Annotated in this window: 114 protein-coding genes, 4 tRNA genes and 6 pseudogenes (2 of these 124 cut by a window edge); 57 read left to right on the top strand and 67 right to left on the bottom strand. The window is 30.2% G+C overall.

The window, feature by feature from the left end; all coding sequences use genetic code 11:
- The 8 genes from tkt to dnaG form a co-directional block, all read right to left on the bottom strand.
- On the bottom strand, positions 1–1,615 hold the 5' portion of the coding sequence (tkt, locus tag FBF11_RS07945; RefSeq protein WP_057096987.1) for a transketolase. 284 nt of this gene lie to the left of the window's left edge; only the first 1,615 of its 1,899 coding nucleotides appear in the window; it begins with the start codon at positions 1,613–1,615; its stop codon lies off the left edge, out of view.
- Between the two features lie 10 nt (positions 1,616–1,625).
- Positions 1,626–2,471, bottom strand: a complete 846-nt coding sequence (locus tag FBF11_RS07940) for a polyprenyl synthetase family protein (protein ID WP_002851379.1) — start codon at positions 2,469–2,471, stop codon at positions 1,626–1,628.
- Entirely contained in the window at positions 2,468–3,562 is a 1,095-nt protein-coding gene (locus tag FBF11_RS07935) for a PDZ domain-containing protein (RefSeq protein WP_002868286.1), read from the bottom strand. The genes FBF11_RS07940 and FBF11_RS07935 overlap by 4 nt, the downstream gene beginning before the upstream one ends.
- Positions 3,559–3,870 carry a YbaB/EbfC family nucleoid-associated protein gene (locus FBF11_RS07930; RefSeq protein ID WP_002851172.1) on the bottom strand — a complete coding sequence of 104 codons (312 nt, stop codon included), beginning with the start codon at positions 3,868–3,870 and terminating at the stop codon, positions 3,559–3,561. Before FBF11_RS07930 ends, FBF11_RS07935 begins: the two co-directional genes overlap by 4 nt.
- 3 nt (positions 3,871–3,873) lie before the next feature.
- On the bottom strand, positions 3,874–5,157 hold the full coding sequence (locus FBF11_RS07925) for a UDP-N-acetylmuramoyl-L-alanyl-D-glutamate--2,6-diaminopimelate ligase (protein WP_002865460.1): 1,284 nt from the start codon (positions 5,155–5,157) through the stop codon (positions 3,874–3,876).
- A complete protein-coding gene (locus tag FBF11_RS07920) occupies positions 5,141–5,692 on the bottom strand; it encodes a hypothetical protein (RefSeq protein ID WP_002851410.1) in 552 nt (183 codons plus the stop codon). Before FBF11_RS07920 ends, FBF11_RS07925 begins: the two co-directional genes overlap by 17 nt.
- Positions 5,679–5,951, bottom strand: coding sequence for a NifU family protein (locus tag FBF11_RS07915; protein ID WP_002858971.1), 273 nt, complete (start codon positions 5,949–5,951; stop codon positions 5,679–5,681). The genes FBF11_RS07920 and FBF11_RS07915 overlap by 14 nt, the downstream gene beginning before the upstream one ends.
- 81 nt (positions 5,952–6,032) lie before the next feature.
- A complete protein-coding gene (gene dnaG, locus FBF11_RS07910; protein WP_057096991.1) occupies positions 6,033–7,850 on the bottom strand; it encodes a DNA primase in 1,818 nt (605 codons plus the stop codon).
- Between the two features lie 69 nt (positions 7,851–7,919).
- Here dnaG and FBF11_RS07905 point away from each other — a divergent pair, with 69 nt between their 5' ends.
- Genes FBF11_RS07905 through aroC form a run of 4 tightly spaced genes read left to right on the top strand, consistent with a single transcriptional unit; the run spans position 7,920 to position 11,082 of the window.
- Positions 7,920–8,906 carry a CDC27 family protein gene (locus tag FBF11_RS07905; protein WP_002851401.1) on the top strand — a complete coding sequence of 329 codons (987 nt, stop codon included), beginning with the start codon at positions 7,920–7,922 and terminating at the stop codon, positions 8,904–8,906.
- On the top strand, positions 8,893–9,333 hold the full coding sequence (gene rnhA, locus FBF11_RS07900) for a ribonuclease HI (RefSeq protein ID WP_002851277.1): 441 nt from the start codon (positions 8,893–8,895) through the stop codon (positions 9,331–9,333). The genes FBF11_RS07905 and rnhA overlap by 14 nt, the downstream gene beginning before the upstream one ends.
- Positions 9,320–9,994 carry a ribonuclease III gene (gene rnc / locus FBF11_RS07895; RefSeq protein WP_002851153.1) on the top strand — a complete coding sequence of 225 codons (675 nt, stop codon included), beginning with the start codon at positions 9,320–9,322 and terminating at the stop codon, positions 9,992–9,994. Before rnhA ends, rnc begins: the two co-directional genes overlap by 14 nt.
- Complete coding sequence (aroC, locus tag FBF11_RS07890) at positions 9,994–11,082, top strand: chorismate synthase (protein WP_002851463.1); 1,089 nt, start codon at positions 9,994–9,996, stop codon at positions 11,080–11,082. The genes rnc and aroC overlap by 1 nt, the downstream gene beginning before the upstream one ends.
- Positions 11,083–11,167: 85 nt before the next feature.
- On the opposite strand, the gene FBF11_RS07885 is transcribed toward aroC, so the two are convergent.
- A complete protein-coding gene (locus tag FBF11_RS07885; RefSeq protein ID WP_002851386.1) occupies positions 11,168–12,151 on the bottom strand; it encodes an MnmA/TRMU family protein in 984 nt (327 codons plus the stop codon).
- Between the two features lie 94 nt (positions 12,152–12,245).
- On the opposite strand from FBF11_RS07885, the gene FBF11_RS07880 reads away from it, so the two are divergent.
- Positions 12,246–12,407, top strand: coding sequence for a hypothetical protein (locus FBF11_RS07880; RefSeq protein ID WP_002778908.1), 162 nt, complete (start codon positions 12,246–12,248; stop codon positions 12,405–12,407).
- A 3-nt stretch (positions 12,408–12,410) separates the two neighbouring features.
- Positions 12,411–13,280, top strand: a complete 870-nt coding sequence (locus tag FBF11_RS07875) for a hypothetical protein (RefSeq protein ID WP_168977486.1) — start codon at positions 12,411–12,413, stop codon at positions 13,278–13,280.
- Between the two features lie 12 nt (positions 13,281–13,292).
- Here FBF11_RS07875 and FBF11_RS07870 read toward each other — a convergent pair.
- The 3 genes and pseudogenes from FBF11_RS07870 to exbB all read right to left on the bottom strand — a co-directional run bounded on the left by FBF11_RS07870 (position 13,293) and on the right by exbB (position 14,781).
- Positions 13,293–13,977 (bottom strand): annotated as a pseudogene (locus tag FBF11_RS07870) (energy transducer TonB).
- Positions 13,974–14,363: a TonB system transport protein ExbD gene (gene exbD / locus FBF11_RS07865; protein WP_002851470.1), complete on the bottom strand. Its 390-nt coding sequence runs from the start codon at positions 14,361–14,363 to the stop codon at positions 13,974–13,976. The pseudogene FBF11_RS07870 and the gene exbD overlap by 4 nt, the downstream one beginning before the upstream one ends.
- A complete protein-coding gene (gene exbB, locus FBF11_RS07860) occupies positions 14,356–14,781 on the bottom strand; it encodes a TonB-system energizer ExbB (RefSeq protein WP_002871878.1) in 426 nt (141 codons plus the stop codon). Before exbB ends, exbD begins: the two co-directional genes overlap by 8 nt.
- Before the next feature lie 157 nt (positions 14,782–14,938).
- Between exbB and FBF11_RS07855 the strand changes: the two genes are divergently transcribed.
- From FBF11_RS07855 to FBF11_RS07840, 4 genes are all read left to right on the top strand, one after another.
- The gene (locus tag FBF11_RS07855) at positions 14,939–15,682 is read left to right on the top strand and encodes a DUF4261 domain-containing protein (protein ID WP_002858965.1); all 744 of its coding nucleotides are present in this window, start codon (positions 14,939–14,941) and stop codon (positions 15,680–15,682) included.
- 63 nt (positions 15,683–15,745) lie between these two features.
- Positions 15,746–16,162, top strand: a complete 417-nt coding sequence (locus FBF11_RS07850; protein WP_002843383.1) for a PepSY-like domain-containing protein — start codon at positions 15,746–15,748, stop codon at positions 16,160–16,162.
- Positions 16,163–16,421: 259 nt separating this feature from the next.
- Positions 16,422–17,672, top strand: coding sequence for a hypothetical protein (locus tag FBF11_RS07845; protein WP_057096995.1), 1,251 nt, complete (start codon positions 16,422–16,424; stop codon positions 17,670–17,672).
- Positions 17,673–17,686: 14 nt separating this feature from the next.
- The gene (locus FBF11_RS07840; RefSeq protein ID WP_002851484.1) at positions 17,687–19,051 is read left to right on the top strand and encodes an L-serine ammonia-lyase; all 1,365 of its coding nucleotides are present in this window, start codon (positions 17,687–17,689) and stop codon (positions 19,049–19,051) included.
- A 7-nt stretch (positions 19,052–19,058) separates the two neighbouring features.
- Here the strand turns inward: FBF11_RS07840 and FBF11_RS07835 are convergent, their stop codons facing one another.
- The 7 genes from FBF11_RS07835 to FBF11_RS07805 form a co-directional block, all read right to left on the bottom strand.
- Entirely contained in the window at positions 19,059–19,580 is a 522-nt protein-coding gene (locus FBF11_RS07835) for a hypothetical protein (RefSeq protein ID WP_057042305.1), read from the bottom strand.
- Positions 19,561–20,541 carry a bifunctional diaminohydroxyphosphoribosylaminopyrimidine deaminase/5-amino-6-(5-phosphoribosylamino)uracil reductase RibD gene (gene ribD / locus FBF11_RS07830; protein WP_002870340.1) on the bottom strand — a complete coding sequence of 327 codons (981 nt, stop codon included), beginning with the start codon at positions 20,539–20,541 and terminating at the stop codon, positions 19,561–19,563. The genes FBF11_RS07835 and ribD overlap by 20 nt, the downstream gene beginning before the upstream one ends.
- A 231-nt stretch (positions 20,542–20,772) precedes the next feature.
- A tRNA-Ser gene (locus tag FBF11_RS07825) sits at positions 20,773–20,860 on the bottom strand.
- A gap of 21 nt (positions 20,861–20,881) precedes the next feature.
- A tRNA-Cys gene (locus FBF11_RS07820) sits at positions 20,882–20,955 on the bottom strand.
- 18 nt (positions 20,956–20,973) lie between these two features.
- Positions 20,974–21,062, bottom strand: a tRNA-Leu gene (locus FBF11_RS07815).
- Between the two features lie 9 nt (positions 21,063–21,071).
- Positions 21,072–21,146: transfer RNA gene (locus FBF11_RS07810), tRNA-Gly, on the bottom strand.
- A gap of 71 nt (positions 21,147–21,217) precedes the next feature.
- Positions 21,218–21,970 carry a hypothetical protein gene (locus FBF11_RS07805; RefSeq protein WP_002867562.1) on the bottom strand — a complete coding sequence of 251 codons (753 nt, stop codon included), beginning with the start codon at positions 21,968–21,970 and terminating at the stop codon, positions 21,218–21,220.
- A 72-nt stretch (positions 21,971–22,042) separates the two neighbouring features.
- On the opposite strand from FBF11_RS07805, the gene mutY reads away from it, so the two are divergent.
- Positions 22,043–23,062, top strand: a complete 1,020-nt coding sequence (gene mutY, locus FBF11_RS07800; RefSeq protein ID WP_002874087.1) for an A/G-specific adenine glycosylase — start codon at positions 22,043–22,045, stop codon at positions 23,060–23,062.
- Here the strand turns inward: mutY and FBF11_RS07795 are convergent.
- A pseudogene (locus FBF11_RS07795) lies at positions 23,048–24,299 on the bottom strand (MFS transporter). The gene mutY and the pseudogene FBF11_RS07795 overlap by 15 nt on opposite strands.
- A 165-nt stretch (positions 24,300–24,464) precedes the next feature.
- On the opposite strand from FBF11_RS07795, the gene FBF11_RS07790 reads away from it, so the two are divergent.
- The gene (locus tag FBF11_RS07790; protein WP_002851158.1) at positions 24,465–25,322 is read left to right on the top strand and encodes a radical SAM/SPASM domain-containing protein; all 858 of its coding nucleotides are present in this window, start codon (positions 24,465–24,467) and stop codon (positions 25,320–25,322) included.
- On the opposite strand, the gene FBF11_RS07785 is transcribed toward FBF11_RS07790, so the two are convergent.
- The 4 genes from FBF11_RS07785 to FBF11_RS07770 are packed head-to-tail and all read right to left on the bottom strand — an operon-like array spanning position 25,319 to position 29,988.
- Positions 25,319–26,125, bottom strand: a complete 807-nt coding sequence (locus FBF11_RS07785; RefSeq protein WP_002851399.1) for an ABC transporter substrate-binding protein — start codon at positions 26,123–26,125, stop codon at positions 25,319–25,321. The two genes, FBF11_RS07790 and FBF11_RS07785, sit on opposite strands and share 4 nt — an antisense overlap.
- Positions 26,122–26,898 (bottom strand): ABC transporter ATP-binding protein, encoded by a 777-nt coding sequence (locus FBF11_RS07780; protein WP_002851136.1) that lies wholly within the window; start codon positions 26,896–26,898, stop codon positions 26,122–26,124. Before FBF11_RS07780 ends, FBF11_RS07785 begins: the two co-directional genes overlap by 4 nt.
- Positions 26,898–27,884, bottom strand: coding sequence for an iron ABC transporter permease (locus FBF11_RS07775; protein WP_002851460.1), 987 nt, complete (start codon positions 27,882–27,884; stop codon positions 26,898–26,900). The genes FBF11_RS07780 and FBF11_RS07775 overlap by 1 nt, the downstream gene beginning before the upstream one ends.
- Positions 27,859–29,988: a TonB-dependent receptor gene (locus FBF11_RS07770; RefSeq protein ID WP_057096997.1), complete on the bottom strand. Its 2,130-nt coding sequence runs from the start codon at positions 29,986–29,988 to the stop codon at positions 27,859–27,861. The genes FBF11_RS07775 and FBF11_RS07770 overlap by 26 nt, the downstream gene beginning before the upstream one ends.
- Positions 29,989–30,181: 193 nt before the next feature.
- On the opposite strand from FBF11_RS07770, the gene FBF11_RS07765 reads away from it, so the two are divergent.
- Positions 30,182–30,937, top strand: coding sequence for a HugZ family heme oxygenase (locus FBF11_RS07765; RefSeq protein ID WP_002851503.1), 756 nt, complete (start codon positions 30,182–30,184; stop codon positions 30,935–30,937).
- 13 nt (positions 30,938–30,950) lie between these two features.
- Here the strand turns inward: FBF11_RS07765 and prfA are convergent, their stop codons facing one another.
- From prfA to FBF11_RS07735, 6 genes are all read right to left on the bottom strand, one after another.
- Positions 30,951–32,018 (bottom strand): peptide chain release factor 1, encoded by a 1,068-nt coding sequence (gene prfA / locus FBF11_RS07760; protein WP_057096999.1) that lies wholly within the window; start codon positions 32,016–32,018, stop codon positions 30,951–30,953.
- Positions 32,019–32,036: 18 nt separating this feature from the next.
- Complete coding sequence (gene rpsT, locus FBF11_RS07755) at positions 32,037–32,300, bottom strand: 30S ribosomal protein S20 (RefSeq protein ID WP_002851317.1); 264 nt, start codon at positions 32,298–32,300, stop codon at positions 32,037–32,039.
- A gap of 78 nt (positions 32,301–32,378) precedes the next feature.
- Positions 32,379–32,879 carry a phosphatidylglycerophosphatase A gene (locus FBF11_RS07750; protein WP_002851418.1) on the bottom strand — a complete coding sequence of 167 codons (501 nt, stop codon included), beginning with the start codon at positions 32,877–32,879 and terminating at the stop codon, positions 32,379–32,381.
- Positions 32,880–32,883: 4 nt separating this feature from the next.
- Positions 32,884–34,044: a sulfate adenylyltransferase gene (locus tag FBF11_RS07745; protein ID WP_002851486.1), complete on the bottom strand. Its 1,161-nt coding sequence runs from the start codon at positions 34,042–34,044 to the stop codon at positions 32,884–32,886.
- Entirely contained in the window at positions 34,022–34,909 is an 888-nt protein-coding gene (locus FBF11_RS07740) for a response regulator (RefSeq protein WP_002851295.1), read from the bottom strand. Before FBF11_RS07740 ends, FBF11_RS07745 begins: the two co-directional genes overlap by 23 nt.
- On the bottom strand, positions 34,906–36,021 hold the full coding sequence (locus FBF11_RS07735) for a bifunctional 2-C-methyl-D-erythritol 4-phosphate cytidylyltransferase/2-C-methyl-D-erythritol 2,4-cyclodiphosphate synthase (protein WP_002851397.1): 1,116 nt from the start codon (positions 36,019–36,021) through the stop codon (positions 34,906–34,908). The genes FBF11_RS07740 and FBF11_RS07735 overlap by 4 nt, the downstream gene beginning before the upstream one ends.
- 122 nt (positions 36,022–36,143) lie before the next feature.
- Between FBF11_RS07735 and FBF11_RS07730 the strand changes: the two genes are divergently transcribed.
- Both FBF11_RS07730 and FBF11_RS07725 read left to right on the top strand, forming a co-directional pair.
- The gene (locus FBF11_RS07730) at positions 36,144–37,250 is read left to right on the top strand and encodes an Mrp/NBP35 family ATP-binding protein (protein ID WP_002869767.1); all 1,107 of its coding nucleotides are present in this window, start codon (positions 36,144–36,146) and stop codon (positions 37,248–37,250) included.
- 25 nt (positions 37,251–37,275) lie between these two features.
- Complete coding sequence (locus tag FBF11_RS07725; protein WP_002851311.1) at positions 37,276–38,436, top strand: 2,3,4,5-tetrahydropyridine-2,6-carboxylate N-succinyltransferase; 1,161 nt, start codon at positions 37,276–37,278, stop codon at positions 38,434–38,436.
- 24 nt (positions 38,437–38,460) lie between these two features.
- On the opposite strand, the gene hisIE is transcribed toward FBF11_RS07725, so the two are convergent.
- The 16 genes from hisIE to FBF11_RS07645 all read right to left on the bottom strand — a co-directional run bounded on the left by hisIE (position 38,461) and on the right by FBF11_RS07645 (position 49,723).
- Entirely contained in the window at positions 38,461–39,084 is a 624-nt protein-coding gene (gene hisIE / locus FBF11_RS07720) for a bifunctional phosphoribosyl-AMP cyclohydrolase/phosphoribosyl-ATP diphosphatase HisIE (protein ID WP_002851143.1), read from the bottom strand.
- 1 nt (position 39,085) lies between these two features.
- The gene (hisF, locus tag FBF11_RS07715; RefSeq protein WP_002851492.1) at positions 39,086–39,853 is read right to left on the bottom strand and encodes an imidazole glycerol phosphate synthase subunit HisF; all 768 of its coding nucleotides are present in this window, start codon (positions 39,851–39,853) and stop codon (positions 39,086–39,088) included.
- Positions 39,854–40,810 (bottom strand): COG2958 family protein, encoded by a 957-nt coding sequence (locus FBF11_RS07710; protein WP_002851346.1) that lies wholly within the window; start codon positions 40,808–40,810, stop codon positions 39,854–39,856. It lies immediately after the preceding gene.
- Complete coding sequence (hisA, locus tag FBF11_RS07705; protein WP_002851391.1) at positions 40,795–41,526, bottom strand: 1-(5-phosphoribosyl)-5-[(5-phosphoribosylamino)methylideneamino]imidazole-4-carboxamide isomerase; 732 nt, start codon at positions 41,524–41,526, stop codon at positions 40,795–40,797. The genes FBF11_RS07710 and hisA overlap by 16 nt, the downstream gene beginning before the upstream one ends.
- On the bottom strand, positions 41,523–42,110 hold the full coding sequence (gene hisH, locus FBF11_RS07700) for an imidazole glycerol phosphate synthase subunit HisH (protein WP_002851270.1): 588 nt from the start codon (positions 42,108–42,110) through the stop codon (positions 41,523–41,525). Before hisH ends, hisA begins: the two co-directional genes overlap by 4 nt.
- A complete protein-coding gene (gene hisB / locus FBF11_RS07695) occupies positions 42,107–43,165 on the bottom strand; it encodes a bifunctional histidinol-phosphatase/imidazoleglycerol-phosphate dehydratase HisB (RefSeq protein ID WP_168977485.1) in 1,059 nt (352 codons plus the stop codon). The genes hisH and hisB overlap by 4 nt, the downstream gene beginning before the upstream one ends.
- Positions 43,162–44,448 (bottom strand): histidinol dehydrogenase, encoded by a 1,287-nt coding sequence (gene hisD, locus FBF11_RS07690; protein ID WP_002858444.1) that lies wholly within the window; start codon positions 44,446–44,448, stop codon positions 43,162–43,164. Before hisD ends, hisB begins: the two co-directional genes overlap by 4 nt.
- A gap of 7 nt (positions 44,449–44,455) precedes the next feature.
- Positions 44,456–45,355: an ATP phosphoribosyltransferase gene (gene hisG / locus FBF11_RS07685; RefSeq protein WP_002858407.1), complete on the bottom strand. Its 900-nt coding sequence runs from the start codon at positions 45,353–45,355 to the stop codon at positions 44,456–44,458.
- A gap of 172 nt (positions 45,356–45,527) precedes the next feature.
- A complete protein-coding gene (gene rplQ / locus FBF11_RS07680; RefSeq protein ID WP_002851332.1) occupies positions 45,528–45,881 on the bottom strand; it encodes a 50S ribosomal protein L17 in 354 nt (117 codons plus the stop codon).
- A gap of 3 nt (positions 45,882–45,884) precedes the next feature.
- Positions 45,885–46,898, bottom strand: a complete 1,014-nt coding sequence (locus FBF11_RS07675; RefSeq protein WP_002851403.1) for a DNA-directed RNA polymerase subunit alpha — start codon at positions 46,896–46,898, stop codon at positions 45,885–45,887.
- A gap of 12 nt (positions 46,899–46,910) precedes the next feature.
- On the bottom strand, positions 46,911–47,537 hold the full coding sequence (rpsD, locus tag FBF11_RS07670) for a 30S ribosomal protein S4 (protein ID WP_002856574.1): 627 nt from the start codon (positions 47,535–47,537) through the stop codon (positions 46,911–46,913).
- Between the two features lie 27 nt (positions 47,538–47,564).
- On the bottom strand, positions 47,565–47,957 hold the full coding sequence (gene rpsK, locus FBF11_RS07665; protein WP_002779544.1) for a 30S ribosomal protein S11: 393 nt from the start codon (positions 47,955–47,957) through the stop codon (positions 47,565–47,567).
- Positions 47,958–47,966: 9 nt separating this feature from the next.
- Positions 47,967–48,332 carry a 30S ribosomal protein S13 gene (rpsM, locus tag FBF11_RS07660; RefSeq protein ID WP_002800121.1) on the bottom strand — a complete coding sequence of 122 codons (366 nt, stop codon included), beginning with the start codon at positions 48,330–48,332 and terminating at the stop codon, positions 47,967–47,969.
- 2 nt (positions 48,333–48,334) lie between these two features.
- A complete protein-coding gene (gene rpmJ / locus FBF11_RS07655) occupies positions 48,335–48,448 on the bottom strand; it encodes a 50S ribosomal protein L36 (protein WP_002781429.1) in 114 nt (37 codons plus the stop codon).
- A 171-nt stretch (positions 48,449–48,619) separates the two neighbouring features.
- A complete protein-coding gene (gene infA / locus FBF11_RS07650; RefSeq protein ID WP_002781436.1) occupies positions 48,620–48,838 on the bottom strand; it encodes a translation initiation factor IF-1 in 219 nt (72 codons plus the stop codon).
- Positions 48,839–48,925: 87 nt separating this feature from the next.
- A complete protein-coding gene (locus tag FBF11_RS07645; protein WP_002851251.1) occupies positions 48,926–49,723 on the bottom strand; it encodes an MBL fold metallo-hydrolase in 798 nt (265 codons plus the stop codon).
- A gap of 86 nt (positions 49,724–49,809) precedes the next feature.
- On the opposite strand from FBF11_RS07645, the gene FBF11_RS07640 reads away from it, so the two are divergent.
- Positions 49,810–51,105 (top strand): MFS transporter, encoded by a 1,296-nt coding sequence (locus tag FBF11_RS07640; RefSeq protein ID WP_052801882.1) that lies wholly within the window; start codon positions 49,810–49,812, stop codon positions 51,103–51,105.
- A gap of 49 nt (positions 51,106–51,154) precedes the next feature.
- Positions 51,155–52,786, top strand: a complete 1,632-nt coding sequence (locus FBF11_RS07635; protein ID WP_002851469.1) for a multidrug ABC transporter permease/ATP-binding protein — start codon at positions 51,155–51,157, stop codon at positions 52,784–52,786.
- 19 nt (positions 52,787–52,805) lie between these two features.
- On the opposite strand, the gene cgb is transcribed toward FBF11_RS07635, so the two are convergent.
- Positions 52,806–53,228, bottom strand: a complete 423-nt coding sequence (gene cgb / locus FBF11_RS07630; RefSeq protein WP_002814418.1) for a single-domain globin Cgb — start codon at positions 53,226–53,228, stop codon at positions 52,806–52,808.
- 151 nt (positions 53,229–53,379) lie between these two features.
- On the opposite strand from cgb, the gene FBF11_RS07625 reads away from it, so the two are divergent.
- From FBF11_RS07625 to FBF11_RS07525, 21 genes are all read left to right on the top strand, one after another.
- Positions 53,380–56,151 (top strand): FAD-binding and (Fe-S)-binding domain-containing protein, encoded by a 2,772-nt coding sequence (locus tag FBF11_RS07625; RefSeq protein WP_002868309.1) that lies wholly within the window; start codon positions 53,380–53,382, stop codon positions 56,149–56,151.
- A gap of 109 nt (positions 56,152–56,260) precedes the next feature.
- Positions 56,261–57,796 (top strand): ABC transporter substrate-binding protein, encoded by a 1,536-nt coding sequence (locus tag FBF11_RS07620; RefSeq protein ID WP_002851170.1) that lies wholly within the window; start codon positions 56,261–56,263, stop codon positions 57,794–57,796.
- Complete coding sequence (locus FBF11_RS07615; RefSeq protein WP_002851293.1) at positions 57,796–58,740, top strand: ABC transporter permease; 945 nt, start codon at positions 57,796–57,798, stop codon at positions 58,738–58,740. Before FBF11_RS07620 ends, FBF11_RS07615 begins: the two co-directional genes overlap by 1 nt.
- The gene (locus FBF11_RS07610; RefSeq protein WP_021034254.1) at positions 58,727–59,521 is read left to right on the top strand and encodes an ABC transporter permease subunit; all 795 of its coding nucleotides are present in this window, start codon (positions 58,727–58,729) and stop codon (positions 59,519–59,521) included. The genes FBF11_RS07615 and FBF11_RS07610 overlap by 14 nt, the downstream gene beginning before the upstream one ends.
- Positions 59,518–60,228, top strand: a complete 711-nt coding sequence (locus FBF11_RS07605; protein WP_002869220.1) for an ATP-binding cassette domain-containing protein — start codon at positions 59,518–59,520, stop codon at positions 60,226–60,228. The genes FBF11_RS07610 and FBF11_RS07605 overlap by 4 nt, the downstream gene beginning before the upstream one ends.
- The gene (locus FBF11_RS07600) at positions 60,221–60,886 is read left to right on the top strand and encodes an ATP-binding cassette domain-containing protein (protein ID WP_002851151.1); all 666 of its coding nucleotides are present in this window, start codon (positions 60,221–60,223) and stop codon (positions 60,884–60,886) included. The genes FBF11_RS07605 and FBF11_RS07600 overlap by 8 nt, the downstream gene beginning before the upstream one ends.
- 112 nt (positions 60,887–60,998) lie before the next feature.
- Positions 60,999–61,388: an NAD(P)H-quinone oxidoreductase subunit 3 gene (locus FBF11_RS07595; RefSeq protein WP_002851275.1), complete on the top strand. Its 390-nt coding sequence runs from the start codon at positions 60,999–61,001 to the stop codon at positions 61,386–61,388.
- Positions 61,370–61,873, top strand: a complete 504-nt coding sequence (locus FBF11_RS07590; protein WP_002851253.1) for an NADH-quinone oxidoreductase subunit B — start codon at positions 61,370–61,372, stop codon at positions 61,871–61,873. The genes FBF11_RS07595 and FBF11_RS07590 overlap by 19 nt, the downstream gene beginning before the upstream one ends.
- Positions 61,870–62,664: an NADH-quinone oxidoreductase subunit C gene (locus FBF11_RS07585; protein ID WP_002864416.1), complete on the top strand. Its 795-nt coding sequence runs from the start codon at positions 61,870–61,872 to the stop codon at positions 62,662–62,664. Before FBF11_RS07590 ends, FBF11_RS07585 begins: the two co-directional genes overlap by 4 nt.
- Position 62,665: 1 nt before the next feature.
- A complete protein-coding gene (gene nuoD / locus FBF11_RS07580; protein WP_002864417.1) occupies positions 62,666–63,892 on the top strand; it encodes an NADH dehydrogenase (quinone) subunit D in 1,227 nt (408 codons plus the stop codon).
- Entirely contained in the window at positions 63,889–64,116 is a 228-nt protein-coding gene (locus FBF11_RS07575; protein ID WP_002824979.1) for an NADH-ubiquinone oxidoreductase subunit E family protein, read from the top strand. The genes nuoD and FBF11_RS07575 overlap by 4 nt, the downstream gene beginning before the upstream one ends.
- Positions 64,113–64,805, top strand: coding sequence for a hypothetical protein (locus FBF11_RS07570; RefSeq protein ID WP_002851266.1), 693 nt, complete (start codon positions 64,113–64,115; stop codon positions 64,803–64,805). Before FBF11_RS07575 ends, FBF11_RS07570 begins: the two co-directional genes overlap by 4 nt.
- A complete protein-coding gene (locus tag FBF11_RS07565) occupies positions 64,802–67,264 on the top strand; it encodes an NADH-quinone oxidoreductase subunit G (protein WP_168977484.1) in 2,463 nt (820 codons plus the stop codon). Before FBF11_RS07570 ends, FBF11_RS07565 begins: the two co-directional genes overlap by 4 nt.
- Positions 67,257–68,255, top strand: a complete 999-nt coding sequence (gene nuoH, locus FBF11_RS07560; RefSeq protein WP_057097001.1) for an NADH-quinone oxidoreductase subunit NuoH — start codon at positions 67,257–67,259, stop codon at positions 68,253–68,255. Before FBF11_RS07565 ends, nuoH begins: the two co-directional genes overlap by 8 nt.
- A 9-nt stretch (positions 68,256–68,264) precedes the next feature.
- The gene (gene nuoI / locus FBF11_RS07555; RefSeq protein WP_168977483.1) at positions 68,265–68,906 is read left to right on the top strand and encodes an NADH-quinone oxidoreductase subunit NuoI; all 642 of its coding nucleotides are present in this window, start codon (positions 68,265–68,267) and stop codon (positions 68,904–68,906) included.
- Complete coding sequence (locus FBF11_RS07550) at positions 68,903–69,421, top strand: NADH-quinone oxidoreductase subunit J (protein ID WP_032584477.1); 519 nt, start codon at positions 68,903–68,905, stop codon at positions 69,419–69,421. The genes nuoI and FBF11_RS07550 overlap by 4 nt, the downstream gene beginning before the upstream one ends.
- Positions 69,418–69,714, top strand: coding sequence for an NADH-quinone oxidoreductase subunit NuoK (gene nuoK, locus FBF11_RS07545; protein WP_002858921.1), 297 nt, complete (start codon positions 69,418–69,420; stop codon positions 69,712–69,714). Before FBF11_RS07550 ends, nuoK begins: the two co-directional genes overlap by 4 nt.
- A 1-nt stretch (position 69,715) precedes the next feature.
- A complete protein-coding gene (gene nuoL, locus FBF11_RS07540) occupies positions 69,716–71,506 on the top strand; it encodes an NADH-quinone oxidoreductase subunit L (RefSeq protein WP_002860047.1) in 1,791 nt (596 codons plus the stop codon).
- A gap of 1 nt (position 71,507) precedes the next feature.
- Positions 71,508–72,995, top strand: coding sequence for an NADH-quinone oxidoreductase subunit M (locus FBF11_RS07535; RefSeq protein ID WP_002882849.1), 1,488 nt, complete (start codon positions 71,508–71,510; stop codon positions 72,993–72,995).
- On the top strand, positions 72,985–74,373 hold the full coding sequence (locus FBF11_RS07530; protein WP_057043539.1) for an NADH-quinone oxidoreductase subunit N: 1,389 nt from the start codon (positions 72,985–72,987) through the stop codon (positions 74,371–74,373). The genes FBF11_RS07535 and FBF11_RS07530 overlap by 11 nt, the downstream gene beginning before the upstream one ends.
- Positions 74,374–74,394: 21 nt before the next feature.
- Positions 74,395–76,761, top strand: coding sequence for a flagellar protein (locus FBF11_RS07525; protein WP_168977482.1), 2,367 nt, complete (start codon positions 74,395–74,397; stop codon positions 76,759–76,761).
- A 41-nt stretch (positions 76,762–76,802) separates the two neighbouring features.
- Here FBF11_RS07525 and FBF11_RS07520 read toward each other — a convergent pair whose 3' ends face one another.
- Positions 76,803–78,002 carry a cache domain-containing protein gene (locus tag FBF11_RS07520; protein WP_115768235.1) on the bottom strand — a complete coding sequence of 400 codons (1,200 nt, stop codon included), beginning with the start codon at positions 78,000–78,002 and terminating at the stop codon, positions 76,803–76,805.
- Between the two features lie 79 nt (positions 78,003–78,081).
- Between FBF11_RS07520 and FBF11_RS07515 the strand changes: the two genes are divergently transcribed.
- A complete protein-coding gene (locus FBF11_RS07515; RefSeq protein WP_052803216.1) occupies positions 78,082–78,513 on the top strand; it encodes a MerR family transcriptional regulator in 432 nt (143 codons plus the stop codon).
- Between the two features lie 7 nt (positions 78,514–78,520).
- Here FBF11_RS07515 and FBF11_RS07510 read toward each other — a convergent pair whose 3' ends face one another.
- The 3 genes and pseudogenes from FBF11_RS07510 to FBF11_RS07500 form a co-directional block, all read right to left on the bottom strand.
- The gene (locus FBF11_RS07510) at positions 78,521–78,844 is read right to left on the bottom strand and encodes a metalloregulator ArsR/SmtB family transcription factor (RefSeq protein ID WP_085056738.1); all 324 of its coding nucleotides are present in this window, start codon (positions 78,842–78,844) and stop codon (positions 78,521–78,523) included.
- Positions 78,845–78,853: 9 nt separating this feature from the next.
- Positions 78,854–79,801: an organoarsenical efflux permease ArsP gene (gene arsP, locus FBF11_RS07505; protein ID WP_052799321.1), complete on the bottom strand. Its 948-nt coding sequence runs from the start codon at positions 79,799–79,801 to the stop codon at positions 78,854–78,856.
- Between the two features lie 110 nt (positions 79,802–79,911).
- Positions 79,912–80,016: pseudogene (locus FBF11_RS07500) on the bottom strand (winged helix-turn-helix transcriptional regulator); the annotation flags it as partial.
- On the opposite strand from FBF11_RS07500, the pseudogene FBF11_RS07495 reads away from it, so the two are divergent.
- From FBF11_RS07495 to FBF11_RS07480, 4 genes and pseudogenes are all read left to right on the top strand, one after another.
- A pseudogene (locus tag FBF11_RS07495) lies at positions 80,015–80,584 on the top strand (NAD(P)-dependent oxidoreductase); the annotation flags it as partial. The pseudogenes FBF11_RS07500 and FBF11_RS07495 overlap by 2 nt on opposite strands.
- A 175-nt stretch (positions 80,585–80,759) precedes the next feature.
- Positions 80,760–81,935 carry an MFS transporter gene (locus FBF11_RS07490; protein ID WP_002924228.1) on the top strand — a complete coding sequence of 392 codons (1,176 nt, stop codon included), beginning with the start codon at positions 80,760–80,762 and terminating at the stop codon, positions 81,933–81,935.
- Positions 81,936–81,992: 57 nt separating this feature from the next.
- Entirely contained in the window at positions 81,993–82,412 is a 420-nt protein-coding gene (locus tag FBF11_RS07485; RefSeq protein WP_002901921.1) for a cupin domain-containing protein, read from the top strand.
- Between the two features lie 108 nt (positions 82,413–82,520).
- Positions 82,521–83,276, top strand: a complete 756-nt coding sequence (locus FBF11_RS07480; RefSeq protein ID WP_168977481.1) for a carboxymuconolactone decarboxylase family protein — start codon at positions 82,521–82,523, stop codon at positions 83,274–83,276.
- A gap of 77 nt (positions 83,277–83,353) precedes the next feature.
- Here the strand turns inward: FBF11_RS07480 and FBF11_RS07475 are convergent, their stop codons facing one another.
- The 6 genes from FBF11_RS07475 to FBF11_RS07450 form a co-directional block, all read right to left on the bottom strand.
- Positions 83,354–84,838: a class I SAM-dependent DNA methyltransferase gene (locus FBF11_RS07475; protein ID WP_052799324.1), complete on the bottom strand. Its 1,485-nt coding sequence runs from the start codon at positions 84,836–84,838 to the stop codon at positions 83,354–83,356.
- Entirely contained in the window at positions 84,839–85,909 is a 1,071-nt protein-coding gene (locus FBF11_RS07470) for a Fic family protein (RefSeq protein ID WP_052799325.1), read from the bottom strand. It abuts the gene before it with no gap.
- A 119-nt stretch (positions 85,910–86,028) separates the two neighbouring features.
- Positions 86,029–87,252 carry a restriction endonuclease subunit S gene (locus tag FBF11_RS07465; RefSeq protein ID WP_237924959.1) on the bottom strand — a complete coding sequence of 408 codons (1,224 nt, stop codon included), beginning with the start codon at positions 87,250–87,252 and terminating at the stop codon, positions 86,029–86,031.
- Entirely contained in the window at positions 87,242–87,898 is a 657-nt protein-coding gene (locus tag FBF11_RS07460) for an RloB family protein (RefSeq protein ID WP_002875308.1), read from the bottom strand. Before FBF11_RS07460 ends, FBF11_RS07465 begins: the two co-directional genes overlap by 11 nt.
- On the bottom strand, positions 87,888–89,192 hold the full coding sequence (locus FBF11_RS07455) for an ATP-binding protein (protein WP_002875309.1): 1,305 nt from the start codon (positions 89,190–89,192) through the stop codon (positions 87,888–87,890). The genes FBF11_RS07460 and FBF11_RS07455 overlap by 11 nt, the downstream gene beginning before the upstream one ends.
- Positions 89,193–89,270: 78 nt before the next feature.
- Complete coding sequence (locus FBF11_RS07450; protein ID WP_168977480.1) at positions 89,271–91,580, bottom strand: type I restriction endonuclease subunit R; 2,310 nt, start codon at positions 91,578–91,580, stop codon at positions 89,271–89,273.
- Between the two features lie 132 nt (positions 91,581–91,712).
- Here FBF11_RS07450 and FBF11_RS07445 point away from each other — a divergent pair, with 132 nt between their 5' ends.
- Entirely contained in the window at positions 91,713–92,789 is a 1,077-nt protein-coding gene (locus FBF11_RS07445; protein WP_168977479.1) for an NAD(P)-dependent alcohol dehydrogenase, read from the top strand.
- A gap of 2 nt (positions 92,790–92,791) precedes the next feature.
- Here the strand turns inward: FBF11_RS07445 and FBF11_RS07440 are convergent, their stop codons facing one another.
- Positions 92,792–93,343 (bottom strand): hypothetical protein, encoded by a 552-nt coding sequence (locus tag FBF11_RS07440; protein WP_002873046.1) that lies wholly within the window; start codon positions 93,341–93,343, stop codon positions 92,792–92,794.
- Positions 93,344–93,684 (bottom strand): annotated as a pseudogene (locus FBF11_RS07435) (helix-turn-helix domain-containing protein).
- Positions 93,685–93,783: 99 nt separating this feature from the next.
- Between FBF11_RS07435 and FBF11_RS07430 the strand changes: the two are divergent.
- Together FBF11_RS07430 and FBF11_RS07425 are read left to right on the top strand one after the other, a co-directional pair.
- On the top strand, positions 93,784–94,362 hold the full coding sequence (locus tag FBF11_RS07430) for an NAD(P)H-dependent oxidoreductase (RefSeq protein WP_168977478.1): 579 nt from the start codon (positions 93,784–93,786) through the stop codon (positions 94,360–94,362).
- 32 nt (positions 94,363–94,394) lie between these two features.
- Positions 94,395–95,291, top strand: coding sequence for a DMT family transporter (locus FBF11_RS07425; RefSeq protein ID WP_168977477.1), 897 nt, complete (start codon positions 94,395–94,397; stop codon positions 95,289–95,291).
- Here FBF11_RS07425 and FBF11_RS07420 read toward each other — a convergent pair.
- The 4 genes from FBF11_RS07420 to tupA all read right to left on the bottom strand — a co-directional run bounded on the left by FBF11_RS07420 (position 95,288) and on the right by tupA (position 98,702).
- Positions 95,288–96,253 (bottom strand): biotin-dependent carboxyltransferase family protein, encoded by a 966-nt coding sequence (locus FBF11_RS07420; RefSeq protein ID WP_002858255.1) that lies wholly within the window; start codon positions 96,251–96,253, stop codon positions 95,288–95,290. The two genes, FBF11_RS07425 and FBF11_RS07420, sit on opposite strands and share 4 nt — an antisense overlap.
- The gene (gene pxpB, locus FBF11_RS07415; RefSeq protein WP_002851148.1) at positions 96,234–96,974 is read right to left on the bottom strand and encodes a 5-oxoprolinase subunit PxpB; all 741 of its coding nucleotides are present in this window, start codon (positions 96,972–96,974) and stop codon (positions 96,234–96,236) included. The genes FBF11_RS07420 and pxpB overlap by 20 nt, the downstream gene beginning before the upstream one ends.
- 9 nt (positions 96,975–96,983) lie before the next feature.
- The gene (locus FBF11_RS07410; RefSeq protein ID WP_002851457.1) at positions 96,984–97,751 is read right to left on the bottom strand and encodes a LamB/YcsF family protein; all 768 of its coding nucleotides are present in this window, start codon (positions 97,749–97,751) and stop codon (positions 96,984–96,986) included.
- A gap of 141 nt (positions 97,752–97,892) precedes the next feature.
- Positions 97,893–98,702 carry a tungstate ABC transporter substrate-binding protein TupA gene (gene tupA / locus FBF11_RS07405; RefSeq protein WP_002851335.1) on the bottom strand — a complete coding sequence of 270 codons (810 nt, stop codon included), beginning with the start codon at positions 98,700–98,702 and terminating at the stop codon, positions 97,893–97,895.
- Positions 98,703–98,780: 78 nt separating this feature from the next.
- Here tupA and tupB point away from each other — a divergent pair, with 78 nt between their 5' ends.
- The 7 genes from tupB to FBF11_RS07370 all read left to right on the top strand — a co-directional run bounded on the left by tupB (position 98,781) and on the right by FBF11_RS07370 (position 106,374).
- A complete protein-coding gene (gene tupB, locus FBF11_RS07400) occupies positions 98,781–99,467 on the top strand; it encodes a tungstate ABC transporter permease TupB (protein ID WP_002855945.1) in 687 nt (228 codons plus the stop codon).
- A gap of 1 nt (position 99,468) precedes the next feature.
- The gene (gene tupC, locus FBF11_RS07395; protein WP_168977476.1) at positions 99,469–100,464 is read left to right on the top strand and encodes a tungstate ABC transporter ATP-binding protein TupC; all 996 of its coding nucleotides are present in this window, start codon (positions 99,469–99,471) and stop codon (positions 100,462–100,464) included.
- Between the two features lie 138 nt (positions 100,465–100,602).
- The gene (gene acs / locus FBF11_RS07390) at positions 100,603–102,576 is read left to right on the top strand and encodes an acetate--CoA ligase (RefSeq protein ID WP_052796057.1); all 1,974 of its coding nucleotides are present in this window, start codon (positions 100,603–100,605) and stop codon (positions 102,574–102,576) included.
- Between the two features lie 81 nt (positions 102,577–102,657).
- Positions 102,658–103,482 carry a UTP--glucose-1-phosphate uridylyltransferase GalU gene (galU, locus tag FBF11_RS07385; RefSeq protein ID WP_002860681.1) on the top strand — a complete coding sequence of 275 codons (825 nt, stop codon included), beginning with the start codon at positions 102,658–102,660 and terminating at the stop codon, positions 103,480–103,482.
- On the top strand, positions 103,476–104,696 hold the full coding sequence (locus FBF11_RS07380) for a glucose-6-phosphate isomerase (protein WP_038816767.1): 1,221 nt from the start codon (positions 103,476–103,478) through the stop codon (positions 104,694–104,696). The genes galU and FBF11_RS07380 overlap by 7 nt, the downstream gene beginning before the upstream one ends.
- A 126-nt stretch (positions 104,697–104,822) precedes the next feature.
- Positions 104,823–105,272, top strand: coding sequence for a Dps family protein (locus tag FBF11_RS07375; RefSeq protein WP_002851546.1), 450 nt, complete (start codon positions 104,823–104,825; stop codon positions 105,270–105,272).
- A 64-nt stretch (positions 105,273–105,336) separates the two neighbouring features.
- Positions 105,337–106,374: an ATP-binding protein gene (locus FBF11_RS07370; protein ID WP_002860683.1), complete on the top strand. Its 1,038-nt coding sequence runs from the start codon at positions 105,337–105,339 to the stop codon at positions 106,372–106,374.
- Here the strand turns inward: FBF11_RS07370 and FBF11_RS07365 are convergent.
- From FBF11_RS07365 to coaE, 3 genes are read right to left on the bottom strand one after another with little or no spacing between them, the layout of a single operon-like run.
- Entirely contained in the window at positions 106,371–107,102 is a 732-nt protein-coding gene (locus FBF11_RS07365) for a glucosaminidase domain-containing protein (RefSeq protein ID WP_002851407.1), read from the bottom strand. The genes FBF11_RS07370 and FBF11_RS07365 overlap by 4 nt on opposite strands.
- The gene (gene dapF, locus FBF11_RS07360) at positions 107,077–107,826 is read right to left on the bottom strand and encodes a diaminopimelate epimerase (protein ID WP_057096928.1); all 750 of its coding nucleotides are present in this window, start codon (positions 107,824–107,826) and stop codon (positions 107,077–107,079) included. Before dapF ends, FBF11_RS07365 begins: the two co-directional genes overlap by 26 nt.
- Positions 107,823–108,428 (bottom strand): dephospho-CoA kinase, encoded by a 606-nt coding sequence (gene coaE, locus FBF11_RS07355; RefSeq protein WP_002851523.1) that lies wholly within the window; start codon positions 108,426–108,428, stop codon positions 107,823–107,825. Before coaE ends, dapF begins: the two co-directional genes overlap by 4 nt.
- A 60-nt stretch (positions 108,429–108,488) precedes the next feature.
- Here coaE and purM point away from each other — a divergent pair, with 60 nt between their 5' ends.
- Positions 108,489–109,478 (top strand): phosphoribosylformylglycinamidine cyclo-ligase, encoded by a 990-nt coding sequence (gene purM / locus FBF11_RS07350; RefSeq protein WP_057096930.1) that lies wholly within the window; start codon positions 108,489–108,491, stop codon positions 109,476–109,478.
- Between the two features lie 20 nt (positions 109,479–109,498).
- On the opposite strand, the pseudogene dcuC reads toward purM, so the two are convergent.
- Positions 109,499–110,945, bottom strand: a pseudogene (gene dcuC / locus FBF11_RS07345) (C4-dicarboxylate transporter DcuC).
- A gap of 199 nt (positions 110,946–111,144) precedes the next feature.
- On the opposite strand from dcuC, the gene cas9 reads away from it, so the two are divergent.
- The 3 genes in view from cas9 to cas2 are tightly spaced (each overlapping or abutting the next) and all read left to right on the top strand, a layout consistent with a single transcriptional unit that may run on beyond the window.
- The gene (gene cas9 / locus FBF11_RS07340; protein WP_052796772.1) at positions 111,145–114,099 is read left to right on the top strand and encodes a type II CRISPR RNA-guided endonuclease Cas9; all 2,955 of its coding nucleotides are present in this window, start codon (positions 111,145–111,147) and stop codon (positions 114,097–114,099) included.
- Positions 114,096–114,986 carry a type II CRISPR-associated endonuclease Cas1 gene (gene cas1 / locus FBF11_RS07335; RefSeq protein WP_168977475.1) on the top strand — a complete coding sequence of 297 codons (891 nt, stop codon included), beginning with the start codon at positions 114,096–114,098 and terminating at the stop codon, positions 114,984–114,986. The genes cas9 and cas1 overlap by 4 nt, the downstream gene beginning before the upstream one ends.
- Positions 114,979–115,343, top strand: partial view of a CRISPR-associated endonuclease Cas2 gene (gene cas2, locus FBF11_RS07330; RefSeq protein WP_002797817.1) — the 5' portion only. It continues 67 nt past the right edge of the window; the window shows 365 of its 432 coding nt (coding positions 1–365); the start codon lies at positions 114,979–114,981; its stop codon lies off the right edge, out of view. Before cas1 ends, cas2 begins: the two co-directional genes overlap by 8 nt.

The following is a 115,343-nucleotide window of genomic DNA, read 5'->3' as shown; positions in this document are numbered from 1 at the left end:
GCCAAACTTCACTTCCACTTGCTAGAAGTGTAAATTTAGCCTCTTTGCTTTCTTTGAGTAAATACGCTCCGTTTTTTACATCTCCAAAAACAGGTTCATTTAGAGCTTTGAGTTTTTGGCGTGAAAGCACAAAAGCACTCGGAATATCAGCATTTAGGGCTATTTGCCAAGCTTTGACATTTTCCACCCCATCAGCAGGTCTAAAGGTTAAAAAATTTGGCATAGCTCTAAAAGTGCTAAGTTGTTCTATAGGTTGGTGTGTTGGTCCATCTTCGCCCACGCCTATGCTATCGTGTGTGAAAATGAAAAAATGTTTGATTTTCATTAGAGCTGCTATTCTTGCGGCAGGTTTTAAGTACTCGCTAAAGATGAAAAAAGTTGCCGAAAATGGTAAGAAAATTCCATATCTTGCAAAAGCATTGTTAATCGCTGCCATAGCGTGTTCTCTGATACCAAAATGGATATTTTTACCTTCTACAAAGTCTCCCATACTGTGAAGTTCTGTTTTATTCGAAGGGCCTAAGTCTGCACTTCCACCTAAAAATCCTTCTAAATTTTTAGCTAAAACATTTAAAATTTCACCATTACTATCTCTTGTAGCAAGATCTTTTCCTTTAAAATCAGGATAAGCTATCTTGTTAAAATCAGGATTTAATAGCCTTTCTAAAAGTTCTTTTTTAGCACTTTTTTCAAGCTTATCTTTCCATTTTGCTTCTTCTAAATCCCCAAGTTCTACAGCACTTTCAAAGCGGATTTTGCTTGCTTGTGGGATATGAAAACTGATATTTGGATCAAAGCCTGCTTGTTCTTTGGCTTTTTTAATCACTTCTTCACCCAAAGGTGCGCCATGGCTTTTATGACTGCCTTCAAGCTCTCCTGCACCCTTTGCTATAGTTGTTTTTGCGATGATAAGACAAGGTTTTGTGGATTTTTTAGCTTGTTCTAAGGCTTTATTGATTTCTTCATAATCGTGTCCATTTATACTTAAAACTTCAAATCCTTGTGCTTCAAAACGCATTTTTACATTTTCGTTAAAGGCTAAACCTACATCGCCTTCTATAGAGATATTGTTGCTATCATAAATAAGTATGAAGTTATCAAGTTTGTGAAGTCCTGCTAAAGAACAAGCTTCATAAGAAATGCCTTCTTGTAAATCCCCATCTCCGCAAAGACAATAAATTTTATGATCGATTAAATCACTGCCTAGCAAATTTTGTGCTTTTTTTGCTGCCATAGCAAAGCCTACAGCATTGGCAACGCCTTGTCCTAAAGGGCCTGTAGCGATTTCTACTCCAAGAGTTGAAATTTCAGGGTGTCCAGGGGTTTTAGAATGAAGTTGGCGGAAATTTTTAAGATCTTCTAAGTTTAAGTCATAGCCGCTTAAATGTAAAAAACTATAAAGCAAAGCACTTGCATGTCCGCCTGAAAATACAAGTCTATCTCGGTTTAGCCAAGTTGGATTTTTGGGATTGTGTTTTAAATGATAACTTAAAACACTTAAAATATCTGCTAAGCCCAAAGGTGCACCTGGGTGTCCTGAGTTTGCTTTTTGCACCATATCAGCACTTAAAAATCTTAGAGTATTTGCCTGTTCTTGTAAAATTTGAATGTTCATTATTTTGCCTTTATAAGTATTGAATTATTAAATTTTGTATCATTTGTGCGAGTTTTTCATTAAGTTTTTCTAAGTCTTGTTCGCATTCACTAAGAAGATTTTCTTTTGTTTTTATGGCTTGTTCAAGTCCAAGCAAATTGACAAAAGAATTTTTATGAATATCGTTGTTGGTAGGCTTTCCGCTTTGTTCTTGACTTGTAGTTACATCGATAATATCATCATTGATTTGAAAAATCAGTCCTAGTTTTAAACCAAGTTTGTAAATTTGATTGCTTTCTTCGTTGTTAAGTTCGCAAATTTCACAACCCATTTTTAAAGCTGCGGCGATCAATCTTGCGGTTTTATGTGTATGCAAAAACTCAAGTTCATTTAAACTCAGTCTTTTGTCTTCAAAAAAACAATCAATAGCTTGTCCTATGACCATTCCATTAAGTCCTGCATTAAAGGCAAGGGTTTTGATGAGTTTGATTTTGATTTCATCTTTTAAATGAGCATGACTTAGAACTAAAAAAGCTTCGGTATTTAAAGCATCACCTACTAAGATGGCTGTAGTTTCATCGTAGCTTTTGTGTAAGGTTGGAATTCCTCGTCTAAAGTCCGCATTATCCATAGCGGGTAAATCATCGTGTATGAGTGAATAAGTATGGATAAATTCCAAAGCTAAAGCTACATCTAAAGCTTGATTTAAAAGTTCAGGTTTATTGCTTTGCACTACGCTTAAAAGCAATTGTGCGCGAAAATGCTTTCCTCCTGCTTTTAACATAAGTGCTAAAGCTTCATTGAAAAAAGGATGAAAGCTTTCAACTTTGGGTAGATTTTTTTCTAAGTGATGGATAAAAAGTTCTTTTAAATTCACTTAGTAAGCCTTATGAAAAATTGAAATTTACCATCGCCACCTGAGTTGGCATTTCCGCCTAGTTCATTGTTGAAATTTGATAAAGGTAATTTAGTACTTTTGCGTTCAATTAAGATGCTAAAGTCATTACCAGCACTTAAAATATTTTGTAATTCTTTAAAATTATTTAAAATAATATTATTAACGCGTAAAATTTTATCTCCTACCATAAATCCTGCATTTGATGCTTTTGATTTTGGATCTATTTTAGTTACAACAAGACTAGCATTAACCGTTAAACCAAAATTGCTTGTGAAATTTGTAATTTTTGGTTTTGGTTTAGAATCAGGAAGGTTAAATTTGCTCAAATCTTTTGCAAAAACTTCAGTAGAAATATTTAAATCCATATTATCACGCAACACTTGAAAATAAAGAGTGCTTCCGCGATCTGCAAAAAGAATTTTTTCATTGAGTTTTCTTAAATCATTGGCGGGTAAGCCATCAACACTTATAACTTGATCATTGATTAAAAATTGTGGATTTTTTCTTACATTGTTAACATAAATTTTATTTTCTCGAACAACAAAATCAACGCCAATATCCCCCCAATAAACATCGTTATATTTCATAAAATGTTTTAAATAGCGATTGCCTATAAAAGAGCTATTATTTAAAGCAATCCCCATCATTTCACAGCATGGAGTCCCTAAAAGTCCTATTTTAGAATTAAAATCAAGTTGATCTTTTTCATCAATATTTTGAGCTAAATACTTAATATGCCCTATATAAGGTTTATTAGGATCCCAAATTCCAACCCAATCATTACGAGTAAGTTTTTCTTCATCACCCATAGGAGTAGGGATTAGGCTAAAGTCAGTTCTTACAAGATATAAATTTAAAAATGGATCGTATTTTACATATTTGTTAAGCTTAGCATTAGGCTGTTTTAACACAGCAAGTAAATTTTCACTGAGTGCAAAAGCTGGCATTCCTTCATAGTTGAGCATGCTTGCCTTATTTCTTTCATAACCTGCTAAAAAATCTTCAAATTTAGGTCTTTCTATACCAAAAGACAAAGTAAAAAGCATGCAAATAATTAAAATTTTTTTCATAATTTCATACCTCCAAAACCGCCTAAAACATCATTCGCCATACTTGAACGATTTTGTGCAACCATAGCCAAAACATCATTAATTGCAGAAATAAGTAAAATTTGCAAGGATTCTTTATCTTCAAGTAAAGAATCATCAATGCTAACATCGATAATTTCACCCTTTCCATTGGCACTTACTTTAACAAGTCCTGCTCCGCTTTTGGCACTAAATTCACGATTTGCAAGTTCTAGTTCTATATTTTTTGCTTTTTCTTGAACTTGATTTAAAAGTTCTCCCATTTTAGAAAAATCCATATTTTCAAACATTGATTATCCTTGATTTTTTAAAATTTCATTAACAACTACTTTATCACTAAAAGGATATTTTATCCCTTTAATTTCTTGAGTAGTTTCATCACCTTTGCCTAAAATAACGACTAAATCGTCATTTTCTTTTAGTTCTAAAGCTTTTTTTATAGCTTCTTTTCTATCTTCTATCATTAAAACTTTTTCTTTTTTAGTAAAGCCTGATAAAATTTCTTCCATGATGGTTTTTGGTTCTTCGCTGCGTGGATTGTCACTTGTAATGATAGCAATTTTTGCAAAATGTTCGACGATTTTTCCCATTAAAGGGCGTTTGGTTTTATCTCTATCTCCACCTGCTCCAAAAACAACGATGAGTTTTTTATTTTTAAGAGTGTCAAGCACTTTTTCAATGCCATCAGGCGTATGAGCAAAATCTACAATCACACCTTTTGCTACTTGTTCTACCCTGCCACAAACCCCGCCAAATCCACTGATAGCTTTTTCCAAGTCTTTTAAATCAGGCTTTACGAGTTCATTCACACAAGCACTAGCAACTAGAAGATTGTAAAGATTAAAAAGTCCTAGCAAGGGCGAGTCTATGTGAAAAGTTTGATTTTTATTTGTTACAATAGTACTAATGCCTTCTTCTAAAGAATAAGCTTTGATTTGATATAAAGCAGGATTTTCTATGCCATAAGTAAAAGCATTACGCACATTAAATTTAATAGCCAAAGCATCTTTGTTGATAAATTTTAAACTCTCATCGGTAAAAAAAAGTTCTTTTGCTTCTTTATAATTTTCAAAAGTACCGTGAAAATCTAAATGATCTTGAGTGATATTGGTAAAAATTTTAGCAGCAAAATTTAAGCCTTCGATGCGGTTTTGAACGAGTGCGTGTGAGCTTACTTCCATGATGAAAAAATCACATTTTTTTTGAGTGGCTATTTGTAGGTATTCTAAGGTTTTAAGAATAGGGGAGGTGGTTAAGGATTTTTCATCGATTTGTTCATCGTTGATAAAAGCTCCTCTTGTCCCACAAAGCCCACACTTATAACCTAAATCCAATAAGATAGAATAAATCGCTGCTGCGGTTGTGGTTTTGCCATTGGTTCCTGTGATTCCTATGATTTGAATCTTTTCATCGATTTTTAAAAGTTTTTTACACTCATTTACATCAATGATTTTTGCACCTTTTTCTAAGGCTTGAGCGTGAAATTTAGCATTTTGTGTGGTTTGCAAAAAAAAGCATTCTTTTTCACACTCTAAGGTGTTATCTGTAATGAATGAATTTTCAAGTTTTAATTTCACTTTTAAATCCCATGAGTTTTTCTTGGAGTTTGATAAATCTATCATTTGCCCAAAAATGAGGCATAACATTTTCTATGTAATTTAAAGTCATATCTTTATAGCCATTATCAAGTAATTTTTCCAAAAAATCTAAAAAATCATCACGATTATCAATAACTAATTTAGTGCTGTTAATGATATTTTCAAAACTTTTTTGAAAGCCAAGTTCTTCTTCGCTTTTTAAAAAATCTTGATAATTTAACGCATGCCCATCTTCAAATTCGTTTTCCTGTTTGTTTTCTTGTTTTTTAAATTCAATTGTACTTAAAATTTCTTCTAAGTCTTTATCAATGCTAGAGATTTTGTAATGTTCTATATAAAAATCAAAAAGTAAAGAAGCTTCTTTAGGAGATTTTAAAGCAAGATCACAAAGGCAGATAAAATTTAGCAAGCGTTTATTTTTGCGTTTTTCATAAGCCATAGAAAAATACATTTTTGCAGTTTTAAAATCTTTCTTGTAAAAATGTTCAATTCCAAGTTTTTTATAATTTTGCAAATTCGTCTGCTCCGCCGTTTAAATTGATTATAGTGATTTCCGGATGAATATCAATCTTAAGTTGCCTTTCAAGACCGTATTTTAGCGTTGTTCCACTCGATGCACAGCCTTTACAAGCTCCTATTAAATGGACATAAACGATCCCATTTTTAATTCCTAAAAATTCAAGCCCTCCGCCATCACGTTCAAGCATAGGCAAGCTCTTTTCTAAACTTGCTTTAACAGGATTTATAAGCTCTTCATCACTAAAAGGCATCATAATTTATCCTTAAAAATTTTTATATACTTTAGCGTGATTGTGTTTAAAAAAAGGTAAATTAAGGCTTGAAATTTAAATAAATTAAAAAGGTTCGTCATTATTTTGTATGCTAAATCCTAAATCATAAGCTGTAAAGTTTTTGTTACCAAAAATTCCATTTAAGTTTCTAAATGATTGTTGCAGAATTTCTTCGTTTTTTTCATATTTTAAGAAGCTTAAATATTCTTTTAAAAAATTATTTAATTCTGCGGTATTTAAATTTTTAATTAAAAGATTTAAATTTTTATCAATAAGCGTAAAAAGTTGTTTTTTTAATGCGAGTGTAGAATTTTTAATTTTTACATTGTTTAAAAAAGCTAAATTAACCTTGCAAATACCTAACAAGAATTCGCTATAGTTTAAATTTTTTCGAATATTTTTACTTTCAAATTCTCTAATATCACTATCTTCATAACCTTTTTTTTCTAAAATTTTATCCAATAAAATCTTATGTTTAAAACAAACACTATCACTAATTTGCTTAAAATCGTTACATATATCTGGATGCTGTTTTAAAAAAGCTATAAGTTCTAATTCTGCAATGTGAATTTTTTCTTTAGGAAAATTGTATTTATTTTGAGAAATTAAAGGGGTTTGTATGGTTTTTTTTGAATTTTGTGATAAGACAATAAATTTTTCATCCACTTTTAATAAATTTGAAACTAGACTAGTGTAAGAATTTGCCACTAAAGGTTCAAGATTAAAGGTGAATTTTTGTATAGTTTCTAAAGCTTTTTGTTTATCAAGAGCAGAAATTATGGAATGAGTGGATATTAAGCGTCTGATATAAAATTCACCAAGCTCTATTCCTTCATCGAGTATATTATGGAGTTTTGTGCTTTCATTTTTTGCTACGAGCTCAGCAGGATCTTTTCCGCCTTGCAAAATTGCCACTTTACCGTCTATTTTGTTTGTGCTTAATAAAAATGCAGATCGTGTCGCAGCTTTTAATCCTGCTTCATCATTGTCAAAACATAAAATCACTTTTGCATCATAACGGCGGATTAAGGGTAGATGATGTTCGGTTAATGCTGTTCCAAGAACTGCTACAGCATTGTTAAACCCTGCTTTGTGAAAAGCTATTGCATCCATGTAGCCTTCACATACTATTATTTCTTTTTTTTTGGCTATATTTTCTTTAGCGATGTTAAAAGCATAAAAAATTCTACTTTTATCAAAAAGTATATTTTGGGGTGAATTTACATACTTTGCCGGTACATTGGGATTTAAAGTGCGCCCTCCAAACCCTACCAATAAGTCTTTATGATCGTAGATTGGAAAGGTGATACGCCATATAAAACTTGCGTAAAATTCATTATTTTCATCTTTTTTTAAAGCTCCAACACTCATAGCATCTTCTAAAGGAATTTTTTGATTTTGCAATAATCTTATACTATCTTCACTTGCTCCTGCAAAACCTAATTCGAATTTGGCTATATCTTTGTCATTTAAAGCTCTCTGGTAAAGATAGGTTAAAACTTCTTTGTGGTGTTTGAGATTATCTTTAAAATACGCATTTAAGCTTGGTAGTATAGACTTTAGCTCTTTTTTATTTTCTTGTTTTTCTTTTGTATAACTCAAAGTAAAATTACTAAGGCTTGCAACTTTTTCAACTGCATCAGCAAAACTTAATTTTTTATAATCCATTACAAATTTAAAAGCATCTCCACCAGCCTTGCAGGCAAAACAATGATAAAAACCTTTGATAGGATTGATATGCATAGACGGGTTTTTATCTGCATGAAAAGGACAGATACATACAAAACTAGAGCCTTGTTTTTTTACTTCAATATAATTTTCTATAATATCAACAATATTAAGTCTTTGGGATAAATTTTCTATACTTTCTTTAGTTATCATTTTACAAACCTTGTTAAAATTATACAAAGATTTGGCTATAATTTGGCATAAAATTTTTAGAGCGAGACTATGGATTTTTTCTTTGTAGAATACAGAGACCCTTTAGTAGGGCTTATAATTTTAACCATTTTAGTATTTGTTGTAGCTGTTGCAAATTATATTTGGAAAATATTTGCTAACAAAGATGAAGAACAAAAGCTTGAAAAATTTATAAAAAAATTTGAAATGGATAACGCTCATAAAGAGTTATTAAGAAATAGTAGCTTGAGTTTTGGAAATTTAAGTTTTTTGGCTGAAATTTTTACTAAAAGCGGGGAATTTGAAAAAGCAACTCAAATTTATTTGATTGCTCTTGAAAAATGTAAAGATAAACAAGAAAGAGAATTTATTTTCCTTTCTTTAGCAAAAGTTTATTTTAAAGCAGGATTTTTAGAGCGTGCAAAAGAAGTTTTATTACAAGCTTTAAAACTGCGTCCAAGAAATATACAAGCCTTAAAACTTTTAAAAATTGTTTATTTAAAACTTCGTTCTTATAAAGAAAATTTAGAACTTTTAGAATGTCTTTTTGAGCTTAATGAAGATGTACAAAAAGAGCGTGATTTTATCAAAGCTTTAGAACTTTGTACTTTTAATATTACTGATGAAGAAAAAAAGAAAAAACTTTTAGAATTTAAAATAGAAGATAATCCTATGTTGGGGCGTTTAGTTTTTGAAAAATATCATATGTTTTTAGGGCAAAATTTTTTTGATATTTGTGATTTGCTTTATAGAGAAAATGAAGCGTTTAATTTAGAAAATCAAGATTTTTTAGAATTCTTTTATGCTTTGGGTAAAATTTCAAAGCATGATGATACGCACCAGTTTGTTTTTAAAAATTCTAACTTTAAAATGTTAAAAATTTTAAAAGATAATTCTTTTAATGCGGGGTTAGAATTTTCATATCGTTGTTCTGAGTGTAAAAATGTAATGCCTTTGTTTTTTTATCACTGTCCTGTTTGTTATGAGTTTAATACTTGTAAAATTATTTATGAAGTGAAAAACAATGAAACACATTGAAATTTATACAGATGGCTCATGTCTTAATAATCCAGGTTTTGGCGGATGGGCTTATATTTTGCGTTATAAGGAGTATCAAAAGGAAGGTTTTGGAGCTGAGGCTAATACCACTAACAATAGAATGGAGCTAATGGCAATTATTGAATCTTTGAAGGCTTTAAAAGAGCCTTGTGAAATTTCGCTTTTTACAGATTCTAACCTAATGGTTCAAAGTATTAATGAATGGCTAGAAGGATGGATAAAAAAGGATTTTAAAGGTAAAAAAAATATAGATTTATGGAAGGAATATATTAAAGTGGCAAAATCTCATAAGATTAAGGCTTTTTGGGTAAAAGCACATAATGGACATTTGGAAAATGAAAGGTGTGATACATTGGCGCGTGAAGCTGCTTTGAAAATTGCAAGGGAAAATGATGAAAAACATTGAAAAGCTAGAGCAGAGTTTAACTTATGAATTTAAAGATAAAAATCTTCTTATACATGCTTTAACCCATAAAAGTTTTAAAAAATCTTACAACAACGAACGCTTGGAATTTTTAGGTGATGCCGTGCTTGATTTAGTTGTAGGTGAATACCTTTTTCATAAATTCGCCAAAGATGCCGAAGGAGATTTATCTAAGCTTAGAGCAGCTTTAGTAAATGAAAAGTCTTTTGCAAAAATTGCAAATAGTTTAAATTTGGGCGATTTTATTCTTATGAGTGTTGCTGAGGAAAACAATGGAGGAAAAGAAAAGCCTTCTATACTTTCAGATGCGTTAGAAGCCATTATAGGTGCTATACATTTAGAAGCTGGGTTCGAGTTTGCAAAAACTATTGCTTTAAGGCTTATAGAAAAAAATTTCCCTCAAATTGATGCAAAAATTCTTATAAAAGATTATAAAACAAAATTACAAGAGATTACACAGGGAAAAATAGGACAAACTCCGCAGTATGAAACAGTGCGTGCTTTTGGCCCTGATCATTTAAAGCAATTTGAAATTGCTTTAATGCTTGATGGTAAAGAACTTGCAAGAGCTATTGCAGGAAGCAAAAAAGAAGCACAGCAAATGGCAGCAAAAATTGCACTTGAGAAATTAGGAGCTTTATAGTGAATACCTTTGGTACGAGATTGAAATTTACAAGTTTTGGTGAGTCTCATGGTGTGGCTGTTGGATGTATTATTGATGGAATGCCTGCTGGGGTTAAATTTGATGAAGAATTTTTGCAAAATGAGCTTGATAAACGCAAAGGCGGAAGTAAATTTGCAACACCAAGAAAAGAAAGCGATAAAGCTCAGGTTTTAAGCGGGGTTTTTGAAGGATATACAACGGGTCATCCCATAGCTATAGTAGTTTTTAATGAAAATGCTCATTCTAAAGATTATGATAATTTAAAAGATCTATTTCGTCCTGCTCATGCGGATTTTACTTATTTTTATAAATATGGCATAAGAGATCATAGGGGTGGGGGTAGATCAAGCGCTAGGGAAAGTGTTGCTAGAGTGGCTGGTGGTGCAGTTGCAGCGATGCTTTTGCGTGAATTTGATATTTGTGTTCAAAGTGGTGTTTTTGGAGTAGGAACTTTTGTATCAAATTTGAAAGAAGAAGAATTTGATTTTGAATTTGCTAAGAAAAGTGAAATTTTTTGCCTTGATCCAAAACTAGAAAGTGACTTTAAAAATGAAATTTTAAATGCTAGAAATTCAAAAGATAGCGTAGGCGCTGCTGTTTTTACAAAAGTTAGTGGTATGCTTATAGGACTTGGAGAAGTTCTTTATGATAAGTTAGACTCTAAATTAGCTCATGCTTTAATGGGAATTAATGCTGTTAAAGCAGTTGAAATAGGCGAAGGTATTAATGCAAGCAAAATGCGCGGATCGTGTAATAATGATGCTTTAAAAGATGGCAAGTTTTTAAGCAATCATAGCGGAGGAATTTTAGGAGGAATTTCAAATGGAGAAAATCTTATTTTAAAAACTTATTTTAAACCTACTCCTTCTATTTTTGCCAAGCAAGAAAGTATAGATAAATTTGGCAATAATTTGAAATTTGAACTCAAAGGTAGGCATGATCCTTGTGTAGGTGTTAGAGGAAGTGTTGTAGCTAGTGCTATGGTACGTTTAGTTTTGGCTGATTGTTTGCTTTTGAATGCGAGTGCGAATTTAAACAATTTAAAAAATGCTTATGGATTAAAATAAAAAAAGCCCATTTTCATGGGCTTGATTGCAATATTTTGAAAAGATTCAAATACTATATCGCTTGTTTTGCTAAATACTTTATACTTTAACTAATAAAAAATTGATTAATATCAGCCTTATTTTCAAAAGCTATACTTGTATAAGCTTGATTTTTAAATTTAAGTTCATAGCTTTTTCCTACTTCGTGTTTAGTATAGGTAAGGGCTATTTTTAAGGCAAGTTCTAAGTCTTTTTCTGAAATTTTTTCATCTACCAAAGAGTAAGCTCCGATTAAATCCCCAATTTCTATTGCTTCATATTTAGGAGTTTTTAAACCTTTTAAAAGAGTATTTTCAAGTTCATTTCTACCTATGATCATTTTAGCTCCATTGGGTAATCTTAAATGACGACCATATTTTAAAAGTTGTGCGTCATTAACCTGCATATCTTTGTCAAATTCTATGAAATCTCGAATTTTTTTAGCAAAACTATCAAGAGTTAGCAAACAACCTCCACCTGGGCTTTCAAAGTCTTCTAAGCCAAATTTAGCTGCAAGTTCAAGTTGTCTTTTACGACTTCTTCCAATAATACCTTCGAGTTTTTCTCTATCTACCCAACCTTCTCTTTCAGGTTTGGTTAGAGGTAGGTTTTTTGCACACATAGGACGCAAGATTAAATCTTCTTCATCAAGAGCAAGTTTTTTAACCTTTGCCATTGCATCACTTCTTTGACTCATAGGGCGTTGTCCTAAAACTTCTCCTGTGATGATAAAACTTGCATTTTCTTCTTTTAACATAGCAAGAGCAGTTTTAAACATAAAAGCATGACAATCTATACAAGGATTAAAATGTTTGCCATAGCCATATTGTGGATTAAAAAGCACTTCTTGAAGATAGGAATTTCTTACATCTATCATTTCAAAATCTGCACCTACCATTGCCGCACGCTTTTTCATGATTTCGCTTTTATCACTTGTGCTTCCAAAACCTATGTTGATATTTAGAGCTTTAACTTCTATGCCTTGTGCAGTGATGAGTTTCATTGCAAGCATACTATCAAGCCCACCGCTAAAAAGAGCTAATGCTTTCATTGATTCCTTTCTGAGATTATAAAGTTTTTTAAGATTTTGTCGATTATAAAAGGTATAATTTTAACTAAAAAATCTTTAAAATAAGGATTGGAAAATGTTAAAAATAATTTTGGTTTTAAGCATTTTGAGTTCTTTTGCTTTTGCAAATTCTTGTGCTAACTACGAGCAAGAACTTAAAAAGTGTAATTCTTTAAAAAATTCACATGAGAGAAAAATGTGTCGTTTAGGTTTATTTGCAAAATGTAAAAAAGGATAAATAATGAAAATCGATACTTCTGCTAGTTTAACCCATTCTTTAACTAATAATGTTGATAAAAAAGAGCTTAGCGTATTAAAAAAAGAAGATCAAGATAAAATTCCCGTGCAAGATCTTTCGAGTTTAAATAGCGATGGTGTTAAGGTTATTTTTGAAAATAAGCAAGGTGAACTTATAGCTTTAAATTTAAGCGATGAAAATTATAGTAGTTTACAAAAAAATTTCGGTTCTTATATGAATTATGTTGCTAGAAATGATGGTAGTATAAGGCTTAATGGCGAAGTAAATCAATTTGTTTCAAATTGGTTTGAAAGTGTAAAAGATAATTTTGGTTCTTTAAATTCAAATTTAAATAATAAACAACAAAGTGTAAAATTAAATTTTAATACAAGTACCCTTCAACAAAGTATGCAAAATTTAGGCTTTAAAACAAGTGATGAAAAAATATCTGATGATGCAAATATAGAAGAAAAATTAAATTTTTTTATTGATAAAGATGTAAATAAAGATGGTAAAGTTGATGATAGTGATGTTAAAGAACCTAGCATGAGAGAAATTTTAAGCGACATTAAAGAAGCATCAGGTGGTGGAGCTAATGCTATGAAAACCATAGATCCGCAAAAAATCAATAAAAAAGATGATAAGGAAAATAATATCAAAGAAAAAGAAGACGAAGATTTGCTTCAAAAAGCCCAAGAAAAAGGTTTAAATGCTTTAAGTGCTGATGAGCAGGCAAAGCTTGAGGCTAGCAATCCTGAAGAATTTGAAAAACTGAAGCAAAAATCTTTGCAAGAATTAAGTCAGAATTTAAGTAAAGATTTTCAAAATAAAATTGAAAATCAAGAAGCACAAATTGTAGATAAGAGAGTGTAGCAAATTATAATTTTACCCTCTTAGGGTTTTAAAATCATATATAATAGGTAGTGTAATTCTTAAATCCCCGTTATAGTATGGAAAATTTAAAGAAGCTTTTCTTATGCTTTCTAAAGCACTTTTATCTAATAAATCATATCCTGAGCTTTCTATGATTTTTAAATCTGCTAAAGTTTTGTTTTCTTTCCATAAAAATTCTACTTTTACAGTTCCTTGCATACGCATTTTTTTTGCTTGCCTTGGATAAAATTGTGCTTGTTGTATAGCTTTTTGGATTTCTTTTAATACAGGGTGATTATCTTTTCCTTGTGTTAATTGAGTGATCTTAGGTTTGACATTTGTATCAGTTGTTTTTGCAAAAGTTTTAACTTCTTGAGTTGGTGCTATTGGGGTTTTATTTGGTATTGGGTGTGGAGGTGTTTTTTTTATCTTTTTTTTGCATTTTTTCAGGAGTTTTTTTAATAACTTTTGGCTGAGGTTTTGGTTTGATAGGTTCTATAATGGATTCTGTTGGTTTGGTCTCATTTGTTGGATTAGTTTGGGTAAATTGTTTTATTGCTAAAGAAAAAGAATCTTCATTTTTAATTTCCATTTTAAAAAAGTCATTTGAGTAAAAAATGACAAAAAGCAAAGGTATAAAGACTATAAAAGTTATATAAGAAGCTTGGTATTTATAATTTAAAAATAAAGTTTTCATTTGTTTTTCTCAGTAAGAATCTGAAAATTTTCATGTTCTTTGGCTTTTAAAAAATCTATAATTTTTACAAAGCTTTCAAATTTAGCATTTTTATCGCTTTTTAGTTCTACTATGGTTTTTTTATCAAGTGAAAAAATAGCATTTTGAACTTCATTTAAATCAGCTAATTTATCATTTAAATAAAAAGTATTTTTTTCGTCTATGGTTATAAGAAGTTTTTTTTCATTATTGCTTATATTGGTAGCATTTTCACTTGAAGGAAGTGAGATTTGAATTTTTCCATGCGCAATAAAGGTTGAAATACTAAGCACTATAGCAAGCAAAACAAGCATAATGTCTATAAATGGGACTATATTTAAACCTTCATTTTTTGGTAGTTTAAGCATTTTTATTTGCCTTATAAGCATTGCTTAAGAGGGAAACTTTTCTAAGTAAGGCATTATAAGCCATTAAAGCAGGAATAGCAACCAAAAGTCCTAAGGCTGTAGCTTTAAGAGCTAAAGAAAGCCCCACGATTATAGATTTGACATCTATATTGCCCGCCAAGCCCATTTCGTAAAATGTAACCATGATGCCTATTACAGTGCCTAAAAGTCCTATATAAGGGGCATTGGAATAGATGATATATATAGTGGTTAAATTTTCACTAATCGCATCATCAAATTGCTCTTGATTCTCATAATTTTTAAAGTTAATTTTTCTAAAAAATAGCATTCTTTCTACAACACACCAAAAAGCTATAAATGCCATAATTCCTAGAATTAAAAAGATAATTAAATCGATGTAATCTTTTAAAAATTCCATATTTTTCTCCAAAAATATACTTATAAATTTTAAAAGATTATACTGTATAAAAAATAAATTTATAATTAATATCAATTATCATAATTTTTAAGAAATTCTTGTTTATAGTATTTATTTTTATTAGGTTATAATTTATAAAAATTTAATAGGGTTTAACATGACTATAGAATTAAATCACAATTTTACCTCTTTTGTTCTTCTTGATGAAGTTGATTTTAATTTTTCGGAGTTAAAAAGCATTTTAGAAGATAAATTTAATATAAAAATAGCTGATGAAAATTTTACCAAAGAGGGCGTGATTTTTTCATATGAAAATATGTTAGTTACTCTAAATTTGATTAAAAATCCTATACCTAATCACGAAGCAGAATACTATGCAAATTTTAATTTTATGTGGAAAGATGCCTTAGAGCAAACTAAAAAACATAAAGCTCATCTTCTTATAGCGGTGCTAAGTCAAGATCAAAGCAAATTAGAACAAGCTAAAATGTTTACGAAAATTGCAGCTTTATGTTTGGAAAATAAACATGCTTTAGGTTTTTATACAGGTGCAGTTGTTTTAGAGCCCAGTTTTTATATAGAAAATGCAAAAATGTTAGATGATAATCGCTTGCCGGTATATAATTGGATATATGTTAGTGTTTATCCTAGTGAAAATGGAGTTAATGCTTATACTTATGGGCTTAGAAATTTTGATAAATTAGAACTTGAAGTTTGTGATTTAAACATAGAAGAAAAAGAACTTTTCTTTTGTATTTATGATATTGTTTTGCATATTTTAACTTATGATATTAATCTAAAAGATAAAGATATTTTAAAATTTGAAGATGGAAAAGAAATAAAATTTATAAAAAGTCAAGGTATAAGTGTTGAGAATGAAAGCTTGAAAATTATTTTTTAAGTTTCACATTCACTTCACAGTTTTGAGTTAAACTTTCGCCAACCAAGAAAAAAAGGAGAAATTATGAAAGCAAAACTAACTTTACTTGCTTTGTTGGGTACTACGGTGCTTTTAGCTAAAGATATGGTTGTTCCTGCTAGCGAACTTCCAAATAATGCCAAAGAATTTATTTCTAAAAATTTTAAAACCGCTCAAATTGGTTTGGTGAAAAAAGATATAGATTCTTATGATGTGATTTTAAATGATGGAACTGAAATTGATTTTATGATCAATGGAGAGTGGAAAGAAGTTGATGGAAAATATAAGGCTTTGCCACATACTATCTTACCTAATGTTATGAAAAAAGTGAGTGCAACTCAACCAAATGCTCAAATTCTTGAAGTAGACAAAGAAATTAATGGTTATAAATTTAAGTTTAATAACAATATGGAAGTTTATACAGATATGCAAGGAAATATCCTAGGTCAAAAATTAGATTAATTTTTGAAAATTTAACTCCCTTAGAAAATTTGATGCAAAAATTTGGAAGCATAGTCTTCCAAATTTTTATTTTTTGATTGCAAAACTCAAAATATATTTAGTTTTAAAATAATACTGTATTGATACAAGTGATTGTTTTTTTATAAAATTAAATTTACAAAATGTTACATAAGATTTAAAATATTTTTTTTAAAAAATAATTATTTATAAATATTTTGCTAAAATAAAAGAGATGTAATCTTAAATTTAAGGAAGAATAATGAATACTCCTAAATGGACTAGTCACGATACAAGGTGGGTTTTATCTCTTTTTGGAACAGCTATTGGAGCCGGCGTACTTTTGTTGCCTATTAGTGCTGGGCTTGGTGGATTGATACCTTTGTTAGTTATACTTGTTTTAGCTTTTCCTATGACTTACTTAGCTCATAGAAATTTATGTCGCTTTGTGCTTTCAAGTTCTAATCCAAAAGATGATATTACTTTTGTTGCAGAAAGTTATTTTGGCAAGGGCGGTGGATTTTTAATTACACTTTTGTATTTTTTTGCTATTTTGCCTATTTTATTGGTTTATAGTGCTAATCTTACAACAACTTTGCTTGAGTTCTTAATCAATCAGTTCAATTTCAATGCAGATCTTACTCATGCTGCTCGTTGGTGGGTGAGTTTTTTGATTGTTGGAGTTTTGGTTTTGATTTCTATTCTTGGTGAAAATGTTGTAACAAAAGCAATGAGTTTTCTTGTTTTTCCTTTTATTATATTTTTATTTATTTTTTCATTGCTTTTAATTCCACAATGGAATTTATCGTTATTTGCAAATGTTGATTTTTCCGTAATTTCAACAAGTAATTTTTGGGTTACTTTATGGCTTGTTATTCCTGTGATGGTATTTAGTTTTAATCACTCTCCTATCATTTCTTCACTTGCTTGTTATTGTAAAAAAGAATATGATGGTTATGCTGAACCTCGCGCTAGAAAAATTATTTCTTTGGCAATTATTCTTATGGTTTTTGTTGTAATGTTTTTTGTTTTTTCTTGTGCTTTAACCTTTACACCAGAAGATTTTGCATCAGCAAAAGATCAAAATATCAATATTCTTACTTTTATAGCAAATAAATTTCCTGAAGTTTCTTTACTAGCTTATGTTGGACCTATTGTTGCACTTGTGGCTATTAGCAAAAGTTTCTTAGGGCATTATCTTGGTTCTCAAGAAGGCTTAAATGGTATTTTATATAAAGCAAGTAATGGTAGAATTCAAGGTAAATTCGCTCAAACTTTAACAGCGATCATTACCTTTGCTATCGCGTGGCTTGTTGCGTATAAAAATCCAAGTGTTATAGGAATTATCGAGGCTATTGGTGGTCCTGTTTTGGCTATTTTGCTTTTCTTAATGCCGCTTTATTGTATTTATCGTTTTGATATTTTGGCAAGGTTTCGTAATAAATTTTTAGATCTTTTTGTTTTGGTAATGGGGATAGTTGCAATTTCTGCTGCAATTCATGATCTTTTATAAATTAAGGATAAAAAATGAGTAATTTAAGCATTTTTAAAATAGGTGTTGGCCCTTCTTCTTCTCATACTTTAGGGCCTATGCTTGCTGGAAATTTATTTTGTAAAAAAGTTGCTAAAAAGCTTGATGAAATTGATAGAGTTGAGGTTACTCTTTATGGTTCTTTGTCGTTAACAGGCAAAGGACACTTGAGTGATAAGGCTGTGATTTGGGGGTTAAATGGCTTAGAAGCTAAAAATTTAAGTGCGGCAATACAAGATGAAGTAAATAAAAATGCTATTGAAAATGCTCAAATTGATTTTTGTGGCGAGAAAAAACTTAGTTTTAATTATGAAAAAGATTTGATATTTTCTAAAGATTTTTTACCTTTACATGAGAATGGTATGAAAATTAAAGCTTATGATTGTAAAGGTGGGTTAGTTGATGAGGAAACTTATTATTCTGTAGGTGGAGGCTTTGTTTTAACAGCTGCGGAATTAGAAAAAAAAGGTAAAAATTCTAACCAAAATAAAAAGAAAAAACTAGATATAGAGCTTAATAACGCTAAAGAAGCTTTAGAGCTTTGCGATAAAAGAGATTGGGATTTGGCAGAGCTTTCTTATCGTTATGAATTGCAATTTCATACTAAAGAGGAAATTTGTGCTTATTGTCTTGAAATTTGGGAAGTGATGCAAGAAGTGTATTATAATGGTACGCACCCGAATGAAGATTATTTGCCTGGAAAACTTCATTTAAAGCGTAGAGCTAAAGGACTTAAAGAAAGAGTAGCGATGACAGCTGATCCTATGGGTATTATCGATTTTATTTCTTTATATGCTATTGCGATTGCTGAAGAAAATGCTAGCGGAGCAAAAGTCGTAACCGCACCAACAAATGGAGCATGTGCTGTTATCCCTGCTGTTATGCTTTATCTTAAAAATCATACTATAGGTTTTAGTGATGAAAAGGTTATAGAGTTTTTATTAACAGCAATGCTTATAGGTTCTTTTTATAAGAAAAATGCAAGTATTAGCGGAGCAGAAGCAGGTTGTCAAGCAGAAATTGGTAGTGCTAGTTCTATGGCAGCTGCGGCTATGGCAACAGTTTTAGGAGCTAATGCTTTTAAAGCATGTAATGCTGCTGAAATGGCAATGGAACATCATCTAGGTCTAACTTGCGATCCAGTTGCAGGACTTGTGCAAATTCCTTGCATAGAAAGAAATGCCTTTGGAGCCATTAAGGCCATAAGTGCTGCTAGAATGGCAATGACACGCAAATCCACTCCTATGGTAAGCCTTGATGAGGTTATAGAAACCATGTATGAAACAGGAAAAGATATGAATTATAAATATAAAGAAACTTCTTTAGGTGGTCTTGCTACAAATTTAAAAACAGTATGCTAAAGTGTTTTTACACTTTAGTGTATTTTTTCATTCTTTGACTTAAAAATTCTTTCATTTCTTCTTTGGAAAAACTTTTAAGAATGCGAATTTGCTTAAAAAGCAAGCCAAGATTGATTACTCCCATCACTAAAAGCAATAAGCAAATCATTAAAAAAAGAAGATCTATGGCTCCAAATTCATTAATCATAGCCAAACTTGCAAAAAATACACTCGCTAATAACAAAAAAAATAAAAGCAATATTTGTTTTAATTTTGTCTCATTAAAATTATCGCAATTTTGAGTGAAATTTCTAAAAAGTATGATCTTTTTACCCAAATTTGAAACTAAAATTTCATCATTTTCCTTAAATAAGCCTTCTTTTAAACTTTGATAAAAAAAGATTTCATTATTTAAATTTAAAGCATCTTTGTAGCTTGATAAGGTGTAGTCTTTGTAAAAAAAGGATTTTAATTCATTTTTCTTTTCTATTTTAAATAATCTTAAATCATTTCTCGCATAAAAAAATCCACTAAAGTTCATAAATGCCATAAGTATCACTCCCTAAAAAATTCCTATAAAGTGGCTTGAAATTTAAAGGTATTGTAACATTTTTTTCATCATTTAAACTTGAACTTTGGAAAATCAAAAACATATCTATTTCATCTTTAAAGGTTTTGAGAAAATTTTCTCCACCCTCATACATTAAAAATTTAGCTTCACTTGGAATTTGGGTATAAATTTGGCGGTTTGGAACTTTAAATAAAGGGATATTTTTATCAAAATTATCTATATTTTGACGGCTTAAGATACAAAGATTAGGCGCTTTTGCTTTGCAAAGCCTAGCATCTAGTATAGGGTGATCTTTTCTTATGGTTTCTCCACCGACTACAAGCAAATCAATCACCGCTCTAATTTTATGTGCATAAGTGCGACTTAGCTCATTGCTTACGATTTTGCCAAAAGGCGAGCCATTCATAGAAAGGGCTAATTTAAAAAGTTTAAATTGCCCTTTTTGCCATTTTAAAAAAGGTTTTAAAAGTTTTTTTCCTTCTTCTTTAAGTATGTCAAATTCAACCTCTATGCCTTGTTTTTTTAAAAATTCAGCCCCACCACTTGCGATTTTATTTCCATCTTTAACGCTGATGAAAATTTTTTTAAAACCTAGCTCGCTAAAGAGTTTTGCACAAGGAGGCGTTTTTCCTTGATGAGAGCAAGGCTCAAGTGTGACAAAAGCTATGCTATCTTTAAATACACCTTGATGGTTTTTGCAAATAAACTCATGCAAGGCGTTTGCTTCTTTGGGCAATGAAATTTCAGGTCTTAAGCTTTTAAAAGCATGAGCTATGGCATTAAGTTCCGCATGAGCTAATCCAGCTTTTTCATGAGCTTTTATGGCTAAAATTTTTTCATTTTTATCTAAGATTACACAGCCTACAGCCGGATTTGGATAGGTTAAAAACTGATATTTCCAAGCCTCATTTAAGGCTAAATTCATATAAAATTCTTTCATTTGCCTACCTTATATTTTAAAATTTGACATATTTTTAAAATTTTATATTTTTGTTTTAAGATAACAAATTCTAAATTTTCCATTTGTATTTCTTATTTTTAATTATATTAGCCATAGTTTTTTTAAGTTTTTTAGGATATAACGAAAATAGTAAGATTGAAGTATTATTTTTCATTTGTAGTATCCTTTAAATTAGGAATGATATAAGCTTGATAAACTAGAAAGTTTTGGTGGCCGGGAGAAAGGGATTCGAACCCCTGGAGGTGTGACCCTCAACGGTTTTCAAGACCGCCGCTTTCGACCACTCAGCCATCTCCCGATAAAGTAAAGTTTTGCCTTTTGGAGGCGACATCCGGATTCGAACCGGAGATCAAGGCTTTGCAGGCCCATGCCTTACCGCTTGGCTATGTCGCCCTGATAATGTTGAAAAAGTGGTGCCCGAGGCCGGACTTGAACCGGCACGGAAGAAAAATTCCGAGGGATTTTAAGTCCCTTGTGTCTACCAATTCCACCACCCGGGCGGGTGATTATGGAGCGGGAAACGAGATTCGAACTCGCGACCCCAACCTTGGCAAGGTTGTGCTCTACCCCTGAGCTATTCCCGCATAAATTTCTGAAAGAATTGAAGATAAAAGTATAGCAAAATAAACTTAAAAGGAGTTTATTTTGCCTTAAGTTATTTGCAAATAAATAAAGCTTTCGCGCTTAAAATTTGTTCTTTTTCGCTGATAATTGGAGATGAAAGTTCTATATTGTCAGATTTTGCATTTAACATTCTAGGTGCGATATTGGTATTGGCATTTACTTGTAAATTTTTCAATACACAAGTTTTATTAAGATCTAAAGAGTAAGTTTTTTCATATTCGTATGATGTTTTTAAAAGCTCTTTGTAGAGATTTTCTTTGTTGTTGTTTAGTGTATCTTTTGAAAATTTTGTTTGTATGGCTGGTGTTGAAACGCTGATGAAATTATTTTTAGCTATGATAGAATTGATGTCATTTAAAAGCTTGTTAAAATCTGCAAGTTGGTTTTCTTTAAATTCACATTCTAAATTCGCATCAAATCTTTGACCTTTTGGAGTTTGTATACCATCTTTATAGGAAAAATTAGGCTCTAAAGAAAAACTTCCTCCGCTACAAAAATTTTCTTTTTTTGAGCGTTCTAAAATTTGATTGAAAGTATTTGTGATTTCAGCTTTTTCACTATTGTCTAATGTAATTTTTGAACTTAAATTTTCATTTGCCCAAAAATTAATATTTGCATATAAAATATCGGGTTTTAGCGTATTGCTTACTTCTATATTTCTTGAAAAATATAAATCATGATTAGAGTCTTTTTTGCCTAAAAATTCTACATTAAAAACTACTCCTGCAACAAAAAGTAATAAACATAAAAAACCTACACCTAAACCTTTAAAAAAAGCTAACATGGATATCCTTAATAATTTAATTTGAGCTAATTTTAGCAAAAAATTTTAAAATTTTTTGTTATACTCTCATTTATGCAAAAAAAAGAGCTTGAAAAACTACAAGAAAATTTACTTCTTTGGTATGAAAAAAATGGACGCAAAACTTTGCCTTGGCGTAATTTACAAAGTCAAAATTGTGATGAAAGTTTAAAGCATATTGATAGAGCTTATGGGGTTTATATCAGCGAAATTATGCTTCAGCAAACTCAAGTTAAATCAGTTTTAGAAAAGTTTTATTTCCCCTTTTTGCAAAAATTTCCTACTTTAGAAAGTTTGGCTAATGCTAATGAAGACGAGCTTTTAAAGGCTTGGCAAGGACTTGGTTATTACACTCGTGCTAGAAATTTAAAAAAGGCAGCTTTAGAATGCGTGGATAAGTTTGGGGCTAAATTACCTAAAGAAGTTGAGGATCTAAAAAAATTAAGCGGTATAGGAGCTTATACAGCAGGCGCTATAGCTTGTTTTGGCTACGATCAAAAGGTTTCTTTTGTTGATGGCAATATACGCCGTGTGCTTTCTCGTCTTTTTGCTTTAGAAAATCCTAGCATGAAAGAACTTGAAAAAAGAGCTAAAGAGCTTTTAAATTTAAATCATGCCTTTGATCACAACCAAGCTTTGCTTGATATAGGGGCTTTGGTTTGTGTGGGTAAAAATGCAAAGTGTGGGATTTGTCCTTTGTATGATTTTTGTCAAGGCAAATTTCATACAGAGCTTTATCCAAGAGCTAAAAAAATACTTTATGAGAGTTTAAATTTAAATCTTTTTTTGTTTGAATTTAATAAAAAATTTGCGATACAGAAAAGCCAAGATAAGCTTTATAAGGGTATGTATAATTTTCCTTTTTTTAAAGAAGGAGAGTATAAACTTTCTAAAGATATGGGTTTTGTAGGGGAGTTTAAGCACAACTATACTAAGTATAAACTTAATATCAAGGTTTATCATCAAATTTTAAACAATGAAAATAAAAATTATGAATTTAAAACCTTAAAAGAGTTAGAAAGTACCGCACTTTCGGCACTTTCTTTAAAAGCGTTAAAATTAATTAAGCTCTGATTTTTTAGGCAAACATAAAGTAGCTATAAGCATGATGATTGTAAAAATAGCTATATATATAAAAAAGCCATTTTCTATACCTGCATTTTTAAATTGTAAAGCAACCCAAGGAGCAGATCCTCCAAAAACAGCATTTGAAATAGCATAACCTAAACCTGTCCCTAAAGCTCTTACATGTTCAGGAAAAAGTTTTGCTTTAAAAATCCCAGCAACTGAAGTATAAAAACTTAAAATAACAAACAATAATACCACCAACATAAATGTCAAAGAAGGATTATTTTGTGCGTTATTGGCTATAAGTGAAAAAATAGGATAAATTCCTACCAATGCCAAAATACAAAATACAATTAAAGATCGTTTGTGACCTATTTTATCTCCTATATATCCAAAAAGAGGTTGAATGATCATTAGTATAAATAAAGCACCTAAGAAAAGATTATTAACAAGCATTTTATCCATACCCGTATTTTCCATAAAAGTTTTAGTATAAGTTGTAATGGTGTAAAAAGCTAAAGAACCTCCAGAGGTAACCCCAAGTACCATTAAAAAAGGTTTCCAAGATTTGCATAATGCCTTTAAAGTACCACGATCTTCATGCTGGTGAAGTTTTGTAGCACTTTCATTCATCATTTTTCTTACAAAAAGCGAGCCTAGTGCTAAAATTCCGCCTATTACAAAAAGTATTCTCCAAGCATAATCTTTCATATCATCAATGCTAAAAAATAAAAACATTATACTAATGCTTGCAACGGCCAAAAGTTGACCACCTATTAGGGTTACATACTGAAAAGATGAGTAAAAACCGCGTTTTCCTTCCGTAGCAAGTTCTGAAAGATAAGTAGCTGCTATGCCATACTCCCCGCCTACACTAAGACCTTGAATAAGTCTTGCTATTAAAAGCAAGATAATAGCAAGATCGCCCACTGTATCTTTGCTTGGTAAGGCTGCTATCATAAAAGAGCCTAAAGCCATTAAAACCACTGATATAACCATAGATTTTTTACGACCTACTTTATCAGCCAAAAAGCCAAGAGCCTATAGGACGCATAAAAAATCCTGCTGCAAAAACCCCAAAGGCATTGATTTGCTGGATAACAGGATTATCTGAAGTTGAAAAAGTATGAGCAAAATAAGTTGCTGTAAAAGCATAGATATAAAAATCAAACCACTCTACTAAATTTCCGCTACTTGCAGCAATAATAGAGCGAATTTTTTTCGTGCGAGTAAGCTCTTGCATAAACCCTTCCTTAATTTTAGATTTTTATTTAAGTATAGTGTGATTTTTGTTTAATATATTTAAAAATAAAGAAGAGAAATAAAAAAGATAAAAATATCGATAAAAATGTTACATATTTTAATAAATTTCATAAATTTTGGTAAAATGTTTACTCTAGGAAATATAATGAAATTTAAAAAAATATATATAGAATTAAGCGATATTTGTGGTTTAAAATGTGATTTTTGTCCTTCTCAAAAAGGAATTCGCGGGGTAATGAGTGAAGAAAAATTTCAAAACTTAGCTTATGAAATTTCTAATAAAGCTGAGCTTTTTACCTTTCATCTTTTGGGTGATCCTTTGCTTTTACCTAATTTGGAAAATTATCTAAAAATCGCAAAAGATGAAGCTATGAAACTTGAAATCACTACAAGTGGCTTTTATCTAAATTCTAAAAATCAAGCTTTATTGTTAGGGTATGAGAATATCCATCAAATCAATATTTCTTTAATGTCTTTTTTAAGTCAAAGCAAAATTTCTTTAGAACAGTATTTTAAGCCTATTTTAGAACTTTGCAAAAAGCATTTAGAGCAAAAAAGCCTTTCTTTTATCAATCTAAGACTTTGGAATTTAGATGCTAATTTTAAAGCACCTAAGTCAAATTTAAAAATTTATGAGTTTTTAGCCAAAGAATTTGAAGCTAAGATCGATGCAAACTTAAGTAAAAATCGCTTGCAAAGACATATTTTGCTTCATCAAAATAAACTTTTTAAATGGCCAAATTTAAAAGATGAACCCCTTTATAAAAAAGGAAAATGTCATGCTTTAAAAGAGCAAATTGGGATTTTAAGTGATGGAAGTTTGGTGCCTTGCTGTTTGGATACTAAAGCAGATATTAACTTGGGAAATGTTTTTGAAAATAACTTTGATAAGCTTTTTAGATCACCGCGTATAAAGATGATGAAAAAAGCTTTTGAAGAAGATAAACGCATAGAAAAACTTTGTCAAACTTGCGAATTTTTTAAAGCAAGATTGGGTGATTAAAAATTGTTATTTTCTAGCTTTGTTTTAAATTCTTGAATTCTATCTATTATCTTAGGACTAAGACGTAATAATATAGGTGTATCTTTGTTAAAATAAATACTTCCTGTTTTAACTGCTTTGGTATTTTTCAATAAAGCATTTGTATCTAAAAGATTGTTTTTAGCATTAATTCCAAGAATGAGTATGTCTGGATTTTGTTTCAGTATGTATTCTGCTGATATAACAGGTCTTGAAATTTGACTTTGCGGGCTTAAATTTTTAATCCCTATAAGTCTTAAAATATCAGCTATTAAAGAATTATCATTAAAGGCCATTAAAGGGTTGCTAGAATAAAGATAAATCGCACTTTTATTTAGGGGTTTATCGCTTAATTTTTTAAATTTTTGGTTAAATTCTTGTTTTAAAAGCTCTGCTTCTTTTTCTTTTTTGGTGATTTGGCCTAAGGTTGTGATATTTTTTGTTATATCTTCTAAACGCTCGGCTTTTAAATTGATACTTTTGATACCAAAATTTTTAAGTCCTTCTTCTAAATTTAAAGAATAAGAGCTTAAAATCACCAAACTTGGTTTTAATGCTACTATTTTTTCAAGCGAAGGATTTGAAAAAGTGCCTACGCTTGTAAGTTTTGAGGTTTGATCTTTAGGATAAATATTTGAGTGTTGTAAAGTAGCAATGCCTACGATTTGATCTTCAGCCTTAAGCATAAAAAGGGTTTCTATGCTTGCAGGATCAAGCACTACAAGGCGTTCTTTTGCATTTAGTGCGATTAAAAACAAACTCATAATAATTAAAATTTTTTTCATTTTTTCTCCTTTAAAGCTAAAATATAAGGTTTAGAATTTTTATAAATAATCTCGCAGTTTAAATCATAAATTTCTTTTAAAATTTCTTGAGTAAAAAGCTCTTTGCTCGTTCCAAAATACTTTATCTCCCCTTCTTTTAAAAAAAGGATTTTATCGCAGAATATAGAAGCTAAATTTAAATCATGCAAGATAGCAACAACGGCTATATTTTTTTCTTTAACTAGTTTTTCGCAAAGGTTTAAAAGCTCTATAGCATAGTTTAAATCAAGGGCTGAAGTGGGTTCATCTAAAAAAAGAATTTTTGGCTTTTTAAGCAAAGCTCTTGCTAAAAGCATTCTTTGAAATTCACCTCCGCTTAAAGAAAGTATGCTTCTTTCTAGAAAATTTTCAAGTCTTAAATCCTTAGCAAATTCTTTAATTTCTAAAATATCTTCTTTAGAATAAGAACTAAAAGCGTGTTTTAAATTCGGATATTTACTCATTAAAAGCACATCGATGACTTTTAAAGGGGTGTTTAATTCTGATTTTTGAGGCACAAAGCCACAAATTTTGGCAAATTCTTTAAGAGAAAAATCCTTGATATTTGTGTTAAAAAGACTTATCACTCCTTTATTTGGACTTAAATTTTTAAGTATAAGTTTTAAAAGAGTGCTTTTGCCTGAGCCATTTGGCCCTAAAATTCCTATAAAAGCTTGGTTTTTAAGTTCTAAATGAATATTTTTTAGTAAATCTTTTTGGTGATAAGCAAAGCTTAAATTATGTATTTTTAGCATTATAAAAATCTCCTAGCGCTTAAAGCTAAGTATAAAAAAATAGGAGCTCCAAAAAATGCAGTTAAAATTCCAATCGGAATTTGCACAGGAGCTAAAAGAGTTCTTGCTAAAGTATCACAAATAAGTAAAAATAATCCTCCAAATGCTGTACATAAAGGGATAACTAAGGCATTATTATAATTTTTAAGCAAAAGTCTTATAGTATGAGGAATGATGAGTCCAACAAAGCCTATAAGTCCGCTAAAAGCAACCGCAAAAGATACAGCTAAGGATGAGACAATGAGTAAATTTATCTTTAATTTTTGAGCATTTACCCCTAGATTTCTAGCTTCATCATCTCCGCTTAAAAGTATGTTTAATTCGTTTTTATGAGCGTAAAAATAAAACAAACAAAAAATTAAAGGCAAGATTAAAATTCCCACACGAAACCAAGAAGCATTGCCTATATTTCCCATAAGCCAAGCGACTATTTTAAAAGAATCCTCGCCTATAAGATAAGTGAAAAAAGAAGTAAAAGCCCCTAAAAAAGATGAAGCTGCTATGCCGATAATGAGTAAAGTTGCTATAGAAGCTTTAGAAGAAATTTTAAAAACTCCTAGGGCAAAAAAGGCAGAGCAAACAAAACCTAAAATTCCATAATAATAATCATTCAATTTTAACAAATACGCCAAAACCGCTCCAAAGGTTGCCGCAGAAGCTATACCTATGATATAAGGATCAGCTATAGGATTTGAAAATACATTTTGAGTGATAGCCCCACTACTAGCTAAAAGCATACCGATTAAAATCGCCATTATAATCCGTGGTAAGCGTCCATCTATGATTATTTGTCTTAAAATTTCATCTTGGCTAAAGATATATGAAAAAAGCTCTTTTGGATTTAAATTCTCATCTCCTAAGCAAAGTGCTGTAAAAGAAGCGATTATATAAGCTACCAAAAGCCCTATAATCACTAAAATTTTAGAATGCGTATTTAAATTCAACATAGTAGTTTCTGCCATTTCCAACTAGGTATTGATCATTTATACTGTCTTGATAGGTGTAGTATCTTTTATCGAAAAGATTGCGAATTCCTGCTAAAATTTGTAGTTTTTTATAATTATATTTCATGCCAATATCTGTTAAAAAATAATCCCTTATCCAAGAATTTTTAGACATTTTTCCTGTATTTTCATCTATAGTTCCACCATCTTTTGCTCTAGAAAAATAGGTTAAATCAATAAAATTTGAGAAATTTTTATTCCAAGCGTATTCAAGCCCAGCTGTGGCTTTGATTTTTGAAACATAAGGAATTCTCATGCCGTCATTAACACCTTTAGAAATTTTAGCATCAAGATAAGTTAGACTTTCTCTAAAGATTAAATCATCATCTAAAAAATTTTGACTCAGGCTTAATTCTACTCCTAAACGGCGAGTTTGATCTATATTATAATATTTCCACCAAGATCCACTAGTAGAATGAGGGTTTCCAAGATAAGAAATTTCATCTTTGCTTAGGGTGTAAAATAAAGTTAGATTAAAGCCGTAAAAATCCCACCAAAAATCATCAATACCTAGTTCAAAGGTATCAAAGATCTCAGGATTTAAATTTGCAGAATAATACTTTTGTGAATTTTTATCCTTGTTGACAAATTGTGCTGGACTTGGAGAGACAAAACCTCTTTCGTATTTGATATAAAGCTTTCCTGTGTCTGAGTATTTAAAATTTGGAGTGATTTCAAAAGCAAAATTATTGGCGTTTTTATTGGTATCAAAAAGTGTTGTTGAGTCTATGATAGTAGGTGATGGGGGTCTTCCGTTCATACTCATTTCATTTCTATAAGATCTATCGGTATTATAAGAGCTAAATTCATATCTAGCTCCACTGGATAAAGTAAAAAATTCATTAAAATTATGAGAATCAAGAGCAAAAATAGAATGGCTTTGTTTAGTCATATCTATTAAAGTTGTCATCCTGTGATAATTTATGACACTTGGAACGCTATAATACACCAAACTCTTTCTTTTTGCATCATGGTTTGCAAATTCATAACCAAAAATAAAATAAGAATTATTTGCATAATTTAGTTTGTTTTTTAAACTTATCCCTGTAAGCGTGTCTTCAAAACCACTTCCATTTTGATATACAGGAAAACTCATATTCATGTAGCTCATTGTAGAAACATCTTTTAGATAATTGATCTTTTGATTTTGCCAAAAAGCTTCTAGGTTAAATTCCCATATATCATCAAAATAGTAATGATAATCCAAAGAAATTTCAGGGCGATTGATTTGTGTGATATTATCACTCTTACCTTTTTGGGTTGGATCGCTTTGAGCTTGTGCTTTTGTTAGATAGCCACTGCTGGTATTTTTGCTTTTAAAATAATTATAACCCAAAGTTAAATCGCTATTATCATTGATATCAATATAGGTTTTTGTGTTGATAAAATAACCTTTTTCATTATAACCTTCTTGATATCCATCAAGGTTAAAACTTTGTATATCAAAGCTAAAAGCTAAATTTTCATTTATTTGTTTGGCACCATTGATACCTAAATTTCCACCTAGTCCACCATGATCATAAGCACTGCTTTTTAAATTTATAGCAAAAGCATCTGATTTTTGTTTTTTTGTAATGATATTAATCACGCCACCTCTAGTACCACTTCCATAAAGCACAGATCCACCCCCAGGTATGATTTCTATGCGTTCTACATTATCTAAATTGATACTATCTAGTGGGGTTACACCATGGGAATTATCAAGAACATTAATAGCATGCCCATCAATCATAACTTTTACAGCTATATTGGATTTATTTCCTTGTCCACGCATATCTATATTGCGTCCAAGTCCAAAATTTACAAAACTAATGCTCGAAATTCTTTCTAAGGCTTGTTCTAAAGAAACATAACCTTTATTTTGTAGATCTTTGCCTTCTATGCTGATTACATTGCGTAAATTTGAATCCGCATCTTGTTCAAAACCTGTTGTACTAACAACAACTTTTTGTAGATTGATAGCTTTATTTGATTCTTGTGCATTTAAATTAGTTATTAGCAATAATGCAAATAAAGATAATTTAAAAGCTTTTTTATTTGGGTGCAAATTTTACTCCTTAAATAAAATAAATAATGATAATTTATATCATAATAATTTAGAAATAAATTTATCCTTTATTAACTTAATCTAGTATAAATTTTTGTTAAAATAGATAATTTATATATTTTAAGTGCTTTTTAATTTGATAATTGATACCATTTTTTTTAATATTTTATTTTAAAATCAAGAAAGGATAAAAATGAATTTTGAAAGCATTATTTCTCATATGAATGATCATCATAAATCAAATTTAGTCGATCTTTGTAAAAAATTTGGTGGTATTGAGCAAGTACAAGATGTTTTTCTAAAAAGTGTTGATTTTAATGGCTTAGATCTTGTTTACAATGATAAAGAAAATTTACGAGTGGAATTTCCTAAAAAAGCCGATGAAAACACGATTAAAGATGCTATAATATCCCTTTGCATGAGTGCAAAGAGCGAGCAAAATTTTAGTGGTGTAGAAAAAGAATTAAATGAATTTATGCTAAGTTTTAATTCTGTAGCTTTGGCAACTTTAAATGCAAATGGAGAAGTTGTTTGCTCGTATGCACCTTTTGTAAGCACACAATGGGGAAATTATATTTATATAAGTGAAGTAAGTGAACATTTTAACAACATCAAAGTAAATCCAAACAATATAGAAATAATGTTTTTAGAGGATGAGAGTAAAGCTGTTTCTGTTATACTTCGTAAAAGATTGCGCTATAGAGTAAATGCAAGCTTTTTAGAGAGAGGTGAAAGATTTGATCAAATTTATGATGAGTTTGAAAAACAAACCGGAGGAGAAGGAGGCATTAAAACTATACGCAAGATGCTTGATTTTCATCTAGTAAAGCTTGAATTTAAAAAAGGACGCTTTGTAAAAGGTTTTGGTCAAGCTTATGATATAGAAAATGGAAATGTTGCACATGTAGGTGCTAGTGGAAATCCACATAAATTCCTACATAAGCATTAATTTATATAAAATCTTATAAATTTTGTTCTTGTAAAGCTTGGGCTTGATGATGAGTGATTAAAGGTTCTATGATTTCATCAAAAAGCCCATCTTGCATAATGGCATCTAAGCGATATAAAGTAAGATTTATTCTATGATCGCTGATACGATTTTGTGGAAAATTGTAAGTGCGAATGCGTTCGCTTCTATCTCCGCTTCCTACTTGTGATTTTCTTGCTTCACTTTCTTTTGCTAGTCTTTCACTCTCTTGCATTTCATAAAGCCTTGCTTTTAGGACTTTCATCGCACTTTCTTTATTTTTGTGTTGGCTTTTTCCATCTTGATTGACTACAACTATACCTGTAGGGATATGAGTGATACGAACAGCTGAATCAGTAGTATTTACACTTTGTCCACCATGTCCTGAAGATCGCATAACATCAACTTTAAGATCGTTTGGATTGATTTCGATTTCTATATCATCAACTTCTGGCATTACTGCCACGGTGATAGCAGAAGTATGCACGCGTCCTTGGGATTCTGTTTGAGGAACTCTTTGAACACGGTGCGTTCCACCTTCATATTTAAGTCTTGAATAAGCCCCTGTTCCTTTAACAAGCATGATGATTTCTTTAAATCCACCTACGCTTCCTTCACTAGAGCTTACAATCTCAAGTTTATAGCCGCGATTTTCAGCATATCTTGCATAAGCTTTTACAAGATCTCCCACAAATAAAGATGCCTCATCGCCACCTGTGCCTGCACGAATTTCAAGAAAAATATTTCTTTCATCATTGGGATCTTTAGGAAGAAGTAAAATTTTAATCTCTTCTTCAAGTTTCGGTTTTGATTCTTCTAAAGTTTTTAGTTCTTCTTTTGCAAGTTCCCCAAGTTCTGGATCGTTTAGCAAAGCTTTATTTTCTTCTATATTGTCTAAAGTTTTTAAATACTCTTTAGCTTTTAAAACGATAGGTTCTAAATTTTTTTGTTCTTTAGAGAGTGTAGTCATTTTACTGATATCGTTGAGTATATCAGAACTGCTAAGAAGAGAATTTAACTCTTCAAAGCGTTTAAAAAAAGGATCTAGTTTGCTAGCTAACATTAAAAACTATATAGAAAATTATGCGATTTTATTTACTAAAAGGGCTAAGCGGCTTACACGGCGAGAAGCAGTTTGTTTTTTAATGAAACCGCGACTTACCATAGCATGAATGCTTTTATTAGCTACTTTTAAAGCTTCATTAGCAGCATTTTTATTTCCATTTGCTGCAGCTTCTCTTACGGCTTTAGTTATATTTTTAAGTCTTGTTCTATAGAATCTATTTCTTTCTGTTTTTTTAATAGTTTGTCTTGCTCTTTTTTCAGCAGATTTATGGTTTGCCATTTATATTTTCCTTTTTTGAAATTAAAGACTAAATTATATAAGAATAAAATTTAAAATTTAATTAATTTAAGCAAAATTTCAAAATAAATCTTTTAAATTTATATCCCAAAAAACTAAATTAAATTTAAGTAAAAATCCATAAATTACCGCACTTAAAAGTCCAGCAAACAATCCTGCTAACATATCATCAAGCATTACACCTAGTCCGCCTTTGACTTTTTTATCTATCTTACCAATAATAGAAGGTTTTGTAATGTCAAAGAGTCTGAATAAAACAAAAGCCAAAATAAAATTGACTATCGAGTTTTCAACACTTGCTGCAATAGCACAAGCAAGAAAAACTCCAGCAACCTCATCGATAACTATGTGTTTGTCATCGTGAATTCCTGTTTTTTTTTCATAATCATCTATAACACGAATACTTGCAACAAAAATTAAAATGCTTAGTAAAAACAAAGTATTAATCCCGAGATATTTAAGTATAAAAAAAGCAGGTATTAAAGCAGCGATAGTACCAAAAGTCCCACTTGCCTTTTTTACAGAACCTGAATAAAAAAAAGTTAAAAATAATTTTTGCATTTTATTACACCATATAAGACATTTGATGAATTTCTAAAAGTTTTTGATAAAATTCTTCATCATTTTTGTATTCTAAAATTCCATCAGTTGGAAAAAGCTCATTATAAATTTTTTGCATATTTTTTAATCTATTTGGAAAAAGAGAAGTTAAAATAACACTAGATACTTCCTTGCGTATGAAAATTGCTGGAGGAATGATACCCGCTCTTAGTAAATCTTTTAAAGACTGAGAATTATAGTGCAAATGGTGATGACAACCATGAGGGCAAGATCTTGTGCTAACAATCATGCGACATTGATCGCAAAATACAAATTCAGGCAAAACGATCACTTCTATGCCATAGTCCTTGGAAAAATCATCAAGTATGGTTTTTGGTTGGTTATCATCATAAAACATTCCAAGTCCTGTATGATTTTGTCCTACTACTAGTTTGGTACAACCTAGACTTTTTGCGATAATACTTTCTAAGCCAGGATTTAAATGAGCGTGAAAAATATTAATATTTTTTAATGGAAAAATGAAAATTCTATCCGGTGGAAGATAGTTTTGAATAAATTTTTTCAAATATGCTTCTTTAAGTTCGAATTCAAACCCATTTACATCAAAAGATTCTACAAGAAAAATTACAACTAAATCTGCTTTATCAATAGTCCAACGAAACATTCTTTCATGGGCACGATGCAAAGGATCAAAACTTGAAACTATAGCAGTAATTTTTTGTGCATTAAGATTGTTTTTGATTTGTTGAAAATTTTCTTTTATTTTTTCAATTTGAGAATTATAAATTTCTATTTTTCCACTTATGCAAGTTGTTCCCATGTCTTCTAAAGAGCAAGTGTTAGGACTGAAAATATCAGAAAAATTTTTATTATTTTTAAATTGGCTTTTAAAATCTATATGTCCTACTACTTTTTCATCTAGCATGAGATCGATTCTATCGCCAGATTTTATATCATTTAGTGCTTCTTCGGCATTTTTTGGTGCAAAGCTTAAGGGATAGGGAAAGCTTTCTCCTTTAAATTTTCCTGATTTAATGATTTCATTGACTTCTTTTTCATTCATTAAATGAGTGCAAGTGCCTAGCAAACCTTCTTTAATAAGTGATAAGATGCCAAATTCATTTTGATCTATGATAATGTTTTTATTTTTTCTTGCTGATTTCATATTTCTTCCTTTTTTCCCATAAAGATTTACGTGAAATGCCTAATTTTTTTGAAAGATCAGTATCAGGAAATATATTTTGGTAATTTATAATAACATATTTTACATACTCATCTATAGTTAAAATTTCATTGCTATTGATATTTTTTTCATTATCATTTAAATTAATGCAGTTTATTTTTAAATCATCTGTATTTGAATTGGTATGCAAAATAACATTTTTGTTTTGTATAAAATCTAGGAGTTTTTCCTTTTCTGCTGCTTTTAATGCTTGAAAATTACTCAAAAATAAAAGATTGTTTTCTGTGGGAAGTTTCATAACTTTTTCAACTGAATTTGTAGATGTTAAATCAATAAAAGAAAGAGTAATGTCACATTCATTTGCATAATTAAAAACAAAAGCATCAGCACTGCTTTGCTTGTTGGATTTTAATATCAATGGAAGTTTTAATTTTTTATAATTATACTCTGGAATTTTGATTGTTTCTAATCTTGATTTGATATAGCTTTGATAAGCTTTATTAAGGATTGAAAGTTTTCTAAAATCCTGATAATGCTTTATTTTTCTAATCAGCTCTTCTATCATAAAGGGTTTTTGAATATAATCACTAGCACCTAATTTCAAAGGATTTGAAACTGTATCTGTACTTATATAAGAAATAAGCAAAATAATAATACTATGTTTAAACTGACCTACGGCTTTTAGAAAATTATTAGTATTTGTAGAAAGCAGTATAATGTCATAGTATTTTTCACCATTGTATTCATCAAACGAGTTAATAATTTCACAGCTATATCCAGCATCACTTAGTTTAATGCTAATGCTTTGCGCTAGATAAATTTCATTTTCAATAATTAAAACTTTCATAATCTTGTCCAATCAAAATATTTTAAATTTACACTACTAAGCACCGCCATACCTTCTTTTCTTCCAATAAAACCCAATTTTTCCGTTGTTGTGGCTTTAACATTGATTCTAAATTCATCTAAATCTAAAGTATGAGCTATATTGCTTTGCATAGCTTGTTTAAAGTCTTTAAGTTTAGGGCTTTGTGCCATGACGCAAATGTCTATATTAATGAGTTCAAAACCTATTTCTCTGACTTTATCATAAGCTTGTTTTAAAAGCTCCATGGAGTTGGCATTTTTAAATTTCATATCAGTATCAGGATAAAGCTCTCCTATATCTCCAAGTCCTGCAGCACCTAAAATCGCATCGGTTAAAGAGTGAGCTAAAACATCTCCATCGCTGTGTGCTTTAAGCCCCATAGTAGGATGAATTTGCACTCCTGCTAAAAGCAAAGGGCGATTCTCTCCAAATTCATGCACATCAAAACCATTGCCAGTAAAAATTTCAAAGCTAGGTGTAGGCAAATCAAGTTTTTTAAGATCTTCTTTAAAGGTTAGTTTTCTTGCATTTTCTTCACCTTCAACAAACCAAATTTTTCCACCCATTGCAGCTATAGCTGTGCTATCATCTGTAAATTCTAGGTTTTGATCCAAGGCTTTTTTAAGCAATTTGGTTTTAGAAATTTGCGGGGTTTGAATGAGTTTGATTTTTTCTCTTTGCAAGGCTTCATTGTCAAAAAGTGTTGTATCTGCAACTTTTAAAGCAGGGGTAATACAATCTGCTTTATCTAAATTTTCAATCAAACGATCAAACAAATTTTTACTCACCAATACCCTTGCTACATCACTTACCATAACAAATTCGCTATCTATGAGCTCTAAGGCTTTTTTTAAGGATTCTGCTCTGGTATCACCACCTTCTATGAATTCATAGTTTTTGGTAAATTTTTTCATATAAGTGATATTACTAGAGGTAACAACTATTTTTTTAAAAGGATAAAAAGAGCTTAAATTTTTTGTTGCATAAAGCCAAAGAGGGTCATTTCCAAGTCGTAAAAATTGTTTTTTTACCTTTGTATTAAAACGAGTAGAATTTCCAGCTGCTAACATAATGAGGCTCATTTCACTCATTTTTTCATTCCTCTTTTTAATATTGTTGGTTTTTATAATGTTACCATATTATACACTTATAAAAAGCTAAATTTTATCATTTTATTAGTAAAATTGATTTTTTTAAAAGACAAGGAAAAAATATGAAAGAACAAATTTTAGAGAAATTAAAAACTGTAAAATATCCTGGTTTTGAAAAGGATATAGTGAGTTTTAACTTTGTAAAAGATATTAAAATTCAAGATGATGGTGTATTCATTGATATAGAAATCGTTTCAGCAAATCCTGAAGTAGCTAATGAAATTCGTAAAAATACTATTGAAGCTTTATCGAGTTTGGCTTTAAAAAATATTGAACTTAATATCATTACTCCAAAAATTCCTGAAGAAAAAAGTAATTCAAGAAGTGGAAAAAATATCGCTCCACAAGTAAAAAATTTCATCATGGTTTCAAGTGGAAAAGGTGGTGTGGGTAAATCTACAACTACAGTAAATTTAGCAATTTCCATGGCTAAAATGGGAAAAAGAGTAGGTATTTTAGACGCGGATATTTATGGGCCAAATATTCCAAGAATGCTAGGTGAAACCAAAACTCAGCCTGAAGTAGTAGGGCAGAGATTAAAGCCTATTTTAACTCATGGTGTTTATATGATGAGTATGGGGGTTTTGATCGAAGAGGGTCAAGGCCTTATGTGGCGTGGAGCTATGATCATGAAAGCAATTGAGCAACTTTTAGCTGATGTAATTTGGCCTGAGCTTGATGTATTGTTTTTGGATATGCCTCCAGGAACAGGCGATGCGCAAATTACTTCTGCACAAAGCATTCCTATTACTGCAGGAGTTTGTGTAAGTACGCCTCAAACCGTATCTTTAGACGATAGTAAAAGAGCTTTAGATATGTTTAATAAACTTCACATTCCTATAGCGGGTGTGATTGAAAATATGAGTGGATTTTTATGTCCTGATAACGGTAAAGAGTATGATATTTTTGGCAAAGGAACGGCTGAGGATATGGCAAAAGCCTATAAAAGTGAAGTCTTAGCACAAATTCCTATAGAAATGATAGTAAGAGAAGGTGGAGATGAAGGCAAGCCTGTGAGTTTTTATCACCCTGAAAGTGTGAGTTCAAAGCGTTATTTAATGGCGGCTGAAAAAATTTGGAGCTTTATAGAAAAAATTAACAATGAAGGTGGTGCGGATAATTCTGCTATACAACCTGTGATGAATGGAAAAAGTGCGTGTTCGCATTAAAAATTAAGTGGATAAGGAAAAGAAAATGATTAATACTAAAGAAGATTTTTTACTTTTAATCAAACAAATCGAGCAAAAAAGTGGCTATAAAAAACCTAAAGCTTTTGGTATAGCAAGGCTTGATAGAGGACAGTTAAATAAAAATAAAATCTTACAAGCAAGTTTTGCTTTGATTAACTATGAGCAAAATTTTGGCTCAGCGGCAATCATGCTTGAAGCTTTTATGCAAAGGGGCGTGGAGATTGATTTTAATGCGAGTGAGTTTGTGCAAACTTTGAAATTAGAAGATATTGATTTTGCACTTTCTTGTTTTAAACCTTTTTTAGAAGAAGATGGGCATCAAAATATTGATTTATTAAAGATTATCAAAGATAAATTTAAAGACGATGAATTTTCTTTTGTTTGTCTTTTTGAAGATAAAGAACCTTTAAGTGTAGAAAGTATTTATCTAAAACTTTATTTGCTTTCTACTAAAAAAGTACCTTTAAGAAGTATCAATTTAAATGGAGCTTTTGGACTTTTAAGCAATGTAGCTTGGAGTGATGATAAGCCTATCGAGCTTGAGTATTTAAGAGCAAATGAAATGCGTTTAAAAATGAGCAATCAATATCCAAAAATCGATTTTGTTGATAAATTCCCAAGATTTTTAGCACATATTATCCCTGAGGATAATACAAGAATTTTAGAAAGTTCTAAAGTAAGAATGGGTGCGTCTTTAGCAGCAGGAACAACCATCATGCCAGGGGCAAGTTATGTGAATTTTAATGCAGGTACAACAGGAGCTTGTATGGTTGAAGGGCGTATTAGTTCAAGTGCTATAGTAGGAGAAGGTTCTGATGTAGGTGGCGGAGCTTCGATTTTAGGTGTTTTAAGTGGAACAAGTGGCAATGCTATAAGCGTAGGCAAGGCTTGTCTTTTAGGGGCTAATTCAGTGACAGGAATTCCTTTAGGGGATAATTGTATAGTTGATGCAGGTATTGCAGTGCTAGAAGGAACGAAATTTTTACTCAAAGATGCCGAAGAACTTGCTAAACTTAATCCTTATTTTAATTTTGATAAAGAAATTTACAAAGGCTTAGAGCTTAAAGGTTTAAATGGGCTACATTTCCGTCAAGATTCTATAAGTGGTGCTATGATAGTAGCTTTAAATAAAAAAGCAGTCAAACTTAATGAAGCCTTGCATTGATATAAATTTATTTTACATAAAGCTTTAAGCTTTATGTCTTTCTTTTAATTTTGAAATCACATCTGAGAAACTAAGATTTGCATCTGCAAGTAAAACACTTAAATGATACATTAAATCCGCTGCTTCACAAATAAGCTCTTCTTTATCTTTTACTGTCGCTGCTAAAGCTGTTTCTACGCCTTCTTCACCAACTTTTTGTGCGATGCGTTTTGTACCACTTTTGAAAAGTTTTGCTGTATAAGAAGTATTTTCATCGGCATTTTTGCGTGCATTAATAAGTTTTTCAAGTCTGGCTAGAAAAACAAAATCTGCATTTTTAGAAATTTTTTCAAAACAAGAAATATCGCCCGTATGACAAGTAGGCCCTACAGGATTTGCTAAAATTAAAAGCGTGTCATTATCACAATCTAAGCTTAAATCTATGATATTTAAGAAATTTCCACTTTCTTCACCCTTCATCCAAAGACGCTGTTTTGTGCGTGAAAAAAAGACTACTTTGCCACTTTCTAAGCTTTTTTCTAAGGCTTCATTATTCATAAAGCCTAGCATTAAAACTTCGCAAGTTTTTGCATCTTGGATGATGACAGGTAAAAGATTATCCACTTTTTGCCAAGCGATTTTTTCATTAAGTTCTTTGAAATTTTGCATATTATATCCTTATACTTAAGCCTTGATTTTTAAGATAAATTTTTAATTCTTTAATGTCTATAAGTTTTTGATGAAAAACAGAAGCAGCTAAAGCCCCATCTATACCTAGTTTAAAAGCTTCTAAAAAATGTTCCATTTTTCCCGCTCCCCCACTTGCGATTAAAGGTACTTTACAAATTTTATATACAGCTTCTAATTGTTCTAAATCATAGCCATTTTTAACACCATCTTGATTCATCATATTTAAAACAATTTCGCCTGCACCTAGATCTTGCACTTTTTTAACCCATTCTAAAGTGCTTTTTCCACTATGTTTACTTGTTTTTTCATCCCCTGTGTATTGAAATACTTTTAAATTTCCATTTTCATCTTTAAAACTATCAATCCCTACTACTACGCATTGCACGCCAAAGCTTTTAGCAAGGCGTGTGATTAGGCTTGGATCATTTAAAGCAGGAGAATTGATAGAAATTTTATCTGCCCCATTAGCCAAAAGTTCAGCTGCATCTTCTTCGCTTTTAATACCCCCTGCAACACAAAAAGAAATATTGATATTTTTTGCTACTTCACTTACCCATTCTCTTGATATGCGTTCTTTTCTAGCACTTGCAGCAATATCATAAAAAACAAGCTCATCAATACCATTTTGAGAATAATACCTAGCAAGCTCTATGATATCTCCCATATCTTTATGGTTTTTAAATTGTGTTCCTTTTACTACTCTGCCATCTTTGACATCTAAACATGCAATTATGCGTTTTGTAAGCATTTATTTCTCCAAAATACATTTTTCTTTAAGATATTTTTCCATTTCTTCATCGCTTTTAATTTCATCAAAATTAGCTTGAATTTTTGCTTCTTTGCCCACTTTAATTTGTTTGTTTATATCATCAATAAATTCTTTAAAATTTGGATTTTTATTGATCAGCATATTTAGTGTTTGAATATCAAGTTCTTTTTCTTTTGCACTAATTAAAATTTGAGAATTTGAAATATCTTTTTCAAGTTTTATCACTCCTATGCCAAAACTTTGATTTAAGCGTCTTAACTCACTTAAAACTTCGCTATCAATTTCTTGTAAAACAACCAAATAGCCTTCATTTGCCCAGCTAGAATTGCTTACAGCTTGAAAATAGCATTCTTTTAAATTTGAAAAATTTAAAGCAATTTTAAGTTCAAAAGAAAAAAGCTTATAACTATTTTGTTTGATATTTTCTAAAAGTGTTATGGTCTCTTTTTCATAATCATCATAAGGAAAATAAACCCCTACAATATCAGGATAATTCCACTTATCTTCCCCACCTTTACCCTTTTTGCTTTGTTCATGGTAAATTGTTTTGCAATTTAAATTAAAATCTAAATTTTCATATAAAAATTTTACAAGCAAGGGGTGTAAATCTCTTTCATGAAATTTATTTTTTTCTTGTTTTTCGTTAGTAATTTCATTTTTATTATCAAGCTTTAAAAGTTCATTTTCTCTTTCTTTTAGCCAAAAAGTTGTAGGTTTTTGGGAAGCTTTGATAAACAAAGAATTGTGTTGCAATTCTTTTATATCAACATATATCCTAGCCCCTAAAGTAGCAATTGGAGTTTGTCCTATGCTAGAAAGCTTTTTATCTAAGCCTTGTTCAAGAGCTTTTTGCCAAATTTCATTAACACTTAAAGGTCTGTCACTTTGTTTTAAAATTTCTAAAGTAAGTTCTTTGTAGCTTAATTTGCTAGACATCTTATCCCTTCTTCTACGCTAAAAACTCCGTCTAATAAAGCTTTTCCTACGATAACCCCACTACAAATTCCTTTTAAGTTTTCAAGGTCTTTTAAGCTCGCTACTCCACCACTTGCCTGAATGCAAATATTAGGAAAAATTTCATGGATAAGTTTGTAAAGTCTTACATTTACTCCTTGCATGGTACCATCTTTTGAAATATCTGTGCAAAGTATGTGTTTTAAGCCTTTATTGCTATAAAAATCTAAAACTTCCATAAGCTTTTTATCGCTTGCTTCTTGCCAAGCATTTACAGCCACAACATAATCTTCTTTTAAAATCGTATCTAAGGCTAAAACTATAGCTTCACTACCAAATTCTTTTAAAATTTCAAGACATAAAGTCGCATCTTTAATTGCCATAGATCCTATAACTACTCTTTTTACTCCACAATCAAGCAAAGCTTTAACTTCTTCTTTAGAGCGTATACCTCCACCTACTTGCAAATTGACACTGACTTCTTTGGCTAATTTTTCTATCAAAGCAAATTGTCTTTTGCTAGGATCTTTTGCACCTGTAAGATCTACAAGATGAAGTTCTTTCGCTCCTGCTTTTTCGTATTCTTTAAATTTCTTTAAGGGATTGTATTTATATACTTTTTTTTGTTCGTAATCCCCTTTTACAAGACGCACCACTTCGCCATCTATAAGATCGAGTGCGGGTATGATTTGAGTCATCCTATATCCTTAATAAAATTTGAAATTAAAATTTCCCCAGCCTCGCTACTTCTTTCAGGGTGAAATTGCACTCCGTAAAAATTATCTTTCATTACGCTTGCGCTAAATTTTTGCGAATACTCACAATCTGCTATAGTGTATTTCCCAAGTCCTACACAATAACTATGCACAAAATAAAAATAAGCCCCTTCTAAGCCTTTAAACAAAGCATGAGAGCTATAAACTTCATTCCATCCCATATGTGGAAAAGTAAAGCCTTCTTTAGCTTTAAATTTTTGAGTTGTAAAATCTATGAGTTTTAAGGTTTCTTGATTTAATTCTTCAGAAAAATTTCCTAAAATTTGCATACCTAAACAAATACCAAGCAAAGGTTTTTTGGTATTTTGAATAAAATCAATAAGATTAAATTGTTCTAAATTTTTCATTGCTTCTTTTGCGGTACCCACTCCAGGTAAAAAAAGCTTATCCGCACTTTCAAGCTCTTTTAAATCCCTACTGATAGTTGCATTAAAACCTAATCTATCTAGACAAAATTTCAAAGATGCTAAATTCGCACAGGCTGTATCGATGATGATGATTTTCATATCACTCCTTTAGAGCTGGCTAAATTTTCACTTTCTATTTTTACTGCCATTTTCAAAGCTTTTGCAAAGGCTTTAAAAAGCCCTTCGGCTTTATGATGATCGTTTTTGCCTTTAACTTTTAAATGCAAACTCACGCCCATAGCATAGCTTAAAGAATAAAAAAAGTGCTCGATCATTTCTGTGCTTAAAGCCCCTAAATGAGATTTTTTAAATTTGGCTTTATAGACTAAATGGGGACGATTGCAAAAATCCATTGCACAACTTGCCAAACACTCATCCATAGGTAAAGCAAAACCATATCTTGCAATGCCGATTTTATCCCCTAAAGCTTTTTTGATACAAGTTCCAAGTGCTAAGGCTACATCTTCAACGCTATGATGCTCATCGATTTCCAAATCTCCTTTACAAGAAATTTCAAGCCCTATACCTCCATGTACAGCGATTTGCTCTAACATGTGATCAAAAAAATCAATATCTGTTTTAATGCTAACCTTACCCCCATTTAAGCATACCTTTACTTTTATATCTGTTTCTTTAGTAGTTCTTTGATAATTCGCGCTTCTAAAAGAACTTAAAATTTCATTTTCTATTTCTTTCCAAGAAAGTTCGCCGTATTTTAAACCACGCACGCCTAAATTTGAAGCCAAGATCATATCACTCTCACGATCTCCTATAACAAAACTTTGTTCCTTATCATAAAGTTCGTGTTTGATATACTCTTCTAACATAGCGGTTTTAGGTTTTCTGCAAGCACAATTTTCATTTTCAAAATGCGGACAAATAAAAATATCTTGAAATTCTATACCGCAACTTTTTAAAATATCAAGCATTTTTTCATGAGCGATTTCAAAATTTTCCTTTGGAAAACTTGGTGTTCCAAGACCGTCTTGATTGCTTACCATAACAAATTTAAATCCAAATTTTTTTAGTTTTAAAAGAGTGGGAATAGCATCTTTTTCAAAACGCAATTTTTCAAGAGTATCGATTTGAAAATCGCTTTTTGGCTCCTCTATTAAAGTGCCATCTCTATCTATAAAAAGGATTTTTTGACTCATTTTAAGCTTTCTAAACGAAAAGTTACTGCATTTTTGTGCGCGTCTAAATGCTCATTTTGTGCTAAAATTTCAACACTTTTACCTAAAGCTAAAAAACCTTCTTTACTTAACTCTTGAACGGTCATTCTTTTACTAAAATCTGCCAAACCTAAACTAGAATGCGTTTTAGTAAGTCCATAAGTAGGTAAAACATGATTTGTCCCACTTGCATAATCACCCATAGACTCTGGGGAATAAGCTCCTAAAAATACTGATCCTGCGTGTTTTACACCTTTTAAAAGTTCTCGTGGATTTTGAGTTTGTATGATCAAATGTTCAGGGGCGTAAAGATTTGAAATTTCTAAGGCTTGATTTAAATCTTTAGCTATGATAATGCGTGAATTAGCAATGCTTTTGCTTGCAAGTTCTTTGCGAGGCAAAAGTTCTAATTGACTTTGGACTTCATCACTTGCTTTTTTAGCAAAATCTTGACTTAAACACACTAAAATCACTTGAGAATCTGCACCATGTTCAGCTTGTGAAAGCAAATCACTAGCTACAAATTTTTCATTAGCTAAATCATCAGCTATGACTAAAACTTCACTAGGTCCTGCTTGCATATCAATAGCTGCTCCGTTTATATCACTACTTACTTGGCGTTTTGCTTCGGTTACAAAGGCATTTCCTGGGCCAAAAATTTTATCCACCTTTAAAACACTTTGGGTACCGTAAGTCAAAGCTGCTATAGCTCCTGCACCGCCCATTTGATAAATTTCATCCACGCCACAAAGCTTAGCACAAAAAAGCACAGCATCATTGATTTTTGCAGGACTTGCTAAAACGATTTTTTCACAACCTGCAATTTTTGCAGGAATAGCTAGCATTAAAACCGTTGAAAACAAAGGTGCCAAACCCCCTGGTATGTAAAGTCCTACTTTTTCTATAGGGCGTGTTAAAACTTCACATTTAACGCCTTTTGTAGTTTCAAGAGCGATTTCATGTGGGATTTGGGCTTCGTGAAATTTTTTGATATTTTCATAAGCCACTAAAATAGCTTCTTGTAAATCTTTATCTAAACGATTGCTTGCTTGAGTGATTTCTTCTTGAGTGATTTTAATCTTTGAAATTTCAGCCTTATCAAATTTCAAAGCTTGTTCTATCAAAGCTTTATCGCCTTTTTCTTGCACTTCTTTAATGATAGAACTTACTATTTTTGAAATTTCATCTTTCGCACTTATAGCAGGGCGTTTTAACGCTTCTTCTTTTTGTTTTTCATCCAAATTATCATATACTAAAATTTGCATTTTTTACTCACTTTAACATTTTTTCTATAGGCAGAACTAAAATCGAACTCGCACCTTCTTCTTTTAAAGCCTCCATGGTTTCCCAAAAAAGATTTTCTTTACTTACCATATGTAAAGCTACATTTTTTTCATCGTGTGCTAAAGGTAAGATAGTCGGTCTTTCAACTCCTGGAAGTAGGGCTTGAATTTTATCAAGCTTTTCTTTTGGAGCATGAAGCATAATGTATTTAGATTCTCTTGCTTGCATTACTCCTGCTACACGCAACATAATTTTATCCACTAAGGCTTGTTTTTCTTTACTTAAAGCATTTTCTTTTTGAATCAAACAAGCACGAGATTCATAAATGACTTTAACTTCTTTAAGATTGTTTGCTTGTAAAGTTGCCCCGCTTGAAACAAGATCGCAAATCGCATCGGCTAAATTTGCCCTAGGGGCTACTTCAACAGAACCTGTAAGCGTACAATTTTTATAATTAATCCCATTTTCTTTCATAAAACGCTTTAAAAGTTGTGGATAAGAAGTAGCTATCCTTAAGCCTTCAAAATCTTTCAAATTTTGAAATTTATTTTCTTGAGGTAAGGCAAGAGAAAGACGGCAATATCCAAAATCTAGCTTTTTTAAAAGCTTATAGCTTGGATTTTCTCCTAAAGACTGGCGTTCAAGTTCATTTTCTTCTAAAACATTTTCCCCTATAATGCCTAAATCTACAACCCCATCAAAAATAAGCCCAGGGATATCATCATCTCTAACGCGTAAAATATCTATGGGTAAATTTGTAGAAAAAGCGATCAAGCTTTGTTCATGGATATGCATTTTAACACCACATTCTGAAAGAAGCTCTATGGATTCTTTTGAAAGTCTACCTGATTTTTGTATCGCAATGCGTAAACGAGTGTTTTCTTGCATAACATATCCTTGAAATTAAAAATTAAAAACTTATATTAGCATAAGTAGTTGAATTTTTAGCAAGGGTTTTAGAAAATAAATAAATTTAATTTTATTTAAAATAATTATTTAAAACTTTTTATTTTTAGGATATTTAATTGAAGTATTAATCCTAGCAAAAGCTAGGATTTGATTAAGCTACAAATTCGATGAAAGCCATTTCAGCGGCATCACCACGGCGAATTCTTGTTTTGATGATTCTTGTATATCCGCCATTGCGATCTTTGAATTTTGGAGCAATTTCAGTTACTAGTTTATTGGTAGCGTTTTTATCTTGTAATGAAGCAAAAACTGCTCTATGAGCGTTAAAATCTCCAAGTCTTGCTCTAGTAATCAATCTTTCTACATAACCTCTTAATTCTTTAGCTTTTGGTAGAGTGGTTTCGATTTTTCCGCTATTTACTAAAGCTATAGTTAAATTTTTTAATAAGGCAGCACGATGAGATGAAGTTCTGCCAAGTTTTCTATATCCATGTTTATGTCTCATTCTTTATCCTTCGTTTTGTGCTTTTAATTCTGCGATTTTATTTTTAAGTATTTCTTTATTATCGCTAAGCTTAGAAGTTCCCACAGGAAAACCTATGCTTTCCATGATGTTTTTAATTTCATCAAGAGATTTTTTACCTAAATTTTTAAGCCCTGCAAGTTCACTTACACTCATCAAAGCAAGCTCGCCTATGTAAACCACTCCTGCTTTTTCAAGACAATTATAACTTCTAGCACTTAAATTTAAATCTGTAATGTTTTGCAATAATTTAGTATTTTCTAGTTCATTGCTTGTTGCTTGATTTTTAATTACACTTCTAACATTGGTAATTTTATCAAATACTGATAATTGTTTATACATAGCTTCTAGAGCATTTTGAAAAGCTTCATTTGGAGTGATTTGTCCATCAGTTGTTACGGTTAAAACTACTTTTTCATAATCAGGATTATCTTCAAATAAAACTTTTTCAATATCATAGGTTGCTTCTCTTACAGGTGTAAAGAAAGCATCTAAAGCTATAAATTTAGGATCATTTATAAGCTCTTTAATTTCTTCGCTTGGTACATAGCCAATACCTTTTTCAACGATCAATGTGAATTTGAGTTCAGCATCTTCGTTGATTGTTGCTAGATAGGCGTCTTTATTTACTACTTCTACTTGATCATTATTTAGATCTTTGCCGTAAATTTCTTTTGAGCCTTTAAAGCTAAATTCTACTATTTCTTTATTTGAGTCGCCTTTAATTTTAAAGCGTAGTTTTTTTAGATTAATGATAAAAAGTGCTACATCTTCAAGCATACCACGCATGCTATCAAATTCATGAGCTACGCCATCAATATGAATCGCAGTTGGAGCATATCCTATGGTGCTAGTGTAAAGTAAACGGCGTAAAGGATGGGCTAGGGTGATTCCATAGCCGATCTCAAAAGGCCAAGCACTGATTTTAGCCACAGTATCACTAATGTTTTCTATTGTAAATTCTGTTGGCGTATAAGCAGATGTTGTAATATTTCTCATATTTAGCCCCTATTATTTAGAGTAAAGCTCAACGATAAATCTTTCCTCAACCGGAATGACAACTTCTTCTCTTTCAGGTTTTCTTGTGAAAATTCCAAATCTCTTATCTTTTTCAACATCAACCCAAGCAACGATTCCAGTTTGTGCTGTAAGTTCGATAGCTCTTGTAATTTGAGGATTGTTTTTGCTTTTTTCGATAATTTCGATTTTAGCACCTGCTTCTACTCTAAAGCTAGGAATATCCACTCTTTTACCATTTACTAAAACATGTCCATGTGTTACAAGTTGTCTTGCAAAACGACGTGTTGTAGCAAAACCCATTCTATATACTACATTGTCTAATCTTTGTTCTAAAAGTTGGATAAGTAATACCCCTGTATTTCCTTCTCTTCTTGCTGCTTCAGCAAATAAACGACGGAATTGCTTTTCGCTTACTCCATACATAAATTTAGCTTTTTGTTTTTCTCTTAATTGAAGTCCATACTCACTAATTTTACCTTTTCTTGCTCCGTGTTGTCCTGGTGCATAAGGGCGTTTATCTAGTGCACTTTTGCCAGCTAGTCTTCTTTCTCCTTTTAATGCTAAGCTAACACCAAAGCGTCTTTCTAATTTTTCTACTGGTCCTCTATATCTTGCCATAATATTCTCCTAAATTTTTCTTATATCTTAGACACGACGACGCTTAGGCGGTCTGCAACCATTGTGAGCTAATGGAGTGATATCTTTTAAGAAAGTTACTTTGATTCCTTCCATAGCACCTACACTCTTAACAGCAGTTTCTCTACCGCTTCCTGGTCCTTGTACTTTAATGCCTACTTCTTTAATTCCGTGTTCTTTTGCTTTATTTAAAGCGTCTTCTACTGCTTGTTGTGCTGCATAAGGAGTTGATTTTTTAGAACCTTTAAATCCTAAACCACCTGCACTACTCCAAGCGATAGCATTTCCCATTTCATCAGTTACTGTAACCATAGTATTGTTAAAAGTCGCACTGATATAAACAATACCTTTTGCTATATTTTTTTTAACTACTTTTTTCTTTACGATTTTTCTTTTTGCCATGATTTATCCTTATGATTTTGCACCAACAGTTTTTCTCTTACCTTTTCTAGTTCTTGCGTTTGTTTTTGTTTTTTGTCCGCGAACTGGTAAGCCTTTTCTGTGTCTTAAACCTCTAAAGCTTCCTAAATCCATAAGTGCTTTAATATCCATAGCAACTTGTTTTCTCAAATCCCCTTCAACCATATAGTTTTCTTGAATTTCTTTACGGATAGCTGCTGCTTCATCTTCACTTAACTCATGAACTCTTTTATCATAAGAAATTCCTACTTTATCTAGAATTTTTCTTGAAGTGAAAAGTCCTATACCATAAATATAGGTTAGTCCATACTCAATTCTTTTTTTCTTTGGTAAATCCACACCTGCAATACGAGCCATGTTTATCCTTGTCTTTGTTTATGTTTTGGATTTTCGCAAATAATGCGAACCACGCCTTTACGGCGAACTACTTTGCATTTGTCGCACATCTTTTTAACCGATGGTCTCACTTTCATGAGCGTCTCCTTGAATGAATTCCACTTGATTTACGACTACATCAGGTTTTATGAATAACCAACTATTTTCAAAATAAGTGGTGGATTTTAAAAATACTTCTTCATATAGTTCGATGTAATTTGTCGCAAAAACTCTAATTTTATCTAAAATTAGCTTTTAAATAACTTAGATTATTTATATCTAAAAGTTATACGCCCTTTATCAAGGCTATAAGGTGTAAGTTCTACTTTTACTTTATCACCTGGCATTATTCTTATATAATGCATACGCATTTTTCCTGCAATATGACATAAAATTACATGTTTGTTGTCAAGTTCAACCTTGAAATTTGCATTAGGCAATGCTTCAAGTACGGTGCCATCAATTTCAATTACATCATCTTTTGCCAAAATTTTCTCCTTTCATGAAATAAAAAGGCTATAATTTTAGCAAAAATTATTAAAATTTTTACTTAATTTTTAGTAATTTTTAAGTAATTAATCTAAAAATTTAGGTTTGATAAAAGGCACATGAGTCCCTATAACTTTGAGTTTTCTTTCTTTAAATTCTTTAAGTAGTTTTTCCCTTGTTTGTATAGCCTCATTTTGATCTATATCAAATTTTATAGCGATTTTAGGTTTTGGGATTTGTATATCATAAAGATGAAGTAAATCTCCCCAAAAGACTATTTTATCATCAATTATGATAGCATTTTGACCTGGGGTATGCCCGTAAGCAGGTATGGCTTTAATGCCTGAATTTTGAAAGATCAAATCTTTGGAATGATCGATAAATTCTATATTTTTAAGTTTAAGCAAGGTGTTTTTAATTTCTTGTCTATCGCTTTTGATCCAAAAATCATATTCTTTTTTATCAATTAAAATTTGAGCTTTTGGAAAAAGATTTTCTTCGCTCATTAAAGCACCTATATGATCAGGATGTGCGTGTGTTAAGATAATATGAGTGATATCTTTAAAATCGGTTTTATGGATATGTAATTTTTCTTTTAATGTGTCAATAGTATCTAAAAACCCTGTGTCTATTAAAGCATTAAAATTTGGATTTTTTATCAGAACAATATTATGCTCATTTCTTTTGATTTTTGTGCGAGTTTTTTCTATAAAATTCTTATCTTCATCGCTTTGTGGCACTAAAAAAGAAAATAATAAATTTAAAAATTCATCATCAGACTGTTTAAGTGAGATTATATGGGTTTGATTTGAATTTTTGCTTGTGGTTTTTTCTTCTAAAAAATAAAGATTGGTTTTTAAAAGAGTGGTTATAAAATTAAACATATTTATCCTTAAATTTTTAGATAATATTTTGGAAATGATTATAGTATAATAAAAACAATGTTTTTAAAATTTAAGGTAATTAATCAATGAGAAAATCAAAATTTGAAACAAAGGAAATTAAGATCTTAGGACTTTCTTCACTAGGAGGAACTTTAGAATTTTATGATTTTATTATTTTTGTCTTTTTTGCTGAATATATAGCCAATGTATTTTTTCCTAAAGATATGAGTGAATTTTGGGCTTTATTAAATACTTATGGAGCATTTGCAGCTGGATATTTAGCACGTCCTTTGGGTGGTATAGTTATGGCACATTTTGGAGATAAATTTGGGCGTAAAAATATGTTTATGCTAAGTATTTTACTAATGGTTCTTCCTACCTTTGTCTTAGCTTTTATTCCAGGTTATGAAACTCTTGGGTTTTTAGCTCCTGTTTTATTGATACTTATAAGAATTTTTCAAGGCATAGCTATAGGTGGAGAATTGCCTGGAGCTTGGGTTTTTGTAAGAGAGTATTGTCAAGAAAAACAAAAAGCTTTCTTTTTAAGCTGTTTAAATTCAGCTATGGCTTTAGGAATTTTGTTAGGAAGTATAGTATTTTTAATCATTAATGCTTTTTTTAGCATAGAAGAAATTGCTGCTTATGCTTGGCGTATTGCTTTTTTTGTAGGTGGAATTTTTGGGATTATTTCTATTTATTTGCGTAGATTTTTGCAAGAAACTCCTGTTTTTAAACAAATGAAAAAAGAATCATCGCTTAGTTCTTTTCCGCTTAAAGATTTATTTAAAGAAAAGGATATTGTAAAAAATTTATTTTCATCAATGATGATGACTTGGGTTTTAACAGGTTGTGTTATTGTGCTTGTTTTATTGATGCCTAAATTTATGCCTAGTATTTTAAATTTAAGTGGGGTTGAAGGAAGTTATTTACAGATATTAGGAATTTTGGGAATAGCTTTAGGCGGGGCTTTTATGGGTTATCTTGTAGATAAATTTGGTTTATTTAAAATTTGCATTTTCTTTTCTTTAACTTTTGTATTTTTTTCTTTTTTATATTTTTATGCTTTATATGAGCTTAAAAATTTGGTTTTGGTGTGTATTTTGTATTCGATTATTTGTTTTTTAGGTGGGATTAATGTGTTCGCACCTATTTTAATGAGTGAAGTTTTTAGAGCTAAAATAAGATTTTCAGGAATTTCTTTTTCTTATAATATTTCTTATGCAATTTCAGGCGGTATTACTCCGCAACTCGTTTTTTGGCTTAATACACTTGCGAGTAAAAATGAAAATCCATTTTTATATGGTATGAGTATATATATGATTTTTTTAGCGTTATTGGCTATTTGTGCTGTTTTTATAGTAAAAGATAAAATAAAATTTTGATAATCACTCTTAAAATGTTATAATTAAAATTATATTTTGGAGTTTATAAATGCCTTTTATTATGGAATTACTTAAGCAAAATAAATTAAAGTTGATTTCTTTTTTGCTTTTTTCTTTTATTACAAGCGCTGTTGGAGTTTTAACTCTTGTTTTTATCAATGATTATTTGCTTAAAAATGCACAAAACATTCCTATTTTTTATTTTATTGTTTTGCTTTTGATTTTTTTTATAAGTTCTACCATAGTTGAACTTGGACTTAGTATTTTTGGACAAAATTTTATTTTTAAAATGCAAAGGCGCGTAGTAAAGCAGATCTTAGACACCCCTTTGTTAAGAGTCGCTAAAGTAGGTAAGGCTAGAATTTTAGCTTCTTTGGGAAGTGATGTGAGAAATATATCTTTTGGGCTTTTAAGATTGCCTGATTTTTTACAATCAAGTATATTGATTTTATGCACTAGTGTTTATTTATGTTATCTTTCACCACAAATTTTTGCTTTGTGTGTGGTATGGATTATGGTTATTTTTATTACTAATAATTTTTTGATGATGAAAGTATATCAGTATTTTAGAAAGGCAAGGGAAAATGATGATGCTTTGCAAAATAATTACCAAAATATACTAGATGGACATAAAGAACTTTTGATCAATCGTGATAGAGCCAAGCTTTATTATGAAGATGAATTTGAAAATAATGCAAGATTGAAAAAGAAAAATAGTACTTTAGGTAATCTTTTTAACAATCTCTCAAACAACTGGACAAATGTAACTCTTTTGGCTTTAGTGGGTGTAGAGTTTTACTTAGCTTTAAAATTTGAATGGGCAAGTGTTGCAGATGCTACAACTATAGCTCTTTCTATTTTGTTTTTACGAACCCCTTTAGTATCTATGATAGGATCTTTTCCTACTTTGCTTTTGGCAAAAATCGCTTTGGATAAGATCGCAAAATTGGAATTAGATGATTATATAGAAGGTTTTAAAAAAACACATTATATCAGTGAATGGAAAAAAATTTCTTTTAGAAATACTCAATTTGCTTATGAAGAAAATTTTCATTTAAATCCTGTAAATATAGAACTTAAAAAAGGTGAATTGGTATTTTTAATAGGTAAAAATGGAAGTGGTAAATCCACTTTTTGTATGCTTTTGACAGGACTTTTTAAGCCAAGCAAAGGCGGAATTTATGTTGATGATACGCTTATAGATGATAAAAATTTAGATGAGTATAGATCTCTTATTTCTGCTGTTTTTAGCGATTTTCATCTTTTTACTAAAACCTTAAATAAAGAAAATTTTGCAAGCGAAGAAAAAATTGCTTTTTGGTTGGAGTTTTTAGAACTTAAAAATAAAACAAGTGTCAAAGATAATGAACTGACCTTAACCAAACTTTCTACAGGGCAAAAAAAGCGTTTAGCTATGCTTATAGCCTTGCTTGAAGAAAGGGATATTTTAGTGCTTGATGAATGGGCGGCTGATCAAGATCCTGTTTTTAGAAGATTTTTTTATAAAAAACTTTTACCTTTGCTAAAAGAGCAAGGTAAAACAATCTTTGCTATCACACATGATGATGCATATTTTGATAGTGCTGATAGAATTTTCTTGGCTCAAAATGGTGAAATCAGCGAATTAAAGGGTGAGAATATAAAGGAATTAGCTAAAAATTTAGTAGAAAAATTTGATTAAAGCCCAAAATGGGCTTATATTATTTATCATAGAGCTTTTTTTCTATATCGATATAAAATTTAGCAATTTTTCCATAAGCAACTTCCCAAGCTTTAAGAGTGGCTTCATCAGGATTTAAAAGATTTTTAATAGCCTTTAAAAGGCAAGCTCCAACTATAGGATAATGCTCTTCTTTAACTCCTAAATTAACATGAGTTATGGCAACTTTATCAACAAAGCTTCTCATATTTTCCAAATTTTCTATATTTTTAGCCGCCATTAAAATCGCCATTGCTAAAGCTTTTGGTTGTTCTCCTGAAATTTGTTTTTCCATATTAAACATAGGTTTTACCTCAGGATAATCATTAAACATTATTTTATAAAACTCATTGGTTAAATCCTCTCCATTTTTTTGCAAAATAGGCACACAATCTTTGATGATTTGAATTTGTTCTTTTGTCATAGTTTCTCCTTTTTGTTGTAAAAGAGATATTTTATATCTTAAAAAGGAGAAAAAAATTGACTTGTGTTAAAATTATGCTCAAAAATATAAATTTAAAATTATCTTTAAATTATTAAATTATATAATTGATAATAAATTAAAAAGAGGGACTATGGCAAATTTTAAAGCTTTTTATAATGAGGCTAAGTATATTTTTAAGGATAGAATTTTTAATGATTATGCTAGATGCTATGCTTATGGCATTGATGCGTCGTGTTATTTTTATATTCCAAAAATAGTGATTATTGCTAAAAATGAAGATGAAATTAAGCAAATTATTCAATTAGCAAATACTTATAAAACTCCTATAACATTTAGAGCAGCAGGTACAAGTTTAAGTGGACAAAGCTCTTGTGATGGAGTACTTGTAGTGATTAAATTTGCCTTTAAAAAAATAAAAATTAACAAAGACGCTAACGAAATTACTTTAGGATGCGGTGTAGTAGGCATTCATGCTAATGAAAGTCTTGCTTTTTTGAAGAAAAAAATAGGACCTGATCCAGCTACTATAAATTCAGCTTTAATTGGAGGGATTATAAATAACAATTCAAGCGGAATGTGCTGTGGAACTAAGGATAATAGCTATAAAACCTTAAGAAGTATTAGGGTGATTTTGGCAAATGGTAGTATGCTTGATACCAGCGATGCTTTAAGTGTGGCTCGATTTAAAGATGAAAATAAAAAATTAATTAATGAACTTAGAGAGATCAAAGAAGAGATTAATGCCAATAAAGAATTAAAAGATTTAATAATCAAAAAATTTAAAATCAAAAACACCACAGGTTATAGCCTTAATGCCTTTGTTGATTATGATGATGAAATAGATATTTTAGCACACTTGCTTATTGGCTCTGAAGGGACTTTGGGATTTGTAAGCGAAGTTAAGCTTGCTGTTTTGGATGATTTGGAATTTAAGGCCTGTGCTTTATTGTTTTTTGATAATATCAATAATGCTGCAAACACTATAAAAGAATTTGCTAAAGTTGATTTTGTAAGTTCTGCTGAAATAATGGACTATGCAAGTTTAAAAGCTGCATCAACTTATGATGAGTTAAGAGATATTTTAGCTGATATTAAAGAGGGCAATACTTGTGTATTGATCCAAAGTGAGCATAGTAATGAGCTTAAGCTTGATGAAAATATAAATAAAATAAAAGAAATTTCCAAACTGGCTTATAAGTCATATTTTAGCAAGAATAAGGCCGAATATGATTTATGGTGGAAGATTAGAAAAGCACTCTTGCCTATAGCAGCTAGTCTTAGAAAGGCAGGTTCAACGGTAATTACTGAAGATGTGTGTTTTAATATCGAGGATTTAGCCGATGGAATTAAAAGCATTCAAGAATTGTTTTATAAATATGGCTTTGGTGATAATGGAATCATTTTTGGCCATGCATTAGCAGGCAATATCCATTTTATTATCACACCGGATTTAAACAATAAGCTTGAATTTGATAATTTTTCAAATCTAGTTAAAGAAATGTCTAATATAGTAGCTTCTTATGGTGGAAGTATAAAAGCTGAACACGGCACAGGGCGTATGGTGGCACCTTTTGTGGAGGTAGAGTGGGGTAAGCAAGCTTATTTGATCAATAAAAAAATCAAAAGTATCTTTGATAAGGATAGTTTATTTAATCCCGATGTAATCATTAGCGATGATAAAGATATTTATAAGAAAAATATCAAACAAGTCAGTTGGATTGATGAGAAATTAAATACCTGTATGGAATGTGGATTTTGCGAAAGATTTTGTCCATCAAATGAATATACAATTACTCCAAGACAAAGAATTGCGATCTTACGAGAGATTAAACGCCTTGAAAGCTTAAATGATGATGAGTCAAAAGCAAAATTAAAGGATATTAAAAAATATTACAATCATTTAGTAGACAGCTCTTGTGCTGCTTGTGGGGTGTGCTCTTTTTCATGTCCTTTGGGGATTAATTTTGCTGATTTTTCATTAAAATATAGAAAAAATAATATAGGATTTATATCTAAAATTTTAGGAAATCTAGCATATAAAAATCATGAAAAAACTCTAAAAATTGCTAAATTTTCATTAAGTATCGCAAATAAATTTGATAATTTAAGTCTTGATAATAAGCTTGAAAAAGCAAGCAATTTTCTTAGCATTATACCAAGAACTAGGGCGTATTTGCCTAAGGTGAATGATTATGAGCTAAAAAGTCATAAAAGAGTTTGCAATGTGGTTTATTTTACAAGCTGTCTTAATAAAAGCTTTAAACCAAATGAAAAAATGCATGATAAAAGAAGTTTGCAAGAAGTATTTGAAAGCTTGTGTAAAAAAGCAAATATAGGCATTATTTATGCACCCAATGATTTATGTTGTGGTAAGGCTTATGAGAATTTTCAAGATATTCAAGATAAAAATATACAAAAAATCAATGACTTTTTAAGCAATATAGACTCACCCATAGTGTTAGATCATAGTGCTTGTAGTGCTAAGTTAATTAGTGATCATTCAAAGTACGAAATTTATGATTTAAGCGAGTATTTATTAAAATTTATTGCTCCCAAGTTACGCATTGATAAAATCAATGAGAATGTAGGATTATATATCATGTGTGCTGCTAGAAAGCTTGGTTTAAATGAAAATATAATTAAGCTTACAAAGCTATGTACGAATGGAAAAGTATTAATAGATAATGATACCTATTGTTGTGGGTTTGCTGGATACAAGGGCTTTTTCAAGCCTCAATTAAATATTAGTGCTACAAAAGGCTTTAAAAAATTTTATGCCAAAACAAATATTAAGCGCGGGTTTAGTACATCAAGCACTTGCGAGATAGGATTAAGCGATGCTACGGGTATATCTTGGCAGCATATAGCGTATTTATTGGATGAATGCAGTGAAGCAATTTAATTGATAAATAAAACTCCATAATTTAAAGCAAATTATCCCCCCATAGAGCTTGTGGCTTCTTATTTTTTATTTTATAATTCTTTAAAATTTTAAATTTGAGGAGTTACAAGTGCTTAGATGGTTTGTTTTACTATTTTTATTGTTTTTGAATCTTGAGGCTAAAATTCCAAAAGATACACTTATTATAGCAGTTGAAAATGAAATCGCAAGGATAAATCCTGCTTATAGCGAGGATCATGATGCAGTGATTAATCTTGTATTTTCAGGGCTTACGCGTTTTGATGAAAATATGAGTTTAAAACCTGATTTGGCTAAGTCTTGGGATATTAGTAAAGACGGGCTTGTTTATGATATTTTTTTAAGAGATGATGTTTTATGGCATGATGGAGTCAAATTTAGTGCTGATGATGTGAAATTTAGTATAGAAGCCTTTAAAAATCCTAAAAACAATTCTTCTATTTATGTCAATTTTGAAGACATTAAAAGTGTGGAAATTTTAAATCCTTCTCATGTAAAAATCACACTCTTTAAACCTTATCCTGCATTTTTAGATGCTTTAAGCATAGGAATGCTTCCTAAACATTTGCTTGAAAATGAGAATTTAAACACAAGCTCTTTTAATCAAAATCCTATAGGTACAGGTCCTTATAAATTTGTAAAATGGAAAAAAGGTGAATATGTTGAATTTAAAGCCAATGAACATTTTTATCTTGATAAGGTAAAAACTCCAAGACTTATTATAAAACACATTTTTGATCCTTCTATAGCTAGTGCTGAGCTTAAAAATGGCAAGATAGACGCAGCTTTAATCGATGTTTCTTTGCTAAATATTTTTAAAAATGATGAAAATTTTGGAATTTTGCGTGAAAAATCGGCTGATTATCGGGCTTTAATGTTTAATTTAGATAATGAATTTTTAAAAGATCTAAAAGTAAGACAAGCTTTAAATTACGCAGTCGATAAAGAAAGTATAGTAAAAAATCTTTTACATGATTATGCTTTTGTAGCTAATCACCCTTTAGAGCGTTCTTGGGCAAATTCTAAGAATTTTAAAATTTACAAATATGATCCTAAAAAAGCCGAGGATTTGCTTGTGAGTGCAGGTTTTAAGAAAAATAAAGATGGAAATTTTGAAAAAGATGGGAAAATTTTAGAATTTGAAATTTGGGCGATGAGCAATGATCCTTTAAGGGTAAGTTTAGCTGGAATTTTGCAAAGCGAATTTAGAAAAATAGGAGTTGTAAGCAAGGTGGTGGCTAAACCTGCTGGAAGTTTTGATTATTCTAAAGTAGATAGTTTTTTAATAGGCTGGGGAAGTCCTTTAGATCCTGATTTTCACACTTTTAGGGTATTTGAAAGTTCGCAAGATAGTGCTTTAAATGATGAGGGTTGGAATTTTGGACATTATCATGATAAAAAAGTGGATATAGCCTTGCAAAAAGCAAGAAATACTTCAAATTTAGAAGAGAGAAAAAAATATTATAAAGATTTTATAGATGCTTTGTATGAAAATCCTCCTTTTATTTTCTTAGCCTATCTTGATTTTGCTTTAGTTTATAATAAAGATTTAAAAGGTATCAAAACAAGGACTTTAGGTCATCATGGAGTGGGTTTTACTTGGAATGTTTATGAGTGGAGTAAATAGTGCTAAAACGCTTAGTTTTTAGTATTTTCATAGCATTTTTTAGCACTTTTTTATGTTTTGTTTTACTTCATTTTAGTAAAGGCAGTATAGCTTATGCTAATGGAGTTAATTCACAAAGTAAAGAATTTGTTCAAAGAATAGAACAAAATTTAGGGCTTGATAAGCCTTTGCTAGAGCAGTATAAAATTTGGCTTTTTAAGGCTTTAAAAGGGGACTTAGGGGTTTCTTTTTTAAGTGGAGAAAGTGTTTTAAAGCTTATAAAAGAAAGAATTTTTAATACTTTTATTTTGGGTTTTAGTGCCTTAATGCTTTTATTTTTGCTCAGTGTTTTTTTGGCACTTTTGGGATATTATTATAAAGAAAGTTTTATAGATAAAATCATCACTTTTTTAGCTTTTAATTTTTTTGCTTTACCTCCTTTTGTTTTGGCTTTATTGTTTGTTTTGATTTTTGGAATTTTTTGGAAAATTTTGCCTGTTATGGGAAGTAGTGATATAGGCTTTGAAGATGATTTTTTAAATCGTTTAGAGCATTTGATTTTGCCTGTTTTGGTGCTCGTTTTATCACATTTGGCGTTATTTTTAAGGATTGCTAGAAATTTTATCAATGAAAGTTTTTCTCAAATTTTTATTCAAAATTTATACGCTAGGGCTTTAAGGGAGAAAGATATTTATTTTTTAGTTTTGAAATATTCTTTAAGTCCTATTGTGGCTTATTTTGGGGGAAGTGCTTTAAGTTTTATGATGGGAACTTATGTGGTAGAAAGTGTCTTTGCTTACAAGGGGCTTGGATCTTTACTTTTTAAAAGTATTATTTTTAAAGATTATCCTATTGTGCTTGCGCTTATATTTTTTAGTGTTTTGCTTGCAGCATTTTTTACATTTTTAAGTGATATTGTAGCTAGGATTTTAAATCCTAGATTAAGAAGGCTTGATTTTGTTTAAATTTCTTATCATTCTTGCGCCTTTAATTTTTTTGTTTTTATGCGCCTTGTTTGCACCTTTTTTAGCTTCTTTTGATATTTTAAGCACTCATTTAGAAAATTTGCATCAAGCTCCTAATTTTACTTATATTTTAGGGACTGATTTTTTAGGCAGAGATTTGTTTTCTCGTTTGCTTTTTGCTTTGAGAAATTCTTTGATTATAGGTGTTGGTGGATCTTTATTGTCTATTATCTTTGCTTTGTGCTATTTGTTTTTAGCGCGATGTTTTTTTTATGTTTTTTGGATGCGTATTTTAGAGTTTTTTTTAGCCTTGCCTGCTTTTTTACTTATGATGTTTTTTCAAAGTATGATAACTTCTGATGTGTTTTTGATGATTTTTTTAATCGCTTTAATTCATTGGTGTTTCATAGCAAGAATTATAGAAAGTGAATTAAAAAGACTTGAAAATTTAGATTTTTACAAAGCAAATATAGTGCTTGGAAGAACTAAATTTAGAGCTTTTTTTAAAGATTTAATACCTGCTTTAAAAACACTGATTTTTACACTTTTTATATTTAATATCGTTCATGCTATAGCCACAGAAGCTACTTTGAGTTTTTTTGGACTGGGTTTAGGATTTGAAATTCCAACTTTAGGTACTCTTTTGAGTGAGTCTTCAAAAGCAGTTTTTATAGGCGCTTGGTGGATGATACTTTTTCCACTTTTAAGCTTGCTTTTGTTGTTTTTACCTCTTTTATGGTTGGGTAATTTTTTACAAAAAATTTGGGGTATAAGATCTTGAAGGTAAGAAATTTAAATATCAGTTTGAAGAATAATTTATTACTTAAGGATATTAATTTAGATATAAAAACAGGCAAAACTTTAATGATACTAGGACAAAGTGGAGTGGGCAAAAGTTTGTTAGGAAAAGCTTTGGTAAGACTTTTAGATTCTAATTTCACAATAAGTTTTGATGAATTAAGTTTTCATAATTCTTGTATTTTTAATTTTAATAAAGAAGAGCTTAGAAATTTTCGTTCTAAAGTGGCACTTGTTTTGCAAGATGCAGAGCTTAGTCTTTATCCTTATTTGGATATTGGAAATTTATGTCATCTTGTTTTAAAAACTCATACAAAATTAAAACAAAAAGAAATAAAAGATTACGCTTTTTCTTATTTTCAAAAATTAGGATTTGAAAATCTTGATCGTTTGTGGCATTCTTATGCTAATGAATTAAGTTTGGGTATGGCAAGAAGGGTGAGCCTAGCTTTGGCATTATTAAATCAACCCCAAATTTTAATTTGTGATGAAATCACAGCTTCTTTGGATAAAGAAAACGCTTCTAAGATTATATCGATTTTAAAAGAATTAAAAAATACTACAGCCTTAGTTTGTATCACTCATGATTTAAATTTGGTAAATTCTTTAGCAGATGAAATTCTTATGCTAGAAAAAAATAGTTCAAATTTATATAGCTTAGATGAGTTTTTAAGGTATTATAATGCTTAAAGTTTGTAATTTAAGTAAGTTTTATGAGCTTAAAAAGCATTGGTATTTAAAAAAAGAAAGACATATTATTTTTGATAATGTCAATTTTTCTTTAAATGAAAATGACAATTTAATAATTTTAGGTAAAAGTGGTGCAGGTAAAAGCACATTAGCTAGAATTCTTTGTTTTTTAGAAGATCCAAGTGAGGGTGAGGTATGGTATGAAAATCTTAACTTACACAAGCTTGATAAAAACAAACAAAGACTTTTAAGAAAGCAAATTCAATATTGCTTTCAAGATCAAAAAATGGCTTTAAACCCTTATAAAAAAATCAAAAATCTTATACAAGATGGTTTGGAAAATTTTAATTTACAAAAGAATGATGACTTGATTTTAGAATTTTTTGATTTTTTTAGTCTAAAAAAACAAATTTTAGAACAAAAATCCTATGAGTTAAGCGGAGGAGAAGCCACACGTGTAGGTCTTATCCGTGCTTTGGTTTTAAATCCTAAATTGTTGATTTTAGATGAAATTACTTCAGCGTTTGATATTAAAACTTCTAAAGAAATTTTAACTTTTTTATATGACTATCAGCAAAAAAATAATATTTCTTATATATTTATAACCCATCAAAGTGATCTTTTTTATAAATTTAATCATAAAAAATTAAAACTTTAAAAAATATTTTTTAATATAAGTTTCAATATAGAAAGTTTAGAGTAAAATAAAGAAAAGTGTAAATTTAATTTTTGTTGTGGAGTGATTAAAGTGCTTTAAAAAAGGAGAATAAATGTCTCATATAGATGCTTCGCATCCTTATTTTGGTATTTTTTTAATGCTGGTACTTGCTAGTGTTATTTTTTTTGGACTGGTTTTTTTAGCTTCAAAAATCGGTAATAATTTTGCCGCAAAAAATCGCAAAAAATTAGGACTTGGAATTTATGAATGTGGTCCTATTCCTGTTAAACAAGCTAACAAGATTAACTCTCAATTTTTCATCATCGCCTTAATCTTCATACTTTTGGATATAGAAGTTGTGTTTTTATTTCCTTGGGCTTTGATTTTTAAAGATTTAGGTTGGTTTGGATTTTTAGAAGTTTTTGTTTTTATCGTACTTTTAGGAGTTGGATTTTTATATGCTTATAAAAAAGGAGCGTTTGCATGGCAGAGCATCAAGTAAATTATGCAAGTGGTTTGCCCGTAGTTTTAACCAGTGTGGATAAGCTAGTTCAATGGGGCAGGAGTAATTCTTTATGGGCTTTATCTTATGGACTTGCCTGTTGTGCGATTGAGATGATGGCGGCTGGGGGTTCAAGATATGATTTTGATAGATTTGGAACGATTTTTAGAGCTTCACCACGCCACAGTGAAGTGATGATTATCGCAGGAACTTTGTGTAAAAAGCACGCTGAATTTACAAGAAGACTTTATGATCAAATGCCTGATCCTAAATGGGTGATTTCTATGGGAAGTTGTGCCAATACAGGCGGTATGTTTAATACTTATTCTACTGTTCAAGGAGTGGATAGAATTATACCTGTAGATATTTATGTGCCAGGCTGTGCTCCACGCCCCGAAAGTTTTCAGTTTGCTTTGATGATTTTGCAAAAAAAGATTCGCAAAGAAAAAGCAAGTCGCAAGATCGCACCTAAAAGGTTGATATGATGAGAAAGTATAGCGATAAAAAAAATGCTCAAACTCAAAATTACTACAAAGATAGATTTTATCACGCACCACACACTGTAAAATCTGATGTTAATGAAAGTGTTTTTAAAGAGGATTTTGAAGTTTTAAAAACTCAAGTAGAAATTTTAAATTCCTTTGTAGAGCTTGATTTTTGGGTAATAGAAATTAAAAAAGAAGACAATGTTAAAACCTTGCAAATGCTTAAAACTTTAGGTTATTTAAGTTTTACAGAAGCAAGTGCTATTGATTTTATAGCAGATAAAAATGGTTTTGAAGTGTTTTATCAGCTTTTAAATTTAGAAAAAAAATTAAGAGTGAGAATAAAAACTTTTGTAGGCGTAAAAGAGCGTTTGCAAAGCGTGGCTCATGTTTTTAAAGGGGCAAATTGGAGTGAGAGAGAAATTTATGATATGTTTGGAATTTTCATCATAAATCATCCTAATTTAAAACGCATTTTAATGCCTGATGATTGGTTTGGACATCCGCTTTTGAAAACTTATCCTTTAAAGGGCGATGAGTTTGCAAGATGGTATGAGATTGATAAAATTTTTGGCAAAGAATATCGTGAAGTAGTGGGCGAAGAACAAAGAGATTCTGGTTTTGCTGATGATAAAGATACGCTAAATTTTGCAAGACTTTACCATGAAGTGCCAAAAGGTGGTCAAAAGAAGGAAATTTCCTTTAAACAAGAATATCAAGAAGATGAAGGTGTGGCTTTTGTAAAAAAAGTAAAACGTGATGAAGCAAAAATTTTAGAGAAAAGGCGTTAAAATGCAAATTCCTAGCAAGTTAAAACCTTATTATGAAAATATAGCTTTTGAGCAAGAAGACTCAAAAATGATTATCAACTTAGGCCCTCAACATCCTTCAGCGCATGGAAATTTGCGTCTTATTTTAGAACTCGATGGAGAGCAAGTTGTAAAAGCGCGTCCTTGTATAGGTTATATGCATCGTGGTATGGAAAAAATGGCTGAAAATATGATTTATCAAGAATTTATTCCTACTACTGATAGAATGGACTATATCGCTGCTTCAGCGAATAATTATGCTTATTGTGCAGCGGTTGAAAAGCTTTGTGGTTTAGAGATTCCACGCCGTGCCGCAGTGATACGCATGATACTTTTAGAATTAAACCGTATCACATCGCATTTGCTTTGGCTTGCTACTCATGCGCTTGATATTGGTGCGATGAGTGTATTTTTATACTGTTTTAGAGAACGAGAGTATGTTTTGGATTTGATAGAAAAGTATTGCGGTGCAAGGCTTACGCATTCTTCTATGAGAATAGGCGGGGTTATGCTTGATTTACCTGAGAATTATTTAGAAGAAATGCTTGCATTTTGCGATAAATTTCCAAATGATTTAAAAGATTATGAAGATCTTTTAGATGATAATAGAATTTGGCGTTTAAGAACTGAAAATGTAGGTGTGGTTACTAAAGAACAAGCCTTAAATTGGGGTTGTACGGGTGTGATGTTAAGAGGAAGTGGCATAAAATACGATATACGCAAAGAAGAGCCTTATTTGCTTTATAATGAAGTTGAATTTGGTGTGCCTTATGCTACGCAAGGGGATTCTTATGCAAGATATAAAGTTTATATGCAAGAATTTCGTGAAAGTTTGAAAATCCTTAGACAATGTGCCATGCTTTATAAAGATACTTCGCCTGAAATTTTAGCTACGCATCCTGAGTATGTAAGTGCTTCAAAGGAACAAATTTTAACGCAGAATTATTCTTTAATGCAGCATTTTGTTTTAATCACTCAAGGTTTAAAACCCCCTAAAGGCGAAGTTTATGTGCCTACTGAAAGTCCAAAAGGTGAGCTTGGCTTTTTTATCCATAGTGATGGTACAGGAAGACCTTATCGTTTAAAGGCTAGAACGCCTAGTTATTGGCATTGTGCGTTTTTTGAAGAAATGCTTGTAGGTACTTATTTAGCTGATGTTGTAGCCATTATGGGTAATGTAAATATAGTTTTAGGTGAGATAGATCGATGAGAAGGGTAGATTTAAGAAAAAGCAAAGAGCTTTTTGAAGATTTAGCACAAATCATAAAAGAAGCAAAACAAGGTGAGGTTTTAGTGGTGCTTTTTGAAATCGGCGATTTTTCTCCTGTTGAAAAAAGTTTTTCTTTTGTAAAAGAACAAGGCTGTGAGCTTTTAAATTCTTTGAAATTTAATCAAGTCGATTGGACTATTGTTATAAAAAAGGAGAGGGTATGATTTATGATAATGCTCTTTGTTTTTTAGATATGCCAAGCCTTAAAAACAAAAATTTATGTGAAAAAATAGGTGTAAATAGCATTAATATTTCTTGTTTGGAAGATAAAAACTTAAAAGCTAAATTTTACAAATGCGAAATTGCAAGTTTGAGTTTTGTTTTGGCCTTGCTTTGTAAATTAAGCGATGAAGGACAATTTTGCGATTTAGATGAGGGATATTTAAGTGCTGAATCTTGTTTTGGAGAGGAAGAAGCAGGCGAAGTGCTTGCTTTTTTAAAAGAGGTTAAGTATTTAATTATAGATAAAAATATCCATTCTTATAAAGATAGTGAAAATATCAAATATTTTTTGAATTTCTTAAGTGTAAAATATGGATTAAAGATTTTAGATAGCGATGAAGAAGAATGCGATTTTAAAAAGGCAAAATTAAACACCCTAAAAGAACTCGATAATTATGACGGGTTAGTGCTTTTTAGAGCAAATTTGCAAGATAAAAATTTACATTGTTCAAAGCAATTTTTACAAATTGCAAAATGCAAAGATCAAAGTGAAGTTGAAATTTTAGCTAAAGATTTTAGTTTTAAAACTAAGCTTTGTTTAGATGAAAATTTACAAGGCACCATAGCTTTTTTAAATTATGAAAATAATGGTTTTGATTTTACTCCAATTCGCATAAAGGAAGCAAAATGACAGTTAAGATTAATGGTATAGATTGCGCCTTTGAAGAAGGCGAATATATCTTAAATATAGCAAGAAGAAATGATATTTTTATCCCAGCGATTTGCTATCTTTCGGGCTGTAGTCCTACTTTGGCTTGTCGTATGTGTATGGTTGAAGCTGATGGTAAAAAGGTATATTCTTGCAATACTAAAGCAAAAGAGGGTATGGTTGTAGAAAGTGATTTACAAAATCTTTGGGATGAAAGAAATGAGATCATGCAAGCTTATTGTATCAATCATCCTTTAGAATGTGGAGTTTGCGATAAATCAGGCGAGTGTGAATTGCAAAATTTTACTCATAAAAGTCGTGTAAATGTTCAAAAACATTGGATTAAAGACACGCATAAACCACATAAACATTGGGGAATGATTAATTACGATCCCGCACTTTGCATAGTGTGTGAGCGTTGTATTACAGTTTGTAAGGATAAAATCGGCGAAAGTGCTTTAAAGACTGTTCCTCGTGGCGGAGATAGTGTGGATAATAGCTTTAAAGAGAGCATGGGAAAAGATGCTTATGCGATTTGGACTAAATTTCAAAAAAGTTTGATAGGCCCTGCAAATGGTGATACGCTTGATTGTTCATTTTGTGGAGAATGTACAAGCGTGTGTCCAACAGGAGCTTTGATAGGTTCGAAATTTCAATACACTTCAAATATTTGGGAACTTAAAAGAATCCCTGCTTCAAATCCGCATTCAAGCGATTGTGAGTTGATGTATTATGATATTAAGCAAAGTGGCATTAGCAATCAAAAAGAAAAAATTTATCGTGTGAGTAATGATTTTGCCTTTGCGAGTTTAAATAAGGCTGCAAGGTTTGCTTTTGATACGCAAAATGAGGCGGATAAAGATGAAAAAGCCTTTAAAGAACTTGTGGAGCTTTTTGAGAAAAATGAAATTAAAAACATTAAATTTAATAGTTTTATTACCAATGAAGAAGCTTTGATTTTACAAAATTTAAAAAAGAAATTTAATCTTTCTTTGATCAATGAAGAAGCTTTGAAATTTAAAGAATTTTTACAAGAATTTATCGCTAATTCTGGTGAGTTTTATAGCGCTAATACTCAAGATATAACAAAAAGTGATTTTTTGGTTGTAGCTGGAATGCTTTTAAGATATGATGCTCCAACGCTTAGCTATAAAATCAATAATGCTTTAGTGATGAATAAAGGCTCAGGGCTTTATTTTCATCCTATGGAAGATATGGGTATAGCAAAATATTCTAAAAATTTTATCCCGCACATTCATAAAAATGGCGATGAAGAGCAAATTTTATATTTTTTACTTCAAAAATTTAGCCAAGATGAAGGTATTAAAACTCATTTAGCAGAGTTTTTTGTTAGTGAAAATAAAGAAATAGAAGAAAGTATCAACGAAGAAGTTGTAGAACAAGTCATAGAAAAAGATGAAGAAGGCAATGAAATTCAAAAAGAAGTAAAAAAAGTCGTACCTAAAAAAGTAAAAAAAATCATAGAAGTACAACGCTCTGTTTTTGCTAAAAATTTAGGCATAGATGAAGATAAATTAGAAGATTTATTGCTTAAAAAAGCAAATTTTACTCTTGTTGTAGGGAGTGATTTTTATTTTCATAAAAATGCGAAAAAACTTGCTAAATTACTTGCTTTGATCCAAAATACTACTCCTTTTAAAGTCTTTTTAAATCCTACGCATACTAATACCTTAGGTGTGGCTATGATTTGTGATTTGGATAACAATACACAAGAAGGCAAGACTTTAGGCTACAATGAAAAAGGTGATTTTAGTTTTTCTTATGAAGAGTATGCAAATTTAGCTAGTGCGAGTTTAAATCAGCAAGAAGGAACTTTTTTAAATTATGATAAAAGAGTGGTACCAACTAATGCTGCTTTAGAATTTAAGGGATATTTTTTAAATGATTTGGCTAATGCTTTAGGTTTTGATGAGGAATATACTATAAATTATACTAAGAGACTCCCTATAAATAAAGGTTTTTCTCCGATTGATTTTGATCATTTAGACAATTTTTATACCAATGCAGGCGATTGTAAAAGGGGATATGAGCTTAATTTAGAATGTTTCAAACAAGTTGCTAAAAAAGAATTCATCTCTCCAAATTTTGAAAATTTAAGCCTAAAAGAAGATGAAATTTTGCTTTATAGTGCTAATCCTAGCTATCAATTTGGTAGATTTTCAAATCGTGCTAGTGCGATTAATGAGGTGATTTTTTTAGGTGTAAGTGAAAATTTAGCTAAAGAGAAAAATTTAAAAGATAAAGATCTTGTAAAACTTAAAATAAAAGATAAAGAATTAAGCCTTAGTGTGCGTGTGGATAAGGATATAAAAAATGGAGCTTTCTTGCCGTATTTTGATGAAAAACTTGATACGCTAAGCTTTTTTGATGAAAGATTTGTTGTGGCGAATTTAGAAAAATTAGGAGCAAACCATGAGTGATTTTGCTTTTTTTGCTTTAGAGACTTTGATTAAATGTATTATTATCATTGCAATATTTGCGAGTTTAGCAGGTCTTGCAACTTATGCTGAAAGAAAGGTTTTAGCTTATTTTCAAAGACGCATAGGGCCTGATATGGTAGGGCCTTTTGGGCTTATTCAACTTGTAGCTGATATGATAAAACTTTTTACTAAAGAAGATATAATCCCTTCAAATTCGCAAAAATTTATTTTTGCTATAGCACCTTTGATTTCTGCTATTTGTGCTTTTGTTTCTTTAGCAGCTATTCCTATGCTACCTGAATTTACTTTATTTGGAAGGGTGATTCAGCCTATAGTGGCAGATATCAATGTAGCTTTGCTTTTTGTCATCGGTACTTCAGGGCTTTGCTTTTATGCGGTGTTTTTGGGTGGACTTGCAAGTAATAATAAATGGTCGATTTTAGGGGCTGCAAGAGGGCTTGTAGCGATTATTTCCTATGAAAGCGTAGGAGCTTTAGCTTTGATTGCTATTGTAATGCTTGTAGGTTCTTTTTCTTTGGTGGATATTAACAATTATCAAAACGATGGATTTTTTTCTTGGCTTATTTTTAAACAGCCTTTGGCTTTTGTGCTTTTTATAATTGCTTTATTTATAGAGACTAATAGAACTCCGCTTTGTTTGACGGAAAATGATGCTGAAATTGTAGCGGGTTATGGAACGGAGTATTCGGGTTTAAGATGGGGTATGTTTTTTATAGGTGAATATGCTTCTATGATAGCTGGAGCTATTTTGGTAACTCTTTTGTTTTTAGGGGGTTTTAATAGCTTTTGGATTATTCCTGGTTGGATTATGATGATAGTAAAATCAATTTTTATTTTCTTTTGGTATTTTTGGGCAAGAGCTGCTTTTCCGCAATTGCGTCCAGATCAAGTGATGAAAATGTGCTATTTGATCTTAATCCCTTTAGCGGTTTTAAACCTTTTAATCACTGCTTTGGCAGTTCTTTTATAGGAGTTTGATATGAAAAATTATTACTTAGCGGATGAGAAAAGAAAAACTCCTGTTAGCACTTGGGAGAAAATTTCACAAGCTTTGCGTAGAAGCGTTAAACTAGAGCTTTTTGTAGGGCTTTTTGTGATGATGAGAGAATTACTTAAGAGAAATAATAGCGCTACGATTAAATATCCTTTTGAAAAGGTAAAGCTTGACAATCGTTACCGTGCTGTTCATCGTTTGATGCGTTTTATAGAAAGCGAAAATGAAAGATGTATAGGTTGTGGGCTTTGCGAAAAAATTTGCATTAGCAATTGTATTAGAATGGAAACTTCTTTAGATGAAAATGGGCGTAAAAAAGTAGGAAATTATAGTATTAATTTAGGGCGTTGTATTTATTGTGGTTTTTGTGCTGAGGTTTGTCCTGAACTTGCTATAGTACATGGAATAGAGTATGAAAATGCAGCCGAGCAAAGGTCTTATTTTGGCTATAAGCAAGATTTTTTAACTCCTATTGATAAGCTTAAAAATCAAGTTGAATTTGAAGGAGCAGGAAGTCTTAGAAAGGATGCAAATTTGTGGGTTAAAAAAACACCAAATTATTATGATGTGATGCAAGAAAGAGCCTTAGAAAATCAAAACACACAAGAGCAAGGAGAAAATAAATGATAGAAAATTTGGCTTTTTTATTTTTTAGTGTAGTGGTTTTAGGCTTTTTTGGCATCGCGGTTTTAAGTAAAAATATGCTTTATTCTCTTTCGGCTTTAGCAGGTGGAATGGTGTTTTTATCGGGATTTTATTTTTTGCTTGATGCAGAGTTTTTAGGCGTGATACAAATTATTGTTTATAGTGGAGCTGTACTTGGACTTTATAGTTTTGCGATGATGTTTTTTGATGCTTCTAAAGAATTTAAAGAACAACTTAAAGCTAAAAAAAGTTTTTTTACTTTGGTGGTTTTAAGTGCGATTTTACTTTTGACTATGCTTATAGGTTTTAAATACCAAAATATCAGCACGGATTTGCCTTTAAATGATCCTGCTTTGTTTGATTTTAATAAACAACTGGCTTTAGCGATTTTTTCAAAATATCTTTTAGCTTTTGAGTTTATAGCTATTTTGCTTTTGATCGCTTTAGTTTGTGCTATCACTCTTACTCATAAAGAGCTTAAAAAGGAAAAACAATGATAGAAAAGTATTTTTTCGTTGCTATTTTAATGTTTGTCATAGGGCTTGTAGGGATTTTAAAAAGACAAAATCTCATTATGCTTTTTATTTCGAGTGAAATTTTATTAAATAGTGCTAATTTAGCTTTAGTAGCAGCTTCTAAAATGCACAATGATTTAAATGGACAGGTTTTTGCGCTTTTTATCATGGGTGTAGCGGCTTGTGAAGTAGCTGTTGGTATAGCTTTGTGTGTGCTTTGGTATAGAAGAAAAGGCACTTTAGAATTAAAAAGCTTAAAAGAAGTGGAGGCTTAGTATGCAAAATTTGGCTTTGATTTCTCTTTTTAGTCCCTTTGTAGCTTTTTTGTTTGCAAGTTGTTTTGCTTTGAGTGAGAAAAAACAATTCGTAGGGATATTTTGTTCACTTCTAGTAGCTTTGAGTACTTTTTGTTCTTTGTATTTGCTTTTTTGCAATGAAGCTTTTAATGTGAGTTTGTTTGAATGGTTTGCTGGAGTAAATTTTGGTTTTGATATAGATGCTATTTCGCTTACTATGATGAGTATTGTAGGTATTGTAGCCACTTGTGTGCATTTTTATAGTATTTTTTATATGGCTCATGATGAAGGTTTTAATAAATTTTTTGCTTATTTGGGGCTTTTTGTCTTTTCTATGCTTTTTTTAGTCATGAGTGATAATTTTTTAGGACTTTTCGTAGGTTGGGAAGGCGTTGGGCTTTGCTCTTGGTTGCTCATAGGTTTTTGGTATAAAAATGATACTTATTCTTTTGCGGCTAATGAAGCTTTTATTATGAATCGTATTGCGGATTTGGGTATGCTTTTAGGAATTTTTTGGCTTTATTTGCAAGCAGGAACTTTAAAATATGATGAAGTTTTTTCCATGGCACAAAGCCTAGATCACAATGCTTTGATCTTAATCGCAACTTGTTTATTTATAGGGGCTATGGGAAAATCTGCACAATTTCCTTTTCACACTTGGCTTGCTGATGCTATGGCAGGGCCAACTCCTGTTTCTGCATTAATCCATGCAGCAACCATGGTAACAGCGGGGGTTTATTTGGTAATTCGTGCGAGTACGCTTTATGATTTAGTTCCTGAAGTTTCTTATATTATTGCCTTACTCGGAGCTTTTGTAGCGATTTTTGCAGCCTCTATGGCTTTGGTGGTTAGGGATTTAAAACGCATTATTGCTTACTCTACCTTATCGCAACTTGGATATATGTTTGTGGCTGCAGGACTTGGGGCTTATGGTATAGCTTTATTTCACTTAGCTACGCATGCTTTTTTTAAATCTTTACTTTTCTTAGGCGCTGGAAATGTAATGCATGCTATGAATGATAAATTAGATATTAAAAAAATGGGTGGACTTTTTAAACCTTTAAAAATTACAGCTATTTTAATGTGTATAGGATCTTTAGCTTTAGCAGGAATTTATCCTTTTGCAGGATTTTTCTCTAAAGATTTGATTTTGGGATATTCTTTCATTTCTTTTCACCATGGTATTTTTTTAGTGCTCTTAATCGCAGCTTTTTTAACAGCATTTTATAGCTTTAGACTTTTAATGTTGGTATTTTTTACCCCTGCAAGACATGATGAACATCCACATGAAGCAAGTAAAATCGCACTTTTGGCTATGAGTCCTTTGATGGTTTTAGCTATTATTGCAGGATTTTTCGAACATAGTTTTTTTGAATATTTAAGCACAAAATTAGTTTTTATTGATGCGCAAAATCAAATTGTAATGATTTGTGCGAGTGTAGCAGCTATTTTGGGTGCAATTTTGGCTATTTTTGCTTATAAAAATTCTTGGTTTAAGGAAAGTATTGAAGAAAATAAAATTCATAAACTTTTAAGTAATGATTATTTTATTCCTAGGTTTTATCATCAATTTATCGTTTCAAAATATGAAAGCTTATGTGCGATTTTAAAGCATTGTGATCTTTATATTTTTGATAGAATAGTTGAAAAAATTGCTTTGTATTCTCAAAATATTTCACAAAAAATGATTATGCCAAACAGCTTAAACTTAATGCTTAGGTTTTTGGTGGCAGCTTTTGTGATTTTGTTGATTTTAGTATGGATGGTGTAAAATGCTAAATTATTTGATATTTTTTCCTTTAATTTCTGCTTTTGTGGTTTTGCTATTAAATCGCGGAGGCGTTAAGGTTTTTAGCGTTGTTGTAAGTTTTATGATTTTGGCTTTAAATTTGGATATTTTTGCGGATTTTTTACAAGGGGTAAGCTTTGATTATAATCTCTCTTTTAAAATTTTGAAATTTTTTAGCTTTCATGTAGGAGTAGACAGTATTGCACTTGTATTGATGCTTTTAAGTTCTTTGATGATATTTTTAAGCTTTTTATTTTTGAAACTAGAACAAAAAGCGCTTATATCTTGTATATTCTTTTTAGAATTTGCTATTATGGGACTTTTTAGCGCAAAAGATGGTTTGTTGTTTTATGTTTTTTGGGAATTTTCTCTTTTGCCTTTGCTTTATATTATGGGAGTTTATGGTAAAGATTTTAGAGCAGGGGTGAAATTTTTTATCTATGCTTTTGCGGGTTCAATTTTAATGCTTGTAGCATTGATTTATCAAGCTTATTTAAATTATCAGCTTTTAAATATCTTCACTTTTGACTTGGAAATTTGGAAAAATAATGCCTCAGCAGCAAATTTTACAGAGCAACTTTTACTTTTTGGAGCATTTTTTATCGCTTTTGCTATCAAAGCTCCTTTATTTCCACTTCATACTTGGGCACCTAAGGTTTATGCAAATTCGCCTATACTTGTTTCTGTAATGCTTGTAGTTTTTAAAATGGCTCCTTTTGGATTTTTACTTTTTTGTTTACCACTTTTTCCAGATGCGAGTGTGTATTTTATGCCTTTAATTGTAGCTTTATGTATAGTAAGTATCGTTTATAATGCTTTAATTGCTTATAGAGCAGAAAATATTAAAGAATTGATTGCTTATAGTTCTATTTCACATCTTGGTGTGATGATTTTGGGAATTTTTTCTTTAAATGCTTTGGGTATTAGTGGTGCAGTTTTTTATATGTTTGCACACGGTATTGTAACAGGAACTTTATTTTTAATGGTTGAACTTTTATACCAAAGATATCATACTTATGATATTTCTTTTTACCATTCTTTGGCCAAAAAAGCACCTTTATTTTCAATTTTCTTTATGTTAATTTTACTCGCAAGCGTTTCTTTGCCTTTAACTGTTTCTTTTGTGGGAGAGTTTTTAATTCTTTTAGGTATAGCAAAGATTAATTTATTTTACGCTTTGTTGGCAGGTTTGGTGATTATTTTAGGAGCGATTTATATGTTCGCAGTATTTAGAAAAATATTTTTCATGCAAAAACAAAGCTTTATAGAGGGTTTTTCTTTACGTTTTAGAGAAATAGTAGCGCTTGTGTGCATTGTAGTAATGATTTTTGGACTAGGGCTTATGCCAAATATACTTTTAAAGCCGATACAAAAAGATGTGGATAATCTTATAAAAACAATGAATATTAGAGCTGTTGAGCAAAATACTTTAGATTTTTTATCTAAAATAGGAGAGGCAAATGTTAAATAATTTTTTAAATTTAGAACTTTTAAATATAAGCTTATCTTATCCATTTTTATTTTTAATTACAACTGCAATAGTTCTTTTGCTTTGCTCTGGTTTTTGGAAATTTCATCGATCGTTTTATATCGGCATAAGTTCTTTGTCTTTGATTGTAAGTGCTTTTTTGATTTTAAATAATGCAAATGCTCAAGGTTTAGAAGCAAAAGCTTTTTTGGCTACTTTAAATAATGATATTGTTTCATTTTATGCTTCTTTGGTGATTTTGTGTTTTTCATTTTTATATCTTTTAATGCAAAAAGAAGAAAATCAAGGTGAATTTTATGCTTTATTTTTATTTATGATTGCATCTTTGCTTTTGATGGTTTCAAGCTCAAATTTAGTACTTATTTTTATAGGACTTGAAAGTTCTTCTTTAGCGCTTTATACTTTAATAGCAATGCGTGGAAGTGATAATGCTATTTCAAGTGCGATAAAATACTTTAGTATAGCGGCTGTAGGAGCTGGATTTTTTGTTATGGCTGTAGCTTTTATTTATTTAAAAACAGGAACTTTAGATTTATCTGCTAATTTAGCGTTAAAAAATGAGTTTCAAAAAGATCCCATGCTTTTGGGTGCTGGAGTGATGATTTTTGTTCTTTGTGCAATCAAGCTTTCTTTGGCACCTTTTCATTTTTGGCTTAAAGATGTGTATTATGCAGCACATACAAATTTGGTTGCTTTTATTTCAGTTGTGCCAAAAGTTGCCATGTTGGTTGTGGTTATTCGTTTGTTTGATTTTTTAAATAATACAGGTTTTGAATATATCATAATAGTTCTAGCGATTTTTTCTATGCTTATAGGCGCTTTTGCGGCTTTAAGTCAAAACAATATCAAAAAAATGTTTGCTTATAGTTCTGTAGTGCATTCTTCTTTGGTTTTGATAGCTTGCATTCCTTTATTAAAAGAACAAAATTTTGATGGAATTTTGCTTGCTATTTTTGGATATTGGACTTTATTTGCTTTTGCAAATTATGCTGTATTTATGATTTTAAGTAATTATGAGAATAATTCTTATGAGAGTTTAAATGGGCTTTTGGTTAAAAAACCTTTAATTGCTTTTTGTTTAAGCATTAGTGTGCTTTCTTTAGCAGGTATCCCGCCTTTTGGAGTGTTTTGGGGTAAATTTATGATTTTAAATACAGCAATTTTAAATGGATATTGGTATTTGGCGCTTTTTGTGGCTTTATCTTCTGTTATTATGCTTTATGCGTATTTAAAGATTTTAATTCATGTTTTATTTATGAAAAATGATAGGGTTCATAATATTAAGTTTAGTTTTATACAAAATTTTATTTTAGCTTTTTGTGTTTGTGTAAGCACTTTTGCTATATTGTTAATGTTATAAGAGTTTTGCTATAATTATTTTATGAGAATATTATTTTTAATTTTATTAAGTTTTTTAAATGCTTTTGCTTTTGAGCTTGTTTTAAACACGGGTCGCGAAAATAATCAAGCTTTTGCAGTTTTACATGCGAGTAATGATTTAGAATTTACATGTCAAAAATTTATTACCGAAGCAAAAGTTCATTTTGAATGTGATATTGCAGGTATGGTTGATAATAAATTAAAAGATCAGAGTTTTTCTGCTTTTGATTTAAAATTTATACAAGAAGCTCAAAAAATTAAAATGATCATTTTGCCAAAAATACAAGCAAGAATGTTTGACACTTCTCAAAATATTTATATAGATAAAGAACTCAGTTCATCAAGTTCGCATAAAAGTAAGGCTTTTACTTTTATTTTTGCACCAGAACTAGCACCTATTAAAGACTATGATGGACTTGATTTTAATATCAATTTTCCACATGAGAGTTTGCCTTATGTTGGAGCTTTGGATTTAAATTCTGATCCTGTTGTTATTCCTCAAAGTGCAGATATCAATACTTATTTACGCATCAAAAAAGAATACGATAAGGCTAATTACAATCAAGTGGTGATTGATGCACAAAATGCTATCAATAGATATCGTGGCAGTATTTTTACTAGTGAATTTATACTTTATAAATTAAGAGCTCAAAATAAACTTTACACTCAAGATCCAAGTATACGCGATCAGCAAATTTTAGAAAAGATGATTGATGATGCTAAAAATTGGATGCGTACTTTTACAAGTGATAAAAATTTTTCAGAAGTTTTACATATAATGTTAAAAACTTATATCGCTTTAGCTCAGCGTGCTGATGTAGAGTATACAATGTCGATTTTGGATAATGAACAACCTAATAATTATTTTACTCAGTTATCAAAACTTGATTATGCAGATTATATTTATAATTTAAATGAAAAAGAAAAAGCTGTAAATATCTATGAAAATACTTATTTTAATACAAAAAATTTAGATTTAGCTGCAAGAGCAGCTATGAGTTTGGCAAAGAATTTGCTTTCAAATGAGCAAGTAAATAAAGCTATAGAATATATTAATACCATTTTAAAAGCCAATCCTGAATATTTTGGAAAAGATATTCCAAGATCTTTAGAACTTGCTAAATTATTTAATCAAAAAGGACAATTTGATATAAGTGCAAGTATTTATGAAGATACCTTTGCTAAAATGTCCAAACTTGATCCAAGTTATGAAGAAACTTTAAAAGATTTAGCCTTAGTTTTATCACATATTAACAGATCTAGTGATGCTAAAAAATACCTTGATTTGTATATGGATGATTATTTAGATGGTAAGTATTTAGATGAAATTAAAAAAGCAAGTGATGAGGTATTCTTTGCTTTAGGTGATAATAATGCAAGCTTTTTGCATCAGCGTTATACAGATTTAATGAAGCAATATGCAAATAAAGATGAGAATATTGCAAATAAAGCTTTAGATGAAGATGTTGCACTTTATTATAAAGAGGGAAATTTTAGTGCTATTTTAGCTTATAAAGATCTTATAGAAAGTAAAAAAATTCCAAATGCTACTCAATTTTTAGAGAAAGCAGCCATTAATGATTTAAAAAATGCCATAAAAGCTGATAATTGTATCAATGCTGCAAATATTTTTATGCGTTTTAGTGCTTATGATATAGGTCAGAAAATTGAGAATAAAAAACAAATGTTAGCTTGTCTTATCAGAACTTCTAATGTTGAACAAGCACTTGATTATATAGATAAAAATTATAATGAAGATTCTATATTTTATGGTCTTCAAAAAGCATCTATTCTTTTTGATAATAAACAATATCCTCAGGTGATCAAAATTTCTAAAGATATAGCTAATTCTAGAATTTTAAAAAGCGATGATGAGAATTTTAAGGCTTATTATTTGCAATTTTTGTCTTTATTGCGCTTAAATGACTACAATCAAGCCATTAAAATTTTGCAAATTTTAGAAAGTTTTCCAATGAATTTTAGTATGGTAGAAGCCTACGATGCTTTACTTTCTTATGCTAATGATCATAATATGCAAACAACGATTTTAACTTACGCACCTAAGGCCATTGACTATCAAAATTTTAAAGGTATAAATCTTTTTAGTCCTAATTTGGAATTTATGTATCTTGATACTTTGGCTAAAATCAATAAAAATGAAGAAAGTTTAGCTGTTTTAACAGATTTGCTTAAATTAAAACTTTCAGATAAGGATAAGGCAAGAGCTTTATATATCCAAGCTTTAACTTATGAAAGAATGCAAAATATACAAGCTGAAAAAGAAATTTTAAAACAATGTCTTGAAATCAAAAGTGCTTCAAATTGGCAGAATTTATGTAAGAGTAAAAATCAAATTTTAAATCAATAAGTAAATTAGAGATAACTAGCTTTTTAGCTAGTTATCTAAGATTAAAACCTTTTCTTCTTAACATCTTCTAAGATATTATTAGCTATATCACTTACTGTACTAGAAATAATAGCTGATTCATTAGCAATTTCAACATTATCTTTAGTAGTTTGATCAATTTGAGCTACAGCATTTGAGATTTGTCCAAATTCATCATTGCTTTTTACTTCTATAGTAGAAACATTTTTTGTTTTATAGTTGATAAAATCAAAGAATGAAGTTAAACCTGTTTGGATAGCTGCAAGTGGGGAGAGGTATTTTGATACGATGAAATAAAGGAGGATGACGCTAAATACTACTACAATAATGACAACAATGGCTTGAATAAATGCAGCTTTATGAATAGGTTTATTTATAATATCAGCGCTTTCGGTAATACAAGCTGTATAAGCAAAGACTTTAGTACAAGTTCCAAGTCTTTCTTTGCCGTCTAATCCATAAGTAAAAAAGTTATAGTCTCCATGTGTTTTATATGCATTTAGAACAGGAGAATGATCAATGGATGGATTTAATAATTCTTTATTGGTTGCTGCAAATATTTTATTTTTTTGATCAAATAAAAAAGTATTTCCAGGAGTGTTTGCAACTGAATTTTGCAAATCTTCTAATGGTATATCGACACCCAGTACTCCTATGATTTTGCCATCTTTATAAATAGCTTTAGAATACGTTATTACATATTGTTTTAAAATTGTATCTAAATATGCTGGTGTAACAAAAATATCATTTGTTTTTAAAGCTTCTTGATACCAATCTTTTGTCTTTATATCTAAATCATCACGTAATTCAGGCATTTTTGCATCATTAGATTTTTGACTAAGTAAAACTTTTCCATTGTTTAAACCTAAATAAACATTTAGTGCATTTATACTATGACGATAATATTTCAATATTGGACCAACATTGTTAATAATATTTTCTTCAGTGATTAAAGATTGATAAGGTAAGTTCGCGATATCTTTTTCTAAAGCTCTAGTAAAAGATTGATTTGTGGAACGGAAATCTTCAACGGTAGATTGTGTGACTTTAAGTAGATCAGTTTGATTTTTAAGAGTGCTTTCATATAGTGAGGTTTTTGTAAAATAAAAACTTACAATACCTAGAACAATTAAGGCAAAAATTGCAATTAAATTTGCAATGAGAGAAAGTTTGATTTTAATACTATTCATTATTTTCCTTTTAATCTTTGTTATTTTTAGCATAAAACTAATAATTTGGCTATTATTTTATCACAAAAAAATAAAATAAATTTTTATTTTTATCTTAAATAAAGGAGAAAATATGGCTTATGCTATAAAAAAAGTAGAAAAAGAAACAAAAATTAGTGCTCATACTTTAAGATTTTGGGCTAAAAAAGGTTTGTTTCCTTTTGTTCAAAAAGATGAAAATAGTGTGAAATATTTTTCAAAAAGCGATATAGAATGGGTAAAATGGATAGAATGGCTTAGAATTTCAGGTATGCCAATAGAACAAATCAAACATTATATAAAACTTTGCTCTTTGGGTATAAAAACTGCTAAAGAAAGACAAGAGATGTTAAAGCAAACAAAGAAAAAATTACAAAACCAGATTAAAACATTAAAAGAAAGTGAAAAAGTTTTAAGCAAAAAGATAAAAATTTATGAAGAAATGCTTGCAAATGAAGTCGATGGGTTTAATCCAGAAAGCAAGGACTATCAACCTTGTGATAAATTGTATAAGTTTAAGGGTTGATTTTATATTAAGGGCAAATTTGGGTAATAATATTTTCATTTTTTTTAATAACATTTTTAAGCTCTAAACTTTTGATATTTTCAAAAAGATCTAAATGCAGCTTTAAAAGCTCATTATTAATCCCATAATACGCCCAAGTTCCTTGACGCCTTACATACAAAAAACCTGCATCTTTTAAAATTTTTAAATGTCTTGAAAGTCTTGATTGACCCATGTTTAAGAGCTCTTGTAGATCACAAACACAAAGTTCTTTGTATCTTAAAAGATGATGCAAAATCAAAACCCTACTTTCATCATTGATTGCTGAAATAATGGTTAAAAATTTTTGCATTTTATTTCCTTAAATTAAATTAATAAAAATTCCAAAAGATATAGCCACGCCTAAAATAATCATAACAAATAAAAATAAAAATTTTATTTTAAACATTTGTTTGAGTAAAATAAGCTCAGGTAAAGAACATCCAGCACCAGCGATTAAAAAACTCATAATCACTCCTTGGGAAATTCCCATTTGCAAAAGTGCTAAGCCTATAGGAATAATAGTTTCTACTCTTAAATAAAGGAAAATTCCTAAAAAAGCCGCTAATACAATGCTTAAAATTTCATTCCCATTTAGGTATTTTTGTAAAATTTCTTGAGGAATGAAACCATGAATAAAAGCACCGATAAAAACTGCCACAACGATATAGGGTAATAATTTTTTATAATTTTTCAAACTTTCTTTGAATAATTCTTTATAGTTTATCGTTATATTTTTAGGCTTATCTTGAGTATTTGCACAGCATGATTTTTGTTTAAAAATAAAATTGCTAGGATTGTGAGTGGTTTGGGTAAAAATATTTGATTTTGTATTTTTAGGGATATGTTTTAAAAAACTCTCTTCCTTAAATTTGGAAAAAACAAAAGAAACAATAAATATCAAAAATACCAAAAAAACCACATAAGTCAAACTTAACTTTAAACCAAAAGCTATAAAAAGCATGGAAAAAATGATAGGATTAATAAGAGGTGAAGTAAAAAGATAAGCTAAAGCTACGCTAAGTTTTACTTTCGCTTCCAAAAAAGCTCTTAAAAGCGGTATGGTAGAACAGGAACAAAATGGCGTTAAAGCACCTAAAAATATAGCTTTAAAATAACTTGAAATTTTATCACCAGCAAGTTGTTTTTTAAAAATTCCTTCGTATTTTTGATTGATAATAGAAACTAAAAAAGAAATAGCTATAAAAAGTACAGAAAGCTCAGTAAATAGATATAAAAACTCTTTGAAAGTATTTAAAAAAGACTGCATTTTTTATCCTTTGTAAAAATATTTCCAAAAATATAACATATATAAATTAATATGTCAATATATATTGATATATTAATTTGTTTCTTAAACGATATTTTATAGCTATTTCCCTAATTCTCAAGACTTTTTAAGATGGATTCTAAACTATTGCCTAAAGATATAAGTAAGTATTCAACTATTGGAGGAATTTCTGCGTAAACTTTGCGTTTGATCAGAAATTTAGAACCAGTATGTTTTATACGCAATAACTCTAAAATGAATGAATTTTTACCTCAAGCTAAAATAGCGCAAAAAGATCTTTTTGAGCTTGATTTTAAAGATCTGATAGATTTTGATATTATTATCGACGCTTTTGGAGAATGGGAAAAATTAAGCTTACATAAAAAGCACATAGAATGCTTGAGTAAAATTTTGCAAGGAAGCAAGGCTAAATTATTTGTTATATGGGGTATTGGAAGTTTGTATATGGATGAAAATCATACTACAAGACTTATGGATATACCTGATTTTCTTAAAGAGTATTTGGATATAGCTAAAGCAAGTGCAGAAGTATTGGAAATTTTTACGTAATGAAAAAGGCTTTAAATGGGTATATGTGAGCACATCTGCTATTTTTCACCAGAACTTCCAAAAACCAATCATTATAAAATCATAGGTGAAAAATTTGAAATTAATGCCAACAATGAAAGTAAAATCAGCTATAGTGATTATGCTAGTGCTATGATAGACATAGTGCTTAATTCTTGCTATGAAAACACACGCATTGGAGTAATAAGCCTATAAATAAAAGATGCCTTATGCTTTTAAGGCATCTTTTATTTCTTTTAAATGCTTATTTTGAAGTTTCAAATTTTTCTAAAGATTTTATTTAATATAGATAAATATTTTTATTTTAGGTTATTGACTTAGACCTACTCTCATCTTTTATACTTTTAAAAATATTAATTGAAAGGATAAAATGAAAAATTTAAATAAAGCTTCAAGTACTCAAATTATTCTAGTATTTTGTTTAGGGGTATTTGGGATTTTGAGCACAGAACTAGGGATGATGGGTATAATTCCTATTGTTTCTCAAAATTTCAGTGTAAGTATTTCAGATGCGGGTTGGTGTGCGAGTATTTTTGCACTCGTGATAACTTTTTGCGCCCCTATTGTCCCGCTGCTTTGTGCAAATTTCAATCCTAAAAAACTTATGCTTATTTGTTTAGCTGTGTTTATCTTAAGCTCGTTAACTTCTGCTTTTGTGAGTGAATTTTGGCAATTGCTTATTTTAAGAGCTATTCCTGCTTTTTTTCATCCTATTTATATAGCTCTTGCTCTAAGTATGGTTGCAAATTTGGTCGAAGATAAGAAAGAAATTCCAAAAGCTACAGCTAAGATTTTTGCAGCAGTTAGTGCTGGAATGGTTTTGGGTGTACCTATGACTAGTTATTTTGGTGGAAATTTTAGTTTTAAAATGGCAATGTTATTTTTTGTATTTTTAAATACCTTATCTTTTATAGCAACTTTATTTTTTGTTCCTGATTTTAAAAAAGTAAATTCTGTAAAAATAAGCAAACAATTGCTTATTTTAAGATACCCACTTTTATGGATTAGCATACTTTGTGTTATTTGTATAAATGCTGGAATTTGGGGTTTTTACTCTTATTTTTCTGATTTCTTACATAGTGTAGGAAAGATGAATTTTACTTTAATTAGTATTGTATTGGCTATTTATGGTTTTTCAAATATTATAGGCAATTATATAGCCGGAAAGACCCTTGTTAAAAACGCAAATTTTACTTTGATTTTAACACCTTTAATTATGATAGGATTTTATATTTTACTTTTTAGTTTTTATAGTGAAATTATACTTATAATATTTGCCTTTATATTAGGAATTTTAGCAGGTGTGATGAATAACGGCACGCATTTTATGATAAGTTATCCCTTTCCAAAGGCTGCTAATTTTAGCAATGGACTTTTTATAAGCGTGGCCAATATAGGATTAAGCACCGGAACTGCTATTTGTGGACTTGTGATTTCTTTGAGCGATACGCGTTATATTATCGTAAATACTATTGTTTTGTTGATTTTAGGAATTATCATGATTTTTGTAAGAAGTAGGATAGAAAAAATGAAATTAAGATTTTAAATTTTTACTTGACTTAGAGTAGCTCTCATGTTTTATAATACTAAAAAATGAGGTAAAATGCAAGAATTAGAAAAAGCAGGAATTCATGGAAGTTTTAAAGGTGATAGTAAATTTTTTAGCAAAAATGTAAAAGTTTCTATGATGTTTAAATCAAATGAGTGGAGAAATTTTAGTGGGGCTTTAGTTGAATTTGAAGTCAGTGCTAGAAGTGCATGCCATACTCATCCTCAAGGACAAACCTTAATCGTAACAGAGGGTGAAATCATCACAAAAGTTCCAGGCCAAAAAGCCTTTATAGCTAAAAAAGGCGATGTCATAAGCTGTCCTATAGGAGTAAAGCATTTTCATGGTGCAACTAATACAAGTAGTGGAGCACACATAGCACTTACAGGCGAGAAAGAGGGTAAAAATGTAGAATGGCTTGAGCTTGTTAGCGATGAAGAATATGAAAATGCCTTAAAAGAAGCAAGAGAGTAAAGAAATTTGTAAATAAAACATAAAAATTTTATAAAAACTTTTATGTTTTTTTTGGAGTATTTTAAATGCTCTTTTTTATAAACTTTAAAAATCACAAAGGATAAAACCATGCAATTAAGACAAAAAGCAAGAGAAAATTTTGAAAAATTTTTTGGAAAAGTGGAAGAAAAACTGCTTTTTACAAGCGATAAGGAGTTTTTTACTAATCACATTAATTTTACTTTTGGCGAGAGTTTTGTAAAAGCAAATTTGGATACACAAAAATATTTTTTAATCACCCTTGCTTCTACTTTAGCAGTAGGTGGAAAAATAGAGTTTAAAGCTTTACTTCAAGGTGCAATCAAGAACGATATAAGTCCTATTGTCATTAAAGAAGTGATTTATCAAGCTACGCCTTATGTGGGTTTTGCTAGAGTATGTGATTTTTTAAGCCTTTGCAATAAAGTGTTTAAAAAACTAAATATCGCCTTAGTTTTAACTCCACAAGGTACTACTACGCAAGAAAATCGCAAAATAAAAGGCAGGGAAATACAAAATGCTATTTTTAGTGAAGCCAATATCACTAAAATGATAGAAACTACACCAGAAGATAAAGCTTTTATAAATGATTTTTTGAGTGCGAATTGTTTTGGAGACTACTATACACGCATGGGACTTGATCTAAAAACTAGAGAGCTTTTAACCCTTGTATATCTTATCTCACTTGGTGGGCTAGAAAATCAAGTAAAAGCTCACATACAAGGCAATCTTAACATGGAGCAAAGTAGAAAAGATTTGCTAAATATCATTGCAGCTCTTATTCCATATATCGGTTATCCAAAAGCTTTAAATGCCCTAAATTTGCTTGATGATATTAAAAAGTAGAATGCAAGCAATAAATATTTATTGTAAATTGAGCTTAGAAGTTATTTGTAAATTAGTTTTTATCAAAAAACTTGCAATCATTTTAGTATGCTTTTAAGCTCATTTAGATATTCTTGTTGTGTTTTTAGATTTTCTTCTAAAGAATTTAAAATCTCTTCGCTAGTTCTTAGGATTTTTTCTTCTTTTACATTTGGATTTTTAGCACTTAGATCATAGTTTCTTTCTTCAAGCTCTTTTTTGCTAACAAGCCAAGAATTAGCAGTGATTTTTCTTTCTTTGTAGCATTTTAGAAATTCTTTAAAATGTGCGTATTCTAAAGGCTTATTTTTAGTAAGTTTATAAGGCGGTATAAGTTCGTAGTAATAAACTCCATCGCCTTCACAAATACATTTTTTACCTTTAGAGAAAAAAAGCACATTAGTCTTAACAGCACTATAAGGCAAAAATACCCCACTTGGCAAACTCAAAACGCATTCTAAATTAAAATCATCTAGTAAATCTTTTTTTACACTCACAAAGGCATTTGAATTTTGAAAAAGCACACCTTCAGGCACAATGATCGCACATCTTCCGTTGTTTTTTAAAGATTTTAAAATGTGCTGTAAAAATAAAAGTTCAGTAGCATTTGATTTTATAGGAAAATTTTCTTGAATTTGTTCTTTTTCTTTGCCACCAAAAGGTGGATTTGCAAGTATTACTTCGTATTTATCTTTTTCTGTTATATCTGTTATTTTTTTACTTAAAGTATTTGTTTTTATGATATTTGGACTTGAAATTTCATGTAATATCATATTCATAACGCCCATTGCATAGCTAAGCGGAGTTTTTTCTTTACCAAAAAGAGCATCATTTTTTAAAAATTCAAGCTCTTCTACGCTTAAATTTGCTTTTTTGCCTTTGGTTCTGTCTTTATATAAAATATGTAAAAAACTCTCAACTAAAAATCCACAACTACCACAAGAAGGATCATAAATTCTTTCTTTTGGTTTAGGATCTATTACTTCCACCATAGTCTTTATCAAAGGACGAGGGGTGTAAAATTCTCCACTATTTCCACCATCGCTACCCATATCTTTTAGAAGTTTTTCATAAACTTCACCTAAGGCAAATACTTCATCTTCTTTATTAAAACTAATCTCATCAATGATATTTATCACTTCTCTTAAAGTATGTCCATTTGCTATGCGATTGTCTATAAATTCAAAAATTCCACCGATTTTATACTCTATACTTTTAAAATCATCATTATTTTTAAAATTTTTAAGATAAGGAAAAAGCTCTTTATTTACAAATTCAAGCAAATCCGATCCACTTGAAGCATTTTTTACATCAAGTTTGCCATCTTTTTTAGGCACTGCCCAAACACTCCAGCTAAAATTTTCTTGCAAAATGCTTTTATAATCTTTGCCATCTAAAAACGCTAAATCTTTTAAATTTGTCTCATAATCATCTAAAAATTTTAAAAAAAGTATCCAGCCAATCTGCTCTGTATAGTGCATAGCACCACTTATGCCATCATCTCTTCTTAGAATATCTGTGATTTTATCGATTTTATTTTGCATTTAAAAAATTCCTTTTCTAAAAAGTCTTAAAAGTTCTATATTTATATAATAATTACTTCTACCCATTTTAATACACTCTAATATTCCTAAATTTTCACAAATTTTAAGATATTTTGAAGCACTTTGTCTTGAAATGTCTAATTTTTTTATTAAAAAATCTATCTTTGTATAAGGATGAGAAAACAAAAGCTCCACAAAATCTTTACTATAAAAATTCGTTTTATTTTGTAAAATTTCACCTACATTAGACATCATTTTTTCTATCTTAATAATAGTTTCAATAGTTTTTACAGCGGTTTGCTCTATGCCTTTAAGTATGTATTCTATCCACTTTAAAATATCCCCTTCATCACGCACTTTTTGCAAAAGCTTATAATACTCATCTTTATTTTTTACTATATAAGCACTAAGATATAAAATAGGAAAATCCAAAAGTCCTTTATATACTAAATAAAGTATATTTATAATCCTACCCGTTCTGCCATTGCCATCATAAAAAGGATGAATGCTTTCAAATTGATAATGTATAATTGCCATCTTTACTAAAAAATCAAATTCATCTAAACTATCATCGTTAATGTATAGTTCTAAATTTCTCATAAGTTCTTGTATATCATTAGGATTTTGGGGTGGTATGTGTTTTATTTCTCCTGTAATAGGATTTTTAAGCATAGTTCCACTTTGTTTTCTAAAACCTGCATTATTTCTTTCTAATCTTTTTTGAATTTCTAAAATATGTGCATTTCTTAATAACTGCTCTTTTTTTAATAACTCATATCCTTTTTTCAAAGCACTTTCATAATCTTTCACTTCTTTTGCTGCTCTTGTGAGTTTGTTTTCATCAACTCGTGATAAAAAAAGTTCATCATGTGTTGTGATGATATTTTCTATCTCACTCGAATCTTTTGCTTCTTGCAAAATCAAAGCATTGATTAAAATACTTGGATTTGGTATACTTTTACTAAGTCCATTTAACTCTGCTAATTTTCTAGAAGCTTTAATGATAAGACTATAAATATTTGCATTTAATTCTATATTTAAAGGCAATTTTTGAGGTATAAATTCTTTCATAATTTTCCAATATGTTAATTTTTTCTAAAAATTTTAACATTATAAAAAAATATGTTAAAAAAATCAAAAATTTTTAACATATCAAGCCAATGTGTTAAAATTTGGCAAATTTTTTAACATTATAATTCTCCCTTAAAAGCTTTATCAAGTAAGGATTGCTTAAGCTCTTCATAATCTTTTAGTTCTTTAGTGTAAAGCTCTTTTAAAGCCTTTGCCTTTTCAAAGACAAAATCTAAATGCTCTGCGATTTGCTCTTGCTCTTTGAGTGGGGGTAGGGGGATTTGTAGGGATTTAAATTTTGGTATAGTAAGTTGCGGAATACTAGAACCTTCACCTTTTGCTATAAAAAAATTCAAACAAAAATATAAATAATGTAAGCATAATATATTTTCACAAGGAATTAAAGAAATAAGCCTTACAATAGGAAAATAAGGTTCTTTTCTAATGCAAACAAAACCTATTGTTCCTCTAGCAGATATAGTTAAAGAAGGTTTTATAATGGTAGCTTTATCTGTATATCCAACTAAACCATTATTATTTACACCATTTGCATAAACAGGGATTTGATTTTTGGCAGTTTTACTTTCTGTGCAGTTTTTTGGCTTATCTCCACCCGCAGAAATATTTTCGCTAATCTCTTCTAAGCTTTTCCATTCCCAAGATTGTGGGAGTTTATAGTTTTCTTTAGCATTGTCTTTTAATGGATTGAAAGCTTTTTGCAAGGCGCTTTGCATTAACTCATCTAAATTTAGCAAATTCTGCTCTAAGATTTTTATACTCTCATCTATCTTTGCAAAACTCTCATCTAAAATTCCCACTATCCTTTCTTGCTCTTTGAGCGGCGGTAACGGAATTTCGATTTGTTTAAGAATTTTTACACTAGCTATATTTTTGATTGTTGAACCTAAGGTGGATTCTAAAATTTTCTCTTGCATTATTGGAGAATTAAAATAATAAATAAAATAGCTATTTAAGATTTTTATATTATTAAGCCTTATTTTTAAAAGTGCTTGATTTATAATCCCCATTTCTGTATCTTTGGGTAATTCTACTATTTTTCCCAAAGTTCCAGAACAGCTAATTAGTAGGTCGCCTTCTGTTGCCTTAAACGCTTCTAATTCTTGAAATTTTTCATGCGAAATAAAATATCTTTTCCAATGTGGATCATTGTTTATAGGATTATATTGTTCAAAAATTCTAATACCCTTTTCTACAAAAAAGCTTTTTTTTAAAGCACTTCCAAATGGCCCTCTTTTTATAGAGTATTTATCACTTGATAATATTTCACCAAGTGTTTCCATTTTCCAACCCTGCGGTAAATTTGTCATTATGTTATTTTGCATTGTTCAATTCTTGAAATTTAATCGCTAGTTTATCCATAAAGGTATATGAGCTTTCATAATTATTTTTTTCTGCTTCTTTATTTGCCTTTCGAGCATTTGTAATAGCTGTACTAAGATTTTGCTTTATAATATTTGTAAAATTATAATCCTTTTTATAATCTTTTATATATTTTTTTAAATCCTTATTAATTAATTCATTACAAGGGCTATTTGTACCAAATGGTTTTGTGGTGCATGTAAAATGCAAAAGTATCCAAAATTCAAAACAAGGATTTGAGATAATTGCTTCAAATTTAAAATTCTTATCTTCTTTTATATATTCTTTTATATATTTTTCACATTCTTTTTGTGCCTTTATGAAATTTGCGTGTGTATCTTTGTCAAATACACAATACACCTCATTATAATCAAATAGATCATTTTTCTTTTTGGCAAATTTAACCACTTGTAAAGGACTTGAGTTCTCGCTTGGAATAATATCTATTGTTATGTTATTCAATCTAAAAAAATTTTTTAATTGTTTTAGATAATTAATCTCTGTTTTTTCACCTTCGCATACTATAAGTATAGCTTCATATTCGTTTTTTCTTGTTTTTCTATCTCTTATTTTTGTTTTTCTTTTTTTGCGTAAATCATCAGTTCCCATTATCACTCCAAAATGATAATATTTCTTTAAAATAAGGCAAAGCTCCAAAACGCCCTAAAAGATAATCATTTTCTAAATTTGTTTTATCTTTTCTCACTTTAAAATCACTTAAAGGATAAAGTTTGGTTGCTTTATTTTGCTTTTCACAAAACCAAATTTGATCTCTTCTAAATACATCTTGATTTAAAATAGAAGTATCGTGAGTGGTAAAAATAAGCTGAGCATTTGATTTGTTTAAATTTTCATTGTGAAAAAGATTTACTAAAAATTTTGTCATCAAAGGATGCAAATGAGTATTTAGCTCATCTATTATTAAAATATTTCCTCTTTTTAAAGACTTAATCCAAATGCCTATTAAATTAAAAAATTTTTGCGTTCCATCTGACTCATCTTTAAAATTTAAAAATTTTATTTGATTATTTTGACTTAAGTGCATAAAAGATATATCTTCTAGTATTTTTGCATTTTTTAATTCTCGGATATTTTTGACTTCTTTAATGATTTTTTCTTTGATTTCTTGCGGAAGAATTTGAATATCTGGTGGTAATGAATTTTCATCAATATCGCTTGTTTTAATCTCTACACCTTCTATATCCAAATCAGCTATTTTAAAAAAATTATTGATCAATTCTTTATTTTTTTCATATTCATTAATCGTAATATTTATTCCATTATCCCAGCCTTGCGAATTTGCTATTTGAAGCTTAAGGTTAAAAAAATCAAATACAGGTTTTAATTGCTCATTATTTAATTGAATAGCCACAGATAAAAATAAAGCATTATCTCTAGTGTTTTCAGCCCATAATTGTTTAGAACCTAAAAATTTAGCTCCAAAAGAATAATTATATTTTTCTTCTTTTTCATTGTAAATTCTTTCAAACCACTTTTGCGCTCTATTGCTTTCGCCAAAAACTAAAAGCCATTCTTCTAAAATTTTTTCAGAATTTAAAATAAAGCCATATTGATACTTTGTGTCATTTTGTATAAAAATAATTTCAAATTTTGTAGGTTTGTTATCTTCATCTCCTAATAAAAAAGGAATTATAGGTAGTTTATCTCCTCTTTGTTTTTTTGCACTAGATATAACTATAGTTTTCATAGTTTTTAAAGCTTTTATAATATTTGACTTTCCAGAAGCATTTGCTCCATAAAGTACACTGCTTTTTAACAATTTTAATTTTCCATAATTACTAATATGAGAATTTAAAAAAGTATTATCACTACTTGCAACCATACTTAAAACTTGCTCATCTTGTATAGATAAAAAATTTTCCACTCTAAATTCTATTAACATTTTTCTTCCTAAAAATATATAAAATTCTATTTTAGATAATTATTTTAACAAAAAATCTCAAATTTAATCTTAAAAATATCATATAGCATAAATCTCCCTTTGTAAATCATCAAAACTTTGTTTTAGAATTTCTAAGCCACCAAATTCATCGGCCAATTCTCTTACATTGCCCAAAGAGCTAAGTTCTATAAGTGGTTTTAAGCCATCATCAAAATCTTTTATGCCATATTCTTGATATCTATTTAGTAAAAATTCTATGAATTTTATGGCTTTTTCTTTTTGAAAGCGTTTTAAAAACTCACCATTTTCTACTTGTAAAACACGCTCTTGCCTTGTTTTTATCTGGCTATTAAAGCTTAAATGCGCTAAAACATCGTATATATCACAATCTTTTTGAAAAATTTCTCTTAGATCTTTTAAAGCATCTTCATCAACTCCATCATTTGCAAGGGCTTTTAAAAATCTTTCTCTATTTTTTTGATCACTCCAAATTTCACGCAATTTTGCTTCATCATCATAATACTCACCAAGCTTTCCTATCAAAAATTCTAAAAATTCTTTAGTGCTAAGTGGCTTACCTTGTGCTCCTACATAAGTAGTTGTGATATCTAAAACCTTAAGTTTTGTGCCTTTTAAGTGTATGGTTACGCTCTTTTTTTCTTTGCTTTCTTCTTTTGTTTGTTTTATATGCTCTTTAGTGATTTTTTCTTTTTCATCTTGCTCTTTTAATTCTTCTATTTTTTCACCATCCCATTTTGGATCATAAAAAAGTTTAGTCGCACCGACAAAATCAAGTATAGTAAAAAAGTCTTTACCTTCATAAACCCTAGTGCCACGCCCGATGATTTGCTTAAATTCCACCATAGAACCTATATTTGCTAGCAATACTATATTTCGCACATTTTTTGCATCCACTCCAGTTGTGAGCATTTTAGAGCTAGTAAGTATGACAGGATAGCTTTTGTCATTATCTTGAAACAATTTTAGATAATCAAGCCCTATTTTACCTTCATCACTCGTAACTCTTACACAATAATCATCTCTTTTAACGCTTTTATATTTATCTATAGCTCTTTTTACTTCATTTGCATGAGCTTGATTTGCACAAAAAATTATGGTTTTATCCATAGGATTTATAAGCTCTAAAATTTTCTTAGCGATAAAGTCATTATAGTTTGGTAAAAAAATATTTCTTTCAAATTCACTTTGTTTATAAAAGCCTTTTTCAAGCTCACCTTGTATTAAATCATCAGGATTATAGGTATAACCATCACTCAAAGTTGTTTTTATGAGTTTGACTTTATAAGGGGTTAAAAATCCATCTTCAATACCACTTTTAAGACTATAATCATAAACACTTTCACCAAAATACTCATAAGTGTCTATATTTTCTTCTTTTTTTGGAGTAGCGGTTAAACCAAGCTGAGTCGCATAAGAAAAATACTCAAGTACAGCTCTCCAGCTTCCTTCTTCGTTTGCTCCACCTCTGTGGCACTCATCTATGATGATAAGATCAAAAAAATCTTTTGGGTATTGAAGATAAAATTTGCTCTCTTGTTCTTCTTGGGTGTTTTCTTGTTCTTTTGAATTTGCAGCTAAGCTTTGATAAATTCCAAAGAAAATATTTGCATTTGTTATGATTTTTCCATCATTTTTCTTTATTTCTTCAGCACTAATTGCCTTACAATCACTTTCTATAGGATTAAATTCTCCTAAGGCTTGATCTCTTAAGCTCACTCTATCACATAAAAATAGTATTTTAGGCTTTTGATCTTTGTTTTCTTTATTCCATCTTGCCTCTAACAAACGATAGCACAAATTAAAAGCTATGGTTGTTTTTCCTGTGCCTGTAGCAAGAGTGAGTAAAATTCTATTTTTGTTATTTATAATAGCTTCTATGACTTTGTCTATGGCTATTTTTTGATAATATCTTAATTCTTTTTGCGGAATATACATAACATTTTGGGTTAAAAGCCTGTATTGCCATTCTTTGACATTGCCATAAATCCTATCAAAAAGCTCTTTAGGACTTGGGAATTTATCTATATATTTACCACTATGACTTCTTATATCGTATTCATAAATTTTTTCTCCATTGCTACTATATACAAAAGGCACATTTAAAATTTTTGCATATTCTATGCCTTGAGATAAACCATCTAAAGGATCTTTACTAAATTTTTTAGCTTCTATTATAGCAAGGTTGTTTCCTTCATATCTAAGCAAATAATCTGCAAATTTTCTTTGTGCTCTTTTACCACCTAAAAGCTTTCTACCATCTGTAAAATAATAATTTCTCTTTATATTTTCTTCATACCAAGAACTATTATAAAGCTTTGCATCTATAAATTTTACTCTAGTATCATCTTCTGAATACAAATTTTGCATTTTTACCCCAAAGTGAAATTAAATTTTATAATTATAGCATTTATACTAGTTTTTTAAAAAAATTATTTTCACTCTTGACTTATAGCTACTCTAATGTTTTATAATTATAAAAAATCAAAAAAAGGAGCAAAAATGCAATACAAAATTTTAGAAAATAATCGCATCGCAAGTAAAGGCTATGCAATGCTTAGCAAGGATGCGAAATTCACACCCTTTGAATTTAGCCGCCACGCTATTGGCGATAATGATATTTTGATTAAAATCCTATATGCAGGCATTTGTCATAGCGATATTCACACCGCAAGAAGCGAGTGGGGAGAAGCTACTTATCCTTGCGTGCCTGGGCATGAGATAGCAGGAGAAGTTATCGCTGTGGGTAAAAATGTGAGTAAATTTAAAGTAGGAGATTACGCAGGGGTTGGTTGTATGGTAAATTCATGCGGTGAGTGCGATGCTTGCAAACGCTCACAAGAGCAGTTTTGCGAAAATGGCAAAACCATCTTTACTTACAATAGTTGCGATGTATTTCACGGCAATGAAAACACTTATGGGGGCTACTCAAACAACATAGTTGTAAGTGAAAAATTTGCCATTTGTGTGCCAAAAGATGCACCGATGGAAAAAGTCGCGCCTTTGCTTTGTGCAGGAATTACCACTTATTCTCCGCTTAAATTTTCAAATATCAAAGAAGGCTCAAGCGTAGCAGTAGCGGGATTTGGCGGACTTGGTATGATGGCGGTTAAATATGCTGTGAAAATGGGTGCAAAGGTTAGCGTTTTTGCTAGAAATGAAAACAAAAAAGCCGATGCTTTGGCTATGGGTGTAAGCTCATTTTACACAAGCTGCGATAAAAACGCTGTAAAAGAACGTTTTGATTTAATCATCTCAACCATTCCAACGCCTTATAATCCTGCTATTTATTTGGATTTGCTTAAATTTGGCGGTGAAATGGCGATAGTGGGTTTGCCACCTCACGAAGTTGCTCCAAGTATCAGCGTGATAACCTTTGTACATAAGGCAGGTAAAAAGGTTTATGGCTCGTTAATTGGTGGTATTGCTGAAACTCAAGAAATGCTTGATTTTTCTTTAAAACACGGAATTTATCCAGAAACCGAGCTTATTACCCCACAAGAAATCGATAAAGCTTATGAAAATCTAACCTCAGGAAAGGCTAAATTTCGCTACGTCATTGATATGAGAGATGAGTAAATTCAAGACTCTTTAAGAGTCTTGAATTTATACCAAGAAATGAAAAGCAAAATCGCACTAGCGCCCAACATAAAAAAGCCAAAAAAGGCGTTAAAATAACTTACAATCAAAGCCACCATAAAAAATTTATATACAAATAAAAACTCGTTCCAAGAACTAATTTTAGCCATTGTTTTAAAATGAAAATAGCCTAAAATAAAAGCAAGAGTGGTAAAAAATGCACAAAAATAAAATGCTAATTTTCCTTTTGTTTGTGAAAATAAAAAATTATTATATTCTATATAACATTGATAAAAACCAAAACTTGCTAAAACACAAAATAAAAATCCTAAAAAAATTAAAGCAAAGCTTATGCTTTTAAGCTTGAAAGAAAGCAAAATAATACTTAAAAAATAGAGTAAAATTCCACAAATCATACTTATAAAAATCAATGTCAAAATAATAATATTTCTTTCTTCTATAAAATAATCAAAAAATAAATAAAAGCATAAAGCAATACTTAAAGCAAATGCAAAAATGGCTAAAAATGCTAAAATTTTTATAGTTTTTATCATTTATTTTCCTTGTAATTTTTTATTTTCTTCTTCCCAATCGCACATTGCTTGTAAGATAGGAATTAAACTTTGTCCGCGTTTGGATAAGCTATATTCTACCTTGGGTGGAATTTGAGCGTATTCTTTTCTGATAATTAAACCATCGTTTTCTAGTTCTCTTAAGGTATTGGTTAAAGTTTTAAAAGATATGGAGCTTAAAAAGCGTTTGAGTTCATTATAACGCACGATTTCATAGCGAAATAAGCAGTATAAAATACTCATTTTTATTTTCCATTAATTAATGCTAGAGTATAGTTAAATCCACATTCTTCGAAATTGCACGGAGAATTCTCTTTAGTCATTTAACATTCCTTTAGTATAGTATATTACTTTATTTTCTGTATTGAAAATGATATTATGCTAAGTTATAATTGTATCATAAAATTTAAAAAAGGATAAAAATGAAAAATATACTCTTGCTTAATGGTGCTAAAGAATTTGGAAATTCAAAAGGACAACTTAATTTGACATTGCATAATCATGCTTTAGAAATTTTAAAAACACTAGGATACGAGATAGATCAAACTCACATAGATCAAGGATATGATCCTAAAGAAGAGATACAAAAATTTATAAAAGCTGATGCTGTGATCTATCAAATGCCAGCTTGGTGGATGGGGGAGCCTTGGATAGTTAAAAAATATATCGATGAAGTGTTTGGTTTGGGTGCTGGAGTGCTTTTTAAAAATGATGGAAGAACTCATGAAAATCCTAGTAAAAACTACGGAAAAGGTGGTTTAGATCATGGTAAAAAATACATGTTTTCTCTCACTTGGAATGCACCTCTTGAAGCCTTTAATGATAAAAATGAATTTTTTGAAGGAAAGGGTGTAGATATGGTGTATTGGCATTTGCATAAGGCTCATGAATTTATAGGTATGAAAGCTTTACCAACTTTTATGTGTAATGATGTGGTAAAAAATCCTCAAGTGGAAAAATATCTAAACGAGTATGAACTACACTTGAAAAAAATTTTTTAAAAAATTTGACTTAAAAATTTCAAGGTGTAACATTGACTCGAACAAAGTATTTGTATATCTTGCTTGTTATTGCTATGTTTTTATGGGGCTCATCTTGGCCAACATCTAAGATTTTAGCAAATTATACGGATACTTCTATTATTACCTTTTGGCGTTTTTTCTTTGTTGTATTGGGTTCATTTTTTGTTTTAAACTTCTTAAAAATTCCTCTTAAAATCGAAAAAACTGCCTTAAAATGGGTATTGATAGCAGGAGTTTTAAATGGGCTTTATGCCTTTGTATTTTTTATTGCTATAAAGCACGGCTTGGCAGGCAAAGGAGGAGTTTTAGTAACCACTATGATTCCTATTTTTTCTTATTTGATATTTATGATAGCGATATTTTTTCAAAAAAACAAAAAATCAACTCACAAGATCACAAAGAGTGAAATTCTAGGCTTATTTTTAGGTTTATTATCTGGATTTTGTTTGCTAAATTTAGGGAGTTTAGAAGATTTATTTGGTAAATTTAATATTTTATTTTTAACTTGTTCTTTTATTTGGGCTTTGATGGCAGTGTTTAATCATAAAGCCAAAGGAGCTCACCCTTTGGCGATTAACTTTTATATTAATCTCATTTCTATTTTAATGTTTTCTTGGATATTGTTTGATGTAAAAAGTTATGAAATTTTTCATTTTGAATTTAAATTTTGGATCAGTATGTTTGTCGTGGCTTTTTTATCAACTATTATAGGAACTAGTATTTATTATTATGGGATTCACATTTTAGGAAGCGTTAAGGCAAATTCTTTTGTTTTAATCACTCCTGCTAGTGCTTTAATTTGTAGTTATTTTGTACTAGATGAGGTGCCAAATGCACTTACCTTGTTAGGTTGTGCCTTGGCTATAGGTGCTATATATTTTATCAATATTTATGGCAAAAAAGCTTAGATTAAATTTTCAAAATCAAGATTGATTTTTTGATCCATAGCTTTAAATTTCATTTCTCTTTGTTTATAAAGTTCTAAGGCTTCTTGCATGCTAATGCTTTGAAATTTAAAGCTAGAACCTAACTTAGCTTGTGCGAGTAAGCTTAGATCATTTTCTATAACCGTGGCTATTTTTGTATAGCCTCCTGTGCTTTGTCTTCCTGCCATTAAAATGATAGGAATACCACTTTTTGGCACTTGTATACTTCCAAAAACCGCAGGATCTGAGATGATATCTGCTGAGTTTTTATGCTCTATACTTTCACTAGATTCTGCATAAATTGCCATTCTATCGCTTTTTAAACCTACTTTATAAGTAGTATTTAAAAAGGTTTCTATGCCTTTTTGGGTAAAAGCATCTTCATTTGTTCCTAAAATAACGCGTATAATAGGCTCTTTAGGGCTTTTAAAAAGAGGATTTTCACATTCTCTAGCTTCTAAATTAAAAGGTATAAAAGTATTATGAGTATTTAAAATATCATCTTTTTGCAAAGCTCTTCCTTCAAAAACTCCAGCTCCCATTTTAGCATCACTGGATTTAGAGTTTAAAAAACTTTTTACTTCAAAGCCACCCGCTACGCATAAATACCCACGAAAACCTATTTTTGCTAAATCAAGTTCTAAAATATCGCCTTTATTTGCTTGATATACTTTGCAAGTTTTGATTTTTTGATTATCAAGCTTTGCCTCAAATTCAGCTCCACTTAAAACAAAATAATTCTCATCTAAAAATTCGTATTTTCCACCCTTTAAACAAAGCTCAATTCCTGCTTCATCTTGTTTGTTTCCAAGCAAGATATTTGCCATTCTTAAAGCATCTTCATCCATAGCTCCACTTCTTGCTATGCCAAATTTAGCAAATTTTTTTCTACCAAAGTCTTGCAAACTTGAATTTATAGATGCTTCAATGATTTTTATACTCATAAATTTCCTTTTGATAGACTTTTTTAGCAACTTGCTCTTGGATATCGAAAAATTCATCTTTTGAAATGGCTTTAAATTTTAAAAACATACCCGCTTTTAAAAGAGTGGGATTTTTTTCATCTTCTTTATCAAAAAATTCCAAAGGTGTTCTAGCAATGATTTGCCAACCCCCTGGACTTGATATGGGATAAACTCCTGTTTGTTTATCGGCTATACCTACACTTCCAGCTTCTATTTTTGCTCTAGGGCTTGAAAGGCGTGGGGTAAAAAGTCTTTCATCTAAACCTCCAAGATAAGGAAAACCTGCCATAAAACCTAGCATAAAAACAAGATAATAAGGTTTAGTGTGAAGAGATATAAGCTCTTCTTTTGAAATTTGATTGTGTTTGCACACAAATTCTAAATCCAGTCCAAATTCTTCATCATAACAAAGTGGAACTTCTATACAAAGACTTGAGTTTTGTTCTGCAAGTTTAATATCCTTTTTAATTTTTTCCAAAAAATCAAGCAAGGAATTTAAAGAAAGCACGCAAGGATTAAAATATATAAGCAAGCTTGCATAAGCACTTACCAACTCATCAATCCCATAAATTTCACCTTCTTTTAGGGCTTTTTGTATCCTTTGTTCTGTGCTTAAAACATAGGCATTGATTTGAGGTGAAATTTCTTGCTCAAAACGCAAAAGCAAAGCTTTACTTCCACTAAAATGCACACTAAACATTGCTAAAACTTATATAAAATTTTCCAAAGCACAAATTTGAATTTGCTCTTTTTTTAAATTTTCTTTGATTTTTTTAACAAATTCTAAAGCTTTTGCATTATCCCCATGAACACAAATACTATCGGCTTTTAAATCAATTTCTTTGCCATTTATGCTTGTAACTTTGCTTTCTTTTATCATTTTTATCACGCGTTTGATAGCTAAATTTTCATCGTGTATTAACGCCCCTTCTAATTTTCTTGAAACTAAAGTGCCATCATCATTATAGGCACGATCTGCAAAAACTTCATTAGCATATCTTAAACCCTTTTTCTTAGCTGCTTCATTCATAGCAGAATTACTAAGCCCTAGAAAAATAATATTTTCATCAAAACTCGCCACTGCCTCACAAAGTGCTAAGGCTAAATTTTCATCAATAGCTGCCATATTATAAAGCGCCCCATGGGCTTTAAAATGCTGTATTTTCATACCTTTTGCCTTAGCAAAGCCAAATAAAGCTCCTAGTTGATACAAGGCATAGTTTTTAGCCTCTTCAAAGCTTATTTGCATATTGCGTCTTCCAAAACCCAAAAGATCAGGATAAGATGGATGTGCTCCTATGCAAACACCATTTTGCTTGGCTAAATTTAAGGTTTCATCCATCACACAAGGATCACCCGCATGAAAGCCACAAGCGACATTTACTGAACTTACAAATTTTAAAATTTCTTCATCCATTCCCATTTTATAGGCGCCAAAACTTTCCCCTAAATCACTATTTAAATCCACTTTGAACATTATTTGACCTTGTATATTTAATTATTGATTTTATTATATCTAAAGAAGAATTTTAAATAAGCTAAAAGTTTTGAAAAATAAATAAAAAAGTTACAATAAGTAAAAAATGATATTTTAAGCAGGTTAAAACCTGCTTAATTTTTAGTCTTTTCTTGTTTTTGCATCAATTACAAATAAAGGTTTATTAAGAAGTTTAAAATCAGCAATGAAATTTAAAGTCTTATCACTTGTTACCCATTTGATAAATTTACTAGCTTCTGTATAATTTACATTTTTACAATGCTTAGGATTTGTCGCTATAACAGAATAAAAATTTTTAAGACTATCATCGCCTTCATTTACAATGACTAAGTTTGGTTTGCCTTTTTCATTGGCTTCATATTTGATATAAGTACCACGATCGGTTAAAATCACACCTTTTTTTTCTTCAGCAATTTTAATGCTTGCTAACATACCTTGTCCGCTTTGTTGATACCAGCTTTGCTTTTCAGGAACACCGCCAAGATTTTTCCAAAGGCTTTTTTCTTTATTGTCAGTGCCTGATTTATCGCCTCTTGAGATGAAAGTAAGCTTTTCATTTTTGATAAGTTCTAAGCTTTCTTTTAAATTTTTACCTTTAAATTTAGAAGCTAAAGATTTATCTGCGATGATGATAAAATCATTATACATCACAGGAGTTCTATCTACACCAAAGCCTTTTTTCATAAATTCTTTTTCAGCCTTTGGAGAATGCACAAAAAGCACATCAGCATTGCAATCTTCACCCATTTTTAAAGCCGCACCTGTTCCTACGGCAACCCATTTTAAGGTATTGCCACTTTCTTTTTCATAAAGAGGTTTTAGAGCATCTAAAAGTCCTGTATTGTCAGTGCTTGTTGTAGTTGCCATTTTAAGTTCTGCTGCACTTGCACTTAAAGCTAAAGCAAGGGCTAAAGAAATGATTTTTTTCATTTTTTTTCCTTATAAATTTACATAAAAAAATATTTTAGCATAATTATGCTAAAATTACTTATTTTAAAAAGGATATTTTTGGATTATATTTTTGATGGTTTTAAACAGGCTTTATTTTTACTTTTCAATGCTGATGAAAGCGTAATTTCAGCTATAAAAACTACACTTTTAAGCTCAAGTATTTCTATAGTTTTAGCTTTGCTTATAGGTTTTCCTTTGGGATTTATCTTAGGTTTTTTTGATTTTAAATTCAAATGCTTTATAAAACTTATCATAGATACTAGCCTTTCTTTTCCAACAGTTGCAGTAGGACTTATACTTTATGCACTGATTTCAAGTCGAGGACCTTTGGGAGAATTTGGACTACTTTTTACTATAAAGGCTTTAATTTTAGGGCAGTTTATCTTAGCACTTCCTATAGTGATCGCACTTTTTTCAAATTTGATAGAAAATATGAATAAAAAACATTTTTTACTTATAAAATCTTTTCACCTAAGTCCTTTAAAACTTGTTTTAACGATGATTTATGAATTACGCTTTGCTTTGATTAGCGTCGTTGCACTAGCTTATGGACGCATTGTAGCAGAAGTAGGGGTAGCGATGATAGTAGGTGGAAATATCAAATACGACACTAGAACCATAACCACAGCTATTTCACTTGAAACTAACAAAGGCGAATTTGCTAGCGGTATAGCTTTGGCTTTGGTTTTAATTCTCATTGCCTTTTGTTTAAATTTCATCACACACAAACTCAAAAGAACATAAAATGATAGAAATTTTTAATCTTTTTTTCAACTATCAAAACAAAGAAGTTTTAAAAATCAAAAATTTAAAACTTGATACGAGTAAAATTAGCATCTTAATGGGAGCGAATGGAAGTGGAAAATCTACATTTTTAAGAATATTAAAATTTTTAGAAGGAGATTTTTCAAAAAATATTTCTTATTTTGGAAATTTTAAACTTAATAATAAACAAAAGCGTGAAATTTATTTGCTTTTTCCAGAGCCTATTTTGTTAAATCGTAGTGTAAGGGCAAATTTTTTATTTACCTTAAAAACTTATGGGATTAAAGAAGATATTGAAGAACGCATAAAAGAAAGTTTGATGTTTTTAAATTTAGATGAAAGTCTTTTAAGTAAACATCCTAATGAACTTTCATCAGGACAAAGTCAAAAAATAGCTTTTGCTATAGCTTTAAGCGTAAGAGCGAAGTATTATTTACTTGATGAACCAAGTGCTTTTTTGGATAAAAATACTACACTTTTATTTAAAAAAGCTATTCTTAAAATGCATGAAAATTTCAATACAGGTTTTTTAATCGCAAGTCATGATAAACATTTTTTAGATTCTTTGGCGCAAAAAAAACTTTATTTGCACAGTGGAGAAATTTTAGAATTTGAAAATACTAATGTTTTTGAACTAGAAAATCAAGGTGTGAAATTTTGTAATTTTATAGATTTTAGTAATTGTAAAAAATATAAAGATTTTAAAAAACCTCCAAGTAAAATTGCTATTGATCCTTATAAAATTTCTTTTTTTAATTCTAAAAATATTCCAAAAAATAATTATGATTTTATTTTAGAAAAATGTTATATTATAGCACTTAGAAGTAGGAAAAGTGATGTTTTTATAAGGGTAAGTTGTATGGATAAAATTTTAGAATTTGCCTTGGAAAAACAAGAATTTTTAAGATTCGATTTAAAATTATACGAAGAACTTAGTCTTTATTTTTATGAAGATGCAATATGTTTCTTAAATTAACATACATTATAAAATTTAAATAAAATATTACAAATATTCCCATTTTTTATAAAATTTATCTTAATTATTTTTTAAATTTGTATTTAATACAAATAAACTCTTATATAATGTTTAAAAATAACTATATAAGGAGTTTTTATGCTTAATCAAAATAATCAAGAGCTTTTTAAGCCAAGTAAAGAATTTTCTTGTAATGCTCGTATAAAAAATTTATGCGAATACTATGATTTATGCGATGAAGCCAAGGAAGATTTTGAAGGTTTTTGGAAAAGACAAGCATTTGAGAAGATTGAGTGGTTTTCGCCTTTTTCAAGAGTGCTAAATGAGGATAAAGCTCCATTTTATAAATGGTTTGAAGGTGGAACTTTAAATGTAAGTTATCAATGTCTTGATCGTCATATGAAAACAAGACGCAATAAAGCTGCTTTGATTTTTGAAGGTGAAATGGGGGATTATGAAGTTTATACTTATAGAAGATTATTGCATGAAACTTGCAAGGCAGCCAATTTGCTTAAAAAATTCGGAGTAAAAAAAGGCGATAGGGTTGTAATTTATATGCCTATGATTCCAGAAACAGCTATAGTAATGTTAGCTTGTGCAAGGATTGGGGCTATTCATAGTGTGGTATTTGGAGGATTTTCTCCAGAAGCTTTGCGAGATAGGATTATAGATGCAGGAGCTAAACTTGTAGTAACAGCTGATGGTGCTTTTCGTCGTGGCAAACCTTATATGTTAAAACCTGCAGTAGATAAGGCTTTAAGTGAAGGGTGTGAAAGTGTAGAAAAAGTACTTATAGTTATACGCAATAATGAGCCTATAGAATATATTAAAGGAAGGGACTATGTTTATAACGAACTTGTGAAAAATGAGTCTTATAAGTGTGAACCCGAAATTATGGATAGTGAGGATTTGTTGTTTTTGCTTTACACTTCAGGATCAACAGGTAAGCCAAAAGGAGTTATGCATGCAAGTGCAGGATATATACTTTGGGCACAAATGACTATGGAATGGGTTTTTGATATTAAAGATTATGATAATTATTGGTGTAGTGCTGATGTGGGTTGGATTACAGGACATACTTATGTAGTTTATGGGCCTTTAGCATGTGGAGCAACGACTATAATGCATGAAGGAACTCCTACTTATCCAAATTCTGGGCGTTGGTGGAGAATGATAGAAGAGTATCAAATAAGCAAATTCTACATTTCGCCAACTGCCATAAGAATGCTTCATGCTGATGCACCTGATGAGCCAAGAAAATATGATTTAAGTACGCTTGAAGTGCTTGGAACGGTTGGAGAGCCTATCAATCCTAGTGCTTGGAAGTGGTTTTATGATGAAATAGGGGGAACTAAAAGTCCTATAGTCGATACTTGGTGGCAAACAGAAACAGGTGGGCATATGATCACGCCTTTACCAGGCGCTACTCCTTTAAAACCAGGTTGTGCTACCTTGCCTTTGCCAGGAATTTTTGCAGAAGTTATTGATGAAGAAGGCAATAAAAAAGATGAAGGTGAAGATGGATTGCTTTGTATAACCAAACCTTGGCCTTCGATGATTCGTGGAATTTGGGGTAATGATGAACGCTATATAGAAAGTTATTTTTCTCAAGCTAAAAAAGATGGAAAAGCTGTATATTTTAGTGGCGATGGTGCTTTTTATGATAAAAATGGTTATATTACCATCACAGGAAGAACAGATGATGTGGTTAATGTTGCAGGACATCGTATAGGAACGGCTGAAATTGAAAGCGCTATTGCTAAACATCCAAGTGTAGCAGAATCAGCTGTAGTGAGTATTTTGGATACGATTAAGGGCGAGTCATTGTTTGCTTTTGTGGTTTTAAGTCCTGCATCCAGTTGTGATCTTGGCGGAGCTATAGAAACTTTAAAAGAACTTAATGACATTTTAAGAGTAGAAATAGGACCTATAGCTAAAATAGAAAAAATTCTTTATACTCCAGGTTTGCCAAAAACTAGAAGTGGTAAAATAATGAGAAGAATTTTAAGAACTATAGCAAGAGGTGAAGAAATCAAACAGGATATTTCAACACTTGAAGATTCTAAAGTAGTAGAAACCATTGTTAAATTAGCTAAGGCAGAGTTTGAATAACAAGGTAAAAAGAACTTTGCCTAGTTGCATGAAAATTCATAAAAATAAGCTATAATGATAAAAAAATAAAAGGAAATTTTTATGCTTCAAACTTGTATTTTCCCTGCGGCAGGTTATGGGACGAGATTTTTACCTGCAACAAAAACTTTACCTAAAGAGATGTTACCTATCTTAACCAAGCCTTTGATCCATTATGGAGTTGATGAAGCTTTAGAAGCAGGAATGGAAAATATGGGATTTGTCACAGGGCGTGGAAAAAGAGCTTTGGAGGATTATTTTGATATTTCTTATGAACTTGAACATCAAATTTCAGGTACAAAAAAAGAATACTTACTTGATGAAATTCGCTCTTTGATCAATCGTTGTACCTTTACTTTTACAAGACAAAATCAAATGAAAGGCTTAGGTGATGCGGTTTTAAAAGGTAGACCTTTGGTTGGCGATGAAGCTTTTGGCGTAATTTTGGCTGATGATTTGTGTGTTAATGAAGAAGGCTTAAATGTTATGGCTCAAATGGTAAAAATTTATGAAAAATATCGCTGCACCATCATAGCTGTGATGGAAGTACCAAAAGAGCAAGTTTCAAACTATGGAGTAATTTCTGGAAATTTTGTAGAAGAAAATCTTATCATGGTTAATTCTATGATAGAAAAACCAAGTCCTGATGAAGCTCCAAGTAATCTTGCTATCATAGGAAGATATATTTTAACTCCTGATATTTTTGGAATTTTAGAAAATACTAAAGCGGGAAAAAATGGTGAAGTCCAACTTACCGACGCGCTTTTAACTCAAGCAACTAATGGTATGGTTTTAGCTTATAAATTTCAAGGAAAACGCTTTGATTGTGGAAGTGTAGAAGGCTTTGTAGAAGCGACAAATTATTTTTACGAGAAAAGTAAATGTTAAATAATACACTTTTTTTTAAGCAAAGTGAAATTCACACTATAAGTTCTTATGCAAATCGTATTAATGATGAGGTAAAAAGTGGAGATATAGGGTATTATCATCTTATTGATACAAGTTTGAATTTAATCGATGAGAGTTTGGCTTTTATCAAAGACAAAGAACACATAAAAAATATCGTTTTAGTGGGAATGGGTGGTTCAAGTTGTGGTGTAAAAGCCTTGCGTGATATGCTTTTTAATGAAAAAAGCAATCAAAGAGAACTTTTTATACTCGATAACACAAGTTCACATTCTTTTAATAAGACTTTAGAAAAAATCAAGCTTGAGGAAAGTTTGTTTTTAATCATCAGCAAAACAGGTAGTACTATAGAAGTTGTATCGCTTTTTAAACTTCTTATTGAACATTTTAAACTTGATATGCAAGAATTAAAAAAATACTTTGTTTTTATTACCGATAAGGATTCAAAACTTCATCAAGAAGGTGAAAATTTAGATATTAAATGCTTTTTTATCCCTGCAAATGTAGGAGGTCGTTTTAGCATACTTTCAGCCGTAGGTATAGTTCCGCTTTGTTTTTGTGGCTATAATGCCAAAGCTCTTTTAGAAGGAGCTAAAGCTTGTTTTGAAGATTTTTTTACTCATAAAAAAGATGAAATTTTACAAAAAGCCTATCATTATTGCACACACAAAAATGCCAATATCAATGTACTTTTTTCATATAGTGATGCTTTTAAAGGCTTTAATGAATGGTATATCCAGCTTATTGCTGAAAGTTTAGGTAAAAAGCAAGGCTATAAACGTATAGGTTTAACTCCTATTGCACTCATTGGAGCAAGAGATCAGCATAGTTTTTTACAACTCATTATGGATGGACCTAAAAATAAAACTGTAACTTTTTTAAAAATCAAAGACGCTCAAAAAGCACCTATTATCCCTGATATTCATTTTAAATTTTTAGATTCTTTAAGTAATAAAGTCAATCTTCACGAACTTTTAAACGCTCAATGTAATGCAACTATGCACGCTTTAATCGCTGAAAATTTGAGTGTTGATGTGATAGAACTTGAAAAACTTGATGCTTGGCATGCGGGATATTTGATGTATTATTATGAACTTTTTACTTCAACTTGCGGTGTTATGCTAGGGATTAACACCTATGATCAACCTGGTGTGGAAGTTGGAAAGTTGATCTTAAAAAATATATTAAATTCTTAATCAAAATTCATTAAAAAAGAGTATAATAATTTTAAGTTAAAATTATAATAAAAATTTTTAATTAATAATAATTATTATTTAAGAATTTTATGTTATAATTTTAAAAATTAAAAAAAGGAGTCAATCATGTCAGTTACAAAACAATTATTACAAATGCAAGCAGATGCTCATCATCTATGGGTTAAATTTCATAATTATCACTGGAATGTAAAAGGTTTGCAATTTTTTTCTATACACGAGTACACAGAAAAAGCTTATGAAGAAATGGCAGAACTTTTTGATAGTTGTGCTGAAAGAGTTTTACAACTTGGCGAAAAAGCTATCACTTGCCAAAAAGTTTTAATGGAAAATGCAAAAAGTCCAAAAGTTGCAAAAGATTGCTTTACTCCGCTTGAAGTCATAGAACTGATCAAACAAGATTATGAATATCTTTTAGCAGAATTTAAAAAACTCAATGAAGCAGCAGAAAAAGAAAGTGATACCACAACAGCTGCTTTTGCGCAAGAAAATATCGCAAAATATGAAAAAAGTCTTTGGATGATAGGTGCTACTTTACAGGGTGCTTGCAAAATGTAATTTAAGGGGCTTTATGCCCCAATTATACAAACTAGGTTATAATATCCTTTTTTAAAGGATAAAATTGAAAGTACTTAATTTTTTTTATGAAAATCACCCTAAATTTGAAGTAAGTTATGAAAGAAAAAATCAAATTTCAAAACCAAATATTATCATAAAAGGCCCACGATTTTGTGGTAAAAAAACACTTATTTTTAATTTTTTATCTCAATTTAAAGCAAGTGAAATTTTGTTTTTAGATTTATATGATACACGCTTTGAAAAACAAAGTTTAGAAAGACTTGCTGATTTTCTGAATGAAAATTTACAAATTAAAATTCTTTGCCTTTATAATTTGGATTTTATCCCTAATTTAGAAAAAATTAAAATTCCCATCATCTTAAGTACAAATATAAAAGATTTAAATATAAATGGGTTTGAAGAGCTTGAACTTGATTATTTTGATTTTGAAGAATTTATTAGTGTAAGTAAGAAAAATTTACCTATAAATAATTTAGTAGGTCTTTTTTTACAAAGTGGACGCAGTAAATTTGGAGAAAAAAACATACTTCTAAGACAAAGCTTTACTCTTTTAGAATTAGAAATTTTAAAGTATTTAGCTTTAAATTTGGGTCAGCAAATCAGTATTTCTAAGATATTTATAGAACTTAAAAAAAGATTAAAAACTTCAAAAGATAGTGTTTATCAAGCTATAAAAAAATTAGAAAATACTTATGTGATCTATACTTTAAAACATGATGAAAAAAAACTTCAAAAGATTTATTTTAAAGATTTTGGCCTAAGAAATAATCTTTGTATTTCAAAGGATTTTTCGCATTTATTTGAAAATTTAGTTTTAAGCGAGTTGTTTAAATTTAAAGAAGATTTTTTTTATAACAAATACTTTAACTTTTATAGCCAAATATCTAAAATTGCTTATATTTCAAGTCCAACTTTAGATATTGATTTGATTAAATTACGTGCTAAGAAAATTTTACCAAAGGCTTTAGAACTTGGAATTTTTCATGTGATTTTTATCACTCTTTCAAGTGAGGATAGTTTTTTTGAACAAGGGGTTAAATTTGAAGTCATATCTTTTGATAAATTTTCACTTGGATTTTAGGTGTTGTTTGAGTTTGTATCGTATTTTTCAAGGTTGTATCGTTTGATGATTTTTGTAATAAGATTGATATAATATCCCTTGCGTTCAGAATAAGAATCTAAAGTTTTAATAGCCTCTAGCCCTGTTATCTCTTTGCCTTCGCTTTCAAATTTAGCTCTTGCATCGCGAAACTTTTCATAAGCAAAATGACGATTTAAATTTAAAACATAAGAGTCAACACTATCTTGCAGACTATCAAAAATTTTAATTTTGTGTTTTTTATCTGGATGTCTTAAATCAGGAATTAAACCTTTCTCACCCCAAGTCCATTCTCCAAAAAGATTGTTTGCTTCTCTTGCGAAGCGACTGGTACCTGTAGCACTTTCAACTAAAGCTTGGGCTATACCCATGGATTTTGGAATTTTTTGAATACGTTTTTTATATTCTGCAAAATCATAAAGATTTTCAATGCGATATTTGTTTTTTATCGTGATAAGTTTTTCAAGATTTATTTGGTTTGAAGTCCTAAAGCCTGTTTTGTAAGCATCTTTAAAAAAGGCTTCGATAAAAGCTCTTTCTTGTTCAATTTTTTTAAAGCTTTGATCAAACATTTCATTCATTTTTATAAAAAAAATTTGTCTTTTTTGATCTATATCAAGTTTGTAATATTCTTCTCCAAATCCACTCTTTAGGTCATCAGCAAAAAGTGGGATTAGAAAAAGACTAAAAAAAATTATAATTGGCTTCAAAACAATACTTTACCTTTCCTTCAAAAAACAATTCTTCATTTTTATATGCAAACCCTACCTCTTCACCACTTTTAGGAGTTATTTTAACTTTATTTTGTACTTTTTTATTTAAAAATGCCAGATAAAAACAAGCCCCCATTCCTGTGCCACAAGCTAAGGTTTCATCTTCAACTCCGCGTTCATAGGTGCGAACTTTTAAATGATTTTCATCTAAAATTTTTACAAAATTAACATTGGCATTATATTTTTGTCTCATTTTTTGACAAAGCATTGTATCAAATTCATCTAAATTTTGACAAAAATGTACTAGATGTGGAACTCCAGTGTTGCAAAGTTGCCAAGTTTTTCCTAATTTTTCAAAAGTATTTTGCACGCTTTTTATTTTGCCTAAAGATACTTCAACTTTATCTTGATTTACCTTTGCTTTTATTATTCCTGCACCGGTTAAAAAACTCATGTTAGGATTTATTTTGTTAATATGATGTGCAAAATGTGCCGCAGCCCTTGAGCCATTGCCACACATAGCAGCCCTTGAGCCATCGTTATTATAAAATTCCCATTCAAAGTCGTATTTTTCATGAGGCAATATTACGATAAAGCCATCCGCACCTATACCCTCATAACGATTACAAAGTTCTTTAGCTAAAGCACTTCTATCTTCTTTTCTATCAGCATTTGTTATGACAAAATCATTCCCACTTGCACAATATTTATAAAATTTCACATGTTTCCTTTAGAAATTTCTTGTATTACTTTAACACATTCTTGCCTAAAATCGGCATAAGAATTAGTATTTTTAATGATAAAATCTGCTTTTTTAAGTTTTTCTTCAATATCTATTTGAGAATCAAGTCTTGCTTTTGCAGCTTCTAAGCTAAGCTTATCTCTTTGCATGATTCTTTTAAGGCTTAATTCTTTAGGTGTGTAAATTACAATGACTTTGCCTAAATTTTCATAAGCACCGCTTTCAAAAAAAAGAGGAATTTCTACAAAAAAAGCTTTATTTTCTTTATCTAGAATTTGCATTTGTTCTAAAATTTTAGCTCGAATTTTAGGATGAGTGAAATTTTCTAAGATTTTTTTAGCTTCTTTGTTGTTAAAAACAATTTCTCCAAGGATTTTTCTATCGATTTTCTTTTCTTTTTTGAGTAAATTTTTTAAACTAAAGGGAGAAAAAATCTTTTCAAGTTCTAAAGCATTTTCATCTAAAATTTTATGAGCGATTTTGTCTGCGCTAATGCTTTTAAAGCCTAAAGAATTCGCTATTTCTATAAAAGTGCTTTTACCACAAGCAATTGAAGCGGTTACAAAAAAAGCATTTTTCATCTTATGCCTTATTAAAACTTTTTTCGTTAAAATACCTTTTTAGTTCTTAAAGGAAAATAAATGAAAATTTCATATGAAGATGCAGGCGTAAGTATAGATAATGGAAATACCTTTGTAGAGGCTATAAAACCTTTGGTTAAAGAAACTTTTAATGATAATGTTGTAGGTGGAATTGGTTCTTTTGCTGGTGCTTTTAGAATGCCAAGTGGTTTTAAAAAGCCTGTGATTTTAGGTGCAACAGATGGGGTTGGTACCAAGCTTCGCTTGGCAATTGATGCTAAAAAATATGATACTATAGGGCAAGATTTAGTAGCAATGTGTGTGAATGATTTGATTTGTAATTTTGCTACGCCTTTGTTTTTCTTAGATTATTATGCTACAGCTAAGCTTGAAGTAGAAGTAGCAAAGGCTGTTGTATCAGGCATTACCAAGGGATGTAAGATGGCAAATTGTGCATTAATTGGCGGAGAAACTGCTGAAATGCCTGGAATGTATGCAAAAGATGATTTTGATCTTGCGGGTTTTGCTGTGGGTATGGCTGAAGAAGATGAGATTGATAGAAGTAAATTTGTTAAAAATGGTGATATTTTATTGGCACTTTCTAGTTCAGGACTTCATTCAAATGGTTATTCTTTAGCTAGAAAAGTACTTTTTGAAAGTTTAAAATTAAAATTTGATGACAAGATAGAGGGTAAAAATTTAATTGATATTTTGTTAGAACCTACAAGGATTTATGTGCGTGATTTTCTTACACTAAAGCCTTATATCAGTGCTCTAGCACATATTACAGGGGGTGGTTTAGTAGAAAATTTACCACGCGTTTTACCTCGTGGTATGGGTGCAACTATACGCAAACATCATCTTAAAACTCCTGAAATTTTTTATACTATAGGACAGGCTGTAGAAGAAAGCGAAATGTATAGAAGCTTTAACATGGGAGTGGGTTTAGTAATGGTTGTAGATCCTTCTAATGTAAGTAAGATTTTAGAAAATTCAGATGCCTTTATTATCGGCGAAATTTGCATTAATGAAGGTATTGTTTTAGAATGAAAATAAAGCGTTAATACGCTTTATTTTTGTATTTTAAGTTCTATTTTTGTAGTGTTTTGTTCTTTTGGCAAAGGATTGGTTTGTGCTAGATAAAAGGCTACAAGTACATTTACAAGCATAGCGATAAGTAAAAGAGGAGTGGTTCGTTTTATAATATCCATTGGAGCTACTTTTGCAAATCCAGCTAAAGCTATGATTCCGCCTGCTATTGGTGAAGCTGCACGACCTAAACAAGATGCAATTTCTATAGGTAAAACTAGAGTAATAGGTGCAACGCCTAATTTTGTAGCTATATCAGGAGCTAGTTTTCCAAAAGTATTAAAAGCGGCAATTCCACTTCCCATAATCACTGTGGCAAAATAAACTAAAAAGCTTAAAATAGCTATACTCAAAAGAATTCCAAACCATGCAAAATTTCCTGTTCCAAGATTTGAAACCGCGTTAGCAAGGATATTAACTCCACCAAGTGCTTTAATGCCTTCAGCAAATACTCCAGCGGCGATGATTATGCTTACGACTGAGATAAAAATTTCAGCCATAGCTTTTAAAATCACCATCATATCTTCGCCTAATTTTCTAGCATTTCTGTGTCTTGCAAATTCAACAAGAAAAACTAAAGAAATGCTTACAAAATTTGCTGTTACAACATCGAGCTTGATAGTAAAAAAATACGCTATAAATAAAAATACAACAGGTAACCAAGGAAAGAGTATGTAAAAAAGTAGGGCATTTAGGATCAATGATTTGCGGAATTTCAACTTCATCATTTAAAACACCTTTTTCTTTATCTCTTTTATCAATCCAAGTAGAATAAAAAGGAATCAAGATGGCAATTAACTACAACATAAGTAATCACACTATAAATTTGATAATTTAAAGAAAGTCCTACGACATTATCACTTTGTCCTACCATATCCGCCATATTGATTGAATTTCCATCTTTTGGACCATAATCAAGCGCAATTAAAGAAAGCACACATACAGCTGTAATAGGACGGATTTTAAGTGAGATTAAAACAGGATAAATACATGCTAACAAAAGCAATCCAGCATAGCTAGAAATGACGATTTTTAAAGCCATTCCAACAACAAAAGTTCCACTTAAAATTAAGTATTTATTTTTTGATTTTTCCTGAGGGTTTATTTGCTAAAAAAGCAAGTTTTGCCGAAGCATTGATATGTTTCATGTAAGCAGTAAAGCCTGCCACACTCATGATAATAAACCCTACTCCAGAAAGCTGACTTTTAAAAATCGCTGTGATAAAAGATAACTATCAAGTAAAACATTTAAAAAGCTTGTATGCTCTCTGCTTGGGGCTTTTGGTATAGGTGTTCCTGTGATGTAAAAAGCAAAAATAAGCAAGATAATATTTGAAAGAAAAATACAAAAATGAGATTATATTTTAGTATATAATAAGCAACGACAATTACCGCTAAAAGTGTAGAACATATCATAAAAATTGGCATGATTTCTCCTAAAGTTATTATTAGCTTTTATTTTAGCTAAAATTTAACTAATAAATATTTTTCATTTAAAATTTTACTTGTTTTTTGTATTATAAAATTAACATATATAGTTTGGTTACTGAAAAGTTTATGTTTGTTTAAAAAAATGATTTTTGTATTATAATTATACACAAATCATAAATATTAAAAAGGATCTAGTGTGGCAAGAATTTTGGCATTTGATATAGGAATAAGCTCTATTGGCTGGGCATTTAGTGAAAATGATGAGTTAAAAGATTGTGGAGTTAGGATTTTTACAAAGGCTGAAAATCCCAAAACAGGAGAATCCTTAGCCTTGCCAAGACGCCTTGCAAGAAGTGCTAGAAAACGCCTTGCTAGACGCAAAGCAAGGCTAAATCACTTAAAACATTTAATCGCAAATGAATTTAAGTTAAATTACGAAGATTATCAAAGCTTTGATGAAAGTTTAGCCAAGGCTTATAAAGGATCTTTAATTAGCCCTTATGAGTTAAGATTTAGAGCTTTAAACGAGCTTTTAAGTAAGCAAGATTTTGCAAGAGTGATTTTACATATTGCAAAAAGGCGTGGCTATGATGATATTAAAAATAGTGATGATAAAGAAAAAGGTGCGATTTTAAAAGCTATCAAGCAAAATGAAGAAAAACTAGCAAATTATCAAAGTGTGGGCGAGTATCTTTATAAAGAGTATTTTCAAAAATTCAAAGAAAATTCCAAAGAATTTACAAATGTTAGAAATAAAAAAGAAAGTTATGAACGCTGCATAGCGCAAAGTTTTTTAAAAGATGAATTAAAGCTTATTTTTAAAAAACAAAGAGAATTTGGCTTTTCTTTTTCAAAAAAATTTGAAGAAGAGGTGCTTAGTGTAGCATTTTATAAAAGGGCTTTAAAAGATTTTTCTCATTTGGTGGGAAATTGTAGTTTTTTTACCGATGAAAAAAGAGCGCCAAAAAATTCGCCCTTAGCTTTTATGTTTGTAGCACTTACAAGAATTATCAATCTTTTAAACAATCTTAAAAATACTGAAGGAATTTTATATACAAAAGATGATTTAAACGCCCTTTTAAATGAAGTTTTAAAAAACGGCACTCTAACTTATAAACAAACAAAAAAGCTTTTGGGCTTAAGCGATGATTATGAATTTAAAGGAGAAAAAGGAACTTATTTTATTGAGTTTAAAAAATACAAAGAATTTATAAAAGCCCTAGGTGAGCATAATTTAAGCCAAGATGATTTAAATGAAATAGCAAAAGATATTACCCTTATAAAAGATGAGATTAAACTTAAAAAGGCTTTAGCAAAATATGATTTAAATCAAAATCAAATTGATAGTTTAAGCAAATTGGAATTTAAAGACCATTTAAATATAAGTTTTAAAGCCTTAAAACTTATCACTCCTTTAATGCTTGAAGGTAAAAAATACGATGAAGCTTGCAATGAGCTTAATTTAAAAGTAGCAATCAATGAAGATAAAAAAGACTTTTTACCCGCATTTAATGAAACTTATTATAAAGATGAGGTAACTAATCCTGTGGTTTTAAGGGCGATTAAAGAATATAGAAAGGTCTTAAATGCCTTACTTAAAAAATACGGTAAAGTGCATAAAATAAACATTGAATTAGCAAGAGAAGTAGGTAAAAATCACAGCCAAAGAGCTAAAATAGAAAAAGAGCAAAACGAAAACTACAAGGCCAAAAAAGACGCCGAACTTGAATGTGAAAAACTAGGCTTAAAAATAAATAGCAAAAATATTTTAAAATTAAGATTATTTAAAGAACAAAAAGAATTTTGTGCTTATAGTGGAGAAAAGATTAAAATTAGTGATTTGCAAGATGAAAAAATGCTTGAAATTGATCACATTTACCCTTATTCTAGAAGTTTTGATGATTCTTATATGAATAAAGTTTTAGTTTTTACCAAGCAAAATCAAGAAAAACTTAATAAAACCCCCTTTGAAGCCTTTGGCAATGATAGTGCAAAATGGCAGAAAATTGAAGTTTTAGCAAAAAATTTACCTACTAAAAAGCAAAAAAGAATTTTAGATAAAAATTACAAAGACAAAGAGCAAAAAGACTTTAAAGATAGAAATCTAAACGATACTCGCTACATCGCAAGGCTTGTTTTAAACTACACTAAAGATTATTTAGATTTTTTACCTTTAAGCGATGATGAAAATACAAAGTTAAACGACACACAAAAAGGCTCAAAAGTGCATGTAGAAGCAAAAAGCGGTATGCTTACATCGGCTTTAAGACACACTTGGGGCTTTAGCACTAAGGATAGAAATAACCATCTTCATCACGCCATCGATGCAGTAATTATTGCTTATGCAAACAACTCTATCGTAAAGGCTTTTTCAGATTTTAAAAAAGAGCAAGAAAGCAACAGTGCAGAACTTTATGCAAAAAAAATTAGTGAATTAGATTATAAAAACAAAAGGAAGTTTTTTGAGCCTTTTAGTGGTTTTAGGCAAAAGGTTTTAGATAAAATTGATGAAATTTTTGTCTCAAAACCTGAGAGAAAAAAGCCAAGTGGAGCTTTACATGAAGAAACATTTAGAAAAGAAGAAGAATTCTATCAATCATACGGCGGAAAAGAAGGAGTTTTAAAAGCCCTAGAGCTTGGTAAAATCCGCAAAGTAAATGGTAAAATAGTTAAAAATGGCGATATGTTTAGAGTGGATATTTTTAAACACAAAAAGACAAATAAATTTTATGCTGTGCCAATTTATACTATGGATTTTGCTTTAAAAGTATTACCAAATAAAGCTGTAGCACGAAGTAAAAAAGGTGAGATAAAAGACTGGATTTTAATGGATGAAAATTATGAGTTTTGCTTTTCTTTATACAAAGATAGTTTGATTTTAATTCAAACTAAAGATATGCAAGAGCCAGAATTTGTTTATTATAATGCTTTTACAAGCTCTACTGTTAGTTTGATTGTTTCAAAACACGATAATAAATTTGAAACGCTAAGCAAAAATCAAAAAATATTGTTTAAAAATGCAAATGAAAAAGAAGTAATCGCAAAAAGCATAGGAATTCAAAATCTAAAAGTATTTGAAAAATACATAGTTTCAGCACTTGGGGAAGTTACAAAGGCTGAGTTTAGACAAAGAGAAGATTTTAAAAAATGAGTTACGATGAAGCTTTTAAAACACTGCTTATTAGCTCTAATGCCAAGCTAAATTTAGAGCTAAATCATCTTGTGATTAAGCAAGATGAAAATATAGCCAAATTGTTTTTAAAAGATATAAATATCATCGTTTTAGAAAACTTACAAATAAGCATTAGTTCCGCACTTTTTAATGCCTTTGCAAAGTATAAAATTATCTTATTAACCTGCGATGAAACTCATAGTATAAATGGCGTTTTTACTCCTTTTTTAGGGCATTTTCAAAGTGCAAAAATCGCAAAAGAGCAAATGAATGTAAGTGCTCAAAAAAAGGCTATTTTATGGCAAAAAATCATTAAAAATAAAATCCTAAATCAAGCCTTTATCTTAAAAAAACACAATAAAATAGAGCAAAGCAATGAGCTTATAAATTTGGCTAAAAAAGTAAGCTTAAATGATAGTAAAAATATTGAAGCTGTTGCGGCGGCGCTTTATTTTAAAACTTTGTTTGGTACTTCTTTTTCAAGAGATGAGCTTTGCTTTGAAAATTCTGCTTTAAATTATGGCTATGCAATCATTAGGGCTTGTATTATTAGAGCAGTTTGCATAAGTGGGCTTTTGCCTTGGCTTGGCATAAAGCACGATAATATTTATAATTCTTTTGCGCTTTGTGATGATTTGATAGAAGTGTTTAGGGCTAGTGTTGATGATTGTGTTTTAAAGCTTAAGGGTGAAAGTGAGTTTTTAAGCAAAGATGACAAAAGAGCGTTGATTGGCAATTTACAAAGTAAAATCAATTTTGATGGGCAAAATTATCCTTTAAACAGAGCGATAAATCATTATGTGGCAAATTTTAAAAATGCTTTATTGTATGAAGATGAACTAAAGATAGTGAAATTTGATGATTGAAGATAAATTTATGCGTGTGCTTTTGATGTTTGATGTGCCAACTAAAAGTAAAAAAGAGCAAAAACTAGCAAGTAAATTTAGAAATAATCTTATAAAATTAGGTTATTTTATGCTGCAATTTAGTGTTTATATGCGTATTTGCAAGGGTTTAAGTTCTGCAAAAAGTTCTATTGAAAATGTAAAAAAGATTTTGCCACCTTATGGAAATGTAAGGGCTTTAATCATCACTGAAAAGCAATTTGATAAAATGGAGCTTTTGCTTGGTGGCATAGTTTTTAACGAAAAAGTTAATAACGAAACCAATTTAACGCTTTTTGATATAGATAGTCATGGAGAATTTAAATATAAAAATTCAAA

This window comes from Campylobacter sp. CFSAN093224, assembly GCF_012897395.1.
GTDB lineage: Bacteria > Campylobacterota > Campylobacteria > Campylobacterales > Campylobacteraceae > Campylobacter_D > Campylobacter_D jejuni.
The sequence above is the reverse complement of the archived record's forward strand: the minus strand, read 5'-3'. Positions and strand labels throughout refer to the sequence as shown.

What these genes read in the sequence shown, in the direction of transcription:
- hisH (WP_002851270.1), bottom strand. Translation starts at nt 42,110, where the DNA reads ATGAAAATCATCATCATCGATACAGCCTGTGCGAATTTAGCATCTTTG.
- mutY (WP_002874087.1), top strand. Translation starts at nt 22,043, where the DNA reads ATGCAAAAAAAAGAGCTTGAAAAACTACAAGAAAATTTACTTCTTTGG.
- FBF11_RS07420 (WP_002858255.1), bottom strand. Translation starts at nt 96,253, where the DNA reads ATGAGTATAAAAATCATTGAAGCATCTATAAATTCAAGTTTGCAAGAC.
- exbD (WP_002851470.1), bottom strand. Translation starts at nt 14,363, where the DNA reads ATGCTTAAACTACCAAAAAATGAAGGTTTAAATATAGTCCCATTTATA.
- FBF11_RS07515 (WP_052803216.1), top strand. Translation starts at nt 78,082, where the DNA reads ATGGCTTATGCTATAAAAAAAGTAGAAAAAGAAACAAAAATTAGTGCT.
- FBF11_RS07855 (WP_002858965.1), top strand. Translation starts at nt 14,939, where the DNA reads ATGACTATAGAATTAAATCACAATTTTACCTCTTTTGTTCTTCTTGAT.
- prfA (WP_057096999.1), bottom strand. Translation starts at nt 32,018, where the DNA reads ATGTTAGCTAGCAAACTAGATCCTTTTTTTAAACGCTTTGAAGAGTTA.
- dnaG (WP_057096991.1), bottom strand. Translation starts at nt 7,850, where the DNA reads ATGATAACTAAAGAAAGTATAGAAAATTTATCCCAAAGACTTAATATT.
- FBF11_RS07835 (WP_057042305.1), bottom strand. Translation starts at nt 19,580, where the DNA reads ATGGCATTTATGAACTTTAGTGGATTTTTTTATGCGAGAAATGATTTA.
- arsP (WP_052799321.1), bottom strand. Translation starts at nt 79,801, where the DNA reads ATGCAGTCTTTTTTAAATACTTTCAAAGAGTTTTTATATCTATTTACT.
- FBF11_RS07600 (WP_002851151.1), top strand. Translation starts at nt 60,221, where the DNA reads ATGCTTAAAGTTTGTAATTTAAGTAAGTTTTATGAGCTTAAAAAGCAT.
- FBF11_RS07675 (WP_002851403.1), bottom strand. Translation starts at nt 46,898, where the DNA reads ATGAGAAATATTACAACATCTGCTTATACGCCAACAGAATTTACAATA.
- tupC (WP_168977476.1), top strand. Translation starts at nt 99,469, where the DNA reads ATGATAGAAATTTTTAATCTTTTTTTCAACTATCAAAACAAAGAAGTT.
- FBF11_RS07885 (WP_002851386.1), bottom strand. Translation starts at nt 12,151, where the DNA reads ATGAAAGCATTAGCTCTTTTTAGCGGTGGGCTTGATAGTATGCTTGCA.
- hisF (WP_002851492.1), bottom strand. Translation starts at nt 39,853, where the DNA reads ATGCTTACAAAACGCATAATTGCATGTTTAGATGTCAAAGATGGCAGA.
- FBF11_RS07730 (WP_002869767.1), top strand. Translation starts at nt 36,144, where the DNA reads ATGAAAGAACAAATTTTAGAGAAATTAAAAACTGTAAAATATCCTGGT.
- FBF11_RS07470 (WP_052799325.1), bottom strand. Translation starts at nt 85,909, where the DNA reads ATGAAAGAATTTATACCTCAAAAATTGCCTTTAAATATAGAATTAAAT.
- FBF11_RS07750 (WP_002851418.1), bottom strand. Translation starts at nt 32,879, where the DNA reads ATGCAAAAATTATTTTTAACTTTTTTTTATTCAGGTTCTGTAAAAAAG.
- rplQ (WP_002851332.1), bottom strand. Translation starts at nt 45,881, where the DNA reads ATGAGACATAAACATGGATATAGAAAACTTGGCAGAACTTCATCTCAT.
- FBF11_RS07805 (WP_002867562.1), bottom strand. Translation starts at nt 21,970, where the DNA reads ATGTTAGCTTTTTTTAAAGGTTTAGGTGTAGGTTTTTTATGTTTATTA.
- hisIE (WP_002851143.1), bottom strand. Translation starts at nt 39,084, where the DNA reads ATGCAAAATTTCAAAGAACTTAATGAAAAAATCGCTTGGCAAAAAGTG.
- FBF11_RS07565 (WP_168977484.1), top strand. Translation starts at nt 64,802, where the DNA reads ATGACAGTTAAGATTAATGGTATAGATTGCGCCTTTGAAGAAGGCGAA.
- FBF11_RS07845 (WP_057096995.1), top strand. Translation starts at nt 16,422, where the DNA reads ATGAATACTCCTAAATGGACTAGTCACGATACAAGGTGGGTTTTATCT.
- FBF11_RS07710 (WP_002851346.1), bottom strand. Translation starts at nt 40,810, where the DNA reads ATGTCTAGCAAATTAAGCTACAAAGAACTTACTTTAGAAATTTTAAAA.
- FBF11_RS07440 (WP_002873046.1), bottom strand. Translation starts at nt 93,343, where the DNA reads ATGATAAAAACTATAAAAATTTTAGCATTTTTAGCCATTTTTGCATTT.
- acs (WP_052796057.1), top strand. Translation starts at nt 100,603, where the DNA reads ATGCTTAATCAAAATAATCAAGAGCTTTTTAAGCCAAGTAAAGAATTT.
- FBF11_RS07480 (WP_168977481.1), top strand. Translation starts at nt 82,521, where the DNA reads ATGCAATTAAGACAAAAAGCAAGAGAAAATTTTGAAAAATTTTTTGGA.
- rpsD (WP_002856574.1), bottom strand. Translation starts at nt 47,537, where the DNA reads ATGGCAAGATATAGAGGACCAGTAGAAAAATTAGAAAGACGCTTTGGT.
- FBF11_RS07875 (WP_168977486.1), top strand. Translation starts at nt 12,411, where the DNA reads ATGAAAATCGATACTTCTGCTAGTTTAACCCATTCTTTAACTAATAAT.
- FBF11_RS07535 (WP_002882849.1), top strand. Translation starts at nt 71,508, where the DNA reads ATGCTAAATTATTTGATATTTTTTCCTTTAATTTCTGCTTTTGTGGTT.
- rpmJ (WP_002781429.1), bottom strand. Translation starts at nt 48,448, where the DNA reads ATGAAAGTGAGACCATCGGTTAAAAAGATGTGCGACAAATGCAAAGTA.
- FBF11_RS07475 (WP_052799324.1), bottom strand. Translation starts at nt 84,838, where the DNA reads ATGCAAAATAAAATCGATAAAATCACAGATATTCTAAGAAGAGATGAT.
- FBF11_RS07430 (WP_168977478.1), top strand. Translation starts at nt 93,784, where the DNA reads ATGAAAAATATACTCTTGCTTAATGGTGCTAAAGAATTTGGAAATTCA.
- nuoD (WP_002864417.1), top strand. Translation starts at nt 62,666, where the DNA reads ATGCAAATTCCTAGCAAGTTAAAACCTTATTATGAAAATATAGCTTTT.
- ribD (WP_002870340.1), bottom strand. Translation starts at nt 20,541, where the DNA reads ATGAAAGAATTTTATATGAATTTAGCCTTAAATGAGGCTTGGAAATAT.
- rpsK (WP_002779544.1), bottom strand. Translation starts at nt 47,957, where the DNA reads ATGGCAAAAAGAAAAATCGTAAAGAAAAAAGTAGTTAAAAAAAATATA.
- tupA (WP_002851335.1), bottom strand. Translation starts at nt 98,702, where the DNA reads ATGAAAAAAATCATTTCTTTAGCCCTTGCTTTAGCTTTAAGTGCAAGT.
- FBF11_RS07725 (WP_002851311.1), top strand. Translation starts at nt 37,276, where the DNA reads ATGATTAATACTAAAGAAGATTTTTTACTTTTAATCAAACAAATCGAG.
- FBF11_RS07575 (WP_002824979.1), top strand. Translation starts at nt 63,889, where the DNA reads ATGAGAAGGGTAGATTTAAGAAAAAGCAAAGAGCTTTTTGAAGATTTA.
- FBF11_RS07645 (WP_002851251.1), bottom strand. Translation starts at nt 49,723, where the DNA reads ATGTTTAATTTTATAACCACTCTTTTAAAAACCAATCTTTATTTTTTA.
- cgb (WP_002814418.1), bottom strand. Translation starts at nt 53,228, where the DNA reads ATGACAAAAGAACAAATTCAAATCATCAAAGATTGTGTGCCTATTTTG.
- FBF11_RS07550 (WP_032584477.1), top strand. Translation starts at nt 68,903, where the DNA reads ATGATAGAAAATTTGGCTTTTTTATTTTTTAGTGTAGTGGTTTTAGGC.
- hisA (WP_002851391.1), bottom strand. Translation starts at nt 41,526, where the DNA reads ATGACTCAAATCATACCCGCACTCGATCTTATAGATGGCGAAGTGGTG.
- FBF11_RS07520 (WP_115768235.1), bottom strand. Translation starts at nt 78,002, where the DNA reads ATGCTAAAAATAACAAAGATTAAAAGGAAAATAATGAATAGTATTAAA.
- FBF11_RS07765 (WP_002851503.1), top strand. Translation starts at nt 30,182, where the DNA reads ATGAATTTTGAAAGCATTATTTCTCATATGAATGATCATCATAAATCA.
- hisD (WP_002858444.1), bottom strand. Translation starts at nt 44,448, where the DNA reads ATGCAAATTTTAGTATATGATAATTTGGATGAAAAACAAAAAGAAGAA.
- nuoH (WP_057097001.1), top strand. Translation starts at nt 67,257, where the DNA reads ATGAGTGATTTTGCTTTTTTTGCTTTAGAGACTTTGATTAAATGTATT.
- FBF11_RS07450 (WP_168977480.1), bottom strand. Translation starts at nt 91,580, where the DNA reads ATGCAAAATTTGTATTCAGAAGATGATACTAGAGTAAAATTTATAGAT.
- FBF11_RS07850 (WP_002843383.1), top strand. Translation starts at nt 15,746, where the DNA reads ATGAAAGCAAAACTAACTTTACTTGCTTTGTTGGGTACTACGGTGCTT.
- FBF11_RS07905 (WP_002851401.1), top strand. Translation starts at nt 7,920, where the DNA reads ATGGATTTTTTCTTTGTAGAATACAGAGACCCTTTAGTAGGGCTTATA.
- FBF11_RS07790 (WP_002851158.1), top strand. Translation starts at nt 24,465, where the DNA reads ATGAAATTTAAAAAAATATATATAGAATTAAGCGATATTTGTGGTTTA.
- FBF11_RS07640 (WP_052801882.1), top strand. Translation starts at nt 49,810, where the DNA reads ATGAGAAAATCAAAATTTGAAACAAAGGAAATTAAGATCTTAGGACTT.
- cas1 (WP_168977475.1), top strand. Translation starts at nt 114,096, where the DNA reads ATGAGTTACGATGAAGCTTTTAAAACACTGCTTATTAGCTCTAATGCC.
- FBF11_RS07510 (WP_085056738.1), bottom strand. Translation starts at nt 78,844, where the DNA reads ATGCAAAAATTTTTAACCATTATTTCAGCAATCAATGATGAAAGTAGG.
- rnc (WP_002851153.1), top strand. Translation starts at nt 9,320, where the DNA reads ATGAAAAACATTGAAAAGCTAGAGCAGAGTTTAACTTATGAATTTAAA.
- FBF11_RS07595 (WP_002851275.1), top strand. Translation starts at nt 60,999, where the DNA reads ATGTCTCATATAGATGCTTCGCATCCTTATTTTGGTATTTTTTTAATG.
- rpsM (WP_002800121.1), bottom strand. Translation starts at nt 48,332, where the DNA reads ATGGCTCGTATTGCAGGTGTGGATTTACCAAAGAAAAAAAGAATTGAG.
- FBF11_RS07530 (WP_057043539.1), top strand. Translation starts at nt 72,985, where the DNA reads ATGTTAAATAATTTTTTAAATTTAGAACTTTTAAATATAAGCTTATCT.
- FBF11_RS07380 (WP_038816767.1), top strand. Translation starts at nt 103,476, where the DNA reads ATGTTAAATAATACACTTTTTTTTAAGCAAAGTGAAATTCACACTATA.
- FBF11_RS07525 (WP_168977482.1), top strand. Translation starts at nt 74,395, where the DNA reads ATGAGAATATTATTTTTAATTTTATTAAGTTTTTTAAATGCTTTTGCT.
- rnhA (WP_002851277.1), top strand. Translation starts at nt 8,893, where the DNA reads ATGAAACACATTGAAATTTATACAGATGGCTCATGTCTTAATAATCCA.
- FBF11_RS07445 (WP_168977479.1), top strand. Translation starts at nt 91,713, where the DNA reads ATGCAATACAAAATTTTAGAAAATAATCGCATCGCAAGTAAAGGCTAT.
- FBF11_RS07485 (WP_002901921.1), top strand. Translation starts at nt 81,993, where the DNA reads ATGCAAGAATTAGAAAAAGCAGGAATTCATGGAAGTTTTAAAGGTGAT.
- FBF11_RS07840 (WP_002851484.1), top strand. Translation starts at nt 17,687, where the DNA reads ATGAGTAATTTAAGCATTTTTAAAATAGGTGTTGGCCCTTCTTCTTCT.
- FBF11_RS07735 (WP_002851397.1), bottom strand. Translation starts at nt 36,021, where the DNA reads ATGAGTGAAATGAGCCTCATTATGTTAGCAGCTGGAAATTCTACTCGT.
- purM (WP_057096930.1), top strand. Translation starts at nt 108,489, where the DNA reads ATGAAAATTTCATATGAAGATGCAGGCGTAAGTATAGATAATGGAAAT.
- FBF11_RS07460 (WP_002875308.1), bottom strand. Translation starts at nt 87,898, where the DNA reads ATGGGAACTGATGATTTACGCAAAAAAAGAAAAACAAAAATAAGAGAT.
- FBF11_RS07465 (WP_237924959.1), bottom strand. Translation starts at nt 87,252, where the DNA reads ATGCAAAATAACATAATGACAAATTTACCGCAGGGTTGGAAAATGGAA.
- FBF11_RS07570 (WP_002851266.1), top strand. Translation starts at nt 64,113, where the DNA reads ATGATTTATGATAATGCTCTTTGTTTTTTAGATATGCCAAGCCTTAAA.
- rpsT (WP_002851317.1), bottom strand. Translation starts at nt 32,300, where the DNA reads ATGGCAAACCATAAATCTGCTGAAAAAAGAGCAAGACAAACTATTAAA.
- FBF11_RS07880 (WP_002778908.1), top strand. Translation starts at nt 12,246, where the DNA reads ATGTTAAAAATAATTTTGGTTTTAAGCATTTTGAGTTCTTTTGCTTTT.
- hisG (WP_002858407.1), bottom strand. Translation starts at nt 45,355, where the DNA reads ATGCAAGAAAACACTCGTTTACGCATTGCGATACAAAAATCAGGTAGA.
- FBF11_RS07930 (WP_002851172.1), bottom strand. Translation starts at nt 3,870, where the DNA reads ATGTTTGAAAATATGGATTTTTCTAAAATGGGAGAACTTTTAAATCAA.
- FBF11_RS07635 (WP_002851469.1), top strand. Translation starts at nt 51,155, where the DNA reads ATGCCTTTTATTATGGAATTACTTAAGCAAAATAAATTAAAGTTGATT.
- hisB (WP_168977485.1), bottom strand. Translation starts at nt 43,165, where the DNA reads ATGAGTCAAAAAATCCTTTTTATAGATAGAGATGGCACTTTAATAGAG.
- FBF11_RS07625 (WP_002868309.1), top strand. Translation starts at nt 53,380, where the DNA reads ATGGCAAATTTTAAAGCTTTTTATAATGAGGCTAAGTATATTTTTAAG.
- FBF11_RS07780 (WP_002851136.1), bottom strand. Translation starts at nt 26,898, where the DNA reads ATGCTAAAAATACATAATTTAAGCTTTGCTTATCACCAAAAAGATTTA.
- FBF11_RS07585 (WP_002864416.1), top strand. Translation starts at nt 61,870, where the DNA reads ATGATGAGAAAGTATAGCGATAAAAAAAATGCTCAAACTCAAAATTAC.
- FBF11_RS07490 (WP_002924228.1), top strand. Translation starts at nt 80,760, where the DNA reads ATGAAAAATTTAAATAAAGCTTCAAGTACTCAAATTATTCTAGTATTT.
- FBF11_RS07740 (WP_002851295.1), bottom strand. Translation starts at nt 34,909, where the DNA reads ATGAAAGTTTTAATTATTGAAAATGAAATTTATCTAGCGCAAAGCATT.
- nuoL (WP_002860047.1), top strand. Translation starts at nt 69,716, where the DNA reads ATGCAAAATTTGGCTTTGATTTCTCTTTTTAGTCCCTTTGTAGCTTTT.
- exbB (WP_002871878.1), bottom strand. Translation starts at nt 14,781, where the DNA reads ATGGAATTTTTAAAAGATTACATCGATTTAATTATCTTTTTAATTCTA.
- galU (WP_002860681.1), top strand. Translation starts at nt 102,658, where the DNA reads ATGCTTCAAACTTGTATTTTCCCTGCGGCAGGTTATGGGACGAGATTT.
- FBF11_RS07745 (WP_002851486.1), bottom strand. Translation starts at nt 34,044, where the DNA reads ATGAAATCAGCAAGAAAAAATAAAAACATTATCATAGATCAAAATGAA.
- FBF11_RS07935 (WP_002868286.1), bottom strand. Translation starts at nt 3,562, where the DNA reads ATGAAAAAAATTTTAATTATTTGCATGCTTTTTACTTTGTCTTTTGGT.
- FBF11_RS07775 (WP_002851460.1), bottom strand. Translation starts at nt 27,884, where the DNA reads ATGTTGAATTTAAATACGCATTCTAAAATTTTAGTGATTATAGGGCTT.
- FBF11_RS07455 (WP_002875309.1), bottom strand. Translation starts at nt 89,192, where the DNA reads ATGTTAATAGAATTTAGAGTGGAAAATTTTTTATCTATACAAGATGAG.
- FBF11_RS07785 (WP_002851399.1), bottom strand. Translation starts at nt 26,125, where the DNA reads ATGAAAAAAATTTTAATTATTATGAGTTTGTTTTTAATCGCACTAAAT.
- coaE (WP_002851523.1), bottom strand. Translation starts at nt 108,428, where the DNA reads ATGAAAAATGCTTTTTTTGTAACCGCTTCAATTGCTTGTGGTAAAAGC.
- pxpB (WP_002851148.1), bottom strand. Translation starts at nt 96,974, where the DNA reads ATGTTTAGTGTGCATTTTAGTGGAAGTAAAGCTTTGCTTTTGCGTTTT.
- FBF11_RS07915 (WP_002858971.1), bottom strand. Translation starts at nt 5,951, where the DNA reads ATGATGCCTTTTAGTGATGAAGAGCTTATAAATCCTGTTAAAGCAAGT.
- nuoI (WP_168977483.1), top strand. Translation starts at nt 68,265, where the DNA reads ATGAAAAATTATTACTTAGCGGATGAGAAAAGAAAAACTCCTGTTAGC.
- FBF11_RS07410 (WP_002851457.1), bottom strand. Translation starts at nt 97,751, where the DNA reads ATGTTCAAAGTGGATTTAAATAGTGATTTAGGGGAAAGTTTTGGCGCC.
- nuoK (WP_002858921.1), top strand. Translation starts at nt 69,418, where the DNA reads ATGATAGAAAAGTATTTTTTCGTTGCTATTTTAATGTTTGTCATAGGG.
- FBF11_RS07590 (WP_002851253.1), top strand. Translation starts at nt 61,370, where the DNA reads ATGGCAGAGCATCAAGTAAATTATGCAAGTGGTTTGCCCGTAGTTTTA.
- FBF11_RS07375 (WP_002851546.1), top strand. Translation starts at nt 104,823, where the DNA reads ATGTCAGTTACAAAACAATTATTACAAATGCAAGCAGATGCTCATCAT.